Annotated in this window: 108 protein-coding genes (2 of these 108 only partly in view); 50 read left to right on the plus strand and 58 right to left on the minus strand. The window is 69.1% G+C overall.

Annotated features, from left to right (window positions below; genetic code table 11):
- Positions 1–1,235 carry the 5' portion of a 2-isopropylmalate synthase gene (locus AC1HFH_RS00275; RefSeq protein WP_480247986.1) on the minus strand. The gene continues 448 nt to the left of window position 1, outside the view, so only the first 1,235 of its 1,683 coding nucleotides appear in the window; its start codon is at positions 1,233–1,235; its stop codon lies off the left edge, out of view.
- 104 nt (positions 1,236–1,339) lie between these two features.
- Between AC1HFH_RS00275 and AC1HFH_RS00280 the strand changes: the two genes are divergently transcribed.
- On the plus strand, positions 1,340–1,984 hold the full coding sequence (locus tag AC1HFH_RS00280; protein WP_480245410.1) for an NAD-dependent epimerase/dehydratase family protein: 645 nt from the start codon (positions 1,340–1,342) through the stop codon (positions 1,982–1,984).
- 14 nt (positions 1,985–1,998) lie between these two features.
- Complete coding sequence (locus AC1HFH_RS00285) at positions 1,999–2,685, plus strand: FadR/GntR family transcriptional regulator (protein ID WP_480245411.1); 687 nt, start codon at positions 1,999–2,001, stop codon at positions 2,683–2,685.
- A gap of 141 nt (positions 2,686–2,826) precedes the next feature.
- Here AC1HFH_RS00285 and AC1HFH_RS00290 read toward each other — a convergent pair whose 3' ends face one another.
- The 3 genes from AC1HFH_RS00290 to AC1HFH_RS00300 form a co-directional block, all read right to left on the minus strand.
- Positions 2,827–3,105: a hypothetical protein gene (locus AC1HFH_RS00290; RefSeq protein WP_480245412.1), complete on the minus strand. Its 279-nt coding sequence runs from the start codon at positions 3,103–3,105 to the stop codon at positions 2,827–2,829.
- Between the two features lie 218 nt (positions 3,106–3,323).
- Positions 3,324–4,193: a MaoC/PaaZ C-terminal domain-containing protein gene (locus AC1HFH_RS00295; protein WP_480245413.1), complete on the minus strand. Its 870-nt coding sequence runs from the start codon at positions 4,191–4,193 to the stop codon at positions 3,324–3,326.
- Positions 4,193–5,548, minus strand: a complete 1,356-nt coding sequence (locus tag AC1HFH_RS00300) for a 3-oxoacyl-ACP reductase (RefSeq protein WP_480245414.1) — start codon at positions 5,546–5,548, stop codon at positions 4,193–4,195. Before AC1HFH_RS00300 ends, AC1HFH_RS00295 begins: the two co-directional genes overlap by 1 nt.
- A 139-nt stretch (positions 5,549–5,687) precedes the next feature.
- Here AC1HFH_RS00300 and AC1HFH_RS00305 point away from each other — a divergent pair, with 139 nt between their 5' ends.
- Positions 5,688–7,010, plus strand: a complete 1,323-nt coding sequence (locus tag AC1HFH_RS00305) for an acetyl-CoA C-acetyltransferase (RefSeq protein ID WP_480245415.1) — start codon at positions 5,688–5,690, stop codon at positions 7,008–7,010.
- A gap of 70 nt (positions 7,011–7,080) precedes the next feature.
- On the opposite strand, the gene gnd is transcribed toward AC1HFH_RS00305, so the two are convergent.
- Positions 7,081–8,109: a phosphogluconate dehydrogenase (NAD(+)-dependent, decarboxylating) gene (gnd, locus tag AC1HFH_RS00310; protein WP_480245416.1), complete on the minus strand. Its 1,029-nt coding sequence runs from the start codon at positions 8,107–8,109 to the stop codon at positions 7,081–7,083.
- 345 nt (positions 8,110–8,454) lie between these two features.
- Here gnd and AC1HFH_RS00315 point away from each other — a divergent pair, with 345 nt between their 5' ends.
- Positions 8,455–10,506 carry a VanW family protein gene (locus AC1HFH_RS00315; protein ID WP_480245417.1) on the plus strand — a complete coding sequence of 684 codons (2,052 nt, stop codon included), beginning with the start codon at positions 8,455–8,457 and terminating at the stop codon, positions 10,504–10,506.
- A gap of 16 nt (positions 10,507–10,522) precedes the next feature.
- Here AC1HFH_RS00315 and AC1HFH_RS00320 read toward each other — a convergent pair whose 3' ends face one another.
- Both AC1HFH_RS00320 and AC1HFH_RS00325 read right to left on the minus strand, forming a co-directional pair.
- The gene (locus AC1HFH_RS00320) at positions 10,523–11,134 is read right to left on the minus strand and encodes a TetR/AcrR family transcriptional regulator (protein ID WP_480245418.1); all 612 of its coding nucleotides are present in this window, start codon (positions 11,132–11,134) and stop codon (positions 10,523–10,525) included.
- Positions 11,135–11,287: 153 nt separating this feature from the next.
- Complete coding sequence (locus AC1HFH_RS00325) at positions 11,288–12,466, minus strand: glycoside hydrolase family 3 N-terminal domain-containing protein (RefSeq protein ID WP_480245419.1); 1,179 nt, start codon at positions 12,464–12,466, stop codon at positions 11,288–11,290.
- Positions 12,467–12,599: 133 nt separating this feature from the next.
- Between AC1HFH_RS00325 and AC1HFH_RS00330 the strand changes: the two genes are divergently transcribed.
- The 4 genes from AC1HFH_RS00330 (at position 12,600) to AC1HFH_RS00345 (ending at position 18,771) form a co-directional block, all read left to right on the plus strand.
- Positions 12,600–13,073, plus strand: a complete 474-nt coding sequence (locus AC1HFH_RS00330) for a universal stress protein (RefSeq protein WP_480245420.1) — start codon at positions 12,600–12,602, stop codon at positions 13,071–13,073.
- A gap of 63 nt (positions 13,074–13,136) precedes the next feature.
- Complete coding sequence (locus AC1HFH_RS00335; protein WP_480245421.1) at positions 13,137–14,249, plus strand: isochorismate synthase; 1,113 nt, start codon at positions 13,137–13,139, stop codon at positions 14,247–14,249.
- Positions 14,250–14,354: 105 nt separating this feature from the next.
- On the plus strand, positions 14,355–14,525 hold the full coding sequence (locus AC1HFH_RS00340; RefSeq protein WP_480245422.1) for a DUF2613 domain-containing protein: 171 nt from the start codon (positions 14,355–14,357) through the stop codon (positions 14,523–14,525).
- Entirely contained in the window at positions 14,506–18,771 is a 4,266-nt protein-coding gene (locus AC1HFH_RS00345; RefSeq protein WP_480247987.1) for a DUF3367 domain-containing protein, read from the plus strand. The genes AC1HFH_RS00340 and AC1HFH_RS00345 overlap by 20 nt, the downstream gene beginning before the upstream one ends.
- Here the strand turns inward: AC1HFH_RS00345 and AC1HFH_RS00350 are convergent.
- The gene (locus AC1HFH_RS00350) at positions 18,660–19,862 is read right to left on the minus strand and encodes an acyltransferase family protein (RefSeq protein ID WP_480245423.1); all 1,203 of its coding nucleotides are present in this window, start codon (positions 19,860–19,862) and stop codon (positions 18,660–18,662) included. The genes AC1HFH_RS00345 and AC1HFH_RS00350 overlap by 112 nt on opposite strands.
- A 146-nt stretch (positions 19,863–20,008) precedes the next feature.
- On the opposite strand from AC1HFH_RS00350, the gene pgfA reads away from it, so the two are divergent.
- From pgfA to AC1HFH_RS00365, 3 genes are all read left to right on the plus strand, one after another.
- Entirely contained in the window at positions 20,009–21,199 is a 1,191-nt protein-coding gene (gene pgfA, locus AC1HFH_RS00355) for a cell envelope lipid trafficking protein PgfA (protein WP_480245424.1), read from the plus strand.
- A gap of 129 nt (positions 21,200–21,328) precedes the next feature.
- Positions 21,329–21,571 carry a hypothetical protein gene (locus AC1HFH_RS00360; protein ID WP_480245425.1) on the plus strand — a complete coding sequence of 81 codons (243 nt, stop codon included), beginning with the start codon at positions 21,329–21,331 and terminating at the stop codon, positions 21,569–21,571.
- Entirely contained in the window at positions 21,571–22,002 is a 432-nt protein-coding gene (locus tag AC1HFH_RS00365; protein WP_480245426.1) for a TA system VapC family ribonuclease toxin, read from the plus strand. The genes AC1HFH_RS00360 and AC1HFH_RS00365 overlap by 1 nt, the downstream gene beginning before the upstream one ends.
- Before the next feature lie 3 nt (positions 22,003–22,005).
- Here the strand turns inward: AC1HFH_RS00365 and AC1HFH_RS00370 are convergent, their stop codons facing one another.
- From AC1HFH_RS00370 to AC1HFH_RS00390, 5 genes are all read right to left on the minus strand, one after another.
- A complete protein-coding gene (locus tag AC1HFH_RS00370; protein WP_480245427.1) occupies positions 22,006–23,607 on the minus strand; it encodes a polysaccharide biosynthesis protein in 1,602 nt (533 codons plus the stop codon).
- Between the two features lie 493 nt (positions 23,608–24,100).
- Positions 24,101–25,516 (minus strand): wax ester/triacylglycerol synthase family O-acyltransferase, encoded by a 1,416-nt coding sequence (locus AC1HFH_RS00375; RefSeq protein WP_480245428.1) that lies wholly within the window; start codon positions 25,514–25,516, stop codon positions 24,101–24,103.
- Positions 25,513–26,544 carry an alpha/beta hydrolase gene (locus tag AC1HFH_RS00380; RefSeq protein WP_480245429.1) on the minus strand — a complete coding sequence of 344 codons (1,032 nt, stop codon included), beginning with the start codon at positions 26,542–26,544 and terminating at the stop codon, positions 25,513–25,515. The genes AC1HFH_RS00375 and AC1HFH_RS00380 overlap by 4 nt, the downstream gene beginning before the upstream one ends.
- A gap of 517 nt (positions 26,545–27,061) precedes the next feature.
- On the minus strand, positions 27,062–28,831 hold the full coding sequence (locus AC1HFH_RS00385) for an MmpA family trehalose lipid delivery protein (protein WP_480245430.1): 1,770 nt from the start codon (positions 28,829–28,831) through the stop codon (positions 27,062–27,064).
- Between the two features lie 107 nt (positions 28,832–28,938).
- The gene (locus tag AC1HFH_RS00390) at positions 28,939–30,105 is read right to left on the minus strand and encodes a glycosyltransferase family 4 protein (RefSeq protein ID WP_480245431.1); all 1,167 of its coding nucleotides are present in this window, start codon (positions 30,103–30,105) and stop codon (positions 28,939–28,941) included.
- A 203-nt stretch (positions 30,106–30,308) separates the two neighbouring features.
- On the opposite strand from AC1HFH_RS00390, the gene AC1HFH_RS00395 reads away from it, so the two are divergent.
- Positions 30,309–31,028 carry a class I SAM-dependent methyltransferase gene (locus tag AC1HFH_RS00395; protein ID WP_480247988.1) on the plus strand — a complete coding sequence of 240 codons (720 nt, stop codon included), beginning with the start codon at positions 30,309–30,311 and terminating at the stop codon, positions 31,026–31,028.
- Here AC1HFH_RS00395 and AC1HFH_RS00400 read toward each other — a convergent pair whose 3' ends face one another.
- Complete coding sequence (locus tag AC1HFH_RS00400; protein ID WP_480245432.1) at positions 31,029–31,328, minus strand: hypothetical protein; 300 nt, start codon at positions 31,326–31,328, stop codon at positions 31,029–31,031. It lies immediately after the preceding gene.
- A 209-nt stretch (positions 31,329–31,537) separates the two neighbouring features.
- Here AC1HFH_RS00400 and AC1HFH_RS00405 point away from each other — a divergent pair, with 209 nt between their 5' ends.
- Positions 31,538–32,983, plus strand: coding sequence for an aldehyde dehydrogenase (locus AC1HFH_RS00405; protein ID WP_480245433.1), 1,446 nt, complete (start codon positions 31,538–31,540; stop codon positions 32,981–32,983).
- Here the strand turns inward: AC1HFH_RS00405 and AC1HFH_RS00410 are convergent.
- Together AC1HFH_RS00410 and AC1HFH_RS00415 are read right to left on the minus strand one after the other, a co-directional pair.
- Complete coding sequence (locus tag AC1HFH_RS00410; protein WP_480245434.1) at positions 32,980–33,174, minus strand: hypothetical protein; 195 nt, start codon at positions 33,172–33,174, stop codon at positions 32,980–32,982. The two genes, AC1HFH_RS00405 and AC1HFH_RS00410, sit on opposite strands and share 4 nt — an antisense overlap.
- A 309-nt stretch (positions 33,175–33,483) precedes the next feature.
- Positions 33,484–34,398 carry a GlxA family transcriptional regulator gene (locus tag AC1HFH_RS00415; RefSeq protein ID WP_480247989.1) on the minus strand — a complete coding sequence of 305 codons (915 nt, stop codon included), beginning with the start codon at positions 34,396–34,398 and terminating at the stop codon, positions 33,484–33,486.
- Positions 34,399–34,546: 148 nt separating this feature from the next.
- Here AC1HFH_RS00415 and AC1HFH_RS00420 point away from each other — a divergent pair, with 148 nt between their 5' ends.
- Positions 34,547–35,347, plus strand: coding sequence for an HD domain-containing protein (locus AC1HFH_RS00420; protein ID WP_480245435.1), 801 nt, complete (start codon positions 34,547–34,549; stop codon positions 35,345–35,347).
- Positions 35,348–35,471: 124 nt separating this feature from the next.
- Here AC1HFH_RS00420 and AC1HFH_RS00425 read toward each other — a convergent pair whose 3' ends face one another.
- Together AC1HFH_RS00425 and AC1HFH_RS00430 are read right to left on the minus strand one after the other, a co-directional pair.
- On the minus strand, positions 35,472–35,972 hold the full coding sequence (locus AC1HFH_RS00425) for a type II toxin-antitoxin system VapC family toxin (protein ID WP_480245436.1): 501 nt from the start codon (positions 35,970–35,972) through the stop codon (positions 35,472–35,474).
- Positions 35,959–36,177, minus strand: coding sequence for a hypothetical protein (locus tag AC1HFH_RS00430; protein ID WP_480245437.1), 219 nt, complete (start codon positions 36,175–36,177; stop codon positions 35,959–35,961). Before AC1HFH_RS00430 ends, AC1HFH_RS00425 begins: the two co-directional genes overlap by 14 nt.
- A gap of 123 nt (positions 36,178–36,300) precedes the next feature.
- On the opposite strand from AC1HFH_RS00430, the gene AC1HFH_RS00435 reads away from it, so the two are divergent.
- A complete protein-coding gene (locus AC1HFH_RS00435; RefSeq protein ID WP_480245438.1) occupies positions 36,301–36,570 on the plus strand; it encodes a hypothetical protein in 270 nt (89 codons plus the stop codon).
- 39 nt (positions 36,571–36,609) lie between these two features.
- On the opposite strand, the gene AC1HFH_RS00440 is transcribed toward AC1HFH_RS00435, so the two are convergent.
- The 3 genes from AC1HFH_RS00440 to trmB are packed head-to-tail and all read right to left on the minus strand — an operon-like array spanning position 36,610 to position 42,049.
- On the minus strand, positions 36,610–40,512 hold the full coding sequence (locus AC1HFH_RS00440; protein WP_480245439.1) for an MMPL family transporter: 3,903 nt from the start codon (positions 40,510–40,512) through the stop codon (positions 36,610–36,612).
- Positions 40,512–41,210, minus strand: a complete 699-nt coding sequence (locus AC1HFH_RS00445; RefSeq protein ID WP_480245440.1) for an NYN domain-containing protein — start codon at positions 41,208–41,210, stop codon at positions 40,512–40,514. Before AC1HFH_RS00445 ends, AC1HFH_RS00440 begins: the two co-directional genes overlap by 1 nt.
- Entirely contained in the window at positions 41,207–42,049 is an 843-nt protein-coding gene (trmB, locus tag AC1HFH_RS00450) for a tRNA (guanosine(46)-N7)-methyltransferase TrmB (protein WP_480245441.1), read from the minus strand. Before trmB ends, AC1HFH_RS00445 begins: the two co-directional genes overlap by 4 nt.
- A gap of 91 nt (positions 42,050–42,140) precedes the next feature.
- On the opposite strand from trmB, the gene AC1HFH_RS00455 reads away from it, so the two are divergent.
- The 3 genes from AC1HFH_RS00455 to AC1HFH_RS00465 all read left to right on the plus strand — a co-directional run bounded on the left by AC1HFH_RS00455 (position 42,141) and on the right by AC1HFH_RS00465 (position 46,808).
- Positions 42,141–43,262, plus strand: a complete 1,122-nt coding sequence (locus tag AC1HFH_RS00455) for a hypothetical protein (protein WP_480245442.1) — start codon at positions 42,141–42,143, stop codon at positions 43,260–43,262.
- Positions 43,249–44,760 carry a hypothetical protein gene (locus AC1HFH_RS00460; protein ID WP_480245443.1) on the plus strand — a complete coding sequence of 504 codons (1,512 nt, stop codon included), beginning with the start codon at positions 43,249–43,251 and terminating at the stop codon, positions 44,758–44,760. Before AC1HFH_RS00455 ends, AC1HFH_RS00460 begins: the two co-directional genes overlap by 14 nt.
- Positions 44,761–44,975: 215 nt before the next feature.
- A complete protein-coding gene (locus AC1HFH_RS00465) occupies positions 44,976–46,808 on the plus strand; it encodes a phosphoenolpyruvate carboxykinase (GTP) (protein WP_480245444.1) in 1,833 nt (610 codons plus the stop codon).
- Between the two features lie 160 nt (positions 46,809–46,968).
- Here AC1HFH_RS00465 and AC1HFH_RS00470 read toward each other — a convergent pair whose 3' ends face one another.
- The 3 genes from AC1HFH_RS00470 to AC1HFH_RS00480 all read right to left on the minus strand — a co-directional run bounded on the left by AC1HFH_RS00470 (position 46,969) and on the right by AC1HFH_RS00480 (position 49,745).
- The gene (locus AC1HFH_RS00470) at positions 46,969–47,661 is read right to left on the minus strand and encodes a DUF1707 SHOCT-like domain-containing protein (protein ID WP_480245445.1); all 693 of its coding nucleotides are present in this window, start codon (positions 47,659–47,661) and stop codon (positions 46,969–46,971) included.
- A 273-nt stretch (positions 47,662–47,934) separates the two neighbouring features.
- A complete protein-coding gene (locus tag AC1HFH_RS00475; protein ID WP_480245446.1) occupies positions 47,935–48,327 on the minus strand; it encodes a hypothetical protein in 393 nt (130 codons plus the stop codon).
- A 167-nt stretch (positions 48,328–48,494) separates the two neighbouring features.
- Positions 48,495–49,745 carry an AI-2E family transporter gene (locus AC1HFH_RS00480; RefSeq protein ID WP_480245447.1) on the minus strand — a complete coding sequence of 417 codons (1,251 nt, stop codon included), beginning with the start codon at positions 49,743–49,745 and terminating at the stop codon, positions 48,495–48,497.
- A 72-nt stretch (positions 49,746–49,817) separates the two neighbouring features.
- On the opposite strand from AC1HFH_RS00480, the gene AC1HFH_RS00485 reads away from it, so the two are divergent.
- Both AC1HFH_RS00485 and AC1HFH_RS00490 read left to right on the plus strand, forming a co-directional pair.
- Complete coding sequence (locus tag AC1HFH_RS00485) at positions 49,818–51,338, plus strand: adenylate/guanylate cyclase domain-containing protein (RefSeq protein WP_480247990.1); 1,521 nt, start codon at positions 49,818–49,820, stop codon at positions 51,336–51,338.
- 5 nt (positions 51,339–51,343) lie between these two features.
- Positions 51,344–52,423 (plus strand): lysylphosphatidylglycerol synthase transmembrane domain-containing protein, encoded by a 1,080-nt coding sequence (locus tag AC1HFH_RS00490; RefSeq protein WP_480245448.1) that lies wholly within the window; start codon positions 51,344–51,346, stop codon positions 52,421–52,423.
- 12 nt (positions 52,424–52,435) lie between these two features.
- Here AC1HFH_RS00490 and AC1HFH_RS00495 read toward each other — a convergent pair whose 3' ends face one another.
- The gene (locus AC1HFH_RS00495; protein ID WP_480245449.1) at positions 52,436–52,801 is read right to left on the minus strand and encodes a DUF3054 domain-containing protein; all 366 of its coding nucleotides are present in this window, start codon (positions 52,799–52,801) and stop codon (positions 52,436–52,438) included.
- 83 nt (positions 52,802–52,884) lie between these two features.
- Complete coding sequence (locus AC1HFH_RS00500) at positions 52,885–54,510, minus strand: NTF2-like N-terminal transpeptidase domain-containing protein (protein WP_480245450.1); 1,626 nt, start codon at positions 54,508–54,510, stop codon at positions 52,885–52,887.
- A 444-nt stretch (positions 54,511–54,954) separates the two neighbouring features.
- On the opposite strand from AC1HFH_RS00500, the gene AC1HFH_RS00505 reads away from it, so the two are divergent.
- Both AC1HFH_RS00505 and aroQ read left to right on the plus strand, forming a co-directional pair.
- Positions 54,955–55,527, plus strand: coding sequence for a hypothetical protein (locus tag AC1HFH_RS00505; RefSeq protein WP_480245451.1), 573 nt, complete (start codon positions 54,955–54,957; stop codon positions 55,525–55,527).
- A gap of 115 nt (positions 55,528–55,642) precedes the next feature.
- The gene (aroQ, locus tag AC1HFH_RS00510; protein ID WP_480245452.1) at positions 55,643–56,107 is read left to right on the plus strand and encodes a type II 3-dehydroquinate dehydratase; all 465 of its coding nucleotides are present in this window, start codon (positions 55,643–55,645) and stop codon (positions 56,105–56,107) included.
- A 4-nt stretch (positions 56,108–56,111) separates the two neighbouring features.
- On the opposite strand, the gene AC1HFH_RS00515 is transcribed toward aroQ, so the two are convergent.
- Positions 56,112–56,558: a nitroreductase/quinone reductase family protein gene (locus AC1HFH_RS00515; protein WP_480245453.1), complete on the minus strand. Its 447-nt coding sequence runs from the start codon at positions 56,556–56,558 to the stop codon at positions 56,112–56,114.
- Positions 56,559–56,768: 210 nt separating this feature from the next.
- Between AC1HFH_RS00515 and AC1HFH_RS00520 the strand changes: the two genes are divergently transcribed.
- The 3 genes from AC1HFH_RS00520 to AC1HFH_RS00530 are packed head-to-tail and all read left to right on the plus strand — an operon-like array spanning position 56,769 to position 58,733.
- The gene (locus AC1HFH_RS00520) at positions 56,769–57,671 is read left to right on the plus strand and encodes an ABC transporter ATP-binding protein (RefSeq protein WP_480245454.1); all 903 of its coding nucleotides are present in this window, start codon (positions 56,769–56,771) and stop codon (positions 57,669–57,671) included.
- Complete coding sequence (locus AC1HFH_RS00525) at positions 57,668–58,516, plus strand: ABC transporter permease (protein WP_480245455.1); 849 nt, start codon at positions 57,668–57,670, stop codon at positions 58,514–58,516. Before AC1HFH_RS00520 ends, AC1HFH_RS00525 begins: the two co-directional genes overlap by 4 nt.
- A gap of 22 nt (positions 58,517–58,538) precedes the next feature.
- On the plus strand, positions 58,539–58,733 hold the full coding sequence (locus AC1HFH_RS00530; protein ID WP_480247991.1) for a helix-turn-helix transcriptional regulator: 195 nt from the start codon (positions 58,539–58,541) through the stop codon (positions 58,731–58,733).
- Positions 58,734–58,777: 44 nt separating this feature from the next.
- Here the strand turns inward: AC1HFH_RS00530 and AC1HFH_RS00535 are convergent, their stop codons facing one another.
- Positions 58,778–59,653 carry an NAD(P)-dependent oxidoreductase gene (locus tag AC1HFH_RS00535; RefSeq protein WP_480245456.1) on the minus strand — a complete coding sequence of 292 codons (876 nt, stop codon included), beginning with the start codon at positions 59,651–59,653 and terminating at the stop codon, positions 58,778–58,780.
- A gap of 214 nt (positions 59,654–59,867) precedes the next feature.
- Between AC1HFH_RS00535 and AC1HFH_RS00540 the strand changes: the two genes are divergently transcribed.
- Positions 59,868–60,182 (plus strand): winged helix-turn-helix transcriptional regulator, encoded by a 315-nt coding sequence (locus AC1HFH_RS00540; protein ID WP_480247992.1) that lies wholly within the window; start codon positions 59,868–59,870, stop codon positions 60,180–60,182.
- 6 nt (positions 60,183–60,188) lie between these two features.
- Here AC1HFH_RS00540 and AC1HFH_RS00545 read toward each other — a convergent pair whose 3' ends face one another.
- The 3 genes from AC1HFH_RS00545 to AC1HFH_RS00555 all read right to left on the minus strand — a co-directional run bounded on the left by AC1HFH_RS00545 (position 60,189) and on the right by AC1HFH_RS00555 (position 63,070).
- Positions 60,189–60,956 (minus strand): glucose 1-dehydrogenase, encoded by a 768-nt coding sequence (locus AC1HFH_RS00545; protein WP_480245457.1) that lies wholly within the window; start codon positions 60,954–60,956, stop codon positions 60,189–60,191.
- 74 nt (positions 60,957–61,030) lie between these two features.
- The gene (locus AC1HFH_RS00550) at positions 61,031–61,882 is read right to left on the minus strand and encodes a helix-turn-helix transcriptional regulator (protein ID WP_480245458.1); all 852 of its coding nucleotides are present in this window, start codon (positions 61,880–61,882) and stop codon (positions 61,031–61,033) included.
- Between the two features lie 45 nt (positions 61,883–61,927).
- Positions 61,928–63,070 (minus strand): glycerate kinase, encoded by a 1,143-nt coding sequence (locus AC1HFH_RS00555; protein ID WP_480245459.1) that lies wholly within the window; start codon positions 63,068–63,070, stop codon positions 61,928–61,930.
- Positions 63,071–63,214: 144 nt separating this feature from the next.
- Here AC1HFH_RS00555 and AC1HFH_RS00560 point away from each other — a divergent pair, with 144 nt between their 5' ends.
- The 3 genes from AC1HFH_RS00560 to AC1HFH_RS00570 all read left to right on the plus strand — a co-directional run bounded on the left by AC1HFH_RS00560 (position 63,215) and on the right by AC1HFH_RS00570 (position 64,179).
- Positions 63,215–63,496: a type II toxin-antitoxin system RelE/ParE family toxin gene (locus AC1HFH_RS00560; protein WP_480245460.1), complete on the plus strand. Its 282-nt coding sequence runs from the start codon at positions 63,215–63,217 to the stop codon at positions 63,494–63,496.
- 11 nt (positions 63,497–63,507) lie between these two features.
- Positions 63,508–63,804: a HigA family addiction module antitoxin gene (locus AC1HFH_RS00565; protein ID WP_480245461.1), complete on the plus strand. Its 297-nt coding sequence runs from the start codon at positions 63,508–63,510 to the stop codon at positions 63,802–63,804.
- 63 nt (positions 63,805–63,867) lie between these two features.
- A complete protein-coding gene (locus AC1HFH_RS00570) occupies positions 63,868–64,179 on the plus strand; it encodes a GNAT family N-acetyltransferase (RefSeq protein ID WP_480245462.1) in 312 nt (103 codons plus the stop codon).
- A 5-nt stretch (positions 64,180–64,184) separates the two neighbouring features.
- Here AC1HFH_RS00570 and AC1HFH_RS00575 read toward each other — a convergent pair whose 3' ends face one another.
- A complete protein-coding gene (locus AC1HFH_RS00575) occupies positions 64,185–64,946 on the minus strand; it encodes a lysophospholipid acyltransferase family protein (RefSeq protein WP_480245463.1) in 762 nt (253 codons plus the stop codon).
- Positions 64,947–65,050: 104 nt separating this feature from the next.
- Here AC1HFH_RS00575 and AC1HFH_RS00580 point away from each other — a divergent pair, with 104 nt between their 5' ends.
- Positions 65,051–65,695 carry a YqgE/AlgH family protein gene (locus tag AC1HFH_RS00580; RefSeq protein ID WP_480245464.1) on the plus strand — a complete coding sequence of 215 codons (645 nt, stop codon included), beginning with the start codon at positions 65,051–65,053 and terminating at the stop codon, positions 65,693–65,695.
- Positions 65,696–65,744: 49 nt separating this feature from the next.
- Here the strand turns inward: AC1HFH_RS00580 and AC1HFH_RS00585 are convergent, their stop codons facing one another.
- The 3 genes from AC1HFH_RS00585 to AC1HFH_RS00595 all read right to left on the minus strand — a co-directional run bounded on the left by AC1HFH_RS00585 (position 65,745) and on the right by AC1HFH_RS00595 (position 68,147).
- On the minus strand, positions 65,745–66,509 hold the full coding sequence (locus AC1HFH_RS00585) for an ABC transporter permease (protein WP_480245465.1): 765 nt from the start codon (positions 66,507–66,509) through the stop codon (positions 65,745–65,747).
- 35 nt (positions 66,510–66,544) lie between these two features.
- Positions 66,545–67,507 carry an ATP-binding cassette domain-containing protein gene (locus AC1HFH_RS00590; RefSeq protein WP_480245466.1) on the minus strand — a complete coding sequence of 321 codons (963 nt, stop codon included), beginning with the start codon at positions 67,505–67,507 and terminating at the stop codon, positions 66,545–66,547.
- A gap of 112 nt (positions 67,508–67,619) precedes the next feature.
- Positions 67,620–68,147: an EXLDI protein gene (locus tag AC1HFH_RS00595; protein ID WP_480245467.1), complete on the minus strand. Its 528-nt coding sequence runs from the start codon at positions 68,145–68,147 to the stop codon at positions 67,620–67,622.
- A gap of 115 nt (positions 68,148–68,262) precedes the next feature.
- Here AC1HFH_RS00595 and AC1HFH_RS00600 point away from each other — a divergent pair, with 115 nt between their 5' ends.
- Positions 68,263–68,664 (plus strand): cupin domain-containing protein, encoded by a 402-nt coding sequence (locus AC1HFH_RS00600; RefSeq protein WP_480245468.1) that lies wholly within the window; start codon positions 68,263–68,265, stop codon positions 68,662–68,664.
- A 52-nt stretch (positions 68,665–68,716) separates the two neighbouring features.
- On the opposite strand, the gene AC1HFH_RS00605 is transcribed toward AC1HFH_RS00600, so the two are convergent.
- From AC1HFH_RS00605 to leuS, 3 genes are all read right to left on the minus strand, one after another.
- Positions 68,717–68,998, minus strand: a complete 282-nt coding sequence (locus AC1HFH_RS00605; RefSeq protein ID WP_480245469.1) for a hypothetical protein — start codon at positions 68,996–68,998, stop codon at positions 68,717–68,719.
- Positions 68,999–69,055: 57 nt separating this feature from the next.
- Positions 69,056–69,340 carry a hypothetical protein gene (locus tag AC1HFH_RS00610; RefSeq protein ID WP_480245470.1) on the minus strand — a complete coding sequence of 95 codons (285 nt, stop codon included), beginning with the start codon at positions 69,338–69,340 and terminating at the stop codon, positions 69,056–69,058.
- Positions 69,341–69,426: 86 nt separating this feature from the next.
- Positions 69,427–72,273 (minus strand): leucine--tRNA ligase, encoded by a 2,847-nt coding sequence (leuS, locus tag AC1HFH_RS00615; protein ID WP_480245471.1) that lies wholly within the window; start codon positions 72,271–72,273, stop codon positions 69,427–69,429.
- Between the two features lie 599 nt (positions 72,274–72,872).
- Here leuS and AC1HFH_RS00620 point away from each other — a divergent pair.
- The gene (locus AC1HFH_RS00620; RefSeq protein ID WP_480245472.1) at positions 72,873–73,280 is read left to right on the plus strand and encodes an SdpI family protein; all 408 of its coding nucleotides are present in this window, start codon (positions 72,873–72,875) and stop codon (positions 73,278–73,280) included.
- 186 nt (positions 73,281–73,466) lie between these two features.
- Here the strand turns inward: AC1HFH_RS00620 and AC1HFH_RS00625 are convergent, their stop codons facing one another.
- Positions 73,467–74,153: an SDR family oxidoreductase gene (locus AC1HFH_RS00625; protein ID WP_480245473.1), complete on the minus strand. Its 687-nt coding sequence runs from the start codon at positions 74,151–74,153 to the stop codon at positions 73,467–73,469.
- A gap of 199 nt (positions 74,154–74,352) precedes the next feature.
- Between AC1HFH_RS00625 and AC1HFH_RS00630 the strand changes: the two genes are divergently transcribed.
- Both AC1HFH_RS00630 and ggh read left to right on the plus strand, forming a co-directional pair.
- Entirely contained in the window at positions 74,353–74,937 is a 585-nt protein-coding gene (locus AC1HFH_RS00630; RefSeq protein WP_480245474.1) for a DUF6069 family protein, read from the plus strand.
- A 44-nt stretch (positions 74,938–74,981) separates the two neighbouring features.
- A complete protein-coding gene (gene ggh, locus AC1HFH_RS00635; protein WP_480245475.1) occupies positions 74,982–76,319 on the plus strand; it encodes a glucosylglycerate hydrolase in 1,338 nt (445 codons plus the stop codon).
- A 40-nt stretch (positions 76,320–76,359) separates the two neighbouring features.
- Here ggh and AC1HFH_RS00640 read toward each other — a convergent pair whose 3' ends face one another.
- The 4 genes from AC1HFH_RS00640 to AC1HFH_RS00655 all read right to left on the minus strand — a co-directional run bounded on the left by AC1HFH_RS00640 (position 76,360) and on the right by AC1HFH_RS00655 (position 80,447).
- Positions 76,360–78,426 carry a PhoX family protein gene (locus AC1HFH_RS00640; protein ID WP_480245476.1) on the minus strand — a complete coding sequence of 689 codons (2,067 nt, stop codon included), beginning with the start codon at positions 78,424–78,426 and terminating at the stop codon, positions 76,360–76,362.
- Between the two features lie 146 nt (positions 78,427–78,572).
- Entirely contained in the window at positions 78,573–79,112 is a 540-nt protein-coding gene (locus tag AC1HFH_RS00645; protein ID WP_480245477.1) for a hypothetical protein, read from the minus strand.
- A gap of 134 nt (positions 79,113–79,246) precedes the next feature.
- A complete protein-coding gene (locus tag AC1HFH_RS00650; protein WP_480245478.1) occupies positions 79,247–79,543 on the minus strand; it encodes a hypothetical protein in 297 nt (98 codons plus the stop codon).
- A gap of 109 nt (positions 79,544–79,652) precedes the next feature.
- Positions 79,653–80,447 carry an LLM class F420-dependent oxidoreductase gene (locus tag AC1HFH_RS00655; protein WP_480245479.1) on the minus strand — a complete coding sequence of 265 codons (795 nt, stop codon included), beginning with the start codon at positions 80,445–80,447 and terminating at the stop codon, positions 79,653–79,655.
- A 321-nt stretch (positions 80,448–80,768) separates the two neighbouring features.
- Between AC1HFH_RS00655 and AC1HFH_RS00660 the strand changes: the two genes are divergently transcribed.
- Both AC1HFH_RS00660 and AC1HFH_RS00665 read left to right on the plus strand, forming a co-directional pair.
- Positions 80,769–81,842 carry an ABC transporter ATP-binding protein gene (locus AC1HFH_RS00660; RefSeq protein WP_480245480.1) on the plus strand — a complete coding sequence of 358 codons (1,074 nt, stop codon included), beginning with the start codon at positions 80,769–80,771 and terminating at the stop codon, positions 81,840–81,842.
- A gap of 122 nt (positions 81,843–81,964) precedes the next feature.
- Positions 81,965–82,612, plus strand: coding sequence for an NADPH-dependent F420 reductase (locus AC1HFH_RS00665; RefSeq protein ID WP_480245481.1), 648 nt, complete (start codon positions 81,965–81,967; stop codon positions 82,610–82,612).
- Between the two features lie 85 nt (positions 82,613–82,697).
- On the opposite strand, the gene AC1HFH_RS00670 is transcribed toward AC1HFH_RS00665, so the two are convergent.
- Positions 82,698–83,240, minus strand: a complete 543-nt coding sequence (locus AC1HFH_RS00670) for a winged helix-turn-helix transcriptional regulator (protein WP_480245482.1) — start codon at positions 83,238–83,240, stop codon at positions 82,698–82,700.
- Positions 83,241–83,348: 108 nt separating this feature from the next.
- Here AC1HFH_RS00670 and AC1HFH_RS00675 point away from each other — a divergent pair, with 108 nt between their 5' ends.
- Both AC1HFH_RS00675 and AC1HFH_RS00680 read left to right on the plus strand, forming a co-directional pair.
- Positions 83,349–84,518 (plus strand): thiolase family protein, encoded by a 1,170-nt coding sequence (locus AC1HFH_RS00675; RefSeq protein ID WP_480245483.1) that lies wholly within the window; start codon positions 83,349–83,351, stop codon positions 84,516–84,518.
- 19 nt (positions 84,519–84,537) lie between these two features.
- Positions 84,538–85,503 carry an o-succinylbenzoate synthase gene (locus AC1HFH_RS00680; RefSeq protein WP_480245484.1) on the plus strand — a complete coding sequence of 322 codons (966 nt, stop codon included), beginning with the start codon at positions 84,538–84,540 and terminating at the stop codon, positions 85,501–85,503.
- A gap of 93 nt (positions 85,504–85,596) precedes the next feature.
- Here AC1HFH_RS00680 and AC1HFH_RS00685 read toward each other — a convergent pair whose 3' ends face one another.
- Genes AC1HFH_RS00685 through AC1HFH_RS00695 form a run of 3 tightly spaced genes read right to left on the minus strand, consistent with a single transcriptional unit; the run spans position 85,597 to position 87,824 of the window.
- A complete protein-coding gene (locus AC1HFH_RS00685) occupies positions 85,597–86,421 on the minus strand; it encodes an alpha/beta fold hydrolase (protein ID WP_480245485.1) in 825 nt (274 codons plus the stop codon).
- A gap of 59 nt (positions 86,422–86,480) precedes the next feature.
- Positions 86,481–87,011: a TIGR04338 family metallohydrolase gene (locus AC1HFH_RS00690; protein WP_480245486.1), complete on the minus strand. Its 531-nt coding sequence runs from the start codon at positions 87,009–87,011 to the stop codon at positions 86,481–86,483.
- Positions 87,012–87,014: 3 nt separating this feature from the next.
- Positions 87,015–87,824 (minus strand): DUF2786 domain-containing protein, encoded by an 810-nt coding sequence (locus AC1HFH_RS00695; protein WP_480247993.1) that lies wholly within the window; start codon positions 87,822–87,824, stop codon positions 87,015–87,017.
- Positions 87,825–88,022: 198 nt separating this feature from the next.
- On the opposite strand from AC1HFH_RS00695, the gene AC1HFH_RS00700 reads away from it, so the two are divergent.
- The 8 genes from AC1HFH_RS00700 to AC1HFH_RS00735 all read left to right on the plus strand — a co-directional run bounded on the left by AC1HFH_RS00700 (position 88,023) and on the right by AC1HFH_RS00735 (position 95,223).
- The gene (locus tag AC1HFH_RS00700; protein WP_480245487.1) at positions 88,023–89,309 is read left to right on the plus strand and encodes an ABC transporter substrate-binding protein; all 1,287 of its coding nucleotides are present in this window, start codon (positions 88,023–88,025) and stop codon (positions 89,307–89,309) included.
- Between the two features lie 65 nt (positions 89,310–89,374).
- Positions 89,375–90,340 (plus strand): carbohydrate ABC transporter permease, encoded by a 966-nt coding sequence (locus tag AC1HFH_RS00705; protein WP_480245488.1) that lies wholly within the window; start codon positions 89,375–89,377, stop codon positions 90,338–90,340.
- Positions 90,341–90,354: 14 nt separating this feature from the next.
- Positions 90,355–91,239 carry a carbohydrate ABC transporter permease gene (locus AC1HFH_RS00710; RefSeq protein ID WP_480247994.1) on the plus strand — a complete coding sequence of 295 codons (885 nt, stop codon included), beginning with the start codon at positions 90,355–90,357 and terminating at the stop codon, positions 91,237–91,239.
- 95 nt (positions 91,240–91,334) lie between these two features.
- On the plus strand, positions 91,335–93,548 hold the full coding sequence (locus AC1HFH_RS00715) for a transglycosylase domain-containing protein (RefSeq protein WP_480245489.1): 2,214 nt from the start codon (positions 91,335–91,337) through the stop codon (positions 93,546–93,548).
- A 213-nt stretch (positions 93,549–93,761) separates the two neighbouring features.
- Positions 93,762–94,223, plus strand: coding sequence for a GyrI-like domain-containing protein (locus tag AC1HFH_RS00720; RefSeq protein WP_480245490.1), 462 nt, complete (start codon positions 93,762–93,764; stop codon positions 94,221–94,223).
- Positions 94,220–94,657 carry a GyrI-like domain-containing protein gene (locus AC1HFH_RS00725; RefSeq protein WP_480245491.1) on the plus strand — a complete coding sequence of 146 codons (438 nt, stop codon included), beginning with the start codon at positions 94,220–94,222 and terminating at the stop codon, positions 94,655–94,657. Before AC1HFH_RS00720 ends, AC1HFH_RS00725 begins: the two co-directional genes overlap by 4 nt.
- A 42-nt stretch (positions 94,658–94,699) precedes the next feature.
- On the plus strand, positions 94,700–94,957 hold the full coding sequence (locus AC1HFH_RS00730) for a type II toxin-antitoxin system Phd/YefM family antitoxin (RefSeq protein WP_480245492.1): 258 nt from the start codon (positions 94,700–94,702) through the stop codon (positions 94,955–94,957).
- Positions 94,954–95,223, plus strand: a complete 270-nt coding sequence (locus tag AC1HFH_RS00735) for a type II toxin-antitoxin system RelE family toxin (RefSeq protein ID WP_480245493.1) — start codon at positions 94,954–94,956, stop codon at positions 95,221–95,223. The genes AC1HFH_RS00730 and AC1HFH_RS00735 overlap by 4 nt, the downstream gene beginning before the upstream one ends.
- A 54-nt stretch (positions 95,224–95,277) precedes the next feature.
- On the opposite strand, the gene AC1HFH_RS00740 is transcribed toward AC1HFH_RS00735, so the two are convergent.
- From AC1HFH_RS00740 to AC1HFH_RS00755, 4 genes are all read right to left on the minus strand, one after another.
- Positions 95,278–96,387 (minus strand): inositol-3-phosphate synthase, encoded by a 1,110-nt coding sequence (locus AC1HFH_RS00740; RefSeq protein ID WP_480245494.1) that lies wholly within the window; start codon positions 96,385–96,387, stop codon positions 95,278–95,280.
- Positions 96,380–96,937 carry a PadR family transcriptional regulator gene (locus tag AC1HFH_RS00745; protein ID WP_480245495.1) on the minus strand — a complete coding sequence of 186 codons (558 nt, stop codon included), beginning with the start codon at positions 96,935–96,937 and terminating at the stop codon, positions 96,380–96,382. The genes AC1HFH_RS00740 and AC1HFH_RS00745 overlap by 8 nt, the downstream gene beginning before the upstream one ends.
- A 214-nt stretch (positions 96,938–97,151) precedes the next feature.
- Entirely contained in the window at positions 97,152–99,677 is a 2,526-nt protein-coding gene (locus AC1HFH_RS00750) for a transglycosylase domain-containing protein (RefSeq protein ID WP_480245496.1), read from the minus strand.
- Between the two features lie 532 nt (positions 99,678–100,209).
- Positions 100,210–100,626, minus strand: coding sequence for a DUF5318 domain-containing protein (locus AC1HFH_RS00755; protein WP_480245497.1), 417 nt, complete (start codon positions 100,624–100,626; stop codon positions 100,210–100,212).
- 164 nt (positions 100,627–100,790) lie between these two features.
- Between AC1HFH_RS00755 and AC1HFH_RS00760 the strand changes: the two genes are divergently transcribed.
- A complete protein-coding gene (locus AC1HFH_RS00760; RefSeq protein WP_480245498.1) occupies positions 100,791–102,476 on the plus strand; it encodes a glycosyltransferase family 87 protein in 1,686 nt (561 codons plus the stop codon).
- 6 nt (positions 102,477–102,482) lie between these two features.
- Here AC1HFH_RS00760 and AC1HFH_RS00765 read toward each other — a convergent pair whose 3' ends face one another.
- Both AC1HFH_RS00765 and AC1HFH_RS00770 read right to left on the minus strand, forming a co-directional pair.
- Positions 102,483–104,300, minus strand: a complete 1,818-nt coding sequence (locus AC1HFH_RS00765) for a TerD family protein (RefSeq protein WP_480245499.1) — start codon at positions 104,298–104,300, stop codon at positions 102,483–102,485.
- A gap of 2 nt (positions 104,301–104,302) precedes the next feature.
- Positions 104,303–105,742, minus strand: a complete 1,440-nt coding sequence (locus tag AC1HFH_RS00770; protein WP_480245500.1) for a TerD family protein — start codon at positions 105,740–105,742, stop codon at positions 104,303–104,305.
- A 146-nt stretch (positions 105,743–105,888) separates the two neighbouring features.
- Here AC1HFH_RS00770 and AC1HFH_RS00775 point away from each other — a divergent pair, with 146 nt between their 5' ends.
- Genes AC1HFH_RS00775 through AC1HFH_RS00785 form a run of 3 tightly spaced genes read left to right on the plus strand, consistent with a single transcriptional unit; the run spans position 105,889 to position 107,970 of the window.
- Positions 105,889–106,512 (plus strand): AIM24 family protein, encoded by a 624-nt coding sequence (locus AC1HFH_RS00775; RefSeq protein WP_480245501.1) that lies wholly within the window; start codon positions 105,889–105,891, stop codon positions 106,510–106,512.
- Positions 106,513–106,522: 10 nt separating this feature from the next.
- Entirely contained in the window at positions 106,523–107,212 is a 690-nt protein-coding gene (locus AC1HFH_RS00780; protein WP_480245502.1) for an AIM24 family protein, read from the plus strand.
- A gap of 2 nt (positions 107,213–107,214) precedes the next feature.
- A complete protein-coding gene (locus AC1HFH_RS00785) occupies positions 107,215–107,970 on the plus strand; it encodes an AIM24 family protein (protein ID WP_480247995.1) in 756 nt (251 codons plus the stop codon).
- 6 nt (positions 107,971–107,976) lie between these two features.
- On the opposite strand, the gene AC1HFH_RS00790 is transcribed toward AC1HFH_RS00785, so the two are convergent.
- The 5 genes from AC1HFH_RS00790 to AC1HFH_RS00810 form a co-directional block, all read right to left on the minus strand.
- Positions 107,977–108,372: a hypothetical protein gene (locus AC1HFH_RS00790; protein WP_480245503.1), complete on the minus strand. Its 396-nt coding sequence runs from the start codon at positions 108,370–108,372 to the stop codon at positions 107,977–107,979.
- A gap of 175 nt (positions 108,373–108,547) precedes the next feature.
- On the minus strand, positions 108,548–109,378 hold the full coding sequence (locus tag AC1HFH_RS00795) for an HAD family hydrolase (protein ID WP_480245504.1): 831 nt from the start codon (positions 109,376–109,378) through the stop codon (positions 108,548–108,550).
- On the minus strand, positions 109,375–111,990 hold the full coding sequence (locus tag AC1HFH_RS00800) for a phosphoribosyltransferase (RefSeq protein WP_480245505.1): 2,616 nt from the start codon (positions 111,988–111,990) through the stop codon (positions 109,375–109,377). The genes AC1HFH_RS00795 and AC1HFH_RS00800 overlap by 4 nt, the downstream gene beginning before the upstream one ends.
- On the minus strand, positions 111,987–113,144 hold the full coding sequence (locus tag AC1HFH_RS00805) for an HpcH/HpaI aldolase/citrate lyase family protein (RefSeq protein WP_480247996.1): 1,158 nt from the start codon (positions 113,142–113,144) through the stop codon (positions 111,987–111,989). Before AC1HFH_RS00805 ends, AC1HFH_RS00800 begins: the two co-directional genes overlap by 4 nt.
- A gap of 101 nt (positions 113,145–113,245) precedes the next feature.
- Positions 113,246–113,317 carry the 3' end of a hypothetical protein gene (locus AC1HFH_RS00810; RefSeq protein WP_480245506.1) on the minus strand. It continues 1,146 nt past the right edge of the window, so only the last 72 of its 1,218 coding nucleotides appear in the window; its start codon lies beyond the right edge, outside the window; it ends in the stop codon at positions 113,246–113,248.

Raw genomic sequence — 113,317 nt, forward strand, 5'->3', positions numbered from 1 at the left:
TGCAGCCGACGAGGCAGTTCGATCCCGTACTCCTCCTCCAGCAGGTAGGCGATACCGCCCTTGCCCGACTGCGAGTTGACGCGGATGACGGCGTCGTAGGCCCGCCCGATATCCGCGGGGTCGATGGGCAGGTAGGGCACCCGCCATTCGATATCACGCTCCGAGCGGTTCTCGGCCGCTGCCCGGTTCCGATGCTCGGCGAAGCCCTTCTTGATCGCATCCTGATGTGTGCCGCTGAACGCGGTGTGCACCAGGTCGCCGACGTACGGGTGCCGCGCGTGCACTTCGATGCCGTTGCAGTACTCGACGGTACGGCGGATCTCATCGATATCGGAGAAGTCGATCATCGGGTCGACCCCTTGGGCGTGCAGGTTCAGCGCCAGGGTGGCGATGTCGACATTGCCGGTACGCTCGCCGTTACCGAAGAGGCATCCCTCGACCCGCTGTGCGCCCGCCAGGACGGCCAGTTCGGCGCACGCGATGCCGGTGCCGCGGTCGTTGTGCGGGTGCACCGAGAGAATCACCGCATCACGCCGGGCGAGATGCTTGTCCATGTACTCGATCTGGTCGGCGTACACATTGGGTGTGGCGATCTCGACGGTGGCAGGCAGATTGAGGATCACCGGGCGATCCGGCGTCGCATCCCAGAGGCCGGTGACCGCGTCACAGATCTCGACCGCGTAGTCGGGTTCGGTGAGATTGAAGACCTCCGGGGAGAACTCGAACCGGACGTTGGGCAGCTGCCCCGCCAGTTCGAGCACATCGCGCCCACTGGCGAGGATCATATCCAGCAGTTCCTCGCGCCCCCTCCCGAGCACCACATCACGCCAGATCGGGGCGGTGGCGGTGTACATGTGGATGACCACCGGGTTGCGGATACCGCGGATCGCGGCCACGGTCCGCTCGATCAGATCGCGGCGGGCCGGGGTGAACACGACGATCGTGACATCGTCGGGAGCAATATCCGACTCGGCGACGAGCCGCACGAAGTCGAAGTCCGTCCGGGAGGCAGACGGGTATCCGACCTCGATCTCCTTGTACCCCATGGCGACCATCAGCTCGAAGAACCGGCGTTTACGGATGGGGTCCATCGGTTCGGGCAGGGCCTGGTTGCCGTCGCGCAGGTCGACCGGCACCCACAGCGGCGCCTGAGTCAGCCGGCGGCCGGGCCATTCTCGTTCCCCGAGCGGGACGTCGACCCGCGTGTGGACGTCGCGGTAGCGGTGTGAAGGCATCCGGGAGGCACGCTGCCGGTTCCATGCGGGTGCGGCGGACTGGATCAGCATATCGGCCACGCTAGCACAACTCCTCAGACAAGTAGACAGGTAAGATGTCGCCCATGCGTAGCGAACCGGCTTCCGCCGCCACCGCCGCCGTCCCCGGACTCCGAGTCTTCGTCGCAGGAGCCACCGGCGTCATCGGATCTCGCCTGTTGCCGCTGCTCACCCGAGCCGGCCACACTGTCGCGGGCATGACCCGGACCGCGGCGAAAACCGATACGGTCCGGTCGCTCGGTGCCGAGCCGGTGCTGTGCGATGTCTACGATGCGACCGCGCTGACGGTGGCGATCGGCGACTTCCGGCCCGACGTCGTACTCCACCAACTCACCGACCTGCCGGACAACGCAGCGGAGCTGCCGGCGCGGCGGGCCGGCAACGCACGCATTCGCATCGCGGGCACCCGCAATCTCATTGCCGCCGCGACGGCTGCCGGCTGTCGACGCCTCCTCGCGCAGAGTGTCGCCTGGGAACTTCCTCCCGGCGACGGCGCCGATGCGGTCCGAGCCCTCGAGGACGCCGTGCTCGGCTTCGACGGCGTGGTGCTGCGCTACGGCCAGTTCTACGGGCCCGGCACCTTCCACCCCGGCGCACCACCGGCCGGTCCGCGGATCCACATCGATGCCGCCGCCGAACGCACGGTCGCGGCACTGGATCGCACCACCGGTGTCGTCACACTGACCGACGACACCGGCGCATCGGCCTGAGAGAGTCTCGATCCATGGAACAGGTGCAGAGAACGTCGCTGGCCGATCAAGCGGCGCGACTCCTCCTCGAACGGATCCGGTCGGGCGAGTGGCCGATCGGGGCGAAGCTACCCGGCGAGACGACCCTGGGCCCGCAGCTCGGCGTCGGACGCTCGACCGTCCGGGAAGCGATCCGGCAACTGGCCGGACGCGGGGTACTCCGGACCCGACAGGGAGCCGGGGTCTTCGTCACCGCACTCGACGTCGGCGACGATTGGGACGTCGTCTTGCGGCAGGCCGATATCGCCGCGGTCATCGAGGGCCGCATCGCCATCGAAACCGAGGCCGCAGCCCTTGCCGCGCAGCGGCGCACCGCAACGGATGTGCGAACGATACGCCGCGCTCTCGCCCAACGGGTCACGGACGGGCAGACGACCGAGGAGTACGTCGATGCCGATATGGCGCTGCACCGCGCCGTCGTGGCCGCGGCCCACAACACCGTCCTACTGGAGATCTTCGACGGATTCGTGCCCCGGGTCCGTCAGGCCATGATCGACATGCTCGAACTGCAGCCGACGCACACCCCATGCGACGCAGACGCGGCCGGCAGCGACCAGGAGGCACACGCCGAACTGGTGCAGGCCATCGCCGACCGCGAACCGGCCAGGGCCGCCCAGCTGAGCCGGTCGCACCTCACCGCCCTGAAGGAAGCGCTGGCATGAGCTCCGAGACGACTGTCGCCGGACGCACAGTCGCATCCAGTTCACCGACGAGGTGCCGCCGGAATCGGGCGGCGCGAACTGGATGCGACCGGGACGCAAACGATGTGCCGCCCCGCCGGAGGTAACGGGGCGGCAGATTGATCAGGAGGTGGCGTCGTCGCCGGCGTCGCCGCCGCTGCTGCCGGTGTTCAGAAGTTCGAGGACGGGGACGAGGATGGCCGACAGGTCCTCGGACGAGGAGCCGGTGCCCTCCTCCTCGGCGACCGCCTCGGTCTCACTCGCGGCCGAGCCGGTCAGCAGGGGCAGAACGGTTTCGGCCGAGCCGGTATCGGTTTCCTCGGCGACTGCGGCACCGGCGCCGGCCAGGGTCAGAGCAGCCGCCGCCGTGATCGCGACACCGAAGGTACGGAACATGCGCATGAAGTGAATCTCCTCGTTTACCAATTGTCGACCCATTCGCCGACGACGATGAATTTCTATCACCGGGATTCGGTAAATTCAGGAAATCGGCCGCCCCCACTTCATGCGCCCGTGAAAATACTGCCCAAGTAATTCGGGGCTTGCCGAACAACCCCGGCCAGGTGCGAAAACAGCGAGGGCCGGGCACCTGTCAGGTGCCCGGCCCTCGAATTCTGCACTCAGCGCAGTGTTGCCGTCAGATGGGGGTAGCCCTTTTTCGGGTGCAGCATCGAAAGGTCCCAGCCGGTACCCACTCGATCCGCATACACATTGACGGTGCCCGGCAGGAATACCGGCTTGCCGAACTTCACCGCGTATTCCGCCCGGTCCGGAATGCGCCCCTCCACGGTGCCGAGAATCGCTGCGGCGGACCACATGCCGTGGGCGATGGTCTTCGGGAAACCCATCGCCTTGGCACCGAGACCGGAGACGTGGATCGGATTGTGGTCGCCGGACGCCGCGGCGTAGCGGTTGATCATCTTCTGATCGACCCGCAGCGCCCGCAGCGGCGGGGGCGGCACCTCTTCCGGCTTCGGTTCCGGCTTCGGGCCACCCGACAGCGAGGTGCGCTGCTGGTGCAGGAAGGTGGTGACCTGGCGCCACACCTGTTCCCGGCCGACGCTCACCTCGGTGATCGCATCGACGAGCAGCCCCTTGGGGTGCTCGCGCAGGTTCTCGACATGGGTGGTGAAATCGAGCGGTTCGGCCAGCGAGATGGGCCGGGTGCGTTCGATGACGTTCTCGAAATGCACGGCACCGACGGCGCTGAACGGAAAGTCCCGGGCCACCACCAGCTGCATCGCCAGCGGGAAGCTGAGGATGAACGGGTAGGTCAGCGGCAGGGTGTCGCCGAAGCGCAGGCCGGTGGCGTGGCAGTAGGCGGCCAGGTGATCGGGGTCGACCCGGACGCCGTCGAGCTGCACCTGCCGGTCCGGGATATCGGCCTTACGCGCCGAGAACGGGCCGGGCAGCGGGACGGCGCCCAGCGCCGCCTTGGCGTAGAGACCGCCGTTCGCAGGGGTTTCGGTGAGGGTGATCGTCTCGGTCATCAGGCACCGATCAGGCTCTGGCCGCAGACGCGGACGACATTGCCGTTCACCGCGTTCGACGCCGGGCCGGCGAAGTAGGCGATGGTCTCGGCGACGTCGACGGTCTGCCCGCCCTGCAGCAGCGAGCTCATCAGCCGGCCGGCCTCCCGGGTGCCGAGCGGGATGGCCGCGGTCATCGCGGTCTCGATGAAGCCGGGGGCGACGGCGTTGATGGTGATGCCCTTCTCGGCCAACTTCGGAGCCTCGGCGTTCACCATGCCGATCACGCCCGCCTTGGAGGCGCCGTAGTTGGTCTGGCCGCGGTTGCCGGCGATACCGGCGATGGAGGACACGTCGATCACGCGGCCACCGGCCTTCAGGGCGCCCTTGGCGACGAGGCCCTCGGTGATCCGGTGCGGGGCGGCGAGATTGACGTTGATGACCGAATTCCAGCGGCCCTCGTCCATATTCGCCAGCAGCTTGTCGCGGGTGATGCCGGCGTTGTGCACGACGATGTCGAGCGCGCCGAAGCGCTCCAGGGCGAAGTCGGCGAGCCGTTCCGCGGCGTCGGCGGCGGTCACGTCGAGGGCCAGCGCGGTCGCGCCGATCTTGTTCGCGGTGTCGGACAATGCCTCACCGGCGGCGGGGATATCGGCGACGATCACCTTCGCACCGTCGCGCACGAACACCTCGGCGATGGTGGCACCGATGCCACGCGCGGCACCGGTCACCACGGCGACCTTGCCGTCCAGCGGCTTGTTCCAGTCGGCGGGGGCCTGCGCATCGTCCTTGCCGACCCGGATGACCTGGCCGTCGACGAAGGCGGACTTACCCGACAGCAGGAACCGCAGCGTGGATTCCAGGCCGGTGGCGGCGGCGTTCGCCTCGGGGTGCAGGTACACCAGCTGGGCGGTGGCGCCGCGCAGCAGCTCCTTGGCCACCGAGCGGGTGAAGCCCTCGAGGGCACGCTGGGCGATCTGGCCGTCCACCGAATCGGTGAGCTCCGGGGTGGTGCCGATCACGACCACGCGGCCGGAGCCGGCCAGGCTGCGCATCGCGGGCTGGAAGAACTCGAACAGCTGCTCGAGCTCGTCGATGGTGCCGATGCCGGTGGCGTCGAAGACCAGGGCGCCGTATTTGGTGCCGGGGGTCAGCGCATCGGCGAAGGTGTAGTCGGAGAGCAGCGCACGCACCGGCTCGGCGACGCGGCCCTTACCACCCAGCAGCACCGGGCCGGGCAGGGCCGGCTCACCCGGGGTGTAGCGGCGCAGGTCGGCCGGCTGGGGCAGGCCCAGCTTGCCCGCCAGGAACGCGCCGGGGGCGGAGTGGATGAACGATCCGTAGAGGTTGGGTGCACCCTTGCTCTTGGCAGCCACTGTTCCTACCTTCTCTTCGCTCGAGGTTGAGGGTGGAGTCGACAACGAACTTACTCCAGAGTAAGTTTAATGTAAACCGGATCGTCGGCCACCACACCCCGGCGCCGGAAACACACCCGACGAGACCTTGGAGACTCGAGTGACAAGCAAAGCCCGCTCGGCAAAGACGTCCGCCAAGACCGCGAAGACCCAGCGTCCGGTTGCGATCCTGGGCGGCAACCGGATCCCGTTCGCTCGTTCCGACAAGGCCTACGCGCACGCATCCAATCAGGACATGTTCACCGCCACGCTGGACGGCCTGGTGAGCCGCTTCGGCCTGCAGGGCGAGCGCCTGGGCATGGTCGCCGGCGGCGCGGTGCTCAAGCGAGTCGGCGAGCACGGCATGATCCGGGAGAGCGTGCTCGGCTCCACGCTGAGCCCCTACACCCCTGCCCACGATCTGCAGATGGCCTGCGGCACCGGCCTGCAGGCCGTGGCCACCGTCGGCGATGCCATCGCCGCGGGCCGCATCGAGGCCGGTATCGGCGGCGGCACCGACACCACCTCGGACGCCCCGATCGGCGTCAGCGAGGACATGCGGGAATGGATGCTGACCGCCAACCGCGCCAAGACCAACAAGGACCGGCTCAAGCTGGTCGGCCAGCTGCGGCCGTCGATGCTCGGCATCGAGATCCCGCGCAATGCGGAACCGCGCACCGGCCTGTCGATGGGTGAGCACGCCGCGATCACCGCCAAGGAGTTCGGTGTCAGCCGGGAGGCGCAGGACGAACTCGCCTATCTGTCGCACAAGAACATGGCCGCTGCCTACGACCGCGGCTTCTTCGACGACCTGATCACCCCGTTCCTGGGCCTGACCCGCGACGACAACCTGCGCCCGGGCTCCACGGTGGAGAAGCTGGCCACCCTGAAGCCGGTGTTCGGCACGAAGCTGGGCGACGCCACCATGACCGCGGGTAACTCCACCCCGCTGACCGACGGCGCCTCGGCGGTGCTGCTCTCCAGCGAGGAGTGGGCCGCGCAGCACAACCTGCCGGTGCTGGCCCGCCTGGTCGACAGCGAGGTCGCCGCGGTCGATTACATCCACGGCCCGGACGGCCTGCTGATGGCACCCACCTACGCGGTGCCGCGGCTGCTCGCCCGCAACGGCCTCACCCTGCAGGATTTCGACTACTACGAGATCCACGAGGCCTTCGCCTCGGTGGTGCTGGCCACCCTGGCCGCCTGGGAGTCGGACGCCTACTGCAAGGAGCGGCTGGGCCTGGACGGCGCGCTGGGCTCCATCGACCGCAGCAAGCTGAACGTCAACGGTTCGTCGCTGGCCGCGGGCCACCCGTTCGCCGCCACCGGCGGCCGGATCGTCGCCTCCACCGCCAAGATGCTGGCGGAGAACGGCGGCGGGCGCGCACTGGTCTCCATCTGCGCCGCCGGCGGCCAGGGCGTCACCGCGATCATCGAGCGGTAAACGCTTGCCATGACGACAGCGGCCGGGGTGGTGTACCCCGGCCGCTGTGGCAGCTACAGCTCCCCGTCGCTCACTTCTTGATCTCGTTGTGTCCGCCGAACGCCTTGCGCATGGCGGACAGCATCTTGTCGGCGTACTCGGACTCGCCCCGCGAGGAGAAACGCTGGAACAGCGCGGCGGACAGGACCGGCACCGGGGTCGCCGTGTCGATGGCGGCGTCGATGGTCCACCGGCCTTCGCCGGAGTCGGAGACCCGGCCTCCGAAGGAGTCCAGATTCGGATCGGCGTAGAGGGCGCCGGCCGTCAGATCCAGCAGCCAGGACGCGACGACCGAGCCGCGGCGCCAGACCTCGGTGATCTCCGGGATGTCCAGGTCGTACCGGTAGTACTCGGGGTGTTCCATCGGAGCGACCTCGGCCGAATGCTCGCCGTCGGTGTACTCGGCACCCAGATTCGCGTGATGCAGCAGGTTGAGCCCTTCGGCGTAGGCGGCCATCGCACCGTACTCGATGCCGTTGTGCACCATCTTCACGAAATGGCCCGCACCGGCGGGACCGCAGTGCAGGTAGCCCTGTTCGGCTGGCGCGGGCTCGCCGGTGCGTCCCGGCGTCCGCGGCGCCGCGTCCACGCCCGGTGCGATCGACTTCAGCAGCGGCTCGATGTGCTGCACCGATTCCTTCTCGCCGCCGATCATCAGGCAGTAGCCGCGGTCCAGCCCGAACACGCCGCCGGAGGTACCGATGTCGAGGTAGTGGATGCCCTTCGGTTCCAGCTGCTTCGCCCGGGCGATGTCGTCGTGGTAGCGGCTGTTGCCGCCGTCGATGATGATGTCGCCGGGTTCGAGCAGCTCACCGAGGTCGTCGATCACCGCGCCGGTCGCACCGGCCGGGATCATCACCCACACCACCCGCGGCGCGTCCAGCCGGGCGACGAACTCCTTCAGATCGGTCGTGCCCGAGAAGCTGCCCGCCAGCTCGCCGGTCAACTCGTCGATCGGCCCCTGGTCGCGTTCGTAGCCGACGGCGGTGTGCCCATCCCGGACGATCCGGCGAACGATGTTGGCCCCCATCCGGCCGAGGCCGATCATTCCCAGCTGCATGCGTGCTCCCTCGTAGTGTGACGGACCCAGTAGTGTGACGGACCCTGACGGCGGGTATCGGCCCGATTCTCTCGCGCCCGCGCGCACACCTGCACGCGGCATCTCGATTCGGGGTGTAACACCTGCGCGCGGTCACCGATACACAGATCGGCCCCGTGCAGTTGCCAGACCCCCGACCCGGCAACTGCACGGGGCCTTCCTGCTGTCGAGGACCGGTCGTCGACAGTGTCACGTACATCTCACCGGATGCCCCGCCCGGCGACCGGCGATATCGTGGTTCGATGCCCGTGCCCCGGCACGAAACAGCGAACAGCCGCGCACCGCTCGACGCAGAGGAGTATTTCCGTGCCCAGCCACCCGACGTCCGGTACGCCGGGGCCAGGCCCCGATTCCGGCGGCGAAGTCGGATTGCGCCGACTCCTCGAAGCCAACCGGATCAGCGACGATACCCCCACCACCATCCTGCCTGCCGGTGACGAGACACCCACCACGGTACTGTCCGCCGCGGGCAGCAGCGGTACGGGCGGAAAGCGACCGGTTCCGGCCTGGCTGAACAAGCTGTCCGGCAAGACGGGGCTGTCGCCGGGCAAGCTGATCGCCATCGGCGCCGGTGGCGTGCTGGCCTTGGCAGTCTTCGGCTATCTGGCCGATCGAGCGGCCACCGCGGGCGAGGTGCCGCGCGGTGTGGTGGTCGCCGGAATCGAACTCGGCGGTATGGACCGGCAGGAAGCCGAAACCCTCCTCCGCACCGAACTCGACACCAAGCTGGCGCAGGAACTGCCGGTCCGGGCCGCCGAGCACGAGTACCGCATGGTCCCGGCCGAAGCCGGGCTCGGCGTCGACTGGGACACCACCTGGGACCGGATCGGCGGTCAGCCCGCCAACCCGGTTACCAGGCTGTTCTCCCTGTTCGGCGACCGCACCGTGCCGGTCGCGTCCACCGTCGACGAGCCCGTCCTCGACCGGGTGATCGGCGAATTCCGGGACGGCGATGTGCCGACCGTGGAGGGCAACGTCCACTTCGAGAACGGCAGCCCGGTAGCGGTGCCGCCGGTCCCCGGCCGCGTCCTGGACGCCGAGGCCGCCCACCGGATCGTCATCGACGAGTGGCCGACCGCCACGGCGCTACAGCTGCCGGTGATCGACGCGCCGGTCGAGGTGACCCGGGAAGGTGTCGACGCGGCACTGCGGGATATCGCGACCCCGGCCGTGGCCGGGCCGATCGAGTTCACCGGGAAGGACGGCGCCACCGCCGTCCTGGGCGCCGAGCAGATCGCCACGGTGCTGTCGTTCGTTCCGGACGGGCACGGCGGGCTCACCCCCCGCGTCGACAACGACGCCGTCACCGCGGCACTCGCACCGCAGCTGGCCGATTCCGAGGTGCAGCCCGAGGACGCCCGGTTCACCTTCGACGGCGGTGTCCCGTCGGTGATCCCCGCCGTCGTCGGCGAGAAGGTCGACTGGCCCGCGACACTCGAGCAGCTGCCCGCCCTGCTCACCACCACCGGCCCGCGCAGCGCCGAGGCGGTCTACGCGACCGCCGAGCCGAAGTTGACCACCGAGGCCGCCGAGGCCCTCGGCATCGAGGCCCCGATCGGGGAGTTCACCACCAGTGGATTCAGCGGACCGTCCGGGGTGAACATCCGCACCGTCGCCGCCGAAGTGAACGGCGCCGTGGTCCGGCCCGGCGAGACTTTCTCGCTCAACGGACACACCGGTCACCGGGGTGTCGCCGAGGGCTACGTGGAATCGGGGATCATCAACCACGGTCGGCCCGATACCGCCGTCGGCGGCGGCATCTCCCAGTTCGCCACCACCCTCTACAACGCGGCGTACTTCGCCGGCATGGAGGATGCCGGACACACCGAGCACAGCTACTACATCTCCCGCTACCCGGAGGCCCGCGAGGCCACGGTCTTCGACGGCGTGATCGACCTGCAGTTCCGCAACAACAGCGAAACCGGGGTCTACATCCAGGCGTACGCGGATGCCAGCCAGGTCACCGTGACCCTGTGGGGCACCAAAACGGTGGACGTCGAATCGATCACCGGGGAACGCACCGCCTACACCGACCCGGAGACGCTGACCCTGCCCGAGGGCGAGGAATGCATTCCCACCGAGGGGGCCCGCGGCTTCACCGTCTCCGATACCCGGGTGATCACCGACGCGAACACCGGGGCGCAGATCTCACGCACCACCCGGACCGTGAAGTACGACCCGATTCCGGTGGTGAAATGCGGCGAGCCGGAGCAGGAGGAGGAGCCGGCCGAGGACACCGAGGCCACCGGCCAGCGGCCCACCGCCGAGGAGCCACCGACGCCCACCACCCAGGCGCAGGCCCCGGCCGGTACGCCCACGCCCACTCCTACGGCGACGGAGTCGGAGTCGGAGAACTGAGATCACCGATCCGGCGTCAGTCCGCCGGATCGGCCTCCTTCTTGCGGCCGGCCAGACCGCGCCAGGCGAGGTCGTCGAGCAGGTCCACGGCCTCGGCGACCTCGATCCGGCCGGTGGCGACCCGGTCGGCGATCGCCTCACCGGCGCCGATCACGGCCACCGCGACGACATCGAAGTTGGTGCCGGGCTCGGCGTGCTTGGCACTGGATTCCAGCAGTTTGGCGGTCAGCTCGATGACCCGCTCCCGGGCGTTGTCGATCTCCGAGGCGAAGGCCTGCTGCCCGATCGCCTGCCGGTACAGCACCTGCCAGGACTGCCGGTTGCGGTCGACGAAATCGAGGAAACCCTCCAGCGCGGTCCGCACCTGCTCATGCGGGCTCAGCTGCGGATTCCCGGCCGGGGCGACCGACTCGATGAAGCGCATCCCCTCCCGCTGGATACAGGCGCGGAAGAGCTCGTCCTTGGACCCGTAGTACAGGTACAGCATCGGTTTCGAGATCTCGGCCTCGGCCGCGATCGCATCCATCGAGGTGTCGTGATAACCCTTGCGGGCGAACACCTCGACCGCGGCGTCCAGCATCTGCTGCTCGCGAACCGCTCTCGGAAGTCGCTTCGTTCCGCCCGCCATCCACTCTCCTACCGCCTGATGAACCACTATCTTACTGCAAGGTAAGTTCGCTCGCGGAGATTTGCCGGGCAGTCGCCCGCGCCCCGGGAGCCCACTCACCCGATCCGGCCGCCACCCGTGCGGCGGCCGGGCGACGACTGTACGGCGCGAGGTTCAGCAGGTCAGCGGCGCGCCCTTGAACCGGGCCATCCGCAGCACCGAGGCGTCGACCCGATCGGCGGGCAGCCGTCCGGCAACCACGGCCTGCTCGAGCTGATCCAGCACCTGAGGCACCGCGTCGGTGCTGATCCACAGGGCATTGTCGGCACCGGCCACCAACGCGGCCTCGACCGCATCGGAGATCGACATGCGATCGGTGATCGCCGCCATCCCGCCGAGATCGTCGGTGAAGATCGGCCCGTCGAACGGTGCCGCACCGTAGCCGACACCATCGCGCAGCAACGCCATCGCCTCCGGGCTGATGCTGGCCGGGACGCCGGGCGTGGTCAGCCCGGGAACGTCGAGATGCCCGACCATCACCGCCGCACCCGATCCGATCAGGTCCCGGTACGGCACCAGATCCGAGTTCTGCAGCTGATCCAGCGGCGGGGTCTGCACCGCACCGGTGTGCGAATCACCCGAACCGGACCCGTGTCCGGGGAAGTGCTTCATCACCGCGCCGAGACCGACCTCGTTGGCGGCCCGGATGTAGGCCCCGGCGTATTCGGTCACGGTGCCGGGGTCCGCACTGTAGGAACGGTCGCCGATCACGGTGTCGTCCGGCTGGCTGCTGACATCGACATCGGGGGCGAAGTTCACCGTCACGCCGAGCTCCTGCAGCTGCCGGGTGCGGTTCAGCGTCTCCTCGTAGTGCTGCTCCGGAGTCTGCGTCTGCGCCACCACCCGCGCCGACGGCGCCGCCCCGATCAGATCCTTCGCCCGGGAGACCCGGCCACCCTCCTCGTCGATGGTGACCATCAGCGGGGCCGTGGCCACCGCCTTCACCTCGTCGAGCGCGGCGGATCCGAGCAGACCCGGATCGGTCCAGCTGCCGATGAAGATGCCGCCGACCTGTTCGCTGCGCACCACGTTCGAGGCATCCGCGGCGCCGGTCACCCCGACCGTCAGCAGTTGGGCGAGTTTCTCGCGCTGGGTGAATCCGGCCAGGTAGTCGTCCGTGCAATCGGCGGGCACATGCTTCGGCGTCGGCCCGGTGATCCCCGGCGAGGTCTCCGGCGCCGACCCGGCGGCACCGGTGGTGCCGGTGGCCGCCGATTCGGTGGGCGAACCGCTGGAACAGGCGGTGGCCACGGCGGCCAGGACCGCGCACACGACCAGGGGCGTTTTCCGCATGCCGACCACGGTAGTCGCCGTGCGGCGCGGTGGCCCGCAGGACCGGCGGGAAATCACGACACGACCGGGCTTCGCACCCGGCCCCGGGAAACCTGCGTAGCCTGGGAGACAACGCCCGAGGTAGGAGTCGGCCATGCCCTGCGATCGGATGCTCATCGCCTACGACGGATCGGAGAATGCGCAGCGCGCGATCGAATACGCGGGGCGCTTCCTCACCGCCGAGCGCGCCGTGGTGCTCACCGCCTGGGAACCGATGGTGCGCCAGGCCGCGCGCATCTCCGGGATCTCCGGGGTGCTGCAACCGGACTGGCTCCCCGAGGAACAGTCCGAGGACCTCGCCTACCTCTCCGCCCGAGACACCAACACCGAGGGCGTCCGGCTGGCCCGGGAGGCCGGGCTCAACGCCGAGGCCCGCACCGCCGAATGCACCACCACCATCTGGAACGCCATCGTGGACTGCGCCGACGAGCTCGATGTGGACATCATCGTCGCCGGCACCCGCGGCGCCACCGGATTGCGGGCGCTGCTGCACAGCAGCGTCGCCGATGCCGTGCTGAAGCACTCCCACCGCCCGGTCCTGCTGGTGCCGCCGCCCTGCGAACACTGACCGGCCGAGGCATCGCTCACATCCCGGCGGGGACGGCTCGGCAGGCACCTAGACTCCGATCCGATGGACGAGTTCATGCTCGCGCAGCCGGATGCGGTGGTGCGCGGTTCGGGCACCCGGGCCGCGTACCCCGACACGGCCGACGCCCGCCGGGCGGTACGCGCGGGACATCCGATCGTCGGCGCCCTGCCGTTCGACCCCGCCGGCCGCGCCGCCCTCTGGACACCCGACGAGCTCGTCCGGACCGCGGGCCCCTGGCAGCCCGCCGCACTACCTCCCCTGCCACCGATGACGGTGTCCGCACAGGATCCGGATCCGGCCGAACACCTGGTCCGGGTCCGGAAGCTGGTGGCCGAGATCTCCGCGCCGGAGGCAGCCCTGCAGAAGGTGGTGGCCGCCCGATCCATGCTGGTCGCGGCCACCGACCCGATGCCGCCCGAAGTCGTCGCCGCCCAGCTGCTCACCCGTCATCCGCGAGCGAGCGTCTACGCAGTGGATCTCGCCGTCGGTGGTCGCCCGGGTGCGACCCTGCTCGGCGCGACGCCGGAAGTCCTGGTGGCCCGGCACGGTACCGAGGTGACGTTGCGGCCACTCGCCGGCACCCTGCCCCGGTCCGCCGATCCGGCCGCCGATGCGGAACAGGCACAGGAACTGCTGGCCAGTCGCAAGAACCGGGCGGAACACCGGTTCGTGGTGGACTGGATCGCCGACCGACTGCAGCCGGTCTGTACCCACCTGACGATTCCGGAACAGCCGCAGCTGCACGCCACCGGGGAGGTCTGGCATCTGGCCACTCCGATCCATGGCACCCTCGCCGACCCGGCCGTCACCGCCCTGGATCTGGCGGTGCTGTTGCATCCCACCCCGGCCGTCAACGGGACACCGTTCGCGGATGCCCTGGCCGCGATCCTCTCGGACGAGCCCGACCGTGGCTTCTACGGCGGGGCCGCCGGCTGGTGCGATGCCCGCGGGGACGGTGCATGGGTGGTCGCCATCCGGGGCGGCGAACTGGCCGCCGATCGGCGCAGCCTGCGCGCCTGGGCCGGCGGAGGCATCGTCGCCGATTCCGACCCCGGCACCGAGCTCGCCGAGACCACCGCGAAGTTCCGGACCCTGCTCGGGGCGCTCGGCTGTCCGGTGCCGGCCGACTCCGCCGAAACGCCGGGCCGGGCGTAGCCGCGTACCGGCACCGGTCCCGCCCGACGGCTGCCACACCGGAACACACCTGCTAGGTTTGGCCGGAAGTACGCCAGCCGATCGAACCCGAATTGGAGTGCCGCAATGAAGTTTGCCGTTCCCGCTGCTGCCAGTGCGGTCGGCGGCGCCCTGCTGGGCGTGATCGCCGTCTTCGGCATCACCGTGGCGATGCAGCAGAACTCGGTGCCTTCGATCGACCGCAGCGGCGACGCGGACTCCTCGCTGCTCAACGCCCCTGAATACGGCAGCCGCTGAGCCGTCGCCGCGCGCTGACCCGGGGTCGGCGACCGCCCCGCTGGGCCGGGCCTGGCTGCTGGGCACGACCGTCGTCGCCTTTGCGCTGACGTTCCTGCAGGCGCCCGGCCTCACCGTCGCCGACACCAAATACGACCTCGCCCAGAATCCGCTGGGCTTTCTGGCGCGGGCTTCGCACCTGTGGAGCAGCCAGGCCCCGATGGGCCAGGTGCAGAATCAGGCATACGGCTACTTCTTCCCGCACGGGGCATTCTTCTCGGCGGGACATCTACTGCACATCCCGGCCTGGGTGACCCAGCGGATCTGGTGGGCGCTGCTGTTGCTCGCCGGATTCTGGGGCATCGTCCGGCTGTGCGAGACCCTGGGGATCGGCTCGCGTGGCTCCCGGGTCATCGCGGCGACCACGTTCGCGCTGTCGCCGCGGGTGCTGACCACCCTGGGCTCGATCTCCTCGGAGACGCTGCCGATGATGCTGGCGCCCTGGGTGCTGCTGGCACCGGCGGCGCTGGGGGTCCGGCTGCGCATGCGGCGGGGCGGGGCCGCCTCGCCCGCCGGGAGCGCGGCCGCGCTGGCCCTGATGGGTGCGGTGAACGCGGTGGCGACGGTGGCCGCCTTCCTGCCCGCTCTGTTGTGGTGGGCGAGCTATCGGCCGAACCGGCGCTGGTGGCGGTTCACCCGGGCCTGGATTCCGCTGCTGGTGCTGGCCACCTGCTGGTGGGTGGTGCCGCTGCTGCTGCTCGGCAAGGTCAGCCCACCCTTCCTGGACTACATCGAATCGTCCGGCGTCACCACGCAATGGGCCGCCCTGAGCGAAGTGCTGCGCGGCACGGACAGCTGGACGCCGTTCGTCTCGCCGGAACGCATCGCGGGTGCCGTGCTGGTCACCCAGCCGGCCGCGGTGCTGGCCACCGGGCTGCTCGCCGCGGCCGGGATGGCGGGTCTGGCCATGCGCACCATGCCGCATCGCGGACGGCTGGCGCTGATCCTGCTCGTCGGTCTGACCGGCATCTGCATGGGATATGTCGGTGCCCTCGGTGGGCCGTTCGCCGAATCGGTCCGGGTCTTCCTGGATTCCGGCGGCGCCCCGCTGCGCAATGTGCACAAGCTGGAGCCACTGATCCGGCTGCCGCTGGTGCTGGGGCTGGCCCACCTGCTGGCCCGGGTACCGCTGCCGGTCTCGGTGTCGTGGCCACAGTGGCGCAGCGCGTTCGCCCACCCGGAACGGAACCGGATGGTCGCGGTCGCCGGCCTGATCCTGGCGGCGCTGACGCTGGCCACGTCGCTGGCCTGGACCGGCCGGCTCGCGCCGCGCGGCGCCTACGACCAGGTGCCGGCCTACTGGGAGCAGACCGCCGACTGGCTGGCGGACAACGCCGCCGACACCCGGGCCCTGGTGGTGCCGGGCGCCCCGTTCGGCAGCCAGATCTGGGGCCTGACCCGCGACGAGCCGCTACAGGCACTGGCGAGCACCCCGTGGGCGGTCCGCGATGCCGTACCGCTCAACCCGCCCGGCGCCATCCGGGCGATGGATTCGGTTCAGCGGCTGATCGCGGACGGCCGCCCGTCCACCGGATTGGCGGCGACCCTCGCCGATCAGGGCATCGGCGTGCTGGTGTTACGCAATGACCTGGACCCGGAGACGGCCCGGTCGACCCTGCCGCTGCTGGCACACCGCGCCGTCGAGGGCTCGCCCGGCCTGACCAAGGTCGCGGAGTTCGGCGACCTGGTCGGCCCCCGGCCCGGCGATGCCGGAATGGTGGTGGACGGCGATCTGCGCCCCGCCTATCCGGCGATCGAGATCTACCGGGTGACCACCGAGCCACCGGGCACCCCGGCGACGGTGCAACCCGGCACCGGTGCACCCGACCGGTTTCCGGGCGCCTACACCGTCCCGCTCGCCGATGTCCCGGTGGTCCACGGCGGCCCCGAGGTCCTGGAACGGCTGCGCCGGGACGGCCTGCCACCCGAGGCCCCGGTCCTGCTGACCGCCGACGCCGTACGCGCCGGTCTGGCACCCGGACCGACCCTGATCACCGACACCCCGATGGATCGGGAGACCGATTTCGGGAAGGTGGACAACCACAACTCGGCACTGCGTGCCCCCGAGGACGCCCGCCGCACGCACAACCTGGTGCCCGACTATCCGGTTCCCGGCACCGAGCCGGTCCGCGGCGACTGGACCGGCGCCACCGTCACCGCCTCGAGTTCAGCGGCCGACGCCACCCAGATCGGTGGATCCGCACCGGGCAGCTCCACCGCCGCGGTCGTCGACGGTGACGAATCCACCGCCTGGATCAGCAACGGCGCCGAACCCGCACTGGGCCAATGGCTTAGGCTCGACCTGGACGACCCGATCGACTCCGGTGTCCTGACGCTGACCACCAGTGCCGCCGCCATCGGCGATCCGGTGAAATGGCTGGAGATCCGCACCCCGAACGGCACGGTGTCGGCGCGGGTCACCGAACCCGGCGACCCGCTGTCGGTCGCACTCCCGGTCGGCCGCACCGAGTGGGTCCAGATCACCGCGGCCAGCACCGAAAGCGGTGGCACCGGTGGTCAGTTCGGCATCAGCGAACTGTCGCTGACCGACCACAGCCGACCGGACGGGCGGCAACCGGTGGACATCCGCCACCACACCGTGCTGCCGGAACCGCCCGCCGGAATCGAGGTCACCGGCTGGGATCTCGGTCAGGAATTCCCCGGGCGCGGCGCCTGTTTCGACGGTCCCGACCGGGTGCACTGCAGCAAGGGGATGGCGCTGCCCGCGGAGGAACCCGGACTGTTCTCCCGGACCCTGGCGGTACCCGCCCCGATCTCTGTCGCCCCGGAGCTGACCGTCCGGCCGCGCCAGGGTCCGGCGCTGGAGGCGCTGCTCAGCGATCCGGCCCGGCCGGTGGCCCGCGGCGCCGCCGACGTCGGCGATCTGCGCGGCGCCGCCTTCGCCGCCACCGACGGCGACCCGCGCACCACCTGGACCGCGCCGGAGGACGCCATCCGCACCGAGACCGGACCGAAACCGACCCTGGTGCTGGAACTCCCGCAACCGACCATGGTGACCGGCCTGGATGTCACCACGTCACTGGGCGGGCTGCCCGCCACGCCCACCGCGGTCGCCATCGATCTGGGTGCCGGTCCGCAGATCCGGGAACTGCCCGAGCGCGAACACGGCGAACCGGCCCGGATCGAACTGCATCCGACGGTGACCGACCGGATCGAAGTGAGCGTGTACCGCTGGAATCCGGCGCTCGACCGCACCGCCCTGGGTTTCGTGCTGCCGCAACCGCCCGGTATCGCCGAGATCGAGGTGCTCGGCGCCGACACCGCGAACCGGCACGGCTACCCCGTTCCGGCGCCGGGCGATCGGCTGATCACCGTCGGCTGCGACACCGGGCCCACCGTGGTGTTCGGCGGGCACACCATCCGCACTTCGGTCACCGCGACCGCGGAGGAGTTCCGGTCCGGCACTCCGGTTCCGGCCGTGCCGTGTGCCATCGATCCGCCGCAGCCCGGCTTCGGCGCACCGCTTCCCATCGGCTCGGTCGAAGTGAATGTCGCTCCCGGCGAGCTGTTCTCCGTCGACCGGCTGCGGCTCACCCGCACCGATCCCCCGGTCCCGCCCGCCCCGGACCGCCCCGGCGAGCTGCTGGTACTGCCGCTGAGCACCAACGTCGGGTGGTCGGCGCACACCGCCGACGGCCGCGAACTGGAGCCGATCGTGGTGAACGGCTGGCAGCAGGCCTGGCTGGTCCCGCCCGGCAGTTCCGGCCCGGTCACCGTGTCGTTCCCGGTGGACCGCTGGTACCGCACAGCCATCTTCGGCGGCCTGCTGCTGCTGATTCCGCTGTTCCTGGCCGCGCTGTTCCGGGGCCGGCTCCGCGACGCCGGCCCGCGACCGGACACCTGGGGCAATCGGCTCATCGGCGGTGCCGGCGCGACGGCCGCAGCCACCCTGATCTCCGGTCCGGTCGGCACCGGTCTCGCACTACTGGCCCTCGCGGGTGCGGCGTGGCGACCCCGGATCGCCGCGGCCGCGGCACCGTATCTGGCCGGCGCCGGCACCCTGGCCTCCGCCGCGGTGCTCTCGACCGGCACCTGGCGTTCCGGGCAGCCGTATCTGGGCGGTTCGGTCTGGGCTCAGCTACCGGCATTGATCGCCGTGGTCGTGGTGGCCGTGGCCGCGCTGCCCCCGGTCCGCCGCTCACGGGCCCGCACCCAGCGCCGCACCGGTTCCTCCACGAGCGCATAACTCGCGGCGGCGAGCGGCAGCGTCAACCCGACGGTCAGCAGCAGCACCTGTCCGAAGTTGCCGGTGTAGGGCACCAGCCCGAACACCGGGAAGACCACGGTCAGCACGGCCAGATGCCAGAGGAACACCCCGTAGGACCAGCGGCCCAGCACCGCCGCCACCGGGGACTCCAGCCAGCGATGCGGCGCGGCCTCGGGGGGCCGGAGCACCAGGGGCGCGAGCAGCCCGAAGCCGATCACCGCGCCCAGGGCCATCTTCACCACGTACTGCCACGGTTCGGCCCGTTCCAGGCCGCCGGGTCCGGCGAGCTCGGTGGCCGAGAGCAGAAAAGCCACCAGCGCGATCGCCCACATCAACGGCTGATTGCCGCCGAGCCGGTACCACCACACCCCGCGGCGGGCCTCGTGGATCAGTTCGGCGAGCAACATTCCGGCCGCGAACCAGGGCAGATAGCCGGGCAGCCAGTTGTCCGCGTGAATGGCGTCGGGCGTGGGCACCGGCAGCAGATTCCAGCCCAGACTCACCGCCGCCAGCGCCAGCACCGCCGGGATCCGCCACCGGGCGGCAGTACCCCTGGCCCGCACCAGCGCCCACGCGAGCAGCGGGAGCACGAGATAGAAGGCCATCTCCACCGAAAGACTCCACATCTGGGTGAGCCCTTCGGTGAGCGTCAGCGGCACGAACACCTGCAGCAGCAACAGATTCGACAACCACACCCGCAGGTTGGCGCTCTCGGCCGCCCCGGGAAGCAACAGCAGCACCGCGAACACCACGACCCAGTACGCGGGAAGAATCCGGGCGGCGCGATGCCGCAGATAGCGCCCGGCCGGCGGTGCGGGCCGCAGTCCGCGGGCCGCGGCAGCATGCGGCCGCCACAGCAGGAAACCCGACAGTGCGAAGAACACCGCGACCGCCATATCGAAGCGCTCCCAGATCGGCCCCAGCACCGGGGTCCGCGTCGCGCCGGTCTGGAAGGCGACGTGGGTGAGCAGCACGCCGAGCGCCGCCATTCCGCGCATCCCCTCGAGCGCCGGAACGAACATGCGCGGCGGTTGTGGTCTCCGGGAACTGACTGCGGACGGTGCGGACATCGTCACCAGTCTGCCCTAGCCGGGAAAATACCGGCCTCGACAGGTTGTAGTGCCCGGCCCTGCTGTTAGTGTCAGGGCTCACGAGTGCCGTGGCCCGCGCCACGCCGCACCGGAACGACGGTCGTTCGACGACGAGGAGAGTTTGCATGGCACTGAGTGCCGGTACCAGAAGGACGGTTGCCTGCGTACTCGTGGGCCTCGGCGCGGCGTTGATCGCCGCCGCGCTGCTCATCCCCACCTATACCGTGAGCAAGCTGGCGAAGACTCCTCTCGACCTCGAGATCACCACGATCGCCGACAACCAGCCCGGTGAGGACAGTATGGTCCTCGACCGGACCTCGCTGACCTCCGGCGAGGGCCCGAAGGTCGACAACGACGTACCGCTGATCTCGCAGCGCTTCGTCACCATCGAGGAGCCGGCCGACGCCGATGTGCTGACCCTGCAGGTCGGTCAGACACTGCGGCGCACCGATGTCCAGGGCGACACCGGCCTGCTGTCGGCACTGATCGATCGGGTCACCATCGACCGCGTCACCGGTATGCCGGTCGCGAAGGAACCGAACGGCTCGATCGCGGTGAGCGCCGGCGGGGACGAGGCCAACGAGCCGGTCCAGCACGTCGGACTGCAGTACCGGTTCCCGATCGGCACCGAGAAGAAGACCTACCCCTACTACGATCTCAACGTCCGCAAGACCTACGACGTGAGCTTCGTCGAAGAGACCGAGATCAACAACACCAAGGTCTACTACTTCCGGATGACCGTGCCGCCCACCAGCACCTGGGACGCGGTGCAGGCACCGGCCAACCGGCTCACCCTGCCGGCCGCCGCCTGGGGCCTGGAGGGCGAGGAGCCGGTCACGATGACCCGCTACTACACCAACACCCGCGATCTTTGGGTCGAACCGCAGACCGGCACCGTGATCAAGGGCGGCGAGTCGATCCACCTGTACTACGGGCGCACCGCCGACGACCCCGATGCGGTCACCGCGCTGAAGACGCACCTGGTCTTCGACGAGGACACCTTGCAGTCGCAGCTCGCGGTTGCCGAGGAGAACACGGACAAACTGGCCCTCTACGGGCGCACGCTGCCGATCGTGCTCGGCGTCCTGGGTGTGATCGCGGTGATCGTCGGCCTGATCCTGGGCCTGCGCGGCGGCGGTTCGCCGGCCCCGGCCGGCCGGGGCACCGCACCGGCCGCCGGTGGTGCCGGCTCCTGGGCGGGCGACGACAACCCGACCACCGAGTTCGACGGCCCCGCCGACAACTCACCGACCACCCGGTTCGACAACCCCGGCGACTACGATCCGCCCACCGAGCAGATCGATAAACGCCTCTGACAAACTGCATCGACGGCCCCCGGGAATCGCTCCCGGGGGCCGTTTCGTATCCGCCGCCGCGCACACCCCGACAGCGGATCCACACCCACCTACTGACATCAGATCATCATCAAGCGTATGATTTGATGCATGCGGACGACAGTGACGCTCGATGATGACCTGGCGGTGCGGCTCGAAGACCTCCGGGCAGCCGTTGGCGGCTCCTTCAAGGACATCATCAACTCGGTGTTGCGACGCGGACTCGACGCTGCCGAGCAGCCACAACAGCACACCCCCGTCACGATCGATCCGCTACCGCTGGGCAGACGACTCATCGACATCGACGACATCAGCGAAGCGCTCGCCATCGCAGAAGGGGAAGACTTCCGCTGATGTTCCTGGTCGACGCCAACATCCTCGTGTACTCGACCGATCCGAACACACCTAAGCACCCGGCGGCCCGACAGTGGCTTCAGTCGGCTCTGGCCGGTCCCGGTCAGTCCGTCGGGCTGCCATGGCAGAACCTGCTCGCGTACCTGCGGATCGTCACCAACCCACGGATCTACTCGCCACCGGCACCGGTGGACGAGGCATGGAGCCGCGTGTCGGCGTTCCTCGACACTCCGGCGTCCTGGATCCCCCAACCAGGCCCGCGACATCGCCGCATCCTGGAACGCATCCTCGAAGACGTCGAGCCGACCGGCAACCTCGTATCGGATGCCCATCTCGCCGCCCTTGCGATCGAGCACGGCCTGACCGTGGTCTCCGCAGATTCGGATTTCGCGAAGTTCACCGATGTCCGATGGATGAACCCGCTCATCTGACGACTACGGTCGAGTCGCCGGGTGCGGGAGCGCGGGCTCGACGGGTGCGGAAGTGAATCGGAGCGCCGCCGCGGCGGCTACCACCGTGGTCAGCGTGGCGACGCAGACGGCGATGGTGATCATGCCGGGCACGGTGCGGGCGAAGATCAGGAGCAGGCAGACCTCGGCGGTCAGGCCGAACCAGCTGATCGCGGCCACCGCGGTGCGTTCCACCGCGATCGCCGAGAGCAGGGCGCCCTGCAATACCGCGAGCACCGCTCCGTGCAGGGCGAACAGCCACAGCAGGCCCTGGATCGGCGCGTAGTCCTGTCCGGCGAACAGTGGTGCCAGTGGGGCCGCGACCGCCGCCCCGATCACCGCGACCAGGCCGATCCCGGACAGCACCGCCAGGGCGTCGCGGATCGCCCGCGCCGAATGGGCAGGCTGCGCCATCCGCGGATACAGCACCACGCCGATCGCCTGCGGCAGCCAAAAAGCGATCTTGGCGGCAATGGCACCGAGGGCATAACGGCTGGCATCCGCCTCGTCGAGCACCATCCGGGCCACGATCAGATCCGCGGACGACAGCGCCATCAGTGCCGCTTGCACCTGCGCCGCCCGCAGCACCGCAACCACTCCGGGCGACGCCGGTCGCCGCCGGTCCGCAGCTCCGCCGACCGGTGCGGGGACGGTCACCGCGGCATCGGCGGATCGCCCGTCCGGTGCGGGAACAGTCACCCCGGCACCAGCTGACCGCCCGTCCGGTGCAGAAGCATCGGCAGACCGCGCGCCCGGTGCAGGAACGGTCACCGCGGGATCGACGGACCGCCCGCCCGGCGCGGGGACGTCCGCTGTGGCGGCGGCCCGCCCGTCCAGCGCAGAAACAGTCACCCCGGCATCGGCGGACCGGTCAGGCGGCGCGCAACGATGTCCGGCGGCACGGTCTTCCACCAGAGTTCCGGCCGATCCCGCGCCGGAGACAGCGGCACTGGGCGCCCCGGTGACCGGACGGTCGACGCCGGGTGCGGCGGATGCGAGCAGCGCCCCGGCACCCCGGGTGCGAACGATATATGCAACGAATGCCGCGATCCCGATTCCAGCGGCGGCAGCCCACAGCGCGGCGGCCACCCCACCGCCCAGCGCCAGCACGGTCACCGCCGGAACCACCCGGGCGACACCCGCCGCGCCGAGCACGACGGCGAGTTCCCGGAACCGCTGCGCCCCCTGCAGCATGCCCTGTTCACCGGCGAGCAGCACCAGCACCGGCGCGGCACCCAGCGCGGCCGCGCTCGCCACCACGCCGGTGTTCAGCAACAGGGTGACCGGCGCGACCAGCACCGCGACCACCGCCGCGACCAGCGCGGCACACCGCCACTGAACCGCCCGCAAGGCCCGTTCACTCGCACCCCGCACTCGTTCCCGGGCCAGCACGTTCTGCAGAGCCAGCGCCGGCACCGCACAGAGCAGCTGCACCGCCAGCAGGCTGGCGAATTCGCCGTACCCGGCCACCCCCAGCCACCGGCCCGCAAGCAATTGCAGCAGGTAACCGGCAATATTGGCGGCCATCGAACCGGCGGTAACCCAGGTCACGTCCGCAACGAGTGGACCGCGACGAGATACCGACATACCAGTCATCGTTGCACCCGTCACAGATTGCGACCGGCCCACCCCAAGCAGAAGCGGTCACCGGGCCGAGACACGCCGTACCCGGCCATCGGCCCGGAGCGGGCTGTCGCGGCGCCACCACAGCGGCAGTTGCCGATTCCCGACACTTTCGGCCGATATGGTCCCGAACCGGAATCCGCCGGATGAAAGTGTCGGAGTACGGCATCCGGCAAGATAGCCCGATGCGGCGAAGGTGGTTCGTCAGCACGCTGGCAGATCTCCCGCCGACTGTCGCGACGACCCGGCCGGGCCCCATCGACCGGACCGGAGCATCCGCTGCTGCTCACTCGACAGCGACAACGGCGGCACAGTTCCGGGTTGTGCCGAGCGGATGATCACCGGTCCGGGCCCGCCGAAAGTATTCGGCGCTCGTCGGTTCGGCAAATGCCCGGCATCAGGGGCCGGGCCGTCGCATCGCCGGCTGTGGCCGGCAGCGACGACTCCGGCGGATGGACTATGGCACGGACCGGCCGAGCGCCTGTACGAGTTCGCGGAAGGAGCTCCGCAGCAGGTCTCCGTAGTGGTCCGGATCGGGCAACACCGTTTCGGTCGTGCTGTAGGTGATGACGAGTTCGTCGCCCTGGGAGGTGATCAGGTGGCGCAGGCAGTCTCCGTCCAGCGGCGGGAGCACTCCGAGTACCCGCACCAGTGGTCGGCCGGCGAGTTCCAGACCGTCACCGGGCGATGGAACGTTGCTGATCGTGGTATTGGCCAACGGCACCGTCGCGGATTCGGCGAAGCTGCGCTGGGCGCGGGCCCAGCCGGCCAGGCGCAACAGCCAGGCCGGTGAGGTCTCGACGCGGGATTCGCGGCGTAGCACGGCAGCATCGGCATTGCGGACCTTCTCCCGCTGTGCCGACTGCCGGATGGCCTGCAGGCGCAGCACCGGGTCGGTGACATCGGTGTGCAGGTCCACGAACATCTGGCAGAGCCGATTGGCCGACTCCCAGTCGGCGGCGCGCCGCATCGACATCGGCACCATCGCGGCCAGCGAGCCGCCCGGCGGTTCGCCGTGTTCGGACAGATAGGCGGCGAGGGCCCCGGATACGGTTGCCAGCAGCAGATCGTTGACGGTGATCCGGACGGGTGCTCGGTCCCGTACCGCTCGCACCTCGGACAGCGCGAATTCGACTGTGCCGAAGGTCCGGATGCCCTCGACATCGCGGTTGAACCTGGTCGCCGGGCGGAGGGCGACCGGCTCGTGGAGTTCGCCGGCCGACACCCGAGCCCGGACCTCGCCCGCGGCCGACCGGGTACGGACCAGTCCGGCACCGAAGCGGACGACACCGGCCACGGCCGCCGCCGCGGTGCGAACCGGGGCAGGCAGTGGCAGGGCACGACCACCCGGGCTCATCGACGGCAGCGGTCCGGCAACGCGGCCGAACAGGGCGGCCTCGAGCTCCCGGGTGGCGACCCCGTCACCCATGCTGTGATGCAGTTTCAGGACGACCAGCGTCGCCGCACCGGGCAGGCCGGGCACCTCCTGCACCCGGGTCAGCACATGGATCGACCAGGGTGGCCGGGACAGGTCCAGCCGGGCCGCAGCGATCTCGGCGATCCGCTGCCGGGCGGCGGACCAGGTGTCCGCGGACAGCCGCTCGACCACCACATGGTCGCGGATGTCGACATCGGGCTCCGGTACCCAGGAGGGCAGGTCCAGGTCGAGCGGTACCCGCTGCAGTCGGCGGCGGAACCGTTCGGCGGTCCCGAGCCGTTCCCGGAGCCAGGAGACCACCCGCGCCGCATCCAACGGCCCGGCGAGCGAGGTGTGTTCGTCGAAGATATAGACCGCCACGACGTTCGACAGATGCCGGTCGGTCTCGTCGTAGACGAACACCGCATCGCGCGCAGCAAGTTTCAGCTCGCTCATACCGTCTCCAGGGAACGCGCGATCATCGGCCAGGAGGCGTGCAGATCGTCCTGCCAGTAGCCCCAGGAGTGTGTCCCGACCGGGCGGATGTTGTAGGTGATGTCGGTGCGGCCGAGTTCGGCGGTGCGCTGCGCGAGCCGGACCGTGCAGTAGTGGGCGGCCGATTCGATCAGGCCGCCGACGATCAGCTGGTCGAGAAGTTTGCGATTGCTGTTCTGTACCCGGGGGTTCGCCATGGTGTCGTGTGGCCCCGGCAGGCCGTTTCCGGTGGCGACGTAGATGGGAATGTCGGGCAGGCGGTCCGCCTGCAGGTAAGGGTCCCGTTCCCGCCACCGGCCGCCCTCGGTCGGCCCCCACATGTTCTCCGGGTCTGCGCCGCCGATCGCCAGGACCAGCGTGATGAAGGCCTGCCCCACCGGATCGCTGGTCATGGCGCAGCCGCTGTAGGCGGCCACACTGCGGTACCGGTCCGGCGCCTGGATCGCCAGGTCGAGCACGGAGGTGCCGGCCATCGAGATTCCGGCCAGGGCGGCGGCGCCCGTGGTGCCGAAGACGGCATCGATCACCGGCGGCAGTTCCTCGGTGAGGAAGGTCGTCCACATGTTCCGGCCGTTGTTGCCGAGGGTTTCGGCCAGGCCTTCGTCGGCTCGCTGCCAGTCGGTGTAGTAGCTGAATGCGCCTTCCATCGGGATGACGATGTTGACGTGTTTGTCGGCGAAGAAGGTCTCCAGGTCGGTCTGTCCGCGCCAGTTCGCCGAATCCTCGCCGCCGCCCGCTCCGTTGAGCAGGTAGAGCGTCGGTGCGGGGGTGGTGGTGTCGGCGGGCCGCAGCACCTGCAGCGGGATGTTGCGCGCCATTGCCGGTGAGTAGACCGAGATCTCGGCGAGTGTCGGGGTGATCGACGACATCTCCACCAGCCGCGCGGCCGGAGCCGCCGCAGCTTCGGGGGCGAGAACGGGTGCCGGCGCCGCCGCGAGGACGAGCGCACCGGCGGCCGCGACGAGACCGCGGCGGAGGTGGAGCTTCATGGAACGTGCCGCCTACCGGGATCGGGAACGAACGATCGGGGGCGGCCGACCCGCGGCCGCCCCCGATACCGTTGGCCTGGCTTACTTTCCGGGCGCAGGCGTGCCGCCGCTCAGCGTGATCAGTGCGTTCACGATGGTGGTGCCGGTTTCACCCAGGCTGCCGGCGCCCTGCCCCAGGATGTCGATGAGCGATCCCATGTCATTCTCCTAACTATGTCGGCAGATCCGTGTGTATGCCGACGATCTCGATTGATTCGGTGATCCGGCGTCAGCCGGTGATGCCCTCGAGCGAGCCGAGGAACACATCGAGCAGGCCATCGCCTGCGATCGCCGAACCGAGTGCGGGAAGCACCGCCGTGATCAGGTCACTCAGCGAACCCATGGAAAATCTCCTTCTGTGCAACGATTTCGACCTCTCGGGCCGGCCGAGCCGGAGAGGAAACATCACAGAAGTCGGCGCCGGTTACTGTGACTGGCGTAACATATCAACCGAGACATTATTTGACAATGGAATGTTTCATAGTGGATGTACTCGGCGGTCACGGGTGACCGCCGCCAACAGTCCTGCCCCCAGCAGCGTGGCCCACAGCAGGTGGGCGACGCCCGACAGCGCCCGATATTCCGCCGGCGGCCGCGCCGCGGCGCCCGGTACCCGATACAGCGACAGATCGGCGTCGCGGTATACCCGGTCCAACCGGGCCAGCGTGTCCGCCGACTCTCCCAGCGGACCGGGCGTGCCGTGCTCGACGAGCACCCAGACAACGCCCAGATCGGTCAGCGCAGTAACCGACCCGCCCGCGAGCAGCACTTCCTCCACCGCTGCCGCCCGGTTGCCCTCACCGGCGACGGTGTGCCCGCGCACCGGGAGCTCCCCGGTCTGCAGCACGCCCCGGGGCAGGATCCGCGGCGCCGGATCGAGCACCGGCTCCGGCCCGGCGAAATCGAACACCCGGAACATTCCGCCGGGCAGCACCGCCACGTCACCCGGCGCATCCAGCTCGGCCACCACCCGCGCCCATCCGGCCGGATAGTGCACCGGCCGCAGTACCCCGCCGACACCCCACGCCAGATCCGGCATCGGCAGCACCAGCAGCGCCATTGCGATCCCGGCGGCCACCCGGACCGATCCGGATCCGCTCCCGGGAGCACTGTCTGCGGAACCGAAGGCCCGCCGCAGCATCCGGCCCGCCACCCGGCAGGCCGCCGCAGCGCACAGCGCATATGCCGGAACGGCCAGCGCCACGTACTTCTGCGTATCGCGCAGCAAACCGGCCCCCGATACCCGGGTCATCAGCCATTCACCCAGCGCCGTCCCGGTGCCGGTCGCACCCAGCGCCGGCCCGGCGACCGCGACGAGCGCGATCAGCACCAGCACCCGGCGGGTCCGGCGGGTCTCCGGCGCCGGCACCGCACCGGGCAGATCGCGCCAGACACTGCGCACCCCCAGCAACACGATGCCCAGCAGCAGGACCGTGCCGACCAGCGCCAACAGAGTGGTCCGGGTCACCGGTACCGCATTCGCATTCCAGATCCCGCCGAGACCCGCGACACTGCCCAGCGTCCCCAGGCCGGGTTCGGCACGTGCTGCGAAGGCCGCGACCCCGGCCGGATCAGAAGGCCCCGCCCCGGCCCCGGACACTGCGGTCGCGACCAGCCAGGGCGCCGACGCGGCGAGCCACAGCAGCGCGGCTGGCGCGAGGGCACGCCACCCGACCAGCAGCAAGCCGACGATGCCCGCCAGCAGGGCGCCGGTAGGGGTGAGGCCTGCCGCAGCGAAACCGGCACCGAGCGCACCCCATTCCGCCATCGGGACCCGCTCGGCGCTACGACTGCGAATCCGGTGCGCCGCCAGGGCGACCCAGGGCAATGCGGCATACCCGGTGAGCAGACTCCAGTGCCCCTGCAACAACCGTTCGGCGACATACGGATTCCACACCGCCACCGTGGCGGCCACCAACTGCGCGGCCGGCGGCGCCCGGAGCAGTTCGCGAGCCAACACCGCGGCGCCGTAACCGGCCGCCCACAGGGCCACCAGCAGGATCGCCTTCACCAGATTCCCACCGTCGGCCACCGCGGACAGCAACGCCAGCAACGCATCCTGCGGCACCGCCCGGGGCGCGGCGTCCCCCAATCCGAGAGCAGTGTCGGTGAGATACGAGCGCGGCGTGCTCACCGCATCTCGCAGCAGCAGATACCCCGAACCGAGCAGCGGCCCCAGGATCACCACCGCGAGCACGGCGCAATATCCGGCGATACCGGCTCGCACCCACCGTCGCCGGTCTGCCACGCCCGAGCATCGTAGGAACCGCGGCGGGAACCGGCTTCCGGCGACGGGGCGGCGAACTCCGGCGCCCGGCTGCCGGGCCGATGCCCGACCCGGCTTCCGGGCGGGCATCAATCCCCGCCCGGCGTCACCAACCCGGCGACGAACTCCCCCTGCGCGGCGGCCGCGAGCACCTCGTGCACCCCGGCACCGGTCTGTTCCCAGGAGAACTCCCGGGCGCGGGCGCGGGCCTTCTCGCCGAGCACGGTACGGGTCTCGGGATCGGCGAGCAGTTCGGCGGTGGCGGCGGTCAGCCCGGTGACATCGTCGACCAGCAGGCCGGTGACGCCGTCGACGATCGAGTCGGTGAGGCCGCGGGAGCTGCGATAGCCGATGGTGGGCACGCCGTGCTGGGCGGCCTCGATGACGGCCAGCCCCCAGCCCTCCTTACGGGAGGGCATGACATGTACCCAGGCCCGGGCGAGCAGCTCGTGCTTGCGGTGTTCGTCGACGTGACCGTGAAAGGTGACCGCCTCGGCGATTCCGAGCCGGTCGGCGTGGGCGCGCAGATTCGGCGCCCACCAGCCGTCGCCGATCACATCGAGCCCGATCGCCGGGAACTGCTCGCGCAACGCCGCGACTGCCGTCAGCGCATCCTCGATCTGCTTGTGCGGCACCAACCGGGACAGCACCGCGACCCGCGGCTCGCCGGCCCGGGTGGCGGTGGATCCTGCGGGCAGTCCGGTCGGCACCGGCTCGGCACCGTTGCGGACCACCGCGATCCGGTCGCGGCCGACACCGAGCGCCGCCAACTCCTCCGCCGAAGGCAGCGAAACGGTGAGGTACTGGTTGTGCCGGTGTACCCGCGGCGACAGCCGGGATTCGATCCACCAGCCGATCCGGCCCACCAGCCGGCCGGCCACCGGCCACTGTTCCCGGTGGCAGTGGTGCACCAGCACCACCGAGGGAACCCCGGTGAGCGCCGCGAAGAACGGGATGCCGTTCTGGGTGTCGATGACCGCATCGGGCCGCACCCCGCGCAGCGGACCCAGCCCGAGCCGCCCGAACAGCAGCGCCGCCAGGGCCCGCGGGTACACGGTGAAGCGGCCGCCGCCGCGGCTGATCTCGATCCCGTCGATCCGCTCCCGCCGCGCGGCGCCCGGATACCGGGCGGTCCGCAGGGTCACCCGGATCCCGCGCGCGGCCAGCTCCGCGCCGACCTGTTCCAGATAACGTTCGCTGCCCCCGCCCTGCGGGTGCCCACTGTCTCGCCAGCAGAGCAGGAGGACTTCATGCACGGTGGAGCTTCTCTCGTCGGTTCCCGGGATTGTTCCGGCCCACCCTAGCGCCGAGCACCCCGACCAGGGGGTGCAACCCGCATGGGAGACTCGAGCGCGTGCCATCAGCCGCCTTCTCGGACCGCGCAGCCGCCGCACCCGCCCGAAGCACCAGGACACGGGGCAGTACCCGGTCCTCCCCGCGATTCGCGCGCCGGGCGACGCTGCGCCGTTCGCTGCGCCTGCTGAGCAGCTTCCGGTTCGAGCAGACCGACCCGGCCCGCTTCTACGGCGGCATCGCGACCGACACCATGCAGCTGATCGAGGACTGCTATGCCGACCTGACCGGCGCCGCGCTGGCCGGCACCACGGTGCTGGATGTCGGGGGCGGCCCCGGCTACTTCGCCGCCGAATTCGACCGCGCCGGAGCCCGCTACGTGCCGGTGGAGCCGGACCCGTCCGAAATGCATGCGGCCGGGCTCCGGCTGCCGGGGTCGGTACGCGGCTCCGGTATGGCGCTGCCGTTCCGCGACGACGCATTCGACATATGCCTGTCCTCGAATGTCGCCGAGCACGTCGCACAGCCGTGGGTGATGGCCGAGGAGATGGTGCGGGTCACCCGGCCGGGCGGGCTCATCGTGTTGTCCTACACGGTGTGGCACGGCCCGTTCGGCGGGCACGAGACCGGACTGTGGCACTACCTCGGTGGCGAGTTCGCCGCCCGGCGCTACCGCCGCAAACACGGCCACGAACCCAAGAACCGATTCGGCCGGTCCCTGTTCGCGGTCCGCGCTGCGGACGGTCTGCGCTGGGCGGATTCCACCTCGGCTACGGTCCGGGCCGTTTTCCCGCGCTACCATCCCCGCTGGGCATGGTGGCTGGTGCGGATTCCGATCGTGCGTGAATTCCTGGTCAGCAACCTGGTCGTGGTGGCCGAGAAGTAATCAGCCCAACCAGCTCAGCCTCGGCGCCCAACGTGATTCACTGCCCTGGACGACGCGGTCCCATGGCGATTCCTGGATGGCCAGGCCGACGGCTTCCAGCGTCGTCAGCCCGACTTGATCGGCGAGTGCGCGCACGGTTGCCACCGCCTCTGCGGCCTGGATGGCGGCCGCTGCCTGCTCCGTGGTGAGGGTCCGTCCCGGCAGGAACGACACCACCCATCCGCCACTGCCCACACTCTTTGCCTGATGGTCGGTCTGGTCACTGGTCATCAATGACCGGCCGATCACTTGCACCGCCATGACTCGGTCTCCCCAATCGCGGTAACGGTTCGATGAACGAGCGAGCTGATCAGTAGCTAAAGCATCCTCTTTTCGACACCGAAACGCAATAGTGCGTTTACCTTGGAAACGAACCGACGAGTCGGAATCTATGCCGGTCACGACGTTGCCACCGGCTTGAACTAGAACATGTTGCAGACAACCCGGGCAGAAAACTGTAACGTGTTCTCATGCACTACGACAGCCTGTTCATCGGCGGAAAATGGACCGCCCCGGCCGGTAGCGACCGCCTTTCGGTGGTCTCCCCGGCCACCGAGGAAACCGTGGGCAGCGTGCCCGTTGTCACCGAAGCCGACGTCGATGCGGCCGTCGCCGCCGCCCGGGCCGCCTTCGACACCGGACCCTGGCCGCAGACCCCACCGGCGGAGCGCGCCCGGGTGCTCACCCGGATGGCCCGGCTGATCGAGGAGCGTTCCGCGGAGTTGCTGAGCACCCTCACCGCGGAGATGGGTGCCCCGCAAATGGCCGCCATGACGCTCAACCAGATCCCGGCCGTGGCGGCCCTGGACACCACCGCCGCCCTGGCCGAGACCTTCCCCTGGCGGGCGGACCGCACCGGACCGTTCGGCATCACCCGGGTCTCCCGCGAGCCACGCGGCGTGGTCGCCGCCATCACCGCCTGGAACGTCCCCCTCTTCCTGGCGGTCAACAAGCTGGCCCCGGCACTGCTGGCGGGCTGCACCGTCGTCCTCAAACCGGCCCCGCTGACCCCGCTGACCACCAACCTGCTCGCCGACATCAGCGTCGAAGCCGGACTGCCGGACGGCGTGCTCTCGATCCTGCCGGCCGCCCCCGGACCCGGCGAATACCTCGTCGGCCATCCCGGCGTCGACAAGCTCACCTTCACCGGCAGCACCCCGGTCGGCCGCAAACTCGGCGCCCTGGCCACCGAGCAGCTCAAGAGCGTTTCCCTGGAACTGGGCGGCAAGTCCGCCGCGATTCTGCTCGACGATGTCGACCTGGCCACCGCGGTTCCGACGCTGGCGTTCTCCGGCCTGATGAACTCCGGCCAGGGTTGCGCGGCGCAGACCCGCATCCTGGCGCCGCGCAGCCGCTACGCGGAGGTTCTCGACGCCCTCGTCGCACACGTTCAGACCATGAAGACCGGCGATCCGACCGATCCGGCGGTCCAGCTGGGCCCGCTGATCTCGGCGGCGCAGCGCGACCGGGTGGAGGGTTACATCGCCAAAGGCAAGGCCGAGGGGGCGCGCCCAGTGCTCGACGGCGGCCGGCCCGCCGACCTGGATCGTGGCTTCTTCCTGGAGCCGACGATCTTCGCCGATGTCGACAACGCGAGCACCATCGCCCAGGAAGAGATCTTCGGGCCGGTCCTGTCGGTGATCCCCTACACCGACGAGGACGAGGCGGTCACGCTCGCCAACGACTCACAGTACGGCCTCGCCGGTTCGGTGTGGACCGCCGATATCGAGCACGGCGCCGACCTCGCGGCCCGGGTACGCACCGGCACCTACGCGATCAACTGGTACGCCTTCGACCCGACGTCACCCTTCGGCGGGTACAAGAACTCCGGCCTCGGCCGGGAGAACGGCCCCGAGGGCCTGGACTCCTTCTGCGAACAGAAGTCACTGCTGATGCCGCTGGGCTGGACCGGCTAGCCCTGCGGCATCCGGACCCGAAGCACCGGTTCCGAAGCACTGCACACCCCGCTCGGCATGTCGACCACGTCGACATGCCAGCCCGGGGGCAGCACCCGCTGCAACCGTCCGGCCACCCGCTGCAGCGGCGTGCTGCCGACGTCCATCACATCTTCGGTTCCGAAGCGGATCCCGGTCGCCAGATCGGTCATCGCCAACCACCTCTCGATGTCGGTCGCGGCGCGGCGGCAACGCGTCCACCGGAAGACGAAACAGAGCAGTCCGGTCGCCGGCCACATGCAGGATCGAACCTTCGATCTGCTGGCAGGATAAGGGAAGTCTGCGCTGCTGCGGGGCACGACGCACGGGTTCCGCCGAGGTCATAACGGCCGGCGCAGACGCCTGGTCACCGGAACCAGCAGTACCGCTGATCGGCGGTACGAAAACCGAGCCCGACCGGACCGCGTGACACCACGCGACGACGAAGTGCCGGGCCACGGTTTCAACCGCGCCGAACGCGTTCAGTGCCGTAGTCGCCGCCGATACGCCGCCGGGGTCAGGCCGGTCACCTCCCGGATTCGGGCGCGCAGCGCCGTGACACTGCCGAACCCGGCCTTCGCGGCGAGCGTCTCGACCGGAAGGTCGGTCGTCTCCAGGAGCTCACGTGCCCGGTTCACCCGCTGCGCATCCAGCCAGGCGCCCGGTGTGGTGCCGACCTCGGCCTTGAACCGGCGGATGAAAGTGCGTTCGCTCATCGCAGCGTGCCGGGCCAGCGCCGGAACTCCGTCGGCCGTCTGTGGATTCGCCACCGCCCAGGCCAGGGTCGCCGCCAGGCCACGAGCCCGCCCGAAGGCCGGCGCAGCCGATGGAATGTATTGCGCCTGGCCCCCTTCCCGATGCGGCGGCACCACATTCCAGCGGGCCAGCTCGGCCGCTGCGGCGGCGCCCAGCTCCCGGCGCACGATGTGCAGGCACAGGTCGAGTCCCGCGGAGAGTCCCGCCGAGGTCAGCACGTCGCCGTCGTCGATGTACAGCGCGGCCGGATCCAGCCGCACCGCAGGAAACATCCGGGCGAAGTCCGCGCAGTAGGCCCAGTGCGTGGTGGCCGGGCGCCCGTCGAGCAGTCCCGCCTGCGCCAGCACGAAGGCGCCCACGCAGATGCTCACCATCGTCGCCCCGCGCTCGGCTGCCGCCCGCAAGGCGGCGGCAACGGCATCGGGCACCGGCCAGGTCGGCACGCCGACCCCGGGCACCACCACCAGATCGGCATCGTCGAGCGCGGACAGGCCGTGCTCGACCTGCAGGCCGAAACCGTTCGGAGTCCACACCGTCCCCGGCGCGATCCCGCAGGTGATCATCTCGAATCCGCCCGGTTCCCCGGTGTGCCCGGGTGCGTGCCGGAAGGCCTGGACCGCACAGGTCAGGTCGTAGGTCATCACGCCGTCCAGCGCGAGTGCCACCACCTTCTTCACACACCGATTCTGGCATGAATCCGCGCAAAGTCGGCATACATGCCACTGGTCGGGACCGGCCCGCAGGCAACAGACTCGACCGCACACCCGAAGAACCCCGAAGGAGCCCACGATGAACGCACATCCGGACCGCACCCAGGCACCGGCAGCCGGGCCCGAGCACCGGGCACCCGCGGGGCTGGACCGGACGTGGGCCTTCGAGACCACCGGCCGGCTCAGCACCCGGCAGCGCGCCGCCCTCGTGCCCGAGCTCGGCCGGATGATGGCGACATTCGCCCCGGACCGGATCCGGCTCGCCCTGGGCCGGCGCGGCACCGGCGGTTTCCCCTTCGCCGGGGTCCGCCTGCCCGACACCTCGTTGGCGAAGAGCGCCGAGGACGCTGCCCGCGGTGCACTTTCCGACGCCGTCCTCGAGCATTCCTTCCGGACCTATTTCTTCGGCCGCGCCCTGGCCGCACTGGACGGCGCCGAATACGATGACGAAATCGCCTACGTCTCCTGCCTTTTACACGATATGGAGCTGGAAAACCCTGTCGCCGGACAGTGTTTCGCCGTACGCGGCGGGGAGTTCGCCACCGATTTCACCCTGCACAACGGCGCCACCCCGCAACAAGCGGAAACCATCGGTGCCGCAATCGCCGCCCACATCACTCCAGGAGTCGCCGAGAACTTGTCCGACCCAGGCGGTTTCGTTTCCGCCGGAGCATGCGTAGACGTCATCGGCGCCCGACTGGCCGACCTCGACCCGAACTGGGTCGCCGAACTACTCGACCGCCACCCCCGCCACAACTGCAAGCAAACCCTGACCGCCGCGTTCGCCGCCGAGTCCGCCGCGGCCCCGGACAGCCGCACCCGCTGGCTGGTCCGCACCGGATTCCTCACCCTGATGAAGCTGGCCCCGTTCGACGAGTAGCCACCGCCGGCACCGACAGAACTGCGTCGCCGCTATGCGCTTGCCGAGGTCGTCGGGCGGTATTCACTCACCGTATCGGCCTGGATCCGGGGCCACACCGCAGCCGGGGCCGCAGCCGACCGGTCTATCGGAGCGCACGCTGCCTGCATTCGGGCCGCAAGTGCGGCCGCCTGCCAGGCCGGGTCGGCTTGCTCGCGCTATGCCCGGCTACGAACTCACGGCAGTAGCGTGAATGCCGAGGTGTGCCTGGGACGCACTGCGCGGAAATGCCGCACATCCAACGTGGCAACCTCTTGCAACTCGAGCCGTTCGGCGACAGCGACAACCGACGCATCCGCGACTCCCAGCGGGATCCTGCGTACTGCCGCATCAGCTCGCCCATCCGATTCAGATCCGCAACGTCGATTGCCACCTGGTCGAGATCTCCGGCTGCGATTGCTTCGATCAACATGACCTCGGCGTCCGCGCTTACCCGACGCTGGAGCAGGTAGCAAGCTTCGGTCACGACATAGGGCGTGACCAGCAGTGCGTCTGTGCGTGACTCGATGAGTTCGACACAGTACGGGTGGTCCGGGTCGTTTCGGTTCAGATAGGCGAGCAGGGGACCGGTATCAACGATCAGCATCGCGGTCGATATCGTCACGAATGACCGAACGAGCACGCGCACCGAGATCTGTTGCCGGGCCGTCGATCGGCCGCAATACGCGGAACCGGCGGCGTTCCTGGCCTCCGACCAGGCGCAGTGCATGCCGACGGAGCTCATCTGCCTGATCCGGGCTCAGGCGGTCGACGAGCTCATGCAGATCCTCGTAGTTGTGGGCTGCGGTCACACGTCACATTCTAGTACCGTCGCGGCATTGCGCGACATATGCCGAGGAACGACGCGCCACCACCGGAGCTGCACAGCACTCGTCCTGCTACCCACCTCCGTCCGCCCCGAATGGGAGGCATTCATGACCACCAGCATCCGCAACTACGAGTTCCGCAGCGACTTCGCACGGAAATACATCGCCGAAGGTGAAGCACGTGGACTCGCCAAGGGAGAGGCACGTGGGCTCGCTGAGGGGGAGGCCAAGTCGATCCTCACCATCCTCGACGCGCGCGGCATCGGCGTAACCGGCGAGGTCCGCGACCGGATCCTCGGATGCACCGACTCCGATCAGCTCCTGAAATGGCTGCGCCTGACCGTCGAGGTCGACAGCGCAGAGGAACTGCTCGCCTGAGGGCCGGATGGGCCGCGGAGTGCGGCGCACCCCTGCGGCCTACCGATCCTCCTCGGATTCGTTGCGGCGCAGCAGTTCGTTCACGCTGACCGTGCGGCCCTCGGCGCCGTGGTGGCGGTTCTCGTCGGCGCGGGTGACATTGCGGCGGGCGGAGCGGAGTTCGGCCATCCAGTTCTCGATGCTGCTGCGGTGGTCGGCGGCGGATTCATCGGAACGGCTGCCGGCAGGTTCGGCCGGGGTGTGATCCGAAGGCGCCGGTTCCGGGGAACGGGCCGGTGTGGGAATCGGGGTGAACCCGGGCGGGGCCTCTTGCGGAGCAGGGGTGAACCCGGCTGCCGGTCCTTCACCGATCGCGTCCCGGTGGCCACCTTCCGACACCGGGCCGACGTCCGATGCGGGGGCTCGGGTCTCGTTCGGTGCCGGCGACGACACGTCCGACGGTCCGGGCTCGGCGCCCGGAGCCGGGGCCGAGCTGTACCGATCCGAGGTCTGCGTGCCGGAGGGATCCGACAGCGATGCGCCGAATGCTCCGGCGGCAGCGGGGTCTGCCGTTCCCGGTGCCGCGGATCCGGCCTCGGAGCCGAAGCCCGACTGCGGGTCGATGCCCGGCTGCGAGTCGGGCGTCGGCAACGTGCCGGACTCGGTGTGGTTCGACGGCGTATCCGGGGTGGTTCGGTCGCCACGGGTGAGATCCCCGGCGCCGCGCGGCTCGATGTCCGGGCGGGAATCCAGTGCCGGCCAGTCGACCGGCGAAGCCGAGCCGTTCATTCGGCCGTCCGGGTTCGGTTCGGGCGTAGCGGTACCCCGTTCGGCCGCGACCGCACCCGGATTCTCCGAGCCGGCGCGCGGGCCCGATACCGATTCGGCACCGAACAATCGCGGCGGCGCAGCCGCACCGCTCGCCGGCGGAGCTTCCGTGGCGAGCGGATCGGCCGGCGCCGACACCACACCGGTTCTGGGCAGGTCCGGCTCCTCCGATCGGGTGTGCGGCTCCGGCACCGGCTCTGCATCGGACAAACGATCCGGCGCAACCGCACTGTTCTCCGGCGAAACCTCGGTGGCCGCCGGATGATCCGCCGTCACCGGCGCGTCCACGCCGGGCAGATCCGGCAGCGAGAGGCCGGAATCCGCGGTGCCGTCCCCCGGCTCCTCCGGCCGTTCGGCCGGCTCGGTCGAGACCGCCGGCCTTCCGGGTACGGAGACAGCCGGGATGTCCACCATGGTCTCGGCGAGCAGCGTCGCCATCGCCGAATCCGAACCGACCCGATCGGTGACACCGGGATCGTCGCCGTCCGGCTTCGGTTCCGGAAGGCGAGGCGGCACTGACCGGTCTCGCGATTCGCCGGAATCGCCGGACGTGAGCCCGGTGCCGGGACCAGGACGCGACGTGTCCGGGGTGACCACCGGCAGCAGCTGGGTGGCCTCGGAATCCAGCTCCCGGTCGGGCGGGCCCGGCGGCGGGTACACGGGGTCGTGGTCCGCGGATTCGGGGTTCGTGGATTCGGGGTCTGCGACATCCGGCGTGCCGCTTTCCAGCATCGAGGCACGTGGCCGGGTCGGATCCGGCGACTGCACCATCCGCGGCCGAGGCGGGGCCGTCGACTCGTCGGTCGCGGTATCGGTGACCTTGTCCAAATGCTGAGTGGGCGCCTCGGCTTCGATCTCCTCGACGGTCCGCGGCCGGCGCGGGCTGCGAGCGAGCTTGCCTTCCGCCATTGCCGGCATCTTCATCGTGACCGGATCGGTGACCGGCGTGGTCTTCACCAGGTCGACGACATCACCACCGTCCGGGCGCTCGTCGTCGAGGATCGGCTCGCCGAGGCCGATCTTCTCCTGGATCCGCTTCATCCACTTGGGCGCCCACCAGCAGTCGTCCCCGAGCAGTTTCATGGTGGCCGGGACGAGCAGCATCCGCAGAATCGTCGCGTCGATGATCAGTGCCGCGATCATGCCGTAGGCGATGTACTGCATCATCACCAGATCGGAGAACGCGAACGCACCGGTCACCACGAGCAGGATCAAGGCTGCGGCGGTGATGATCCGGCCGGTGTGCGCGGTTCCGGCCCGCACGGCTTCGGTCGTACTGGCACCGCGGCTGCGTGCCTCCACCATGCGGGAGAGGAGGAACACCTCGTAGTCGGTGGACAGGCCGTAGATGATCGCGATGATCAGCACCAGCACCGGCGAGGAGATCGGCTGTGGGGTGAAGTTGAGCAGCCCGGAACCGTGACCGTCGATGAAGATCAGCGTGAGAATGCCCAGGGTGGAACCCAGGCCGAGCGCGCTCATCAGGGCCGCCTTGATCGGCAGGACCAGCGAGCCGAAGGTGAGGAACATCAGCAGCGTGGTCACCAATAGCACCACGGCTACCATCAGCGGCAGCCGGTCCAGCAGCGCGGAAACGCTGTCCTTCTCGATCGCCGCCATTCCACCGACATACATGTCCACGTCGTCCGGGATGTCCATCGACCGGAGGTAGTCAATCGTGACGTCAGCCTCGTCCGGATTCGCCAGTGGGGCGGAAGTCCGGAACACCGTGCCGTCCTTCGGCGATTCCGACGGAATGCCGAAGTCCTGGACCAGACCAGGGGCTTCCTTCGCCAGCTTCCAGGTATCACCCACCGCGGTGGTGTTGTCCGAGACGAAAACCAACTGGACCGCATCGGTCCGATGCTGCGGGAACAGTTCGTCGAAGTGTTGCTGCGCCAATCGCGTCGGATTGTCCGGAGGCAGATACGTCTCACTGAGTCCGCCGAAAGCGAGATTGCGCACCGGGATGATCAGCAGCAACAGCCCGATGGTGATCGGCACAGCGATCTTCAACGGGTGTTTCATCACCCACTGCGTGGTTCGGCCCCAGAAGCCGTTCTCGATTTCCTCGGCCGTCTTGGTCTTGCGGAACCGTTTGATGCCGAGCATGTCCACCCGCGGCCCGAGCACGCCGAGCATGGCGGGCAGAATGGTGATCGATAGCAGCGCGGCCAGGCTGACCGTGGCGATCGTGCCGTAGGCGACGGACTTCAGGAAGCCTTGCGGGAACAGCAGCATACCGCCGAGGCTGGCGATGATCATGGTGGCCGAGAACACGACTGTCCGGCCGGCGGTCATAACCGATCGACGCACCGCCGCACCGGTCGAATAGCCTTCGGCGAGCTCTTCGCGGAATCGGCTCACGATGAACAGGCCGTAGTCGATGGCCAAGCCGAGGCCGATCATCGAGACCACACTGGTGACGAATGAGGTCACCTCTACGAAGTTTGTCAGCGCCATCACGATGCCGTTCGCAGCAATGACGGTGAGCCCACCTACGACCAAAGGCAAAGATGCCGCTACGACACCACCGAAGATCAAGAACAGCAGGACCGCGACCGCCGGGAGAGCGATCACCTCCATGCGCTTGATGTCATGGTCCATCGTGTCGAAGAGTGTGACCGACACCGGTTGCAGGCCCGCCACCTCCATGTCCACCCCGGGGATGGTGAATTCGTCAGCCACCGCCCGGTAGTTGCGGAGCATCTCGGTGTCGTTGTCGCCTTCGATCGCGAGGCTGACGAAGGCGTGTTTTTTGTCGGGGGTGCTCAGCTGCCCCTGACCGGCCGCCGTCTGCCAGTAGCCGACATTGATCCCGGTGACTTCGGGATTCTCCGCGACGATGCGGTCGATCGACTCCGTTACCGTGGCACTGAACTCGGGATCATCGATGGTCTTGCCCTCGGGCGCGTTGAACAGCAGCACCACATCACTCATGTGGTCGCGTCCGAAATTTGCATCCGAGATCTGCGCGGCACGAGCCGAGTCCGAGTTCGGATCATCCCACCCGCTGGGACTGAGATGCTCCCCCAGACCTAGCCCGTAGCCGCCCATTGCCAGCATGGCAGCGCCGACGATACCGATGACGGCGAAGCGGAACTTGTAGACCAGATCGCCCCAGCGGGTGAACACTAAGCGACTCCTTGCGCTGAGCGAGAAGTGAGCAGCGCCGACAGCGGCCGGAACGGCTGCAGCCAGGCGCCCTCGTCGGGCAGCGAATCGAGGCTCACCCGCGGCAGCGGTTCCCGGAACACGCCCGGAATATCCTCGAGATCGACGAAGTCGAGGGTATCGGATGTGACGGCCCAGCTCGCGTGCTCACGGAAGCCGAGTACCTGAACCGGAACTCCTCCGGCGGCGATGTCCTCCAGCGGTTCCCGGAACGCCTGACCGTCGGCGGACGCGACCATGATTCCGGCCAGCCCGCCGTTGTAACGGCGCAGTTCGATGTGATCGAGCATATCGGCGTCGACATCGGAGTCGTCGTCGATCTTCGGCTTGGCGAAGACCGCGAAACCGACGTTGCGCAGCGCCTCCACCCACGGCCGGACCACATCGGCGGTGCCCGGGGCGATATTGGTGAACACCGTGGCCTCCGGCTCCACCCGGTCCCGGCTGCCGGCGGACAGTTCCGCGGTCCGGGTCAGCAGCCAGCGGCCCAGCGCGTCGAAACGCGGCCGGTAGGCGGCAGTGGGACGCCCGCCGAGGATCGCACCCAGGCCCATATCCAGGTTCGGGGCGTCCCAGACCAGCAGGACGCGCCGCACCCCGGGGCTCTGCACCCCCTGGGCAACATCGGTCACCTCTTGGGCGATCTCACTGATGCTCATTCCTCGATCTTCCCCCATATGAGCTCGGCAATGTCGCTTCCGGCGCGATGTGCCTTGCCTTCGAATTTGGTCACGGGCCGTTCGAACCCGATCGGCGCGTCCGCCCGGTGCTCCGCGGACACCCCGCCGGTGGCCTCGTTCAGGCCGGTCAGCAGCGGTTCGGCGGTGCCGACCTCGAGGATGTGCTCGGCATAGTCGGCGTGGTCGGTGGCGACATGCAGCACACCGCCGGGCCGCAGGCGATTCGCGATCAGCGCGACGGTCTCCGGCTGCAGCAGGCGGCGCTTGTGGTGGCGAGCCTTGGGCCACGGGTCCGGAAAGAACACCCGAACCCCGGTCAGCGACCCGGGAGCAACCATGTTCTCCAGCACGTCGACGGCGTCACCGCGCAGCAGCCGGATATTGCCGATCTCCTCGCGCTCGATGCGCTGCACCAGCTGCGCGAGCCCGGGCTGGTACACCTCGATACCGATCAGGTTCAGGTGCGGCTCGGCCTGCGCCATCGCCGCGGTGGCGGTGCCGGTTCCGCAGCCGATCTCGATCACCAGCGGCGCGCTGCGACCGAACCAGGCGTCGGCGTCCAGCGGTTCGTCCGCGACCGTCCGCCCGATCGTCGGCCACATCCGCTCCCAGGCGCCCTGCTGGTTGGGCGTGAGGGCACCGCGCCGCGAGCGGAAGCTGGTGACGCGGGGATACAGCCGGGAGCCGGTGGTCGAGCGGCGACCCGCCTCGTTCGGTATTTCGGAGCGTTTCGGGCGGGCCGGGGCTGTGGACGCCCGCCCCGGAACCGACTCGACAGGGTGGTTGACGGCGTCGTTCACGCTTCCATTGTCCAGCACGCGGCGAATTACGCACCAAAGGGTCGACCACACCGATGTCCCCCGAGTGGCGGACATGACAGAATTGCCGCTCGGAAAGGGGGTGCGCAGCGTGTCCAGAGCCACCGAAATGCCGCGGGGCGCCGAATCGGTTCCACCGAACGAACTCGACCGGCTGGACCGGTTGATCGGCGAGCTGCAATCCGGCAACGATGCGGATCCGGCGATCGGAGCGCGAGTGGCGGCCGCCGTGCAGCGCTGGCGGCAGCCGCCGCGAATCCAGATCACCGGACGCGCGCGCAGCGGGCGCAGCGCAGTGCTGCATGCGCTGGCCCTGCTGTCGGCGGTGGAGACCGGGCCGGTCGATGCGCCGGACCAGCCGGAACCGGTGCTGGACGGCGATATCGTCGTCTACGTCCTGGCCGGACCACCGCAACCGGCCGACCGCCGCATCCTGGCCGGACTCGCGCCGGAGCGCACCGTCCTGGTGCTGAACAAGGCCGATGCGGTGGGCGCACGCTGGAGCGAGGCGGTGGCCGCGGCCGAACAGTACCGGCGTGAGCTGGGCCTGGTGACGCTGCCCGTGGTGGCCTCGCTGGCCACCCGGACCCGGGCGGGCGGGTTCGACGACGACGATCTGACCGTGCTGCGGGCGGTGGCGGCATCCGGTGACACCTCGGCCACCCTGTCCGCCGATCTGTTCACCGGCCCCGACCGGCTCCCGGAGCGGGAGCGGGCGCTGCAGCGCTGGGACCTGTACGGCGTCGACTGCGCGGTCACGGCGCTGCGTCACGACCCGGACCTCACCGGTCCGGCGCTGGTCCAGATCCTGCATGCGGCCAGCGGTATCGATGCACTGCACGGACTGCTGCACCGCCGCTACGAACAGGTCGGCGCCCGGCGCGGTGGTGAACTGCTCGACGAACTGACCCGGCTGTCGGCGCGCGCCCAGCCCACCGCCGGGCGCGCCACTGCCCTGCTCGACGACTACCTCGCCGGTGACGATGCGGTCTGGCTCGGCCTGCTCGCCGGCCTGGCCTGCCCCGAAGTCGCCCATCTCGCAGCCGGCTATCCGCGCGCCGCTCCGGCGGATGCGGACGAGGCACTGTCCCGGGCGACCCGATGGCGGGCAGTGGTCTCCAGCGATATGCCACCCGCCGCCCGCCGCGCCGCGCTGCGCGTGCACCACGGATATGTTCGCTGCTGGGAGCGGATGAGCGGTGCCGGACTCTGAATCGGCGCCGCAGGATCGGGGCCCGGCCACCGGTCCTGCGGCGCCGCGACCTGAGCACCCCGCAGCACAACTACCCGAGGACGCCGTCGCCGTGGTGCAACGCTGGCACCCGCAGGGCAGCGCACTGCTGCGGGCACTGGACAGTGGCGGGGCCCGACGGATCGTGCGGGTGTACGCGCCGGACGATGTGAACACCACCCTGTTGCGGACCGAGCTGGCCCGATTCGAACCACGGCTGCCGATGTCGGACCCGGAGTCCGGCGCGGTGCCGGGCTGTGCCCTGGTGGTGTGCGACGCCGGCAGCGTACTCGGCCGCGACATCCTCGACCTGCTCGAACGCCTGTATTCCGACGGGCACCGGATCGTGGTCGCGATGAACGGCATCCACGCGCATCAGGACTGGCCGGCGGTCCGGCGCCGCAACGAGGAACTGCTGAACGGGCGCGGCCTGGCCGGGGTGACCCTGCACGCGGTGTCCGCCCGGCTGGCGGCGGCCGGACGCGCCGCCGGCGATTCGGTACTCCTGGACCGCTCCGGACTGGCGGCCCTGCAGGCCGATCTGACTGCTGCGGTGGGCAGCGGGCCGGTCACGGGCAGCCGGGACGCAGTGCTGGCCCGGGTGGTCACGGAGACCCGGGAGCGGATCACCGAACAGATGGCCGAACTGCGCTCCGATGCCGAAGTCGACCGGTTGCGCGCCGAGCGCACGGTACTGCTGGCGAACCGGGACGGCGGGCGGGCGACCGCCCTGGCCGCATTGCGCAGTCAGGTGCAGCTGGCCCGGGTGGATCTGCTGAGCGAGGCGGGTGTCCGGGTCCGGGCGCTGAACACCGCCGCCCGCGCCGATATCGACCAGCTGCGGCGCGCCGAGATGGCCGGCTATCCGGACCGGCTGCAGCAGGCCGTGACCATGCTGACCGGGGAACTCGACCTGATGACCGGGCAGCGGCTGGCCGATCTGAACCGCCGGTTCGAGTCGGTCCCGGCCGCCGAGCATCGACCGGCCCTGGCCCCGGATGTCGGCCCCGGGCCGGAACCGCGGCGGCGAGGTGTCGAAGATCACGTCATGATCGTGATCGGCGCATCGGCCGGAGTCGGCCTGGGCCGGCTGGCGGTTGCACCGCTGTCGCTGGTGCCCGCCCTGGACGTCGCCAGTGTGCCGATCGCATTGACCCTGGGCGCCGGTGCAGCGGCCTGGGTGGTCCGGGCGCGCGGCCAGCTGAGCCGGCGCAACCATCTGTCCCGATGGGCCGGCGAGGCCCTGGTCGATGTCAAGGCGCAACTGGAGCAGCGGATCGCTACCGCACTGGTCGACGCCGAATCCGAACTCTCGGCACATGTGGTGCGCACCGCGACCGAACGGGCCGTGACCGTCGACCGGCAAGCCGCGGAGCTGGAACGCCGGTTGCGGCGGATAGCCACCGAGCGGCCCGGCCGACTCGCGGCCTGTGCGCGGGACGCGGAGATCCTGGACCGGGTGGCCGAACCGGCCGGGTAGTTTGTCACCGGAGACGAGCCCGGTTCTGTGCGGGCGGGCAGATAGCGTTAACCTCTAACCAGGAACCTGGGCGTCCGCTCCGTGTCGGTCTCTTGCACGGCCTCCGTCCATGTGCGGCTCTGTACGCCGTCCAGCGGGGGTCGGTGGGTGGCCGTCGAAGTGGGCGCCGACCCGGCCAACGGTGGCGAAGAACCGCCCACTTCAGGAGAGTTTTTATGACCTCAGCGACCATTCCTGGTCTTCGCGGATCCGACGGCAAGGCGCCGACCGAGCATCAAGCACTGCTCGACTGGGTGCAGGAAGTCGCGGAGCTCACCCAGCCGGATCGGGTCGTGTGGGCGGACGGTTCCGATGCGGAGTGGGACCGCCTGACCACCCAGCTGGTCGAGGCCGGCACCTTCAAGAAGCTGGACGAGAAGAAGAAGCCGAACTCCTTCCTGGCGCTCTCCGATCCCTCCGACGTCGCCCGGGTCGAGTCGCGTACCTACATCTGCTCGAAGACCGAGGCCGATGCCGGTCCGACCAACAACTGGGTCGACCCGGACGAGATGCGTGCCACCATGACCGAGCTGTACCGCGGCTCGATGAAGGGCCGCACCATGTACGTGGTGCCGTTCTGCATGGGCCCGCTCGGCGCCGAGGACCCGAAGCTGGGCGTCGAGATCACCGATTCCGAGTACGTCGTCGTCTCGATGCGCGTCATGACCCGGATGGGCCAGGCCGCACTGGACAAGATGGGCACCGACCGCCCGTTCGTCAAGGCACTGCATTCGGTGGGCGCGCCACTGGCCGAGGGCCAGGCCGATGTGCCGTGGCCGTGCAACGACACCAAGTACATCACCCACTTCCCGGAGGACCGCGAGATCTGGTCCTACGGCTCCGGCTACGGCGGCAACGCACTGCTCGGCAAGAAGTGCTACTCGCTGCGTATCGCCTCGGCGATGGCGCACGACGAGGGCTGGCTGGCCGAGCACATGCTGATCCTCAAGCTGATCTCGCCCGAGGGCAAGAACTACTACATCGCCGCCGCATTCCCGAGCGCCTGCGGTAAGACCAACCTGGCGATGATCCAGCCGACCGTGCCGGGCTGGCGGGCCGAGACCCTGGGCGACGACATCGCCTGGATGCGCTTCGGCAAGGACGGCCGGCTGTACGCGGTGAACCCGGAGTTCGGTTTCTTCGGTGTCGCACCGGGCACCAACCACAACTCCAACCCGAACGCCATGGCCACCATGGAAAAGGGCAACACCGTCTACACCAATGTCGCGCTGACCGACGACAACGACGTCTGGTGGGAGGGCCTGGAGGGCGAGCCCGACCATCTGGTCGATTGGAAGGGCAACGATTGGTACCTCCGCGAGACGGAGACCCTCGCGGCGCACCCGAACTCCCGTTACTGCACCCCGATGTCGCAGTGCCCGATCCTGGCACCGGAATGGGACGACCCGCAGGGCGTGCCGATCTCGGCGATCCTGTTCGGTGGCCGCCGCGACAGCACGGTGCCGCTGGTGAACGAATCGTTCGGCTGGCAGCACGGTGTGTTCATGGGCGCCACCATGTCCTCGGAGCAGACCGCCGCCGCAGAGGGCAAGGTCGGTTCGGTCCGCCGCGACCCGATGGCGATGCTGCCGTTCATGGGCTACCACGTCGGTGACTACATCAACCACTGGGTGAACATCGGCAAGGATGCCGACGAATCCAAGCTGCCGAAGATCTTCTACGTCAACTGGTTCCGCCGGGACGAGAACCGCCGCTTCCTGTGGCCCGGATTCGGCGAGAACTCGCGTGTGCTGGAGTGGATCGTCGACCGCATCGAGGGCCGGGGCGCCGCGCAGGCCACCCCGATCGGCAACGTGCCGACCGCTGCCGACCTCGATCTCGAGGGCCTCGACGTCGACCTCGCCGACGTGGACAAGGCGCTGTCCGTGAACGCCGAGGAATGGAAAGCCGAGCTGCCGCTCATCGAGGAGTGGTTCGAGTTCATCGGCGACAAGCTGCCCTCCGGCGTCCGTGACGAATTCGATGCCCTGAAGCAGCGACTGGGCTGACCCGGACTGTCGAACTGCCCGCGCGATACGTATCGCGCGGGCAGTTCCCGTTTCAGCGGAACAAGGACTTGCCGTATTCGGACAACCACGACGCAAAAAGCGTCTACTCGTGCCGGATCTGGCCGAAGGTGTCCGAAAACGGCAGGTCTGCGAGGGACGTTCAGTAGCCGAGCAACCGGCGCCAGTGGGTGCCGATCGGGTGCTTGGCCGTGACCGAACCGAAGCGGAGGCGGCCGTGGACGACGATGTGCAGCGGACCCATCGGTGGTCCGCTGCGCACCTTGTTGCTGATACTCGACCCGACCAGGTCGATGCGGTCCAGATCGACGGTGGCGGCGCCGGGGACGACCAGGGTCAGCGAGGTGCAGTAGTCGTCCATCCGCACCTCGACCACCTGGGTTTCCATGATCGCCTCGGTGAAATCGAGCGTCACCGTGGACATCACGTTGTTCAGCCGCAACGCGGGCGGAACGTGCCAGCGACCCTTGCGGGTGACGTTGGACATCCGGCTCCGGATCACCCCGGCCGAGGCCGCAGCGACCTTCGGCGGCACTGCGAACCGGGGCGGCTGCGGCGGCGGGGGCTGGGCCGGTCCGGCGACCCGCATTCCGGGCAGGTCGACCAGCACCGTGTTCAGTTCACCCCGGGTCTTGGCAGCCAGGGCGGTATCCATCCGTTCGGTGAACTCCCCCAGCGAGAGCATGCCCAGGCCGACCGCACGTTGCAGCAACCGGCCGACATGCTCACGTTCGGCATCCGAGACCCGCAGATCCCGGTCACCGACCGGCGCCGCGGCGTGCTGCCGGGCCGTTCCCGCGGGGTCACCTTCGGCAAGAGATTCGGGACCACCCATACTTCGAGAGTAGCGAGCGCCCGCCGCCCGCGGCATCAGGGCAAACCCCTATTCCCGGTCATTCCAGCCCTGCCGGGTCCACCCCGTCCGCCGTAGCGGACACCGTGAAACCGAATCAGGTCGGACCGCGGAAGACTTCCGTCCGCCACATCGGGTGGTCGTCTCCCAGCATCACTGTGCTCGGCCGCTCCGTCATCGCCACCACCTCGTCCACTCGGGTACCCACCCTCGGCGGGCGCGGCGACAACGGAGCGCCGGATCATGCCGGGAGGGTCACTCCTCGCAGTTCGCCTGCACGTGCGCCGAGATGTTGTTCGTCGCCTTGCCCAGGTCGTCGGAGATCTGCTGGCTCTCCTCGGCCTGCCGACTCAGGTCCTCCAGCGAACCCGGGTCGGACGGATCCGGCATGCTGCCGGACATTTCGTTGAGCTTCTCCATCGAGTCGGCGTAGGTCTCCCAGTCCGACTTGATGTCGGAGGGCGCCACCGCGGCGACCTCACGCGCCTCGGCCACGATGTCCGGCGACGACGTGTTCGACGCCATGCTGATATCCCCCATATCGGCAACGGCATCGCAGTAGGCGGAGTTGGATTCGCTGTCGCCGCAGCCGGCGAGCACGGCAGCGCCGAGCGCGAAGGTGGCAATGGCAGTGGCGGTACGCTTCACGAGCAGGACCCTTCTGTTCGAGATGACTCATTTGCCGGATTTCCGACGGGGGCACTCTAGCCGATCGATCCCCGCCCGAGTCGATCGGAATGCGGAATTCCCATTCGGTACCGGTATCCGGGCCGGTCCGCAAATCCGCGGTACCGCGCAGGGATTCGATGCGCCGCTCAGCTGGATTCGGCATCGCCGGGTCCGGGACGGTCGCTGCTGCGTTCCTCCTTGCGCAGCATCCGGGCCAGATCGAAGCGGGCGGGGTCGGGCCGGTCCGGGGCGGCCGAATACAACCGGCGGTCCTCCCCCGTCTGCAGCTCCTCGACCATCTCCTCCGGACTGTCGGCGAGCAGATAGCGGATCATCGTGTTGGCCACCGCTACGGCCGGCACCGCCAGCAGGGCACCCGCGATGCCACCGACCACCAGTCCCGCGGTGATCGCGAGCACCACCGCCAGCGGATGGATGCTCACCGCCCGGCCGAGCAGCAGCGGCTGCAGCACATGGCTCTCCAGCTGCATCACCGCGATGATGATCCCCAGCACGATCAGCGCCGTCACCAGCCCCTTGGTGACCAGCGCGATGAAGACCGCGACGAACCCGGCCACGAACGCACCGATGATCGGGATGAACGCACTGATGAAGACCAGCGAAGCCAACGGCAGGGCCAGCGGCACCCCGAGGATGGCCAGACCGGCACCGATGCCGATGGCATCCACTGCCGCCACCGCGACCGTGGCCCGGACGAACCCGACCAGCGTGCCGAACCCCAGCTCACCCGCGGTGCGCACCTTCTCCCGGTGCGCGGTCGGAACCAGCCGAGTGACGAAATTCCAGATCTGGTCGCCGCCGTAGAGGAAGAAGATCAGGATGAACAGCGTCAGGAACGTGCCGGTGAGGATGTGCCCGATCGCGGTCGCGGTGGTCAGCGCGCCACTGGTGACACTGTCCTGGTTGTCCTGAATGGTCTGCACGATCGTGTCACCGGCATTGCGGATCTGTTCATCGCTCAGATGCAACGGACCGTCGATGAGCCAGTCCTGGATCCATTCGACACTCGCGGTGAACTCGTTGGACAGCGAGGGCACACCAGCCACGAACTGCTCCACCACGAAGGTCAGGATCCCGGCGACCACGCCGATCGAGCCGACCAGCGCAACGAACACGCCCATCGGCCGCGGGATGCCCACCCGCTGCAACCAGTCGACCAGCGGCGCCAGCAGCGCCGCCGCCAGCAACGCGATCGCCACCGGGATCACCACCGTGGCGAACTTCTGCACCACCATGGCGACCGCGATCAACGCCGCGAAGATGACGAGCAGCCGCCACGACCACGCCGCCGCCTTCCGGACCAGCGGATGAACGGCGGCAGCGTCGGAATGCCGGAACGATCCCGGACCCACGGAATCGATCTTCGTCTCGGTCACCTTCGGAAGCCTATCGGCTCGAACGCTAGATTGGTGGTCGTGTCGGCGCCACTGGAAGCGGTCAAACAGACCATGCGAACGCGCTGGCCGCTGTATCTCACGTCGATGCTGCTGGCCAACGCCTTCGGTGCGATGCTGGTGTGGGCATTCATCCAGTACGGCCTGCCCGCGCCGGAGGGACAGCAGAACGGGGTACGTCAGGCCGGATTGCTGGCTCCGCTGCTGGTGTTCTGCACCGCGGCGGTGTTCAGTGTCGGCGCGTCGGCGCTGATGCTGCGCCCGGTGATGCGCTGGCAGATGCGCGGCGGGCCGCCGAACAAGCAGGAGCAGATGGCCGCCCTGCACGCGCCGCTGCGGCAGGCGATCCTGCATCTGGTGCTCTGGATCGTCGGCGGCGGCATCCTGGCCGGCCTGGTCATCGTGGAATCGCCGGAGTTGGCCTTCGCGGTGGTCGTCACCGAATGTATGGCGGCCACCATCGTGTTCGGGTTCACCTACATGCTCGGTGAGCGCATTCTCCGGCCGGTGGCCGCCGAGGCGCTGACCGAAGGCACCTTCGACGAGACGCTCACGCCCGGCGTGGGTACCCGAATGGCGATGACCTGGGGGATGGGCACCTTCGCGCCGACCATCGCCATCGTGCTGCTCTGCGTGACGCAGATCTCCACCGATGTCAATTTCTCGGCGAATTCGCTGGCGATCTCGATCGTGCTGCTCTGCGGGGTGGTGATCATGCAGGCGCTGGCGCTGTCCATGCTCACCGGTTCGAGCATCTCCGATCCGATCCAGCAGCTCACCCAGGCCGTCGACCGGGTGCAGGCCGGTGCCCGGGATGTCCAGGTGGAGGTGTTCGACGGCAGTGAGATCGGCCTGCTGCAGGTCGGCTTCAACCGGATGATGGAGGAGGCGGACAAGCGCCGCAAACTGCAGGAGCTGTTCGGTCAGCACGTCGGCGAGGATGTCGCCCGGCGGGCCCTGGCCTACGGCACCGAACTGGGCGGCGAGACGCGATTCGTGGCGGTACTGTTCGTCGATATGGTCGGTTCCACCGCCACCGCCGCGGAACGCCCGCCCACCGAAGTGGTGAGCCTGCTCAACGAGTTCTTCCGGGTGGTGGTCGACGTGATCGACCGGCACCACGGGTTCGTCAACAAGTTCGTCGGCGATGCCGCGCTGGCGATCTTCGGCGCACCACTGGACCGTCCCGACGCCCCGACCGCCGCCCTGGCCGCGGCCCGCGAGCTGCGTACCGCACTGCGCGCGGTGCCCGGCCTGGACATCGGGATCGGCGTTTCGGCCGGGCTGGCGGTGGCCGGCAACATCGGTGGCGCCAACCGGTTCGAGTACACCGTGATCGGCGACCCGGTGAACGAGGCGTCCCGGCTGACCGAACTGGCCAAGGACCGGCCCGGCCGGGTCCTGGCCTCCGGCAGTGCACTGTACTTCGCCGACGAGGACGAACAGGAGCACTGGCAGACCGGTGACGAGGTCCAGCTACGCGGCCGGCGCCGCAAGACCCGGCTCGCCTGGCCGCACTCCGGCGAGTCCGCGGCCGATGCGCCGGACTCCGAACAAGCCCGTTCGTTAGGCTGATCGGCGTGACGGAGCGCCTCGACCAGGCCGACGAGCAACCGGCTCGCCGGACCGGTCGTCGGCGATTCCGCTGGATCACCTGGGTGCTGGGTGCAGCGCTGCTGGCCCTGCTGATCGGCGAGGGCGCCTATCTGTGGCCGCGGCTGCACGAATCCTGGCAGAAGCTCACCGAGATCCACTGGGGCTGGCTGTTCGTCTGCATCTGGCTGCAGGCACTGTCGATGAGCGGCTTCGGCCGGGTGCAGAAGCAGCTGTTGCACGCCGGCGGCGTAGCGGTCACCCAGCGCCGATCGGTCTCGGTCGTCTACGGTGCGACCGCCATGGCACTGACCCTGCCGGCCGGGCAGGTGTTCTCCACGACCTTCACCTACCGGCAGACCCGCCGCTGGGGCGCGAGCCCGGCGGTGGCGTCCTGGCAGCTGGTGTTCTCCGGTGCGGTCGCCGCCGCCGGCCTGGCCGCGCTGGGGATCGGCGGTGCCGTCCTGGTCGGCAACGGGATCGGGATAAAACTCATCGCCTCCCTGGTGATGATGACGGTGCTGATCGTCGCCGGGGTCTACCTGGCCCGGCGTCCGGGCACCCTGGAACTGGTACTGCGGCGGGTGGTCGGCCGGATCAACCGGATCCGGAAGAAGCCGGCCGACCACGCCATGAACAAGATCGCCGAGATCCGTGATCAGCTCGAATCGGTGGAGCTGGGCCGCCGGGACGGCATCATGGTCGCCTGCTGGGCGGCCGTGCACCGACTCGCCGACGTCGCCTGCCTCGGTGCCGCCTGCTATGCCGTCGGGGCCGATCCGAAGCTCTCGGGGTTGTTGATCGCGTTCACCGCCGGCAAGGCAGTCGGATCCATCCCGTTCGCACCCGGCGGAATCGTCTATGTGGACGCGACCCTGATCTACGGCCTGACCGCCGGTGCCGGGCTGCCGGCCGCCCAGGCGGTGGCCGCGGCATTCGTCTACCGGCTGGTCAGCTTCGTCCTGGTGGCGATCGTCGGCTGGATCGTCTTCGCCTTCCTGTTCCGCACCCCGCAGGCGGACGACGCCGAATACACGAAGGAATTCGAGCAGCGCCGGGTGCAATAGCAGCCCGGGAGCTCAGCCCAGCGCCCGGACCGCGCCCCGCCAGCCGAGCAGGAACAGGGCCAGCACTGTTGCGGCGACCAGCACGAAACTGAGTGCCACGCCCTGGCCGCTGACCGCCCGCAGCAGCATGCCGCCGCCGAGAGTGCCCAGCCAGATCAGCACCCCGGTGGGCCAGAGGGCGGTGGCATCGAAGCGCGTCCGGTATCCCCACCGCTGCACCGCAGCGGCCACCAGCCAGCCGACCGCGAGTCCGACGGCGAACGGCCATACCGTCTTCGCCAGACCCGCCAGCACCGCCTCGTCGTGACTGCGCCGCCCGATCGCGCAGAAGACGATCACCAGCGCAATATCGGCAGCACCCGCCGTCCACTTGTTCACCCGGACAGCCTAGCGAACCCAGCCGGTCGGCCGACCGGGTAACACCCCACGCGACCAGCGAGGACACGCACCGGGCTGCGCCACTATTCCGGGGTGGACAGGGACTGCAGCAACCGGGCCGCCATCCGGGCGGTGGCATTGCCGCTGTCGATATCGTCGATGTGGATCGCGAACGCCAGATCCCCCATCGCCGCGATCAGCCAGCCGTCCGGCCCGGCGGTCGCGGAGTAGGCGATGACATCGCGGTAGCCCCGCAGCGGAGTCTGTTCCGGTTTGCCGATTCCCTCGTGCATCATCCTGCGTAGCCGGTCGACGGCCGCCGAGGAGAGCTCGGGAATCGGCGCCGCGGTGGTCCCGGGCACGCCCGCCTCGATCATCGGCGGCGCCAGTTTGCCGGACGCGATGGTGGCGGCCGCGATAGCCATCCCGAACGGGCTGACCTGGATACCGTTACCGGCACCGCCCTGACGAACCTGCTCGGCATCGCCGCCGTTGCCGAGCCGTCCGGTGACCTCCTCCAGGCCGGGTACCTCGAAATCGACGCCGACACCGAGGGCATTGGCCGCTTCGGTGATCTGTTCGCCGGAGACCTTGTCCCGCGGTTCGCCGGTGCCCGCAGCGGCCGCCGACCGGAACAGATCGGCGGCGCCACCGGCCGGGTAGAGCCCGGTGAACGCCACCGGCCCCTGCTCGGCAGCGTAGTTGTTCTGGGCCACCGCGACGACCGCACCGGTGGAGGGCTGTATCGCCACCAGCGTGGCCGGGGTCCCGACACTCACCACCGCGTCCTCGGCGGCGCGCTGCAGCCGTTGGTCCATGGTGGCGGAGATGTCCGGGCCGGGCGGCCCCTGATACCCGGCGACCTCCTCGACGAATTTGCCGTCCGGTTCGAAGATCCGCACTGCCCAGCCGGAATGGTCCAGTTGGTTCTGCTTCCACACTTCGCGCAGCGAGTCCAGCATGGGCGACCAGGTGCGGCGGTCGGCCGCGATCAACCGCGGCTCCTTCTCCATCACGACGCCGGGCACCCGGGCCATCCGCGGTTCGAGGATGTTGAAATCGCCCTCGCGCAGGTTCACCGCGACGATCGGTTCACCGTCGGCGGCGGCCAGTTCCTCGCGCAGCGACTCACCGGTGATCAGCGGGGCGACCACGGCGATGGCGTCGGAGAGGCCGTCGGTGGTGGCGACGATGTCATGGGTCTGCTTCGGGTCGATCTTGATCACATTGATGGTCTGCTCGGTCATCAGCAGATCGCCGGCGAGGTCGGTGATCTTCGGCGCCGGTTCCGGCATCGTCCGCACCAACTCCACGGTGCGGTTGCCCTCCAGCTGTGGCAGCACGATCGACGGATTCCAGGTGATCCGCCAACCGACCGAGAGCTTCCGGACGATGCCTTCGAGGGTGTACTTCCAGTCCCGGTTCTCACCGAAATTCCAGGCCACGTCCATACTGAACAGACCCTGTGTCCGATCGAGTTCGATGAACTGGGTCTTCTCGTAGTCGACGGTGCCCGGATGCAACCCCTCGAACATTTGCTTGATGGTTGCCGTAGCCGCCGAGGGATAGGAAGTCAGGGCACCGGCGCCCTCGTAGTCCTGATCGTCCAGCAACTCGGTGAACCGATCGACGATCGCCTCGGGCTCGGACGGTTCCCCGCCCACTCCGCACGCACCCATGGTGACGACAAGGGCGATCGCCCCGACCATTGCCCATCCACCCCGGACGCGGAAGCGGCGGGATCCCCACACATCCATATCGCCCACTCTTCACTCTTGCCACTCCGGTAACGAGACCACCGTACCGGAAGCCGACCCGCTTGCGATGTCCCGGTGACACAGGACGTTACCCATGCTCAGTATCTCGATTGTGCCCGAAATCTCCCCTCGATGAAGGCGTGATCGACGAACACCGGCCGACCGGATGGCAACAACCAGCGCGCATACCGTACCGGCAACCCCCGCGAGTAGTGCACATTCGGCATTGTTCGGCGATTCCTTTCAGAAGTACCCGATCGGTGGTCCGATCAACCCTCCACGGTCCCCTGGAAGCGATGCGCACCTAGCCGTTCACTGCAGGCTGAACCATCTCCGGCGAATGGGTGTAATCTTGTAATCACCGAAGCAACGCGAGTTGGTAAGCAGGTGATTCCGATGCGGAATACCCATCGCGGCCGCGGCGTCGGCCGGCCCGGCGGCTGGCAACAGGCCGATCTGCCCGATGCCACCGACGCCCCCGACTGGTTCGCCGGCCGATTGCCCGAGGACTGGTTCAGCGGCCCGCCGGAGGTCCGGATCGATCGGGACGAGATCGTCGTCATCGGCGAGCTGCGACCACCGGAGGTCGGCGCGGGCGAGCAACCCGTCCCGGCCGCCACCCAAGAGGGTGCCGTCGCCCGGTTCCGGGATACAACCCGCCCGGACCGGATGCGCATCGCGGACGAGGCGCAGCAGCGCTATCGGCGCAATGTGGCCTGGGGAGTTCGGGTCGACGGGGAAGTGCAGCTGTTCACCCACCTGGCCGTCCCGGTGATGACCCGGCTGCGGCAGCCCGAACGGCAGGTGCTGGACACCCTCGTCGACGCCGGGGTGGCCCGCTCCCGGTCCGATGCACTGGCATGGACGGTGCGACTGGCCGGTAAGCACGCCGAGGCGTGGCTGGCCGAACTGCGGGAAGCGATGCGCAAGGTGGACGATCTGCGCGCCGAGGGACCGACCGGACTGTAGAACCGAATCCGGGCCGACGCCCTCCCGAGGACCGCGAGGCGGCCGGGTTCCCGGCACGGACGCCGGACCGGGCGGTTCCGGCAGCCGCGCCACCGGCTCGTCTAAGGTGGCCCGCATGGCAGACAGTCCGGCGCCCGTGGACGGCCCGATTCTGGTCCTCAACGGGCCGAACCTGAACATGCTCGGAACCCGTCAGCCGCAGGTCTACGGCAGTGACACACTCGACGACGTCGTCGCGCTGTGCGAGCGGACCGCCGCCCGGTTCGACCGCCGCATCGTCGCATTCCAGTCGAATCACGAAGGCGCCCTGATCGACCGGATCCACCGGGCCCGTGGCGAGGCCGCCGGGATCGTGATCAACCCCGGCGGCCTGACCCACACCTCGGTGGCGCTGCGCGATGCGCTGGTGATACCCGAGGTGCCGATCGTGGAGGTGCACATCAGCAATGTGCACGCCCGCGAGGAATTCCGGCGGCACTCGTTCGTCTCCCCCATCGCGACGGCCGTGCTCGCCGGGATGGGTATCCAGGGTTACGCCGCGGCCGTCGAGTTCCTCGCCGCGACGGTGCTGCGCCGCTGAATCGTCAGCCGATCCGGAAGACCGGCATACCGGGTGCGATCGCGGCCAGCTCGGCGTCGGTGGAATCCGCAGTGGCACCTTCGAAATAGGCACCCACCTCCCAGCCCCACCGCTGCAGGTAGGCGCGCAGCACCTCGACCTTGTCCGCATCGTCGACCTCGGTGGCGGCGAACGCCGATACCTTCCGGCCCAGCCGCAGCTCCCCGGCACCCGCCACGCGCAGGTTCCGGACCCACTGGGTGCGCCCCCGCGGTGAGACGAGATAGCGCGCCCCACCGGACATGATCAGCGGATTGACGATGGCGGTCCGCCACTCCCCGCTGCTGCGACCGCGTACTGCCAGCAGTTGCGCCCCGGCCACCCCGATCCCGAACCTGGGCAGCAGCCCCATCATCTTGTTGAACGCGGCTTCGGCTCGGCCGGCGCGGATGTGTCGGGTGGTGGCGTCCATGACAGCTCCTTGTGTGAGCACTGCTCTCGTTTTCTGCACAGAAGCATGACAGGGCTGCCCCCATAAAACAAGAGCACTGCTCTCCCTTCTCCTGAACCTCCGATCCTCGGATAATGATTGCGCTGCGGAATGTAGTAGGTATACTACAAACAGTAGCTGAGCCACTACCGGGAGGAAGCAGTGGTAGATGTACCGGGGAAGGTTCTCGACGTGGAGAACCTCCAGATGAGATACGGCGACACCGAGGTGCTGCGCCAAGTCGGCTTCACCGCCCACCGCGGCGAGGTGCTGGTCATGCTCGGCCCGAACGGCGCCGGCAAGACCACCACGATCGAAATCCTGGAGGGATTCCGGAAACGGTCGGCCGGGCGCGTCGAGGTACTCGGGATCGATCCGGAGGCCGGGGACGAGGCATGGCGGGCCAGGATCGGCGTGGTGCTGCAGTCCTGGCGCGACCACAGCAAATGGCGGGTGCGGGAACTACTGGCCCAGCTGGGGTCCTACTACCTGCCGTATCGTGATGCCCGCACCCCGGTGCGGCCCTGGGACCCCGACGAACTGCTCGACGTCGTCGGGCTCGCCGATCGCGCCGGCGACAAGATCGCCACCCTGTCCGGCGGTCAACGCCGCCGGCTCGATGTCGCCATCGGCGTGGTGGGCCGGCCCGAACTGCTCTTCTTGGACGAACCGACCGCAGGCCTGGACCCGGACGCCCGGCAGCAGTTCCACGAACTCGTCCACCGGCTCGCCGACGAACAGGGCACCACGGTCCTGCTCACCACCCACGACCTGGACGAGGCCGAGAAGCTGGCCGACCGGGTGCTGATCCTGGCCGGCGGCCGGATCATCGCCGACGGCTCGGCCGACGAGCTGTCCCGCCGGGTCTCCGGCCGCACCGAGATCCGCTGGAGCCGGGACGGCCAGCGGTTCGTGCACGGCACCACCGAGGCGACCCCGTTCGTCCACCAACTGTTCCAGCAGTTCGGCACCGATATCGACGATCTCGAGGTGCGCCGGGCCTCCCTGGCGGACACCTACACCACCCTGGTCCGGCGCTACGAAACGGACCGGGGCGATACCGACCTGCACACGCTCGAGGAGCTGGTCCGATGAACCCGACCGTCAACGCCGTCCGCGCGGGCCTGCGCCGGACCGGGACCGAGATCCGCATTCTGTTCACCAACGGCGAGGATCTGGCGGGCGTGCTGTTCTCCCCGCTGATCATGCTCGGCGTGCTGTTCCTGATGCGCAACAGCAGCTTCCAGGACAGCGAGTGGACGCTGGGGCAGCTCGGCCTGCCGAGCGTGATCGGCATGATCATGGCCTTCAACGGCATATATCTGATCGCACAGTATCTGGTCCTCGACCGCGAGGACGGGACCCTGCTGCGGGCCAAGACCACCCCGAACGGGATGATCGGCTATCTGATCGGCAAGCTCGGGGTCAGCACGGCGTCCCTACTGACCCAGCTCGCTATCCTGCTCGCCGTGGGCATGGTGATCATCGACGGCGTATCGCCGGGCGGCATCTCCTGGCCGACGCTGGTCTGGGTGGTCGCGCTCGGCCTGCCGGCCGTCCTGCCCGCCGGAGCCATCCTCGGTTCGATCTTCGACAACCCGCGCAGCCTGTTCTTCGTGACGATTCCGCTGATGGGCGTGGTCGCCATCTCCGGGATCTTCTACCCGATCACTGCGATGCCGGGCTGGTTGCAGGGCGTGGCGCAGGTGTTCCCGGTCTACTGGCTCGGTCTGGGAATGCGTTCGGCGCTGCTGCCGGAGCAGGCCGCGGCGATCGAACTCGAGGGCAGCTGGCGACATCTGGAAACAGCTGCGGTACTGGGAATCTGGGCGGTGGTCGGGCTGCTGATCGCACCGGCGGTTTTGCGCCGGATGGCCCGCCTGGAATCCGGTTCCCGCGTCGCGGCCAGACGGGAGAAGGCCTTGTCGAGTGTCTACTGAGACGATCCACAACCGCATCGCCATGTTGCGGGCCGAACGCGGCATCTCGCGCCGGGAACTCGCCGACGCCCTCGAGGTGCACTACCAGACCATCGGGTACCTCGAACGTGGTGAGTACAGCCCCAGCCTGCATCTGGCGTTGCGGATCGCCGGGTATTTCGAGGTGCCGGTGGAAGTGATCTTCTCGATCACTCCGTTCCCGCGGATCGGCAGCTGAGACCGCGGCGCCGCACAGCCTATTGCTGTGCGGCGCCGCGCCGCTCATTCGGCATCGCGAAGCACCCGGTAGGCCGGAACCGGAGCACCGGCCTGTTCGGTCGCCGCGACAGCGCGCCGCCAGATCGCCTGGGCCGCACGCGAAAGCGAAGCATCGACACCGGCCTCTGTACTCGCATCGATGATGTGCTGCGCACCGGCATCCATCATCTTCAGATGTGCGAGATCGCCGGCACCACCTGCGAGAGCGGCCTGCGCACCCTGTTCGATGAAGAACTGGTACATGCCACTGAACTTCAGCGCGTACGGCAGGAACCGGCCGATATCGTTGCCCGACTTCTCGATCAGCGCGAACGCCTGGTCGAAGCCGAGCAGCCACGGGTGGAAGGTGGTCAGCAGCGCCTGATAGAACACCTGCGCCGCACCGTCGTCCGGGCCCAGATACTCCGCCGGGCTCAACGGCCGGAGCAGCTCGGCATGTTCGTCGAACACCGCCTCCGGTCCGCTGTAGAAGATGTAGGACGCGGGATGGTCGAGCACATCACCGGCCGACATCACCCCACCGGAGAGGAACTCACCGCCACGTTCGCGCACCCAGCGGGCGCCGGCCCGGGCCTGCTCGGGCGAATCGGAGGACAGGTTGGCGATCACCTTCCCGGCCAGCTGTTCCTCGGCCCGGCCGAGCACGTCGTACATCGCGGCATAGTGGGTCAGGCTGATGACGGCCACCCGGTTGGCCGCCAGCGCGTCGGCGACCGTTTCCGCCCGTTTCGCACCCAGCGCCACCATGGCGTCGACCTTGGCGGTACTGCGATTCCACACGGTCACCTCGGTACCGGCGGCGAGGAACGCCCGGACCATCGCCTGTCCCATCGGGCCGAGCCCGATCACCGTCACCGAGGGGGTCTGCTGCTGCGACATCGCGTTGTTTCCTTTGCTCACTGGGGCCGTTCGGGCGCTCGGCGGGAGTCGTTCCGGCGCCACGAACGATGCTCGTTCGCCCCGCTAGACTCGACAAGAACGCACATTGACGTGCGGATCCTTACGTCGAGGTACGCAATGAGGTCAGGAGTCCACGGTGAGCAGCGACAGTGACCGGGATCACGCGAGCCACGGCCCCGCCGAGCCCTGCGGTATGAGCATCGCGATCGATGTCGTGGGTGGTAAATGGCGAATGCATCTGATGTGGGCACTGGCCGATGGTCCGCGCCGATTCGGCGAGCTGCGCCGCCTGCTCACCGGCGTGAGCGAAAAGGTGCTCACCGAGAACTTGCGGCACCTGGAGACCACCGGGGTGGTCCGCCGGGAGATCTTCCCGGAGATCCCACCCCGCGTGGAATACTCGCTCACCCCCGCCGGCCGGGAGCTGGCCACCGCGCTGGATTCCCTCGAGCAGTGGGGAAACCGGCATCGCGCCGAAATGCTCGACAACCTCGCCGCGGCAGGCTGACCGCGGTCAGGCGGCTTCCGGCACGGCGGCCACCAGCCCGCCGTCGATGATCAGGTCCTGGCCGTTGACGTAGGCCGCCTCGGCCGAGGCGAGGAAGGCGACGACATCGGCGACCTCGTCGGCCGTGCCGAGCCGGCCCGCCGCGATCCCGGCAACGATGCCCGGCTCCTGCTCGGCGGTGATCGCGCCGTGGTACATCGGGGTCTCGATATAGCCCGGGCTCACCGAGTTCACCCGGATCCCGCGCGGCGCCAGCTCGGCGGCCAGGGTGTGCGCCAGGTTGTGCACGGCGGCCTTGGTCGCCGAATAGAGCGTCCCGACGGGCAGACCGCGGTGCAGCGTCCAGGAAGCGTTCAGCACGATCGCGGATCGGTCGGGCAGCAGCGGCAGCATCTCCTGGATCGTGAAGAACACCCCCTTGAAGTTGATGTCCACCACGCGGGCGAACTCGGCTTCGGTGACCTCGCCGATCGGTCCGAACGAAGCGACCCCGGCATTCGCGAACAATACGTCGAGGCGGCCGTACCGGGACCGGATCGTCTCGGCCAGGGCCGCGAGCTGCGCGCGGTCGGCGGCATCACCGGGAACGGCCAGCAGCCGGTCACCGGCAGCCAGGTGCTCGACCGCCGCATCCAGGCGAGCTTTGTCCCGGCCGGTGATCACCACCCGGGCGCCCTCGTCGAGCAGGCGGTGGGCGGTGGCCAGTCCCATCCCGCTGCTTCCGCCGGTGATCAGCGCGATCTTGTCGTCGAATCGGAGAGCGTCGTGTGTCATGTCGTTCAGCCTGCCCGCGGCCGGTCCCGCCGGACAGTGCGCCGTGATGCTGGGCGTACCAGCACCACCTTCGATCAGGCCGAGGCGGCCAGGTGGATGCGCAGCAGCGGTTCCAGCCGGGCCTCGGTAGCGGTACCCGGCTTCGGGTTGTAGAGCACGAGGGACAGGCCGGGCTGATCGGCGACGGTCAGCGTGGTGGTGTCGAAGTGCAGTTCCCCCGCTTCCGGGTGCCGGATCGACTTGACGCCGGTTCCCGGTGCCGCGACATCGTGGCGGTGCCACAGATCGGTGAATTCCGGGCTGATCGCGCTCAGATCGTCGATCACCCGCCGGAACTGCGGATCGCCCGGCGCATGTGCCAGGTCGGCCCGGAATGCCGCGACCACCTCAGGCGCGATCTGTGCCCAGCGGTCGTGCATACCGCGGTAGCGGGCGTTGGTGAAGAAACTGATCAGGCAGTTGTGGTCGGTGTCGGTGTAGCCGAAGACGGCGCGGGCGGCATCGTTGACCGCCGGCAGGTTCCAGTAGCGGTCCCGCAGCACCGCGGGCCGGGGCAGCCAGGCCGACAGCAGATCGCGCAGTTCCGGCCCGACCATCGCGGCCGTTTCCGCTGCGACCGGCGGGTTCAGCCCTGCCAGCAGATAAAGATGCGCACGCTCCGATTCGGTCAGGCACAGGGCACGTCCGATGGCGTCCAGCACCTCGGCCGAAACGTTGATGTCGCGCCCCTGTTCGAGCCAGGTGTACCAGGACACTCCGACCCCGGCGAGCACGGCGACCTCCTCCCGCCGCAGCCCCGGTGTCCGGCGCTTGCCCGCCGCCACCAGCCCGACCTCGTCCGGCGTGACCCGGGCCCGCCGGGACCGGAGGAACTCCCGCAACTGTTCACGGCGCGCCCGCCGCTGGGTAACCGATGCACTGGCCATAATCCACGGTAACGGTCGTCGGCCCGGTCCCGGTTCGGCAGCGCGCTAGCCATGCTCGGGTGGCGCCGTGGAACGGGTTTCGGCCAGGTGCGCGGCGGCGAGCCGGCGGCCGGTGCGGACCAGCAGTGGGCGGGCGTCGCTCAGGCAGCGGGCCGGGTCGGGTTCCAGATCGGTGAGTGCATAGGCGGCGGTGAAGCCGGCGGTCGACAAGGCTTCGGCGGTGAGCAGGATCCGTCCCGCCACGGCGACGACCGGCCGGCCCGCCGAGCGGGCCGCGGATGCGACACCGGCAGGCGCTTTGCCGTGCCGGGTCTGTTCGTCGAGGGCACCTTCGCCGGTCACCACCAGGTGGGCACGCTGGATCAGGCTGTCGAGTTCGAGCAGTTCGGCGACGACCTCGAAACCGCTGCGCATGCGGGCGTTCAGCAGCGCCATCACACCGAAGCCGGTGCCGCCGGCGGCACCCGCCCCGGGTTGCCCGGCGAATTCGCGACCCAGCAGTTCGGCCCAATTGTCCAGCGCCGCCTCGAGAATCGGCCGGTCCTGTGGGCCGACCCCCTTCTGCCGGCCGTAGACGGCCACCGCCCCGGCCGGGCCCAGCAGCGGGTTGTCCACATCGCAGGCCAGGGTGACGGTGGTCGTCGCGAGCGCGGGATGCATACCGAACCGGTCCAGGGTCACCGCATCCCGCAGATCCGCTGCGCCGGAACCGATCTGCCGCCCATCGGGCCCCAGAATCCGCAGCCCGAGCGCCCGCAGCATCCCGGCGCCGCCGTCACTGGAGGCACTGCCGCCCAGGCCGAGCACGATATCGCGCACTCCGTCGTCCAGCGCCTGCCGGATGACCACCCCCAGCCCGTAGGTGTTCGCACCCAGCGGATCGAACCGGCCACCCGGCAACCGGGCCAGGCCGACGACATCCGCCAGCTCGATCACCGCACTGTCCCCATGCCGGGCGTAGGCCGTTTCCACCGGCACCCCGGTCGGTCCCGGTGCCGTCACCGCCACTCGCTGCCACCCGGCCGCCAGGAATGCCGCCACCGTGCCGTCGCCGCCGTCGGCGACCGGCACCTGATGGATCCGTGCCTGCGGGCAGTCGGCCACGATCCCCTCGGCCAGCGCAGCACACACCTGAGCGGCCGTCAGCGACCCCTTGAACTTGTCCGGTGCCAGCACCACTTCCACCACGCCGTCTCCTCAGCCGCCCGACCCACCGTCCCTGCCGACCACCACAGTCAGGAGGTGTTCCGGCATTCTCCGCCCCACCGCCCGGCTCCGCCACCGCAAGACGCCACCCTGGACGTTGATAACGCATCGCGTTACTATTGTCAGGTGATCCGATCCTTCGCCGACTCGGCTACACAGAAGGTCTGGAATCGAGAACGAGTACGCGGCTTGGGACCGGATCTACAACGGATGACGCAACGGAAGTTGCGGCAACTCAACGCCGCAGTGGTCCTGGAGGATCTTCGTATACCTCCGGGCAACCGTTTGGAGAAGTTGGTCGGCGACCGAACCGGACAGCACTCCATCCGGGTGAACAGCCAATACCGGATCTATTTCTGCTGGACTCCGGCCGGGCCGGAGGACGTCGAGTTGGTGGACTACCACTGAGGATGATCGATATGGATGACAAGGCCCACGAACCGATCACTCCCGGCGAAATCCTCCTGGAGGACTTTCTGGAGCCGATGGGGATCTCCCAGTACCGTCTGGCACACACCATCGGGGTACCGCCACGCCGGATAAACGAGATCGTGCACGGAAAGCGCCGGATCACACCGGAGACCGCGATCCGACTGTCCCGCGCATTGGGGTTGAGTGAACGCTACTGGCTCAACATTCAGGCCGACTACGACATCGCGGTGGCGAAGGACCGGCACCGCGCCGAGATCGACGCGATCACGCCGCTGTCGGCCTGACCGGGTGGGCGTGCCCGGGCACACCTGCGACCGTAGGGACGACTACGGGAGTAGCGTGCATGCATGGCGACCGAGGTGCGGCAGAACCCTGGGCTGGAGCGGTTCGAACTGACGGTCGGCGACACGCCCGCCGGCTATATCGAATACCAGGACACCGGTCCGGAGCGGGCGCTGGTGCACACCGAGATCCGGCCGCAGTTCGAGGGACAGGGCCTGGCGAACGTGCTGATCCGGGCGGCGCTGGACAGCAGCCGGGCGGAGGGGTTCAGCGTGCTGCCGTTGTGCCCGGTGGTGCTGCACTTCGTGGAGACCCATCCCGGCTACGTCTCGATGGTGCCGCAGCGGGCCCGGCCGCTGTTCGGGCTGCCGCAGTAGCCGGTTCAGTAGTGCGCGACCGCACCGTCCACGGCGAGTTGCAGATCATCGCGAACCAGGCGGGCGATCTCGGCCGGCCGGGTCGGCAGCTCGAGCACCGGCGGCCGGAAGTAGAAAACCGCCGAGACCACCTCTTCCCGGGTGGGCTCGACGGCCGGATCCGGGCGCGGACCGTAGCTCATCGCGAGACTGACCAGCGCCGGCGGCGCGTCCAGCTTGGCCGCGCGGAAGGCGATGTGCCCGATCCCGCTGCCCACCGCCTGCACCCGCGCCGGATCGACATCGTTGCAGGTCCCCTCGGGAAAGATGGCCAGATGGTCACCGTGCGCCAGCCGCTGACCGCAGACGTCCATCATCTGCTGCGCGGCCGCGTTCACCGCCCGGATGCCGTGATCCTTGCCGCGGAAGACCGGAATGCCACCCATCATGTCGACCTTGCGCCGCTGTTCCGGATCGACGAACAACTCGTCCTTGGCGAGTACCCGCACCCGGCCGATCTTCCGGCGTAGCGGCGAACACCAGGCGGCCGCCGCCACAGTGTACGGGTCGTGGTGGGAGAGGTGGTTCAGCGCGTAGATCACCGGCCGGCCGCTGCGGAGCAGGGCGCGCAGCTGGTCCGGGACCCCGTCCGCGTACCGGATCCGAGGCCGATACCGCCGGCCCAGCAGTGCGTAGGCGCCCCAGGCCTGCAGTCGGTTCTGCCGATGGCGGAGGTAGTAGTCGTAGACGGCATCGCTGTTGTCGAGCAGGACCTCGGGCACTGGCATACCGCGACCCTACCCGCGCCGGAGCGCCGGCATTTGTGTCCGATTCGTCGCAGATCGGACATTCCTACGAGCGCTGGAGGGCCATCCGGTGCGATGATGGCTCGGTGGCACGCGGAGACGACCCCGACGACCGCCGGACCCGAGGCGGACCCGGAGATCACCCACGCCGCGGCTCCGGCGACGGTGAGTACGGGGTGCGCGCGGGGAGCCTGCTGGTGTCCTCGACCGAGCTGACCGAACCGGCCTTCCGGCGCACCGTGGTGTACGTCATCGAGCACAACGACGCCGGCACGCTCGGGGTGGTGCTGAACCGGCCCAGCGAGACACCGGTTGCCGATGTCCTCCCGAGGTGGACATCGGCGGTGGCCGACCCGGAGGTGCTCTATATCGGCGGCCCGGTGAAACGGGATGCGGCGATCTGCCTGGCCGCGGTGCGGACGGGTGCGTCGATCGACGGGATCCGGGACCTGCGCCGGGTGGACGGCCGGATCGCCCTGGTCGATCTGGATGCCGACCCCGATCTGATCGCCCGGTACGTCGAGGGTGTCCGGGTGTTCGTCGGTTATGCCGGCTGGAGCATGGGCCAGCTGGACGGCGAGCTGGCCAACCGGGACTGGCTGGTGGTATCGGCCCGCCCGGACGATGCCATCGGCACCGACCGCCGGGATCTGTGGGCCCGGGTGTTGCGCCGCCAGCCGCTGCCGACCTCGCTGCTGGCCACCCATCCGATCGAACTCGAACGCAACTGACGAACGCCGCAACGCCCCGTGCGGCGGCACGGGGCGCAGCTGGTGTCGATCAGCGGGCGGTCTTGCGGTTACCGGCCATCGCCCAGAGGAAACCGACCGCGGTGAAGCCGGCGCACCAGGCGAGCGTCAGCACCCCGTTCGCCCCGATCTCGGTGCCCATCAGCAGGCCGCGCACGGTCTCGGTGAAGGGGGTGAACGGCTGGTACTCGGCGAACCAGCGCATCCCGGTCGGCATGGTGTCGGTGGCGACCAGACCACTGCCCAGGAAGGGCAGGAAGATCAGCGGCATCGGCATATTACTGGCAGCCTCCGGGTTCGCGGCTTGCAGACCCATGGCGACGGCGAGCCAGGTCAGCGAGAATGCGATCAGGGCCAGCACGCCGAAGGCGGCGAGCCATTCCAGCACGGTGGCATCCGTGCGGAAGCCGATCAGCGCCGCCACGGCGATCATCACGACGGTGGCGGCCAGTGCCTGCAGTACCGCCCCGATCACCTGCCCGGCCAGCGCCGACGGCTGCCAGATCGACATGGTGCGGAACCGGTTGACGATGCCTTTCGTCTTGTCCATCGAAACCGTCACGGCGACACCGGCGGTGAGCATCGCCGGAATCATCATCATCATGCCCGGCGTCAGATAGTCGATGTATTCGCCGCCGGTGGATTGTTTCAGCGCACCGCCGAAGACGTAGTTGAAGATCAGCAGCAACAGCACCGGCATGAGCACCGTGCTGATGGTGAGGCTCGGGTATCGGCGCGCGTGCAGCAGGTTGCGGCGCAGCATGATCGACGTGTCGGTGAGGATATGGGTGGTCATCGGATTGCTCCTTGTCGGTGCTCGGCCGGATCGGGTCAGGCTGCTTCGGAAACGGTCTGGCCGGTGATGGTGAGGAAGACGTCGTCGAGATCCGGCGTGTGCACCGAAATCCCCACCGCATCCAATGCTTCGGCGTCGAGCCGATCGAGAACGGCGCGCAGCGAGCGCACTCCGCCGTCGCCGGGAACGGCGAGGATCAACCCGTCGCTCGCATCCAGGGGCCGGGCATCGGGCCCGAAGGCCCGTGCCGCGGACATCAGCTGATCGCGCTCGGCGAACTCCAGCCGGATGTGGCCACCGGGGATCAGCCGTTTCAGCTCCGCGGCCGTCCCCTCGGCCACCAACCGCCCGTTGTCGAGAACGGCGATCCGGTCGGCGAGCTGGTCGGCTTCCTCTAGGTACTGGGTGGTGAGGAAGACCGTCATCCCGGCCTCGTCGACCAGATCGCGGATCATGCCCCAGATGGACCGGCGGCTGCGCGGGTCGAGTCCGGTGGTCGGTTCGTCCAGGAACAGCACCCGGGGGCTGCCGACCAGGGTCATGGCCAGATCCAGTCGGCGGGTCATCCCGCCCGAATAGGTGCTCGCCGGTTTGTCGGCGGCCTCGACCAGATCGAAGCGGTCCAGCAGTTCCCCGGTGAGCCGGGCAGATTCGCGCCGCGGCAGATGCTGCAGATCGGCCATCAGGCGCAGGTTCTCCCGGCCGGTGAGCAGATCGTCCACGGCGGCGAACTGGCCGGTCACGCCGATCGATTCGCGGACCGAGCCGCGGTTGCGGGCGAGGTCGTAGCCGTAGACCTCGATATCGCCTGCGTCGGGACGGCGCAGAGTGGTGAGGATTTCGACGGTGGTGGTCTTGCCGGCCCCGTTCGGGCCGAGCAGGGCGAAGATGCTGCCCTCGGGCACGGTCAGGTCGATGCCGTCGAGCACGGTGTGGTCGCCGTAGGCCTTGCGCAGGCCGGTCGCCGAGATCGCGGTGGGCCGGTGGGTGTCGGTCATGGTTCTGCCTTTCAACCAGTATTCATGTATCAGTGCGAATGTTTGCATGATTTATCCACACCGCCCCCCGGGGAGCGGCGGTAGCTGATGGTTTTCGGTTGTGCGTGATCCGCTAGATGTCGAGGTCCTCGATCTTCGGATTCGTCGCGAGATCGTGCACGCGGTCGTACAGCTTGTCCGGTAGCGAGTCCTGCAACTCCTCGATGGTGTCGACGATGACCAAGTCGTAATCACCCCAATCCCAAGGCTTGTCACCGATACCGAACATGCGGCGCCAGTACTTCAGGTCCGTGACACTGCCGGCCTGCTTCCCGGTCGGATATTCGGTCCACGGCGCCGTATGTGTATGCAGGACGTATTTGCCCTTGCGACTCCGGTAGACCCGCTGATCCATCGCGCGGGTGTCGTCCATGTCCTGCCACTCGCCGAGCAGCTTTCCGGCGAATCGGACCTGCCGGAGACCGTCCCGCCCGACCGGCAGCACCACCTCGTCGAAGCCCTCCTGCTGACCTTCGGCCAGTTCGATGAACCGCCGCAGCGCGGTGACGACCGCGCCCGAGAGGTTGCCGCCGACGAGTTCCTGCGCCCGCCGGAACAGGGGCAGGTCGTCATCGGATACGTAGATCGTCTTGTTCGGCATGGGAACGACTATACGTAGATGTATACGTAGATGCAATACATTTGCCATACATTGCCGGAAGTCGCAGATCAGAACCAGTTTTTCCGCCGGCGGGCCGCCGTGTTTGGATGACCGGATGATCCTGCAGCGCCGATCCGACTACCGGACCAATCCCGCACCCGCGACGGGGACGGCCAGCCGCGAGCTGCTGCGGTGCACCCTCGGCCGCCACGAGATCATCGTCCGCCGGACCCGGATCGCCCCCGGTGGCAGCAGCGGGTGGCATTACCACGACGGAACCCTCTGCGTCCTGGTCACCCGGGGCGTACTGGACCATCCGTACGTCGGCCGCGGAGCAGCCCGCTACCGGCGCGGCCGCCTCTTCATCGAACCCAGCGGTGCGGAACACGTCCATATCGCCCGCAACCTCGCCCGCGAACCGGTGCACCTGCTGGTGGTGTACGTGAACCCGGTGGGCGCCCCACTGTCACACAGCGTCCCGGAACCTCCACCGGAAACCCCTTCCCACGGCGAATAATTCGGGCCGAACAACCCCGCCGAGCCGACTCGTGCAGCGCCGATGCTCCGGCCTACATACCCCCGCCACCACCGCCACCGCCGTCACCACCGCCACCGCCGAAGCCGCTGTCACCCCCGAACGCAGAGCCGCCGTCACCGGATGCCCAGGCACCGCCGCGCGTCCCCATCGAGGCACCCGAACCCGATCCGCCGCCGCGGCCACGCCGCCGGAGCACACCGATCAGCAGAACGAGGTTGGCTGCCACCACCAGCACCACTGCCAGCCATGGAACGAACCCGATCGCCACAATCGCCGCCACGCCGAAAAGCAGTGCGACCAACAGATAGACCATGATCCCTCCCCAGAATCGGCCGGCCGGTTACGCCGACCTCTCCGAGTATGCCACCGGTCAGTCACCACCGCCCCCGGCGCAGCCACCGCCGGAATCACCGAAACCGGAACTTCTGTCGTCCAGTTCCCATTCACCGTCTCCGCCCGGCCCACCGGACCGGCGTCGGCCGCCCGACAGCGGTGGGCCACTGTTGGCGATCCGGTACATGGCACGACCGAAGGCGGCGAACAGCAACAGGACGACCGGTCCGAACACCAGCAGCCGCCAGAGCTCCAGCCCTTCCAGCACCACCGCGCCCACTGCGGCAAGGACAATGATGACTGCCAGTCCAACCAGGTACATCCGACGCCTCCCCGGAACTCGTCGACCCTTCCGAGTATGACGAATTCCGGGCCGCCCCGCAGCGGGAAAGCCCGCCGCGCACCGGGTCACGGGACGATGTTCACCAGCTTCCCGGGAACCACGATCACCTTGCGCGGGGCATTGCCGTCCAGGATCGCGGCGATCTTCTCGTCCGCCACCGCGGCGGCCTCGATCGCGGCCTGATCGGCATCGGCCGGCACCTGGATCCGGCTGCGCACCTTGCCCTTCACCTGGATCGGGAACTCCACGGTGTCCGCCACCAGCAGCGCCGGGTCGGCAAGCGGGAAGGGGCCGTGGGCCAGCGATTCGGTGTGCCCCAGGCGATCCCACAGTTCCTCGGCGATATGCGGGGCCAGCGGGGCCAGCATCAGCACCAGCGGCTCCACGGCGGAGCGGGGTGCTCCGTCCGGGAAGTTCTTGGTCAGATGGTTGGTCAGCTCGATCAGCTTGGCGCCGGCGGTGTTGTCGCGCAGCGCGGCCAGGTCCTCGTCGACACCGGCGATGGTCCGATGCACCAGCCGCAGCGTCTCGTCGGCGGGAGCGACATCGGTGACCCGCACCGCACCGGTCTCCTCGTCCACCACCAGCCGCCAGACCCGCTGCAGGAACCGGTGCGCGCCGACGACATCCTTGGTCGCCCAGGGGCGCGAGGTGTCCAGCGGGCCCATCGACATCTCGTAGAACCGGAAGGTGTCGGCGCCGTACCGATCGCAGATCTCATCTGGGGAGATCGCGTTCTTCAGCGATTTGCCGATCTTGCCGTATTCCTGGGTGACCGCGATCTCGACGCCGTCCGGACCGGTCCAGAAGAATCCGCCGTCGCGCTCGGCCACCTCGGCGGCCGGGACATAGGCGCCCCGCTCATCGGTGTAGGCGTAACCCTGGACATAGCCCTGGTTGAACAGCCGCCGATACGGTTCGCTGCCGGTGACGTCGCCCAGATCGAACAGCACCTTCTGCCAGAAGCGGGCGTACAGCAGGTGCAGAACGGCATGCTCGACACCGCCGACGTACAGATCGACCCCACCCGGGTCCTGCGGGCCGTGTTCGGCCGGGCGCGGTCCCAGCCAGTACTTCTCGTTTTCCGGGGCGCAGAACGTCTCCGCGTCGGTCGGGTCCGCGTAACGCAGCTGATACCAGGAACTGCCGGCCCAGTTCGGCATCACATTGGTATCGCGCCGGTACTGCCTCGGGCCGTCGCCCAGGTCCAGGGTGACATTCACCCAGTCGGTGGCCTTGGCCAGCGGCGGCGACGGTTCGGAGGCGGCGTCGTCCGGATCGAAGGTCACCGGTGCGAAATCGTCCAGCTCCGGAAGTTCCACCGGCAGCATCGATTCCGGCAGCGCATGGGCTCGGCCCTGCTCGTCGTACACGATCGGGAACGGTTCGCCCCAGTACCGCTGCCGGGCGAACAGCCAGTCCCGCAGCTTGTACTGGATCTTGCCGGTGCCGCGGCCCTCGGATTCGAGCCGGGCGATCACCGCCGCCTTGGCCTCGTCGACCGGAAGCCCGTTCAGGAAACCCGAATTGACCAGTTCACCGTCGCCGGAGTGGGCGCCCTCGGTGATGTCGCCACCGGCGATCACCTCGACGATCGGCAGACCCAGGGCGGTGGCGAAATCCCAGTCCCGCTGATCGTGGCCGGGCACTGCCATGATGGCTCCGGTGCCGTAGCCGCTCAGGACGTAGTCGGCGATGAAGATCGGCACCTCGGCGCCGTTCACCGGGTTGGTGGCATGCACACCCAGGAAGACGCCGGTCTTCTCCTTGCTCTCCTGCCGTTCCAGATCGGATTTCGAGGCGATCGACTTCCGGTAGGCGGCAACGGCTTCCGCCGGAGTGGCGGCACCGCCGTTGGTCCAGCGCGGATCGGTGCCGGCAGGCCACGCGGCGGCGGTCAGCTTGTCGACCAGTTCGTGTTCCGGCGCCAGCACCACATAGGTGGCGCCGAACAGCGTGTCCGGGCGGGTGGTGAAGACCTCCAGTTCGGCATCCGGCGCATCGAACCGCACCTGCGCACCACGCGAACGCCCGATCCAGTTGCGCTGCATGGCCTTCACATTGTCCGGCCAGTCCAGCGCGTCCAGGTCGTCGACCAGCCGATCGGAGTAGGCGGTGATCCGCATCATCCACTGCCGCATCCGTTTACGGAAGACCGGGAAATTGCCGCGCTCGCTGCGGCCGTCGGCGGTGACCTCCTCGTTGGCCAGCACCGTGCCCATCCCCGGGCACCAGTTGACGACCGACTCGGTCTGATACACCAGCCGGTGATCGTCCAGCACCGCCGCGCGCTCGGTGGCGGTCAGCTCGGACCAGGCCCGGCCGTCCGGGGTCGGCCGGTCACCGGCGGCGAACTCCTGTTCTAGTTCGGCGATCGGCCGGGCCCGGTCGGCCGCCTCGTCGTACCAGGCGTTGTAGATGCGCAGGAAGATCCACTGGGTCCAGCGGTAGTACTCGGGATCGGTGGTCGCGAACGAACGCCGCCGGTCGTGGCCCAGCCCCAGCCGGTCCAGCTGGCGCTGCATGGTGCCGATATTGGCCTCGGTGGTGTCGCGCGGATGCGCACCGGTCTGCACCGCGTACTGCTCGGCGGGCAGGCCGAAGGCGTCGTAGCCGAGCGCGTGCAGGACATTGCGGCCGTGCATCCGGTGGTAGCGGCCGAACACATCGGTGGCGATATAGCCCAGCGGATGCCCGACATGCAGGCCCGCACCCGACGGGAACGGGAACATGTCCTGGATGAACAGCTTGTCCGCCGGGGTCGCACCGGCCAGCGGCCCGACCGGATTCGGGGCGTGGAAGGTCCCGCGCTCGTTCCAGATCTGCTGCCAACGGCGTTCGATCCGGCCCGCGAGCTCGGCGTTGTACCGGTGCTCGGGTGCATCGCTTTCGGTTGCGCGAGTGTCCTGCACAGTCCTGCTTCCTGTTCTGCCGCAGCGGCCGAACCGCGCCGCCCGACTCCGGTCTTTCCGGGGCATGTAGTGGCCGGTCGTTCCAGCCATACACCCAGGGTAGAACGTGGTGACCACCGGTTTGTCCGAGGGCCGCCCCCGGCAGCGGCGGCCGGTGGCAGCGCACCCCAGCGCTCGGCAACCACACACCCGACCGTCCCGTGCCGGACTCCGAGAACGCACCCGCCCACAGGATTCGGCCGGAGTCGCAGCGGCAGCATTCACCAGCGATGATCACCTACCCGCCGGACCGCGACGTCGAGGCCATTGCCGACTGCACGACACGGCTGACCGCCTCGCCTGATCGCGGCCGAACACAGCAGCCGCCCACCGGCCGAGTCACGCCGGGTGCGCTCACACAGAATGGACGGTGTGAAGCTCCCCGCAGCAGCCACGGGTAGGTCCGGCCGAGACGGTCAGCGAACATGAGTACCCACGCGCGCCGAACAGGGGCACCCGCGCCTTCGACGACGGACCCCGGGCACTCACCGCGTGTGGAGCGCATCACCCTGCGCAGACGGGCCGGGTCGGCTGCCGATCGGGTGCGCTAACCTGCAGGGATGGTCGTCGTAGCCGTTGTCTTGTTCGTCCTGGCTGCTGTCTCGCTGGCGACGGGTGCGCTCGGGCTGACCGGCCGGCTGCCGCGGAACCGGTTCGTCGGTGTGCACACCGAGGCGGCGCTGCACAGCGACGAGAACTTCCGGATCGCCAATCGGATCGCCGCGCCGACGTCGGTCGGCGCCGGGCTGCTGCTGGCCGCCGGTGGACTGGTCGCCCTGGTGGCCGGTGGTGTCGCCGCCCTCGGGATCGCGGCGGTCGTCGCGGTGCTGGCCCTGTTCACCCTCGGCGCCGGTGCGAATGCCGCCGCCCGCACGGTCGAACCGCTGCTGCCGCCGGCTCCGGCCGGGGGATGCGGCAGCTCCTGCGGTGCCTGCTCGTTGAAGGACACCTGCGCACCGTCGGCCTGAGGCCGACGCTCCGCCGCGCGGCCGAGCCCCCTGGCCGCGCCCGGAGGACGTGCGCCGCTCCGTCCTCAGTCGTCGCTCATCGGCGGGCGGAGCCGGTGCGATACCCGGATCCTTCGACCGGACCACCGCCCGAGACGAGCGGGGCAGGATCGCTTCGGCCGGGTGCACCCTCGATGCGCGAATCGGTCAGCCGCGATAGGGCCGCAGCACGACTTCGGTCGGCTGGGCATCGCGCGGAGTGCGGACTGCGTTGCCGACTGCCGCGGCCACGGTCGGCGGCGTGAGGAATTCCGCCGGGTCGTAGTCGCGGCCCTCCCCGGCGACGATCTCGCGCTGCATATCGGTGTCGATCCGGCCCGGATGGACCGAGGTGACGCGCAGTTCCGGTTCCTCCAGCCGCAGGGCGTCGCCGAAAGCGCGCAGACCGAACTTCGAGGCCGCGTAGGAAGCCCATCCGGCATTGGCACGCAGACCGGCGCCGGAATTGATCAGCACCACGTGGCCGTGGGCGGCGCGTAGCGCGGGCAGCAGCAGCCGAGTGAGTTCGGCGACCGAGATCAGGTTGGCGTCCAGGGTGCGCTGCCACTGCTGCACGGACGACTCCGCGATCGACCCGAGATCGGCGATACCGGCATTGTGCACCAGCACGTCGAGACGTTCGATCGGCGCGGCCGCCGCCGCGACGGCGGGATAGTCGGTGAGTTCCACCGGCCAGCCGCGGGCGCCCGGCAGCTCCGCCAGGATCGGCTCCAGCGCCGCGGCGGAGCGGGCACCGAGCAGCAGGTCGTGGGTCGGCGCGAGTTCCCGGGCGATGGCGGCACCGAGACCCCGGGCGCCACCGGTGATCAGAGCGAGTGGACGGTTTTCGGTCACCGCCCCACGGTACGGCCACCGGGCACACGCCGGTCCGCAGCCGTCGCGGGTGACCGGCCCGGCGGCACGGCCACCGTCCCGCGCGGGCCGGAGCTGCTCCGGGCACCCGCCGGTGGCGGCACCCGGTCGGCCGCGATATCGGGCACCGGATCGGCGCGTACGCCGGGCGACACCGCCGGCACCCGAGTACCTTCGACACATGACCGACCCTCGCTACCCCGGGAGCCCGTCCAACGATCCCTATCGGCAGTCCCAGTACTCGCAGGGTGCGCAGTCGGGTGCGTACCCGCAGTCCGGGTACGGCCAGGGCTATCCTCAGCCCGCCTATCAGCAGCCGGGTGAACCGCGCCGCGTGGTCAACGCCGGCCGGTTGTGGGCCGGCGGCGTCGGCGCCGCGCTGGTGGTGGCGCTGCTGATCATCGTCTCCATCATGCTGGTGCGCGGCGTGCTGGGCATCGCCCTGCTCGCCCCGGACGGTTCCGGCACCTACGGCAACAGCTCCACCACCTCCTACGCGCTGCTCGGCGCATTCCTGACCCTGGTCGCCACGGCGCTGCTGCACATGGTGCTGATGTTCATGCCGCGGCCGATGACGTTCTTCTACTGGATCTGTGCCCTGTTCACCGCTGCCGCGGCCCTGCTGCCGTTCACGCTGATCGCCGACACCTCCCCGAAGATCGCCACCGCCGTCATCAACGCCCTCGCCTGCATCTGCGCGATGTCGTTGCTCGGCGGAATCGGCAACAACTGCGTGAGCTACACCACCGACCCAGAGCGGCCCTGACCACTCGGCGAGCAAAGCCCGGCGCACAGTCCCAGAATGGTTGGATGACGAACCCGGGCTTCACCCCCACTCAGCTCGCCGCCCGTGCGGCCTATCTGCTTCGGGGTAACGACCTGGGCACCATGACGAGCGCCGCGCCCCGGCTCTATCCGCACATGTGGAGCTGGGACGCGGCGTTCGTCGCTGTCGGGCTGGCGCCGTTGAGCGTGGAACGCGCGGTGGTGGAGCTGGACACCCTGCTCTCGGCGCAATGGCACAACGGGATGATCCCGCACATCGTCTTCGCCAACGGCGTGGACGGCTACTTCCCCGGACCGGCGCGATGGGAATGCCGACGGCTGGCCGCCAATGCCCCCGACGGACCGGACACCTCCGGGATCACCCAGCCACCGGTGCATGCCATCGCGGTGCAGCGGATCCTGGACCACTCCCGCCGGCACGGCCGCAGCACCCGGTCGGTCGCCGAGGAATTCCTCAACCGGCGCTGGCCGGATCTGGTGCGCTGGCACCGGTGGCTGGCGTTCGCCCGCGACCCGAAGGGCGACGGCCGGATCACGCTGTACCACGGCTGGGAATCGGGGATGGACAACTCGCCGCGCTGGGATCGCGCCTACGAGAACGTGATCCCGGGCGATCTGCCGCCGTATCAGCGCGCCGACACCACCGTGATCACCGACCCCTCGCAGCGGCCGACCGACCGCGAATACGACCGGTATCTCTGGCTCGTCGAGCAGATGCGCCGGGCCCGCTACGACGACGATGCGCTCGCCGAGACGATGAGCTTCGCGGTGCAGGACGTCTTCGTCACCGCGATCTTCGCGCTGTCCTGCGAGGTGCTCGCCGATATCGGCGAGGAGTACCGGCTGCCACGTGCGGATGTGCGGGATCTGCAGACCTGGGCGGCGCGCTTCCGGACCGGAGTCGTCGCCACCACCGATGCCCGCACCGGGGCCGCCCGCGACTTCGATGTCCGCGCTCAGCGCTGGATCGGCACCGAGACGCTGGCGATGTTCGCGCCACTGCTGTGCGGTGGCCTGCCGCGCGATGTGGAACGGACCCTGCTGCGCACCTTCGAGGGGCCGCGGTTCTGCGGCCACCCGGATCTGCGGTACGCCCTGCCCCCGTCCACCTCGCCGGTGGCCAAGGACTTCCGCCGCCGCGAGTACTGGCGCGGCCCGGTCTGGCCGGTGATGAGCTGGCTGTTCTCCTGGGTGTTCGCCCGGCGCGGCTGGGCCGAACGCGCCCTGACGTTGCGCACCGAAGGTCTGCGACAGGCCACCGACGGCACCTTCGCCGAGTACTACGACCCGTTCTCCGGCGCCCCGCTGGGCAGTATGCAGCAGTCCTGGACCGCCGCCTCGGTACTGGACTGGCTGGGCTGACCGGGCGGGAGCGCCGGGCGCGGCACTCCCGCCCGGGCGGTCACATGCCGATCCGGCCTGCGTCGGCCTTCCACACCACGGCCACCGACGGCCGGGGCTGGGCGCTGCCACCGTCGGGCCAGTGCGAGGCCGGGTTGTCCGGGGTGGCGTCGTCGGAGTCACCGGGGTGCTGCACACAGACCAGGACGCGTTCCTCGGTCACGATCGGGCCGCAGGTCTCGGCGCCCTTCGGCACGGTCAGGAACTGCTTGGTATCACCGCGGCGGTCGCCGTCGAGCACCACCGAGAAGAGGCCGTCGTTGGAGCCCAGGGCGTTGCCGTCGGTGGAGACCCACAGGTTGCCGTAGGAGTCGAAGGCCAGGTTGTCCGGGCAGGAGATCGGGCTGACCTGGGACTTGTCGAATCCGCCGAAGTAGGTGTCGGCGGCGGACGGGTCACCACAGACCAGCAGCAGCGACCAGGTGAACTCGGTGCCGGTGTGATCGTCGTCGAGCTCGAGCACCTGGCCGTTCTTGTTCAGGTTGCGCGGGTTGGCCTCGTCGACGCCCGGGTAGTCGTCCTTGCCGCGGTTCTTGTTGTTGGTCAGCGCGACGTAGACCTTGCCGGTCACCGGATTGGGTTCGAAATCCTCCGGGCGGTCCATCTTGGTGGCACCGACCTTGTCGCCGGCCAGGCGGGTGAACACCGCGACCTCCTCGGCCGACATCCCGTCGACCAGCGACTCGCCCTTCCCGTCCGCACCGGTCTTCAGCAGCGGGATCCACCGGCCCTTACCGGTGAAGCCGCCGTCCGGGACCTCGCCGGAACCGTCGATCTCGCCGGCGTGATCACCGGTCAGCTTCGCGACGTACAGCGTGCCCTCGTCGAGGATGGTCATGTTGTGCCGCATACTGGCGGCGCCCATGCCGGGCTGCACCTTCTTGGCGGAGACGAACTTGTACATGTAGTCGAAGCGCTCGTCGTCACCGCTGTAGGCGACGACGCTGCCGTCGTCGGTCACGTGGATGGTCGCGGCCTCGTGCTTGAACCGGCCCAGCGCGCTGTGCTTCACCGGGGTCGACTTCGCATCCCACGGGTTGACCTCGACCACGTAGCCGAACCGGTTGACCTCGTTGGGTTCCCGGGCGATGTCGAAGCGCTCGTCGAAGCGCTCCCACTTGCGGTCGGAGGCACCGCCCTCGATGCCGTACCGCTGCAGCCGCTCGGCCGCCTTCGCGTCGGTCACCGATTCGGCGTTGCCGAAGTACTGGTTGAAGTTCTCCTCACCGGAGAGCACCGTGCCCCACGGGGTGAGCCCGCCGGAGCAGTTGTTCAGCGTGCCGAGCACCTTGGTCCCGGTCGCATCCGCACCGGTCTTCAGCAGGTCGCTGCCCGCGGCCGGCCCACGCACCTCGAACTCGGTGTCGGCGGTGATCCGCCGGTTGTACTTGCCGAATACCGGTTTCAGCTCGCCCGAGCCGGACTCACCCTGCACCTCGAGCACGGACAGGCCATGTGCGGCGATCGCGATGTCGAACTGTTCGCGGGTCGGCTTCTCCTCGTCGTAGCCGCGGAACATCATCGGCTCGGTCGTGTACTCGTGGCTGACCACGAACAGGTACCGGCCGGCCTCGCCCTCGATCGGCAGCAGGCCCGCGAAATCGCAGTTGTAGCCGAACTGCTGCGCCTGGGCCGCCGCTGATTGGTCGTCGAAATCGAACTCCGGTGCGTCCGGCAGGACCGGATCGCCCCAGCGGATCAGCACCGACTGCTCGTAGCCCTCGGGGATGACCACGGCATCCTCGGTGTTGGGGGCGACTGCGGTGAAGTCGGTGCCGGCAGGTGCGGCGCCGTCGGCGGTACCGGTCGGGTCACCCGAGGTGTCGGAGCCCTCGTCACCGCATGCGGCGAGGACGCTACCGGCGCCGACGGCGAGGACGGCCGCGGCGCCGCCTTTCAGCAGGCCACGCCGGTTCAGCGAGCTGACGATATCGCCGAAGTATTCGCCCGCCGAGTTGTTCGGGACCTGGTGGAAGCAGGCGTCACCACACTTGTACCGGCACGTCATGGCGGTACGGGACGAGTGACCGTCGTGCTTCACGAACAGAGACAGCGGTTTGAGGCTCACGGTTTCTCCTGGCGGTAGTGCGGTTGCGGCGCACGCTAAACGCCGCAAACGTTTGCCAGGGAACTGCCAGATGAACAACCGCCCAATTAGGCGACGCTAACCGGACCGCGGCTCCAGGTTGCCGGCCGCGGTCCGGTAGGCGCAGATCATCCCTGGTAGTTGCTGAAATCGCCGCGCCAGATCAGATCCCCCGAAGTGATCACCGCCGGGTTCAGATCCGCCATGGAAACCACGAAGGCCACCTTGACGGTCTGCTTGGAGCCGGGCGGCAGCTTGCCTTCGAGGTTCCCGTAGTAGGCCTGCTCGTAGTTGCCGTAGGTCTGCTCGGCAGCCACCCCGTCTTCGCCGTACACCAGGGTCGGCGTCGACCAGCGGTCGAGCGTGCTGTCGCTGGTGTTGTTCAGTTGGAAGGAGAACACCGACATGACGCCGCCGTCTTCGAGTTCTTCCTCGGTCACCGAACGAATGGCGACCTCGACGCCCGATTCCTCCAGGGTGCCGACATCACCCGGGTTCAGCACGCCCTCCGGATTCGGCGTTGCCGGTGCCGCCGACGAGGTCGGCGAACTCTCGGCGGACGAGGTCGGGGTGGCGGCCGGCCCGGTCGGATCCTCGTCCTGGCATCCGGCCAGCAGGATTGCTGCGGCGACGACGGCAGTGGCGGATACAGCGGTGCGAAGTTTCACGGACTTCCCCTCAATTCGAAACGCGAACGGGGGCGTCCATGCGAGATCTCCCCCCGGTACAACACGGGAGAGCTTATCGCGCAGCGCGATATCGCGGCGCCCACCCCGGAGCGGGCGCCGCAGCGAACGGTCGATCAGTGCTCGTCGTAGTGCCCCTGATGGGCTGCGTGCCGATGCCCGTCGTGGATGTAGTCGACGTGGTCACCGTGCGGCACGGCGACATGACCACAGCCTTCGCCGTGGACGTGATCGTGACCGGTGTGCTCGACGTGCCCGGCGGTCTCGCATTCGTCGTAGTGGCCGTCGTGTGCCCGGTGCAGATGCCCGTCGTGGACATAGTCGACATGGTCACCGTGCGGCACAGCGACATGGCCGCAACCGGCACCATGGGTATGGGCATGACCGGTGTGCTCGGTATGTGCAGTGGTCATCTGTGCGCCTCTTTCCTGGACAGGTGCATATTTCCGACCCAGGGCGGCAAAGCTCTCGCCCATTCCACATTAACACTTGCGCATCTGTGCGCATTTGCCGAGCGATCGCCTAGGCGAGTCCGGTGAGCTCCTCGGGATTCACTTCGTCGCGCCATTCGATCGCCCGCCGCAGCTCGGTCAGATCGTAATCCGGTCCGCCGACACCCACGGTGAACAACGTGACCCCGGCGGCGTGCAATGCGGGCGCCTGTTCGACCCCGGGCCATTGCACGGAGCGCTCGATCCGGCTTTCGTCGGCACCGATCGCGGCGGCATGCCCGGCGAGCACCGAATTCTTGTGCTCGAGGGTGCCGAGATCGGCGAAAGTGTGCCAGATATCGGCATATTCGGCGACCAGACGCAGCGTCTTACGCTCCCCACCGCCACCGATCAGAATCGGAATCCGGCGCGTCGGAGCGGGATTCAGTTTGTCCAGCCGTGCGGTCAACCGCGCCATGTTCTCCCGCAGCAGGTTCAACCGGGTTCCGGGGGTGCCGAATTCGTAGCCGTATTCGTCGTAGTCGCGCTGGAACCAGCCCCCGCCGATACCGAGGATCAACCGGCCGTCGCTGATGTGGTCGACGGTGCGGGCCATATCGGCGAGCAGATCCGGGTTCCGGTAGCCGCCGCCGGTGACCAGGGCGCCGATCTCGACCCGTTCGGTCTGTTCCGCCCAGGCGCCGAGCATCGTCCAGCACTCGAAATGCGCCCCGGCGGGATCACCGTAGAGCGGATAGAAATGATCCCAGTTGAACACGATGTCCACTCCGGCGTCCTCGGCCCGTAGCACCGCGTCCCGGATCAGCCGGTACTCGGGGGCGTGCTGGGGGTGGAGCTGAACTCCGATACGAACCGGTCGAGCCATCTGCCGTACTCCTGTCGTGAGCGGTGCGGACGCCAGCGAGAATCCGAGTCGAGGCTACCGCCGGTTGCCGGGATCGGCTCCCGCACCACCACGACTTGACCTGAACTTCACTTCAGGTTCAAGGATGGCCGGTACCGGGCCGCCACCGGTCCGGACGCGGCGCCCGCCGGTCCCGTACACCCCCGGCGGGCACCGCACTTTCCGTGCGCAGGACCGCGCGGCGGTGCCCACCCGGGTACGATCCGCGAGCGAACCGCACGGTTCGGACCCCTTTACTCGGATCGTCCGGCACGTTCCTGCCGGTGATGGGATGTACTACGCATGGCTACGGTGACCTTCGACCGCACCACCCGGCTGTATCCGGGCGCGACCCGACCCGCCGTCGACCAGCTCGACCTGGAGATCGCCGACGGTGAGTTCCTGGTCCTGGTCGGCCCGTCCGGCTGCGGCAAATCCACATCGCTGCGGATGCTGGCCGGACTCGAGGAGGTGAACGGCGGCCGGATCGTCATCGGCGAGCGCGACGTCACCCATATCGAACCCAAGGAACGCGATATCGCCATGGTGTTCCAGAACTATGCGCTCTACCCGCATATGTCGGTCGCGGAGAACATGGGTTTCGCGCTCAAACTCGCCAAGGTGTCGAAGGCGGAACGGAGCGAGCGGGTGCAGGCGGCAGCCGAACTGCTGGATCTGGTGCCGTTCCTGGACCGCAAACCCAAGGCGCTCTCCGGCGGCCAGCGGCAGCGGGTGGCGATGGGCCGGGCGATCGTGCGGCAGCCGCAGGTGTTCCTGATGGACGAGCCGCTGTCCAACCTCGATGCCAAGCTGCGGGTGCAGACCCGCACCCAGATCGCGCAGTTGCAGCGCCGGCTCGGCACCACCACCGTCTACGTCACCCACGATCAGGTCGAGGCGATGACCATGGGCGACCGGGTGGCGGTGTTGCGCGACGGACTGCTGCAGCAGTGCGCCGCACCCCGCGACCTGTACCGGGACCCGGCGAACATGTTCGTGGCCGGATTCATGGGCTCACCGGCGATGAACCTGTTCACGCTGCCGGTGACGGACGGAACGGTGACGGTGGGCGGACATCGGATTCCGGTGCCCCGCACCGTCGTCGACGCCGGCGCCGGAACCGTGGTGCTCGGCGTACGACCCGAGCACCTGGAGACCGGGTCGGCCGGCGTCCAGGTCGAAGTCGATGTGATCGAGGAACTCGGCTCCGATGCCTACATCTACGGCCGCACCCTCGGCACCGACGGTCCCGGCGAATCCATCGTCGCCCGGGTCGACTGGCGCAACCCGCCCACCAAGGGCGCCCGGCTGCACCTCGACGCCGATGCCGAACACGTGTACTTCTTCGATGCCGAATCGGGCCGGCGCCTGCGCTGACCCGCCGCGGGTTCACCCAGAGCGGAACACCACGCACCCGTACCCGGCACGGCCTACTCTCGACACCGACCACACTCGGCGATATCGAGGACCGCCCCGCGCCGGGCGGGGCGGGAGCAGAAATGAAGATCGCAGTTCTGGGCACCGGACAGGTCGGCCGGCGGCTGGCGAGCAGGTTCGCCGAACTCGGCCACCCGGTCACGATGGGCTCCCGGACCGCCGACAATCCCGATGCCGCGGCCTGGGCCGCCGAAACCGGCGGTGCGCACGCCACCTTCGCCGTTGCGGCGGCCGCGAGCGAACTGATCGTGAACGCCACCTCCGGCCTGGTGTCGCTGGCCGCACTGACCGCTGCCGGTGCCGACAATCTGGACGGCAAGATCATCGTCGACGTCTCCAATCCGCTCGACTTCTCACAGGGATTTCCGCCCCGGCTGCTGCCACCGGCGGCGGGCAGCGTCGCCGAGGAGATCCAGCAGGCATTTCCCGGCGCCCGGGTGGTGAAGACGCTGAACACGATGAACAACCACGTGATGGTGGATCCCGGGCGGGTTCCCGGGCCGCACAATGTGTTCCTCAGTGGCGACGATGCGGCGGCGAAGACCGAGGTCGCCACCTTGCTCGGCGAATTCGGCTGGCCCACCGAGCGGATCATCGATCTCGGCGCCCTGCACACCGCACGCAGCACCGAACCGGTGGTTCTGCTGTGGGTGAGCCTGTATCAGGCGCTGGGCAGCGATGACATCAATATCGCCGTGCACCACGGCTGATCCGGGCTCGGCAGCGACGTTGTCCGGCCTCCCCGCACAGCACGGTGGCCCCTGCAGAGCAGCGGATGGGAGTCCGGGTAGTTCGTTACTCGGCGCTGACCTCGGCCGGCGAACCCGGCGCGGACGTTTCGGCCCGCCGGTCGCGATAGGCCAGGTATTCCGGATTGACCCGCACGCCGAGGCGTTCGAGCCCGATCTCGTCGCCCTCGGCGTTGCGGAGTTCGACACGAACGGGTGACCCGGTTTCCGCGTCCACCCGCTGCAGCGGCGCCGGGCCGGGCTGCAGATAGGTGTCACCCCACTGCCAGAGCGCCACCACGGCGGGCAGCAGATCGCGGCCCTGCTGGGTGAGCACGTACTCGTACCGGGTGCGTTTACCCGCCTCCCGGTACGGCTGTTTGGCGAGCAGACCGGCCGCGGTGAGCTTGCGCAGCTGTGCGGCCGCGGCGGCGTCGGTGATGCCGACTCGCGCGGCGAAACCGTCGAACCGGCGGGTGCCGTAGTAGGCCTCGCGCAGGATGAGCACGGCCGAGCGCGTGCCGACCACTGCCATCGCCCGCGCGATGGAGCAGCCGGCCGGATCCCAGGAGCCGAGATCGGCCAGTGCACCTTCCATCACCGCAGACATGTGATCCATCGTACCGACTGCTTACTTGTGCTGACTGAAGTCAGGTACCTATGCTGACTTTATAGAACAGAAGCCAGACTGCGGTCCGGCCTGCATTCGGAGGGAACCATGAGAGACGCGGTCATCGTCGAAGCCGTTCGCACCCCGATCGGGAAGGGCAAGCCGAGCGGCGCTCTGCACGACATCCATCCCGTCGACCTGCTCGCACACAGCCTGAAGGCGGTGATCGATCGCACCGGCTTGGACCCGGCTCTGATCGACGATGTGATCGGCGGCAACGTCACCCAGGTCGGTGAACAGGGCGCGAACCTGACCCGCCGAGCCGCGCTGGCGGCCGGCTACCCGGAATCGGTGCCCGCGACAACCGTCGACCGGCAGTGCGGGAGCAGCCAGCAGGCCATCCACTTCGCCGCCCAGGGCGTGATCGCCGGGGCCTACGACATCGTGGTCGCCGCCGGGGTGGAATCCATGGGTCGAGTACCCATGGGCAACAACCTGATCGGCGCCGAGGACATCACGGGAGCGGCCTTCGCCGAACGCTATCCGGACGGCATGGTCTCGCAGGGCATCGGCTCCGAACTCATCGCCGCGAAATGGGGCCTGTCCCGGACCCGACTCGACGAATTCGCCCTGACCAGCCATGATCGGGCGGCGAAAGCCACCGCCGACGGGCGCTTCGCAGCGGAACTCGCCCCGATCGGAGGCCTCACCGCCGACGAGGGAATCCGCCCCGGCGGCGACCCGGCGACCATGGCGAACCTGCGCCCGGCCTACTACGACCCGGCGATGGCCGAACGCTTCCCGCAGATCGGCTGGCGGATCACCGCGGGCAACGCCAGCCCGCTCAGCGACGGCAGCGCCGCGGTGCTGATCATGACCGGGGAACGGGCCGAACAGCTGGGTCTGCGCCCGCTGGCCCGGCTGCACAGCTTCGCCGTTGCCGGTGACGATCCGCTGCTGATGCTCACCGCGGTCATCCCGGCCACCGAGAAGGTCCTGCACCGATCCGGCCTGACCCTCGCCGATATCGACCTGTTCGAGGTGAACGAGGCCTTCTCGCCGGTGGTACTGGCCTGGGCCCAGGAGACCGGCGCCGACCTCGGAAAAGTGAACGTGAACGGCGGCGCCCTCGCGATCGGCCACCCGCTCGGCGCCTCCGGCGCCCGGCTGGCCACCACCCTGGTCCACGCCATGCAGCAGCGCGAGGCCCGCTACGGCCTGCAGACCATGTGCGAGGCCGGCGGCCTGGCCAACGCCACCATCTACGAGCGGCTCTGATCCGAGTACTGTTCCCTCGATGGGTGCCCAGACCTTCGTCTATGCGATTCCCCTGCGGACCCGGTTCCGGGGAATCACCGTCCGAGAGGGAATGCTGGTCCGGGGTGAGCTGGGCTGGGGCGAGTTCTGCCCGTTTCCCGAGTACGACGACCGGGAAGCAGCCGGCTGGCTGGCGACCGCCCTGGAGCAGGCGAACCACGGGTGGCCGGAACCCGTTCGGGAACGGGTTCCGGTCAACTGCATCGTGCCGGCGGTGGCACCCGGGCAGGCCGCCCGGATGGTGGCCGAATCCGGATGTCGCACGGCCAAAGTGAAGGTCGCCGACCGGGCGGGTTCCGCCGCCGAGGATCTCGCCCGGGTGGCCGCCGTGCGCACTGCCCTCGGCCCCTCCGGCGCGATCCGGGTGGATGCCAACGCCGCATGGGAGGTGGATACCGCTGTCCGGCGGCTCACCGAACTGGACCGGGCCGCCGGTGGGTTGCAGTACGCCGAACAGCCCTGCCGCACCGCGGAAGAACTCGCCGCCGTGCGGGAACGATGCGGGGTGCGGATCGCCGCCGACGAATCGATCCGCCGGGCCGCCGATCCGCTGCACGCGGCCGTCACCGATGCGGCCGACGTGGCGATCGTCAAATGCACTCCACTCGGCGGCGTCCGCCGATCGCTACAGGTGGCCGCAGCGGTCGGCCTGCCCGCCGTGGTCTCCTCCGCCCTGGAGACCAGCGTCGGCCTGTCCGCCCAGCTCGCCCTCGCGGGCGCCCTCCCCGACCTCGAATTCGCCTGCGGCCTGGGCACGATGAACCTCTTCACCGGCGACCTGGTCGCCGGCTCCCTGCGGCCGACCGACGGATGGCTGCCGGTGCTGCACCGGCCGCCGACCCCGGAACCCGCTCTGCTCGAGCAATACCGGCACCCGGATCCGGACCGGGTGCGGTGGTGGACCGACCGTTTCGAACGGGTGCTGGAACTGACCGGGGATCGGTGACGCCCGATCCGAGTACCACCGGTAGCGCTCGGCGGGCGCCGGCTACCTGCCGAGCACCGGGGACCGGCAGGTACCGGAGCACGATGGGCCGATTCAGCCGGGCAGGACCTCGCGGAGCCGGGCCGCGAAGCCCGCCGGATCGGCGACGAACCCGATATGGTCCCCGGGGAACAGCACCGGCTCCGTCCCCAGTCCCGCCGCCAGCGCACGCGAGGTCCGATCACAGAACTGGCCGGCCGAATCGGCACCGATCCCCACCACGATGCGTGTCGGCCCCGCCGCGAGCCGGTGCAGATCGGGCTCCCATCCCGTGGTCCCCCGGAGTTCGTGGTCGAACCAGTACCGTTCCGAAGCCACATCCGGGGCCGGGCGCTCGCCCCCGAACATCTCCTGCAGCACCGGGTCGGGTATCTCGATGTTCGCCGCCGCCATGAACTGCCGCCAGGCGCCGACGACATCACCGCAACGGTAGGTCTCGATCATCTCCTCGGTGGCCGCGGCATGCGGGGCGGGATCATCGAGCAGCTGCCGCAGCGGTGGCTCGTGGGCGATGGCCGTGGTCACCAGATCCGGGTAGGCACTCGCGAGGGCCAGTGCGCTCACCGCACCCCCGCTGGAGCCGAACACGACCGCCGGTCCCGCATCCACTGCTTCGATCAGCCGAGCCAGGTCGGAGCCTCGCAATTCGGGCGTCGAGTCCTGTTCCGGATCGGTCAGAACACTCCCCGCGTGCCCACGCGGATCGGTGGTGAGGACGGTGTGCTCCGCTGCGCAGGCGTCGGCCAGCGGCGCGAACGCCGCCGCGTTCATCGGCGCACCGGCCAGCACCAGCAGCGGTCCGGAGCCGCGCACCTCGTAGTGCAACTGGGCGCCGGGTACCTCGAGGGTGCCGCTGGTGACATCGGCGGTTTCGGTCATGGCTACTCCTGTATGTGGACAGTGCAAGCATCTGTCGAGACGGTCCCCGCGCCGCACATTCATCGCCGACCGGGCGGTCGGCCCAGCCGCACCCCGCAGCCCAGCATCGTCGAGCGCAACAACAGCGCCGCTTCCGGGCCGATCACGCCGTCCACCAGGTCGATGTAGCGGCTGCAGAATTCCGGACCGTGCGCGGGCGGCGCAGCGTCCGGTGCCAGGTGATGAGCGAGTTCGTGCAGCACCACCAGCTCCCGCAGTGCCCAGGCCGTCGAGCCGGTGTGCAGCGGGACAGCGAGCACCGCACCGGCCCGCTCGTAGTGCGCGGCCGCGGCACCCGCCCGGGAGCGCACTCGCACCGGTTCGGCGGCTCGCGGCCACTGCTCCCGCACCCAATTCAGTGCCAGCACGCGGTCGGCGTAGTCCTGTACCGATGCCACCGAGGCGAACCGGCGCTCCACCGGCAGCGTCAGCTGCGAACCGTGCACATCGACGGTCCGGTTACCGAACTCCTGCGCCCGATCGAAGGCACCGCGCACCAACTGTTCGGCGTCGTATACCCGGGCGCGCTGGGTATCCCGTGCGGCACCCACCGCTCACCGCAACTCGCCACGTGGTGCGGACAGCTCGGTGGAGGGCCCCAGGCGAGCCGCCCGGCCGGCCCGGTCGCCGGCCCGACGGGCTGCGGGAGCGTGCGCGGTCGAAGCGGCCGGGCCGCGCCAAGTGCCGCGTGCCCGCGAGGTGCGGGTATAGAAGTCGGTGAGGGCCAGGTCCTTGTCCCGCAGCGCCAGGGCGGTGCCGGCGGCGGATCCGGCGGCGTAGGTCCCGGCGGTCTCCTCGGTGACGACTTCGGCGCGCACCTCCGCGAGGCGGGCACCCACGCGCGCCGCGAAGGCCAGCTGGAAATTGAGCCGCGCGGTCACCTTCGCCACCGGGGCAGGCACCCGGCGGCGCACGGTCCGGCCGAACCGACGCTCGGTCACCACCTTCGTCACGGTGGCCTCCCGGTAGGCGCCGGATTCGAGGTACCGTTCGGCGGCCCGCACCATCTGCACGAGCAGGCTCGCGTACAACGCCTCGCAGGTGTCGATATCGGCGGCGAACCCGTAGGCGTACACCTCGGTGGAGGTGCGGGCGACATCGCAGCGCACCTCGTTGGCCGCGGCGATCGCCACGAACAGCTGCACGTAGGTCCGCAGCCCCTTCTTACCCGGTGCGCCGATCGGGATCACCCGCTGCACCGGGGTGGCCCGCCGCTCCCGACGGGCGATATGCGAGCGGGCGACCGCGAGATCGATGGACGATTTGGTGGCCAATCGCTGCGCCGCCGCCAGGAAGGTCTCGGCCTCGTGTTCGTTGTCGGTGGACTCGGCCTGGCGCAACAGCCCACCGATCCGGGTCAGCATCCGTTCCGAAGCGGGCGAGGTCGTCACACGGCGAGGCTACGACACGGCACCGACCGCTATACCACGCCCGGCCGCCGCGACCGGTGTCGACGGCCGAAACGGCAGCACGATCGGGCGCGTCCCATGATCACCATGTATCTTCCCTTGTGCACCATCTCGGTGTGCTGCTGCTCACGTCTCGACCCTGGAGTGTCTGCGATGGCCTTGAAGCTTGTTCCCCGAGCGACGCTGGTCGCTGCCTCGGCGGCGCTGTTGACCGTCACGTTCGCGAGCGCGTGCAACAGTGACGGCGACGCCGGCAACGCGATCGGTGAGAACCTCGACGGCCGTGGGCCGATCACCTATGTCCAGGGCAAGGACGTCAGCGAGACCGGGGTCGTGGAGCAGCTGATCGACCGGTGGAATGCCGCGCACCCGGACGAGCAGGTCACCTTCAAGGAGCAGTCGAACGACGCGAGCCAGCAGCACGACGACCTGGTCGAGCACTTCCGCTCCCAGCAGGCGGGGTACGACGTGGTCGCACTCGATGTCCCGTGGACCGCCGAGTTCGCCGCCAAGGGCTGGATCCAGCCGCTCACCGACGAGTTCGGCATCGACACGGCGCCGCTGCTGTCACCGACCGTGGCCAGCGCCACCTACAACAACACCCTGTACGCAGCGCCGCTCAACACCAACGGCGGCCTGCTGTACTACCGCACGGACCTGGTGCCGGAGCCGCCGAAGACCTGGGACGAGATGCTCGGCCAGTGCCAGGTGGCCCGCGAGAACGACATCGGCTGCTATGCCGGTCAGCTGGCCCCGTACGAGGGCCTGACGGTGAACACCTCCGAGGTGATCAACGCCTACGGCGGCAGCTTCGTCGGCGCCGACGGCCAGACCCCGACGGTGGACAGCCCGGAGTCCCGCGAGGGCCTGCAGGTCCTGGTCGACGCCTACCAGAACGGTGACATCCCGGCGGAGGCGATCACCTTCAAGGAGCCGGAGAGCGGCAACGCGTTCCGCAACGGCGACCTGCTGTTCCTGCGCAACTGGCCGTACTTCTACGCCGAGGCCGGTTCGGAGAACTCCGAGGTCAAGGACAAGTTCGGCGTCGCACCGTTGCCGGGCAAGGACGGCGTCGGCGCCTCCACCCTGGGCGGCTACAACGCGGCCATCAGCGCCTTCTCCGAGAACAAGGCCACGGCCCGGGACTTCCTCCGCTTCCTGGTCAGCGAGGAAGCCCAGCAGATCGTGGCGGCCGGGGCGTTCCCGTCGGTGCGGGCCTCGATGTACGACGATCCGGCGCTGATCGCCCAGATGCCGTACCTGCCGGCACTGAAGGAGTCGATCGCCGGTGCGGTGCCGCGCCCGGTCACCCCGTTCTACAACGCCGTCACCAAGGCCATCCAGGACAACGCCTACAACGCGCTCAACGGCACCAAGTCCGTCGACGAGGCGATCGTCGACATGCAGAAGGGCATCGAGGCAGCCGGTTCCGGTTCGTGACGATCATCAGCAGGAAGCAAGAAAAGGTGTCGGGTCCCTCGTCGAGCACGGACGAAATCACCCCGATGCCGCCGGCCCCCCGCGGGCCGGCGGCCGGTGTCCTCCGATCCGGTAAACCGTGGCTGTTCGTCGCGCCGGTGCTGGTCGCCCTGGCGGTGGTCATCGGCTATCCGGTGTTCCAGGCCCTCTGGATGTCGTTCCAGAAGGACGCCGGGCTGGATCCGGCCACCGGCATGTTCGTCGAGGGCGGTAGTGCCGGGCTGTCGAACTACACGCACTGGCTGCTGCAGCAGTGCACCAACATGTCCGGCACCGTGCCGTGCCCGACCGGCACCCTCGGTTCGCAGTTCTGGTCGGCCGTCGGGATCACCCTGTTCTTCACCGTGGTGACGGTCTCGCTCGAGGTGGTACTCGGCCTCGGCATGGCGATGGTGATGGGCAAGACGTTCCGGGGCCGGGCGTTGCTGCGCGCCGCCGTACTGATCCCGTGGGCGATCCCGACCGCGGTCACCGCCCGGCTCTGGGAATTCATGTTCCAGTACGACGGGGTGGTGAACCGGGTACTCGGCACCAGCATCCTGTGGACTTCGGACGAATGGCCGGCCCGGTTCGCGGTGATCGCTGCCGATGTCTGGAAGACCACGCCGTTCATGGCGCTGCTGCTGCTGGCCGGCCTGCAGGTGATCCCGTCGCAGACCTACGAGGCCGCGAAGGTCGACGGCGCCTCGGCCTGGCAGCGGTTCGTGCACATCACGCTGCCGCTGATCAAACCGGCGCTACTGGTCGCGGTGCTGTTCCGGACGATGGACGCACTGCGGATGTACGACCTTCCGGCGATCATGACGCTGGGCAATCCGTCCACCCAGACACTGTCGATCCTGGTGGTCGAGCAGGTCCGGCAGGGCCCCAACAGCGCTGCCGCCCTGTCCACGATCACCTTCTTGATCGTCTTCGCCATCGCGTTCCTGCTGGTCAAGGTGCTGGGCGCAAATGCGGTGCGCACCCAGGAAGAACAGCGGAGGGCGCAGTGAGCACGACCCCGACGATGGACAAGCCCGCGGCGCCGGACCGCCCCGTGGATGCGCAGGCGCCGACGCTGCGCAAGCGGCTCGGCACCGCACGCCTGTACCTGGGCGTGCTGATCGTGCTGGTGTGGGGCCTCGGACCGTTCTACTGGATGACCGTGGTCGCCTTCCGGGACCCGGACTACACGTTCGACAACACTCCGTGGCCCACCCACCTGACGCTGGAGAACTTCCGCAACGCGTTCGACACCACCCGCGGTAACGACTTCGGCCGGGCCCTGTTGAACAGCGTGATCATCGGCACCGCCACCACGGCGGTCGCGCTGGTGCTGGGCGTTCTGGCCGCGTACGCGCTGGCCCGGATGTCCTTCCGCGGCAAGTATGTGGTGGCCGCACTGATCCTGAGCGCCTCGATGTTCCCGGTCGTGGTGCTGGTGACGCCGCTGTTCCAGCTGTTCACCGATCTGGGCTGGATCGGCGAGTACCAGGCGATGATCATCCCGAACATCTCGTTCGTGCTGCCGATGACGGTGTACATCCTGGCCTCGTTCTTCGCCGAGTTGCCGTGGGAGCTGGAGGAGGCGGCCCGGATCGACGGTGCCAGCAAGTTCCAGGCGTTCCGGCTGGTGATGCTGCCGCTGGCGGCGCCCGCGGTGTTCACTACGGCGATCCTGGCCTTCATCGCGGCGGTCAACGAGTATCTGCTCGCCCGGCTGCTGTCCAGCGATGCCACCGAGCCGGTGACGGTGGCGATCGCCCGGTTCTCCGGAAACGACCCACTGGTCCAGCCGTATGCGGCGATCATGGCGGCCGGCACCATCGTCACCGTCCCGCTGGTGATCATGGTCCTGCTGTTCCAGCGGCGGATCATCTCCGGGTTGACCGCCGGCGGCGTCAAGAGCTGACCCGACACACCTGCCGATACCTGCGTCCGGAACCCCCGGGCGGGTAAGGTTTTCTTGTGCTGCGTAGCTGACGTCCCCCGGCGCTCCGGAAGGAGATGATCGTGGTCTCGAAGGGCCGGCGAGGGCTCCCGCGGGGCAACGATGCGGGGGTTCCGTTCGCCTCGTTCGCGGCGCAACTGGAACCGGCCGGGCCGGAGAAGGGCGCGGCGCGGCGGGCCCAGGCCGCCCGGCTCGGCGACGGCGCCCCGCCACCACGCACCCGCGGACAGCGAATCCGCCGGCTGATCCTGGCGCTGTTCATCATCTTCGTCGGCGTTCCCGCGCTGCTGCTGGTCGGCCTGTATTGGAGTTCGGAGATTCCCGAGCCGGCACAGGTCGCGGTGCAACAGCCGGCGACGGTCCTGGCCGCGGACGGTTCGGTACTCGCCACCATCATCCCGCCGGAAGGCAATCGGCAGCCCGTCCCGCTGTCCGACGTGCCGGTATCGGTGCGCAATGCCGTGCTCGCGGCCGAGGACCGGGACTTCTACACCAATCCCGGGTTCTCGATCACCGGCTTCCTGCGCGCCGCCCGGGACAACTTGCTGGGCCACGACGACGCCGGCGGCGGTTCGACGATCACCCAGCAGTACGTGAAGAACGCGTTCCTCAGTTCCGACCGCACCCTCACCCGCAAGGTCCGCGAGCTGGTGATCGCGGCCAAGATGGCCCGGGAATGGAGCAAGGACGACATCCTCGAGGCGTATCTGAACACCATCTTCTACGGTCGCGGCGCCTACGGCATAGCCGCGGCGGCTCAGGCATATTTCGCCAAACCGGTTCCGGAGCTGACCCTGGCCGAGGGTGCGGTGCTGGCGGCGGTGGTCCGCACCCCGTCGCTGCTGACACCGGAAGCACACCTTTCCCAGCTGCAGGCCCGCTGGCGATATGTTCTCGACGGCATGGTCGAGATGACGGTGCTCGCCCCCGGGGAACGAGCGGAGCTGGAGTTCCCGGCGATCGTCCCGCTCGACCAGGTGCCCCGGCACGTGGCCGCGCCCGGACCGGAGGGACTGATCCGGACCCAGGTGATCCAGGAGCTGACGGCGGCCGGTATCGACGAGCACACATTGAATACCGGCGCGCTGCAGATCACCACCACGATCGACCCGCGTGCCCAGGAGGCCGCCCGCGCCGCCGTCGAGAACCGGCTGGGCATCCAGCCGGGGCAGCTGCGGGCGGCGGTGGTATCCGTCGATCCGCGCTCGGGTGCGGTACGGGCCTACTACGGCGGCGCCGACGGCGTCGGCTACGACTTCGCGCAGGCACCGTTGCAGACCGGTTCGGCGTTCAAGGTGTTCGCGATGGTGGCGGCCCAGCAGCAGGGCATCTCGGTGCACCGGCAGCTGGACAGTTCCCCGGTGACCGACCGCGGCACCACCATCACCAATGTGCACGGCGAATCGTGCGGCACCTGTTCGATGGCGGAGGCGCTGAAACGCTCGCTGAACACCAGTTTCTATCGTCTCACCATGTCGATGGCCGACGGTCCGCGCGCCATCGCGGCCGCGGCACACGACGCCGGGATCCCGGAATTCATCCCGGGCGTCACCGGGGAGACGCTGACCGAACAGGGCGATCCGCCGTTGAACGGGATCGTGCTCGGTCAGTACCTTGTGCGCCCGATCGATATGGCCTCGGCGTATGCGACGCTGGCCGCCGCCGGGATGTACCACCGGCCCTATTTCGTGCAGCGGGTGACCACCGGAGACGGCCGGGTGCTGCTGGACCGCAGCGATCCGGAACACCCGGTGGGCCGGCAGCCGCCGCCCGGGCAACAGCGGATCCAGCCCTATATCGCGAACAACACCACCCGGGCGATGCTGCCGATCGCGAACTACTCCAACGGCCACGGGCTGGCCGGGGGCCGTCCGTCGGCCGCCAAGACCGGGACCACCCAGCTCGGCGAGACCGGTGAGAACAAGGACGCGTGGATGGTCGGCTACACACCGTCGCTGTCGACCGCGGTATGGGTGGGCACCGCGAACAGCGAACCGTTGCGCACCGCCGGTGGCGCGCTGATCTACGGGGCGGGCCTGCCCGCGGACATCTGGAAGGACACCATGGACGGTGCCCTGGCCGGCAGCCCCGTGGAAGAGTTCTCGACCGAGGCGGGCGAACCCATCGCGATCGATCCGGGTCCACCCGGCGGCCGCGGATACGACATCCTGGATCCGTCCGGTGGCGATACCGACGCGCCGCCACCGGTGATCGACTTCCCGCCCGCGCCGCCGGACACCGAACTGTTTCCCGGGCTCAGCGGCCGGTGAGGCACCTTCCGTGGTCACGGATCGGCCCGGCAGGAACACACTGTCGCCGGGACATGGCAACATCGTGTCGAGACGTGCGAATCCACCCGGCCGCAACCGGGCCGAGCACGACGCAGACCGGCATGCGGGGGCCGGGCCGCCGCACCGGCGGTTGCGTCGATGCGGGAGGATGGCACGCGAGCGACGACGAGACGAGACATAGGGGCTACGCAGGTGGAATTCGATGTCGTTGACCGTCCCGAGATGCTGGTGGCGGGGTTGGTGCTCCGCAGTCCGGCGCTAGCGGTCGAGGGGCCGCGCCGGGCCAAGGTGGCGGCGGCCTGGGACTACACGAAGCAGCGCGAATTACCCGGTCCGATGGGGACCGCCTATGTCGACTACGCGCCGGAGATCAACTCGTACCTGACGCATCTCGTCGGCTACTACTGCACGTCCCTGGACGATCTGCTGCCCGGCGATGTGCTGGGCCGGGTGCCGGCCGGCCGCTATGCCCGTTTCGTGGCCGGTGGCGAGGATATGGGCGACACCATCGTCGGCCTGTGGCGGCAGATCTGGGACGCCGAGGCCGCGGGCCGGCTGGTGCGGTCCTACACCGGCGACTACGAGCAGTACCCGGACCCGAATACGGTGGAGGTCTTCGTGGGGCTCGCCGACCCGCAGGGGGAACAGGAGTGAGTGGCGAAGTGGATTTCGAAATCGTCACCCTGGCCGACGGCCTGGTCGCCGGTCTGACGGTGCCGCTGGCCGGCCGCGAGGTGACCGCGCGTGATCTGGACCTGGTGAACTTCACCTGGGACCGCTATCTGGCCCGGGAGAAGAAGGTGCCCCGCGCCGCGGCCTATATCGGGCAGAACGACCATGCGGTCGCCGTGCTCGGCTACGAGGTGTCCGGCCTGGACGAGGTCGACCCCGGCGACGTCCTGACCCGGGTGCCGGCCGGCCGGTACGCCCGCTTCGTGGTGAGCGACAAACCGTACGACCTGCTCCGCACCGCCTGGGCCCAGGTGAACAAGGCCGAGAGCGCCGGCCGGATCACCCGCTCCCACACCGCCGAACTGGAGCGCTACACCGGCCCCACCTCGGTCGAGGTCTACGTCTCGCTGGATTGATCATCCGGGCCCGGTGTACACAATGTCGTGTACACTCGACCTGTGTCCGAGATCAGCATCCGTGAGCTGCGCGCAAACCTGGCGGCGCATGTCCGGGAAGCCGAGTCCGGCGAACAGGTAGTCATCCTCCGTGACGGCGTGCCCGCTGCCGCGCTGGTTCCCCTGTCGGTAGTGGAAACATTCGACGCCGCCGAAGACGAGCTGCTGGCCCGGGAAGCCCGGGCCAGGTTGGCAGCCGACGAGCCGACCTCCGGAATGAGCGAGGTCCTGGCCGACTTGTTCGAAGACGAATCCCGGTGAAATACCGGTTCAGGTTTCTGCAATCGGCACGCCGTGAGCTGCGCGCCCTCGAACGTCACGACGCGATGCGCATCCTCACCGCCCTGACCGCACTGGGCGACGACCCGTACGCACCCGGGCTCGATGTGAAGGAGCTGTCCGGCCACGACGACCTCTACCGACTCCGTGTCGGCAGATACCGGGTCGCCTACCGAATCGACAACGGCGTACTGGTGATACTCGTTGTCGAGGTGGGCCGGCGAAAAGGCGGCTACCGAGGGCGGTAATACCGCTGCGCCGACCGGTTGTCACCGGTCGGCGCAGCGGTATCGGTTTCGCGCCTACTCGGCGCCGATGATGAATTCCTCCAGCTGGGCGCGGGCGACGTCGTCGGCCAGCTGCTTCGGGGGCGACTTCATCAGGTAGGCGGAGGCCGGGATGACCGGGCCGCCGATGCCGCGGTCCTTGGCGATCTTCGCGGCACGCACCGCGTCGATGATGATGCCGGCCGAGTTCGGCGAATCCCACACCTCGAGCTTGTACTCCAGGTTCAGCGGCACGTCACCGAAGGCGCGGCCCTCCAGGCGGACGTAGGCCCACTTGCGGTCGTCGAGCCATTCGACGTAGTCGGACGGTCCGATGTGCACATTGCGGTCGTGCACCTTGCCGGACAGCGGTCCCTCCAGGTTGGACGTGACGGCCTGGGTCTTGGAGACCTTCTTCGACTCCAGCCGCTCCCGCTCGAGCATGTTCTTGAAGTCCATGTTGCCGCCGACATTGAGCTGGTAGGTGCGGTCCAGCACGACGCCACGGTCCTCGAACAGCTTCGCCATCACCCGGTGCGTGATGGTCGCGCCGACCTGGCTCTTGATGTCGTCACCGACGATCGGGACACCGGCGTCGACGAACTTCTGCGCCCACTCCGGATCGGAGGCGATGAACACCGGCAGCGCGTTGACGAAGGCGACGCCCGCGTCGATGGCGCACTGGGCGTAGAACTTGTCGGCCTCTTCCGAACCCACCGGCAGATAGGAGACCAGCACATCGACCTGCGCATCCTTCAGCGCCTGCACGACATCGACCGGCTCGGCCTCGGAGACCTCGATGGTCTGCGCGTAGTACTTGCCGATGCCGTCCAGAGTCGGGCCGCGCTGCACGGTGACGCCGGTCGGCGGCACGTCGGCGATCTTGATCGTGTTGTTCTCGCTGGCGTTGATCGCCTCGGCCAGGTCGAAGCCCACCTTCTTGGCGTCCACGTCGAATGCGGCCACGAACTTCACGTCGCGCACGTGGTAGGAGCCGAACTTGACGTGCATGAGACCGGGTACGGTCGCGGTGTCCTCGGCGTCCTTGTAGTACTCCACGCCCTGGACCAGCGAGGACGCGCAGTTGCCCACACCCACGATGGCGACGCGAACCTCGCCGGCCTCAGCCTTGTTGACTTCACTCATGGCCGATTCTTCCCTCTTTCTGTGGTGCCGCCTTCGTCGATTGCTCCGCCGCAATCAACTCGTTGAGCCAGCGCACTTCGCGCTCGCTTGATTCCAATCCGAGCTGGTGGAGCTGGCGGGTGTATCGATCCAGCGAGCCACTCGCCTTCTTGATCGCCTCCCGAAGCCCCTCTCGGCGCTCTTCGACCTGACGCCGCCGGCCTTCCAGAATCCGCATCCGCGCCTCGGCGGGGGTGCGGCTGAAGAAGGCGAGGTGGACGCCGAAGCCGTCATCGGTGTAGTTCTGCGGCCCGGTGTCGGCGAGCAGCTCGCCGAACCGTTCCCGGCCTGCCGGGGTCAGGCGGTAGACACGGCGGGCGCGGCGCGCCGTCGTGCCCTCGGGTATCTCCTCGGCGATCAACCCGTCGCTCTGCATGCGGCGCAGCGTCGGGTAGAGCGAACCGTAGGAGAAGGCCCGAAACGCCCCCAGCAGGCCGGTCAACCGCTTGCGCAGTTCGTAGCCGTGCATGGGCGTCTCGAGGAGCAGCCCGAGAATCGCCAACTCGAGCATTCGGGCTTCACCCCCTGACTGTCGTACAGACCTAACCGATGGATGCGATTACCGATTATATCGGACCGATACATCAGATGACGAATGTCGGCTATCCGGAGTTCTCGATACCGCACCGGCGCCTGGTGGGCACTCGGGGTGCGACGGCTCTGCCGGGGGACACCTGCCGCAAGAAAAACCGCCGACCGGTGGGTTCCGGTCGGCGGTGGTCGTTCTATTCGTTGTAGTTGTAGTAGCTGTTGTCACTGCCCGGGTAGCCGCCCCCGCCAGGGCCGTTGCCGCCGTAGATGCCGTCTCCGCTGTTGCCGTTGCCGGAGTTTCCGTTGCCCCCGCCGGAGTTGCCGTTACCGCCACCCGAATCGCCGTCACCGCCACCGGTGGACGGGTCGGAGCCGTCGCCGGGGTCGACCGGCTGGCCGGGGAGCGGGCCGGGGTCGTCGGGAGCGGGCTGCGGCTGCTGCGGTTGCTGCGGCTGCGGGCGCTGCTGCACACCGGGGATCGGGATGGTGACGCCGGGCAGAATCTCCACCTCACGCGGTTCGATCACCACCGGCGGAACGATGGGAGCCGGGGCGGTGCTCTCCGGTGGGGTGTACGGGGCGGTCCACTCGGGAACGCCGGCCTGGCCGTCGATCGGGCCCGGGTCCGGGAAGGACTCCACCGGGGTGCCTTGCAGGGCCCCGTCCATGGTGTCCTTCCAGATGTCCGAGGGCAGCATGGAACCGTAGATGCTGGCGCCGCCGTAGTTGAGCAGCGGATCACCCTGTTCGGTACCGACCCATACCGCGGTGGACAGCGACGGGGTGTAGCCGACCATCCAGGCGTCGCGGTTCATGCCGGTGTCACCGAGCTGCGCGGTGCCGGTCTTGCTCGCGGACGGTCGCCCACCGGCCAGCTGATGATTGTTCGAGTACGCCGCAATCGGCAGCATGGCATCGGTGACGTTGTCCGCGACTGCCTCGTCGACCCGCTGCTCGCCGGGTACCTCACCGCGGTCGAGCAGTACCTGACCGTCGGACGTCACGACCCGCTGCACGAAGTGCGGCTTGTGGTAGACGCCGGAAGCCGCCAGCGTGGCGTACGCGGAGGCCATATCCAACGGCCGGGTCTGATACTGCCCCAGGACGATGCCGTTGTTCGGCGGCGAGCCGTCCGGTTCGGCGAGGGTGTGCTCGACACCCGGGATGGACTTCGGGATACCCAGCCGGTGACCCATATCGGCGATCTTCTGCGGGCCGTTCTGCATATCCAGCTCCATGCGGTAGAAACTGGTGTTCAGCGAACGCTTGAGGGCCTCGGCGATGGTGCACTTGCCACACGATTCGCCGGCCACGTTGGTGATCTCGATGCCGTGGATCTTCAGCGGCGAGCTGTCGTACATCTGCGACAGCGGAATGCCCAGGTCGAGATTGGCAGCCAGCGCGATCGACTTGAACGCCGAACCGGGCATCAGGCCCGCGTTGGCGAAGTCGTACCCGTGCCCGGTCTCACCACCGTAGTAGGCGCGGACCGCACCGGTGCGCGGATCGATCGAGACCACGGCGGTGCGCAGATTCTCCGGCTCGCCCTCCATGTTCGACCGGGCGGCCTGCACGGCGGCGTCCTGCGCCTGCGGGTCGATGGTGGTGGTGATCTCCAGACCGGCGGTGTTGAGCTGCTGTTCGCTGATACCGGCCTCGGCGATCTCCTCGAGCACCTTCGACTTGATCAGCCCCGCCGGGCCGTCGTCGGATTCGCTGTCGTTCAGCGACGCCGCCGGAACCACCTGCGGGTACTGCATGCCCTCCCGTTCGGCGGCGTCCAGGTCGCCCTCGGTGACCATGCCGTCGAGCACGTAGTTCCACCGCGCCTGCGCACCCTCCGGGTTCTTCTCCGGATCCAGTGCGGACGGCAGCTGGATGGTGGCGGCGAGTACCGCGCCCTCGGCCACGGACAGGTCCTGCACCGGTTTGCCGAAGTAGGCCTTGGCGGCCGCGTCGATGCCGTAGGCGCCGCGCCCGAAGTAGATGGTGTTGAGGTAGGCGACGAGGATGTCGTCCTTGCTCCACTGCTTGGCCATCTTCGCGGAGATGACCAGCTCCTTGAGCTTGCGCTGCAGTGAGCGCTCGTTGCCGACCATGGTGTTCTTCACGTACTGCTGGGTGATGGTCGAGCCACCGCCGGCGCTCTCCTTGCCCAGCAGGTTGTCACGCGCCGCGCGCGCGAAACCGGAAATGGAGAATCCGGGGTTGGTGTAGAAGTCCCGGTCCTCGGCCGCGGTCACCGCGTTGCGGACATGCGGCGGGATCTGGTCCAGCGTGACCTCGGTGCGGTTACCCTCCGGTGGGACGACCTTGCTCAGCACACTGCTGCCGTCCGAGGCGTAGATGGTGGAGACCTGACTGGTCTGCATATCGCCGGGCCGCGGAATCGACACGGTGGAATAGGCGACCATGAAGATCGCGCTGGGCACGATGATCGCCAGTGCGGTCAAGACGTACAGGGTGCGGCGCACGGTGCGCCACGGGAACTTCTTGGACACGGAGTCACCTTCGTCGGAGCCGTCACCACCGCCGCTGCCACCGCCGTCGCGGCGGTTCGGCGGGCCGGGCGGCGTGGTGCCGCCACCGGCACCACCGCGGCGAGGACCTGCGGCCGGGCCGGTACCACCGGCCCGGCCGGCGCCGGGCCGGGTACCCGCCCCGGCCGGGCGTTCGATCTTGCGGGTGCTGCCCGGCGCACCGGGAGTATTGGAGCGCACCGTCGGTTCCGACGGGTTACCCGGGGCGCCGCCGGGACCACGGTCGGCCGGGCCGGGGGCGCCCGCACCGGGCCGGCGCGGCGGCATACCGCCGGGTGGCGGGCCGCCGGGGCCACGTCCACCCGGTCCCGGACCCCGGCCACCGGGCGGCATGCCGGGGGGATTCGGCCGACCGGGCGGCGGACCGCCCGGGCCACGTCCGGGCGGCGGTGGGATGCCCGGACCGCGACCGCCGGGTGGTGCGCCGGTGCCGCGTCCCGGTGGTGGCCCGGCCGGACCGCCGGGTCGCGGGGCGCCGGGCGGCGGCATCCGGCGCCCGGGCGGGGGGCCGCCGGGGCCCGGGTTCGCGCCCGAGCGGGGAGGAAGACCGGGTTGTGAGCTGCGCTGAGTGCGGTCGCCGTGCGGCTCGTCGCCGTAGGGGGAAGTCTCGTGAGGCGAGTTCACTGACCAGATCTCCATAACTCGTTGGGGGCATCCGCGATGTGTCCGCACCGGTGGCCCGGTGGGAACGGTGCACGCTCGGTGGTACGCGTCACTCGGCGGCAGACCGCCGTGCCCGGGAACTCGTGCGACGGCGCGGGCGGGCCGGAACCGAACCCAGCACATACGACTGCACCAGATGATTCCAGCTACAGGTCCGGCAGACCTCCACCACGTGAACCGTGAACTCCTCGCGGGTCTCCGCCAGCCGGATCAGTTCCTCCGGAGCACGCGCCGAACCGGCGATCGGACCCAGGCCTTCGCCGTACACCCACGAGACGAGCGTCAACTGTTCTTTCCGGCAGATCGGACAGGTGACGTCACTGCCCCTGCCGTGGAATTTGGCCGCCCGCAGCAGGTAGGGATTGGCGTCGCACACCTCGGCGACACCCACCCGCCCCGCATAGACGTCGGCCAGCAGCGACTTGCGCCGCAGCGCATAGTCGACCACCTGCCGTTGAATTCGCACGTGAACCAGAGTAGCGGGGACCGATCGGGTATGCCCGTGGCATCGGGCACAGCCGATACGATTACTGCCGCGATGCGCCCCCGCGCGGAGCTGCGAAGCCGCGACCGTGCCACACAGTAATCTCGGAAACCGTGAGCGAACCCCACCTAGCCGACCGATGGACGTTGCCAACGCACCCGGTCGGCGCGGATCGGGTGGCGCCGGCTCCGGTGACGCCGGATCTGCGGTCGGCGGACGACCGGGATCTGCCGAGCCGGAACGATTCGCTGACGGCGCAGTTGTCGACGGTGATCGGTGGTCCGGTCGGGGAGCATGCGCTGATCGGGCGGACCCGGTTCTGGACTCCGCTGCGGGTGCTGCTGGCCTTCACCGTGATCTTCCTGGCGCTGGGCTGGGCCACCAAGGCGGGTTGTATCCAGCAGGCACCGAACGGCGACGGCCGGATGGCGCTGGATTGGAGTGACAGCCGACAGTACGTGGCGCTGTGCTACTCCGATACGGTTCCACTGTACGGCGCCGAGCGGCTGAACGAGGGCGCGTTCCCGTACAAGAAGTATTGGGTGGAGCAGCGACCGGACGGCACCAGCGAGGTCCGGTACATGGAGTATCCGGTGGTGGCCGGCCTGTACCAATATGCGGCGGCGCAGGTGGCGGCGGCCTGGCGGGCCCTGCCGTTGCCCGGTGCGTTGCCGGTGGCCGTCTACTTCAATGTGGTGGCAGTCGGTCTGGCGATGGCCTGGCTGGTGACGATCTGGGCGTCGTCCCGCCTGGCCGGGCATCGGGTGTGGGACGTTGCGCTGGCCGCCTGTTCTCCGTTGGTGATCGTGCACGCTTTCACCAATTTCGATGCGCTGGCGACTGCCTTCGCGGCCGGTGGGCTGCTGGCCTGGGCCCGGCGCCGGCCGGTACTGGCCGGTGTCCTGCTCGGCATCGGGGGTGCGACGAAGCTGTATCCGTTGCTGCTGCTCGGCCCGATTCTGGTGCTGTGCCTACGGGCCGACCCGATGCAGCGCCGCCCCGCCGGACATACCGGAACACGACTCCGCGATATCGACGATATGGCTTCGCTGACCACCTGGATGCGCGAGACTCCCGAGCGGATCCGGCAGCTTTCGCAGCGCCCGCTGGGGGCCGGGCTGGTGGCCACCGGTGCGGCCGGTGTGGCCTGGTTGCTGGTCAATCTGCCGATCGCAGCGCTGTACCCGGCGGGGTGGCGGGAGTTCTTCCGGCTGAACACCAGCCGGCATGCCGACCCGGATTCCATCTACAACGTGGTGTCGTCGTTCACCGGATGGGCGGGTTTCGACGGCGAGCTGGCACACGGACAACCGCCGAGTGTCCTGAACCTGGTATCGCTGTTGCTGTTCCTGGCCGCCTGTCTGGGGATCGCCTACCTGGCCTTGACCGCGCCCCGGCGGCCCCGACTGGTGCAGCTGTGTTTTCTGGTGGTGGCGGCCTTCCTGCTGACGAACAAGGTGTGGAGCCCGCAGTATTCACTGTGGCTGGTTCCGCTGGCCGTGCTGGCCCTGCCGCATCGCCGGATCCTGCTGGCCTGGATGACCATCGACGCGCTTGTCTGGGTACCGCGGATGTTCTACTACCTGCACTCCGGCGACAACAGCACCGGCCTGCCCGAACAGTGGTTCACCGCCACCGTGGTGCTGCGCGATCTCGCGGTGCTGGTCCTATGCGCCCTGATCGTGCGCCAGATCCTGCATCCCTGCGAGGACCTCGTTCGCCGCGACGGTGCCGACGACCCGGCCGGTGGCATCCTGGACCGGGCCCCGGACCCGCTGCTGGCCTGGCTGCCCGGGTGGCTGCGGCCGCGCCCGGGCCCGGTGCACAGCTGACGCCGGTCAGCCGACGCCGAGGTGCCGGGTCTGCCGATTCGGCCGCGCCGGCAGCATGTCCAGCTGCAGGTTCCAAGGACTCTCGGTCCACGGATCCAGCAGCGCGGCGTCACCTGCGGTGGGCAGCACCCGGCAGTTGCGGGCGAGCATGATCAGCGGCGTCTCACCGAACTCGGCGGGGGCGCTGCCGACGAACACCAGGGACAGTCCGATCAGCTCGGCACGCACCATGAGGCTGCCGAGCCGCAGGATGTCGGTCTCCTGATAGCCGTGCGGCAGATCCGCGACCACCAGCACCCGGTGTTGTTGCGGCGGCAGGAAACCGCCGCTCTGATATGCCATCTCGGCGAGTTCGGCCTCGTGTGCGAGCTGTTCGATCCGGCCCCGGATCTCGGTGTGGTCGGTGACCACCGGCGCCGCCAGCGCGGGCCCGAGCAGTTCGGTGAGGTCGGTGAACGCACCGGTGAGGTCGATCAGGTCGACGGCGGACCGATGCTGCGGGGTGGCCGCCAGCAGCCGTACCAACAGGGCGCCCACCACGGGCGCCACCGCGGCGCTGGATTCGGTGTCGATCCACAGCGGCCGGTTCAGCGGTGCCGGTACGCAGTACGGGATCCGCAGGGCGCCGCGCTCGGTGGCGTACAGCTGCCCGATCCGGATGCCGTCGCTCGGTGACCGTGGCCCGTCCCAGGCCGGGGCGTCCCAGCTCGCCAGCGCGGCCGGGATATTCAGTTCCGCCTCGGTGAGCTCACTGCCCAATTGCTCGCTGTCGCTTCGGAAGCGGTCCTGCGCGGTCTGCATCAGCTCGTCGTAGCGGCGTTGCGCGGTGGCGCGGGCTGCATCGGCAGCGGGGGTGTTGCGCCGGGCCGGGTCCGAAACGGCCTCGGACAGCTCCTGATCCAGTCGCATCGTCGCGTAGTTACGTGCGGAGACCAGCGCTGCCGCGGACCGGGCAGCGTCTTCGAACACCATCCACATCCGCTGCAACCCGTGCGGTACCTCGAGCGGCGCCCCCGCCGCCGGGTCCCCCGGCCGGCCCGGAACGGCTCCCGCGCCTCCCGGCCCGGTCGACCGGTGCTGTGCGTCAGCCGATTCCGCTCCCGAACCAGCCGTCCCCGGACGATCGGGTCCTGGACGCGCCGCCCCGCGACCACCCGTTCGCGGGGCAACGTTCTCAGTGACGGCCGAGTCCGCAGCACCCGCTCCCGAGCCACCGGCGGTGGGCCGCCCCATTGTGGAGCCGTCTGATCCGAGGCCGGCCGACCCCGGGGCACCGGTTCCGGAGCCGCCCGCGCCGGCCGGTCCACGTGCCTCCGGAATCGCCCTGCCGGGTGGCCGGACACCGGGTCGGGAGGGCACCGCATCGGGGCGGAGACCGTGCGCGGACAACAGTTCTGTCAGGCCACCCGCATACCCCTGGCCGAGCGCGCGCACCTTCCAGGATCCGTTGCGGCGGTACAGCTCCAGGCAGATCAGCGCGGATTCACCCGCAGTCGGGGTGCAGCCGAACCGGACGGTCGCGGAATCGCCCCCGTCGAGCAGGCCGACGACCTGGCCCAGCCCGCCGGCAGGCCCGCAGGCCACCAGGAGCACCGCTTGCGCAGTGGGACGGACCCGGGACAACTGCACCTCGATACCGCCACCGATGTGCCGGAGCCCGGGCGCCACCGGACGTTCCGCGACGACGAGATCCGCCGGGCCGCCCGCCTGCAACCCCTCATCCACCACCAGGGCGGCGAGCGACAACGATGCTGCCCCGGTGGCCGAGAACGAGACGAGATCGGCGACCGGCCCCGTGTTCTGGCCGGCCTGCAACTCTTTCACGACTATCCGACCAGGAACCGTCCCAGCTGCGGCACTGCCTCGCCCGGATGCTTGGCGTGGAAGCCTTCACCCAGGGCCTGCATCTTCCATTCACCGTTCTCCCGGTACACCTTCGCCATCGCCATCGCGGTGAACGGCATGCCACCGGCCAGGGTGTAGCGGGCCAGCTCGGCATTGCCGTTGCCGTCGATGAGCCGGCAGAAGGCGTTCTGTACCTGTTCGAAGGTGTGCCCCTTGTAGGAGGTGACGATGAACAGCAGCGCCGTGACATGCGCCGGGACCCGGGTGAGGTCGACCAGGATCACCTCGTCGTCGCCCTCCCCCTCTCCGGTCAGGTTGTCACCCTGGTGCCGCACCGAACCGTCCTTGGACGACAGCTGACCGTAGTAGGCGACATCGACCAGGTTGGTATCGGCGAAGATGCACACCGAGGCGTCCAGATCGATATCGACCACCCGGCTGCCGAACATGCCGCGCTGCCGAACCGGATCCCAGCCGAGGCCCATCTTCACGAAGGACAGCGCATCGCCCTCCTCTTTGCGGAGGCTGACCCGCTGCCCCTTCTGCAGGCTGAGCGGCCGGTCCTTGCTCAGGCTGATCTCCGAACCACGCTGCGGCGCAGGCGGTACCGGTGCGCTGCCGGGCCCGGGTGCACCGGGCGGCGGTGCCATCCCCGGGGCAGGAGCCATTCCGGGTGGCGGCGCCATCCCCGGCGCGGGGGCCATCCCGGGCGGCGGCGGCATCCCCGGACCACCCGGCATACCGGGCGGCGGTGGGGCACCGGCGCCCGGGGGCGGCGGGGCGCCGGGACCGGACATCGGCGCACCGGGCGCCGGATATCCGCCGGCCGCCGGCGCGGTGGGCGCGTAGTTCGGTGCGGGGGCGGGCCGCGTATCCACCGGCGGCGGGGCCGGAGCTGCCGGTTGTGCGGCCGGTGCATCGTCGACCTGCACACCGTGGTCGGTGACCAGTGCGGCGAACCCGCCCGCATAACCCTGGCCGACCGCGCGCACCTTCCAGGCCCCCTGCCGGCGGTACACCTCCAGCGCGATCACGATGGACTCGCTGTCCAGTCCGTCGATCCGGTACTCGTACAGCGGATTTCCCGTACCGTCGGAAACGATCGCCGTCGGCGCGGCGAACCGGCCGAACGTGGCGTTCGCATCGTCGAGGGTGATCACGGCCCGAATCTGCTCGATATCGGCAGGCACCGCGGCGGGCGAAATCACCAGTGCGGCCGCCTGTCCGGGCGGCCCGGGACGCAACTCGACACCGGGGCCGCTCGGCTGGTTGTAGAAGACGAAGTCGGCATCCGTTCGGACCTTGCCCTGCCCGGTCACCAGCAATGCGGACAGATCCGCAGGCGCCGTGAGCTGGACGCTCACCACCACTTCGTCGACGGCAAGTGGGCCGTTCTGGCCCTTCGCAAGAGTTGCGGACAAGATCGGACCCTTCGCTTGTCGGTGCAGTCACCTGCCACTCTACGAGAAACCGGCGGTCGAGTCCGGTGACCGCGACCGGCTCGCCGAGATCGGTTAGGGTGGCCGAGGTCCGTATGTCCCCGGAAGAAGCGTGTGGCGGCAGTTCGATGACACAACTGTTCCAGCATTCGTCGAAGGTGGTGGAAGCCCGGCTCGACGGCGGTGGGTTCCGTGCCCTCACCGGCTCGATGGTCGCCTACGAGGGCGCCGTGCAGTTCAAATCGGCCGGATTCGGCGGCGGCGACGGAGTACTGGCCGGACTCAAACGCCGCGCCACCGGGGAGAGCTTGTCCCTGATGGAGTGCACCGGGCAGGGGCGGGTGCTGCTGGCCGTCAACGGTCAGGAGACCTCGGTCGTCACCCTGAACAACGAGACGCTGCAGGTGGAATCGCAGCAGCTGCTCGCCTTCGCCGGCAACCTCCGCACCGATGTGCGATTCGCCGGGGTGGGCGGGATGGCCGGCGGGAACGGCCTGTTCACCACCACCGTCACCGGGCAGGGCCAGGTCGCGCTGCTCTCGGCGGGCGGGCCGCTGATCCATCTGGGCGTCACCCCGCAGTTTCCGCTGGTGGTCGACCCGGATGCGTTCGTCGCCGCCCGCGGCAACCTGAACCAGTCGTTCGTCACCGGGGTGTCCTGGCGCGACGCCGTCGGGCAGGGCAGTGGCGAGGCGTTCTCACTGCGCTGGGACGGCCACGGCGTGGTGTCGATCCAACCGGCCGAGCGCTAGGACTACAACGATGTTCGAGAAGGTCAACAGCAAGGTCGTCAAGGTCGATGTCGGGCAGGCCGGCGGTGTGGTCGCCCGGCGCGGCAGCATGCTCTTCTACCAGGGCCCCGTCACCTTCGCGCCGCACCGGATCCCCGGCGCCGGGAGTGGCGCCGGCGGGCTGCTGCGGATGGCCGGGCAGATGATGTCCGGTGAACACGAGCACACCATGCTGGCGCAGGGCAACGGCACGGTGCACTACGGCTTCGCGGGCCTGGAACTGCACGTGGTCCAGATGCAACCCGGCGCCGCGCTGCAAGTGGAGGCCTCCCGGCTGCTCGGCCACACCGCAGGACTGCAGGCTTCGGTGGTGTCGGTGGCGGCGGCCGGCGGGGGCGGTGGAGGCGGCCTGATGGGTGCCCTGCGCGGCGCCGCGGCGGGCATGGCGACCGGCCAGGGCATGTCCACCACCCAGCTGTCCGGACAGGGCTCTGCGGTGCTGCTGGCGCACGGCGGGGTGGCGGAGCTCCCGGTCGGTGGGCCCGCGCCGATCTTCGTCGACCCGCAGGCGTTCATCGCCTCCTACGGCAATGTGCAGACCGAGCTGAAATCGGCGATGAGCTGGCGCGATGCCGTCGGCCGCGGCGGCGGTGAAGCCATGCAGCTGCACTGCCACGGGCAGGGTGTCGTCTACGTGCAGGCCTCCGAGGAGAAATTGTGACCATGGACCGGATCCTCGACCCCACGAATCTCGGCGACAGCGACAACATCCCCGACAACAAGTACGCCTTCTGCATCGACCTGACCGGGCCCTGGTTCATGCGCAAGGGCGCGATGATCGCCTACTACGGGCAGATCGAGTTCGAGCTGCTCACCCACAGCGCGCAGGGCCAGCTGATGCATATGGTGTCCAGCCAGTTCTCGGCACCGCTGTTCGCCGGCGACTACGTCGTCGCGCAGGGCCACGGCAAGCTGGTGATCGGCGACCGCGGCTACGACATCAACTCCTACGACCTCGACGACGGCAATCTCACCATCCGGGCGGGCAACCTGCTGGCCTTCGAGCCCGGCCTGGCCCTCAAACAGTCGATCGTGCCCGGTTTCCTCACCCTGATCGGCACCGGCAAGTTCATCGCCTCGTCCAACGGCCCGGTGATCTTCGCCGAACCGCCACTGCGCGTCGACCCGGAGGCCCTGGTCGGCTGGGCCGACTGCCCCTCCCCCAGCCACCACTACGACCAGGGCTGGATCAACGGCTTCCTGGCCGCCGGCGCCGCCCGTTTCGGCGTCAACTCCGGTGAGGAACGCCAGTTCGACTTCACCGGCGCCGGCACCGTCCTGATCCAGTCCAGCGAGAAAGTGATCAGCGATATCGCCACCGTCCGCAATATCGAAGGCCAGCTCCAGAGCGGTATCAGCGTCGGCGGCCTGCAACGCCTGCACGGCGTGATCGGCCAGCAGCTCAGCGGCCACCAGTAGGTGCGTTCAGAACCCGATCATCACGTCGGAGAAGTCGTGGGCGTCGAGCGTGGCGAGGACCTCCACCCGCCATTCCGGGCAATTGGCCACCGTGACGGTGTCGACCACATCGGGGTCGTGGGCGACCGCGGTGCGGGCGGCGCCGTCGCGGAGCACCCACAGGCTCATGATGCCGTCGAAACCGACGCGGGCGACATTCGGTCCGATCGCCTTCCAGGTGCCGACCTGGCCTTTCAGCATCCCGCACAGCTCCATTTTCGACGCCTGAGTCAGCGGCGGCGGTACCGGAGGCGGTTCCGGGTCCGCGGAGTCACCACCGCAACCGGCGAGGCTCAGCGCCGCGGCTGCCAGAACGGCGGCCGATCCGCGTAGCCGTCGCGTGACCTGTGGTCGCGTAGCCATCGCAGCTCCTCCCGGTGGTCGGTCGGACCAGATCGATGCGATACCTGCCGATCATCCCAGGTGAGAGCATTCCGACCAAGCAAGGCACGACAACGATCGATACCGGCGATCCGTCCGGTCCGGTAGTGCCACCGAGCAGTGCCCGGCACCGCGGGACCCTTCCGCCCTCCGAGGCTCAGGCGCGCGCCGCGACGCCTGGCCGGGTATCGGCCGCGAACCAGGCCAGGATCTCCTCGGCCGCCCGGATACCGGCCGCCTCGGTGACCGACAGGCCGGGTGCGGACCAGTCCAGTTCCTCCAGCTCGCCGTGCCGTGGCCGGATCGCCGCATCGGCGGCGGCCAGCATCGGCGCGTCCAGGGCCCCGTCGCCCGCGGCCAGCAGGCGGGCCTGCCTATCGAGCGCTCCGGCACCGACCAGCCGATTGCGCACCTCGGCCACCGCCCGGCTCTTGCACACCGCATCGGGCATCGTGTAGATCTTGCGTCCCTGCCGCGATGCCGACCACCCACGGGTGCGGCACCAGGTGTCCCATTCGGCGAGGAATCCGTCCGGCACCGCATCCGGGTATACGACCAGGTAGCAGAACAGGTCGTCGGCGGTCCGGAACTTGCGCACCCAGCTGTCGTCGATCCGGGCGGCCAGTTCGGTTCGCACCTCGTCGAGAGTGGCGCCACCTGCGGCCACCTGCGCGTCGATCGCGGCCCGCCAGGCCGGGTCCGGCGCTCCGTCGACCAGGATGTTGCCGCCGTTGCTGGTGATCGCATACCGCCACGGCGCACCGGGCAACCGGATCCGTCGGAACTGCTCGATCGTCCGGGTGGTGGTCGGCAGCACCACCACCTGTGCGGACAATTCCGTCAGCTGCTGCACTGCGCCGGCGGTCATGAACGACAGCGGTGCGCCCTCGTAGTGTTCGACGCAGACGACCTCGGGCTCGGGCACCGCGCCGAAGGCAGCCCGGGAGTAGATCATCGTGCGGTCCAGGTCGGTCGCGACCAGCGTCATTTCACTACGTCCTTGATCAGTCCCATACAGGAATAGGCCAGGTCCGGCACCACTTCCACCGGCACGTTCCGGGCCTGCGCCAGCAGCCGGATATGGGCGTGCTCCGGTGCCTCCGCTTCCCGGACCAGGACCCGCCACGGCACCCGGCGCAACAGCACCCGGGTGGTTTCGCCGACCCCTGGTTTCACGAAATTCACCCGCGAGATGCCGTAGTCGGCCCGCACCTTCTCCACCGACGCCCACCCGGACCAGGTCGGGGTGCGGTCCGCGGCGAGCAGGTCCGCTACCGCTGCGGGCACTCGGTCTCGGATGGTGTCGAAGGCGGCGGAAACGGTGTCCAGCAGCCGGTTCGACACATCGTCGGCGGCCAGCTCCCGATAGAACTTGGCACCGTGGAAATCACCGGGACCGACCAGTTCGTCGTTGAGCACCGTCCGCGAGACCAGACCGGAGACCGTCGAATTCAGGCATGCCGAGGCGATCAGGAAATCGTCCCGGGTGCCGTAGGTCCGGACGCAGTGCCCCGGATCGGCGAGGACGGCCAGGTCGGGATCGAACCGGGCGCCGCCGGCGGCATGATAGGCGTCCAGCGCCGCTTCCAGCTCCCGGGTGATCGCGCCCTTGCCGGTCCAGCCGTCCACGAACACCACCCGGCGTGGATCGTGATGGTGGGCCAGATAATCCAGGGCGGTCGCATCGATACCGCGGTCGCGCACGATCGACACCGCATAGTGCGGCACATCGAGCGACTCCGGGCGGGCCGCGAGCCACCGGCGCATCAGCACCCCGACCGGAGTCCCGGCGCGGGCCAGCGAAACCAGCACCACTTCGGGGCCACGTTGCGCCACCACCAGTTCGGCGACCGTGGCGACGGCCAGCGCCAGCCGTTCGGCGCTGTCGGCCAGTACCTTCTCGAACAGCTCCCGGTAGGTGTCGTCCGGCTGATACTCGATCGGCAGCGACTCCGCGTAGTGCGCAACGCCCGCCTGGATCCGCCGCTCCCGTTCCTCGACCCCCGCCTCCAGGGCAACCCCGGACAGATTCTGCAACAGCCAGGCGACCTCGTCCGGCGCATAGGATCCGAATGCTGGACCGCGCAACGGTTCCGGGAACGCTCCCGGAGTCCGGACGGCACCTGCTGCGGGCCCGGCCGACGGTTCCGGGGAGGCAACCGGACGCTCCGCGGCACCGCGCAGGACTTCGATCCGGTCGCCGATCGGCCCGGCCGATTCTCCGGCGCCGGGCGCACCCACCGGCCGGGAATCCGGTCCGATGTGTTCGCGGCCGGGCCGATCGACGAGGCCGGTCCGGGGGAGCCCGGGGCCCCCATCGGCAGTGACGCGGACGGCGGACAGCACGCGCGGATCGGCCTCGGGCAGCAGGGCGATGAGCACGTCCGCGCCGGAGGCGGTGAGCGTTTCCACCACACCGCCCGGTGCGGTGAGTTCGGCCGTATCCGCCGGCGAGTCGATCACCAGCAGCAGCACCGGTTCGGCGGCGCCGGGCTCCGGCCAGGCCGCGTTGTACAGGTAGCGGGCCGCCGCATCGTCGGGTTCCGGTGCGGTGAAGCGGAACCCGCGCCGCAGCGGATATCCGGGCCGATCCGCGACATAGGCCGGCGACCGGGTGGTCGTCTGGAACCGGGTGGCGACGCCCGACTCCGACAGGGTGGCCGCCAGCCGCAACGGCAGATACATCAGTTCTTCGTGACCGAGCACGATCACCGGACGTTCCGGGAACTCCGCGGTCAGCAAGTCGTGCACCACCCCGGCGGCCACGGTCAGCGCCTGTTCGAATGCGGCGGTGTCCGAACGCAACACCCCGTGCCGACCGCCCTCGGGCACCCCGTTCGGCCACGGCAACACTGTGCGGACCCTACGGCCCCGGTGCACGCCCACCGGATTCAGTTCCGGCTCGGGCAGCTCCCGCACCGCGCCGACCAGGTCGTCGGGCAGCGCCGTCCACCCCTCGGCCAGGCATACGGTGTCGATCCGCGCCCCGAGTTCGGCGGCGGCCCGGACGAATTTCTCCCGGTCGGCGGCGCTGCGCATATCCACCAGCGAGGCCAGCACGTAGTGGCTGCGGGGCGCAAAGGCGTGCAGCGCTCGCACCGCATCCAGTGCCGTATCCCCGGTGGATATCTCGTCGTCGACCAGCACCAGCGGCAGATCGTTCACGAAGATCGCGGCCGGGGCGGGCTGCAGGAGGTGCGAGGTCGCATGCGAATGCCCCTCCTCGAAGCCGGTGAGGGTCTGCGCGGTCGGCACGGCCCGGCGGGTGGAATGGAGGTAGCAGGCGGCCCCGATCCGATCGGCCACACAGTGGCCCAGGCCGGTGGCAGTTTCGGCGAAGCCGAAAACCACGGCGTCGTGGCCGTCGAGCACCTCGGCGACCAGATCACCCAGCTGGTCGCCGGCCCCGATCACCCGGGCCGGTTCGGTCGGCAGATGCTTGCCCAGCACCGTGGACACCAGCAGATGTGCCCGCCGCGGATTGTTGTGCCGCAAACCGGGTACCACCAGCTCCGACATCGGCCGGCGGGTATGCCCCGGTGCGCCGTGGGCCCGTCCGTCGTGCAGGCGTAGGCCCAGCTCGTCGGCGACCCAGCTCATTTCGCCACCTGCGCGGTGAGTAGATCCACGAACGACACTCCTTTGTTCGCCACCCCGAATGCCTGCGCCCGCAGCATGATCTGCCGAGCCCAGCTGCGATGCGGACGCATCTCGTTCATCTTGTTGCGGTACTCCGAGGCGGCCACCCCGCCTACATCGTCGGCCAGGATGTGCAGTGCGTCGGCATACTCCTCGTGCGTCACCACCGACAGTGCGTGCACGGCCGCGACGTGGGACGGGTGGATCACCGTCTTGCCCTGGATGCCGTTGGCCCGGTCCAGGGTGATCTCGCGCAGCAGACCGTCCAGATCCCGGCTCACCAGGTACTGCCGGAACGGCACCGCATCGGATTCGGCGAACGGCGCGGTGCGCAGCATCGGCCGGAACATCCGTTCGTGATCGGCGAAGTATTCCCAGACCGGCCCGGTGATCACGAAACCGCTGCCGTCGGCGCGCCCGAGATAGTTGACGATATCGGCGATCACGTCGGCGACCACCCGCACGTCGTAGATGGTCAGATCGCGGTCGCGACGGATCCCGAAGGTCGAGCACATATCGGTGGCGCCGATCCGCACCGCCAGGACCGCCTCCCGATGCGCGGCCAGCAGGTCGGCCAGCCGGCCGAGCTGATCGGCACGGGTCTGCCGGTGCACCAGACTCGGCGACTCCAGTACCGGCATACCGTAGAGGCGCCGGCCGAGCCGGGTCGTCGCGTCCCGCAGCCCGGCCAGGTAGCGCGGCCCGGTATCGGCGTCGAACTTCGGAAACACGAACCCGGTCAACAGCCCGGCGCCGAGGTCCAGCCGGTCGACGATCTCGGTGATACTCGCGGCATCGCGGACCCGGACGAACAGCATCGGATGCGGTTCGTCACGATCGGCGAGCCGATCCAGCGCCCGCACGGTGTGCTGTTTGGCGAGCGTGACCTCGTGGTCGGCGACCGCATCCTCCAGGTCGATCACCATCGAGCACACCCCGGCAGCGGCGCGCCGGCAGATGGTGTCGACGAGATCGGGCCGGGTGGCCGGCACGTACAGGGTGGCACCGAGCGCCACCGCCAGCAGCTCCCGATCCTGCACCTCGCCGATCGGCTCCGGCTGACGCAGGAACAGGTCACGGGCCTGGGGGCCGTCCAACTGCCGGAAATGCCGCAGCGTCTCCCGCTTGCGCAGATTCACCTTCGGCGCCGGCGCGAGGGTCGTGCTCGCCGTCACAAAACTCCCTGCCCATTCCTCATCCGCCGGGCCGGGCCCGGTCAATCCTGTTGTGTGCCTATCTGTCTACGCATCCGTTCGACCACTCCGGCGAGAAACTCGGTGACCTGGTC

This window comes from Nocardia sp. KT25-26 (assembly GCF_056627695.1).

Bases quoted from the DNA above. Each gene is read 5' to 3' on its own strand.
- AC1HFH_RS00565 (WP_480245461.1), top strand. From the start codon at position 63,508: ATGGATGACAAGGCCCACGAACCGATCACTCCCGGCGAAATCCTCCTG.
- AC1HFH_RS00660 (WP_480245480.1), top strand. From the start codon at position 80,769: ATGGCTACGGTGACCTTCGACCGCACCACCCGGCTGTATCCGGGCGCG.
- AC1HFH_RS00780 (WP_480245502.1), top strand. From the start codon at position 106,523: ATGTTCGAGAAGGTCAACAGCAAGGTCGTCAAGGTCGATGTCGGGCAG.
- AC1HFH_RS00285 (WP_480245411.1), top strand. From the start codon at position 1,999: ATGGAACAGGTGCAGAGAACGTCGCTGGCCGATCAAGCGGCGCGACTC.
- AC1HFH_RS00295 (WP_480245413.1), bottom strand. From the start codon at position 4,193: ATGACCGAGACGATCACCCTCACCGAAACCCCTGCGAACGGCGGTCTC.
- AC1HFH_RS00585 (WP_480245465.1), bottom strand. From the start codon at position 66,509: ATGACCACCCATATCCTCACCGACACGTCGATCATGCTGCGCCGCAAC.
- AC1HFH_RS00340 (WP_480245422.1), top strand. From the start codon at position 14,355: ATGAAGTTTGCCGTTCCCGCTGCTGCCAGTGCGGTCGGCGGCGCCCTG.
- AC1HFH_RS00435 (WP_480245438.1), top strand. From the start codon at position 36,301: ATGACCACCAGCATCCGCAACTACGAGTTCCGCAGCGACTTCGCACGG.
- AC1HFH_RS00665 (WP_480245481.1), top strand. From the start codon at position 81,965: ATGAAGATCGCAGTTCTGGGCACCGGACAGGTCGGCCGGCGGCTGGCG.
- AC1HFH_RS00680 (WP_480245484.1), top strand. From the start codon at position 84,538: ATGGGTGCCCAGACCTTCGTCTATGCGATTCCCCTGCGGACCCGGTTC.
- AC1HFH_RS00320 (WP_480245418.1), bottom strand. From the start codon at position 11,134: ATGGCGGGCGGAACGAAGCGACTTCCGAGAGCGGTTCGCGAGCAGCAG.
- AC1HFH_RS00540 (WP_480247992.1), top strand. From the start codon at position 59,868: ATGAGCATCGCGATCGATGTCGTGGGTGGTAAATGGCGAATGCATCTG.
- AC1HFH_RS00600 (WP_480245468.1), top strand. From the start codon at position 68,263: ATGATCCTGCAGCGCCGATCCGACTACCGGACCAATCCCGCACCCGCG.
- AC1HFH_RS00740 (WP_480245494.1), bottom strand. From the start codon at position 96,387: ATGAGTGAAGTCAACAAGGCTGAGGCCGGCGAGGTTCGCGTCGCCATC.
- AC1HFH_RS00745 (WP_480245495.1), bottom strand. From the start codon at position 96,937: ATGCTCGAGTTGGCGATTCTCGGGCTGCTCCTCGAGACGCCCATGCAC.
- AC1HFH_RS00710 (WP_480247994.1), top strand. From the start codon at position 90,355: ATGGACAAGCCCGCGGCGCCGGACCGCCCCGTGGATGCGCAGGCGCCG.
- AC1HFH_RS00500 (WP_480245450.1), bottom strand. From the start codon at position 54,510: ATGGTCGGGGCGATCGCCCTTGTCGTCACCATGGGTGCGTGCGGAGTG.
- AC1HFH_RS00370 (WP_480245427.1), bottom strand. From the start codon at position 23,607: ATGTCGGTATCTCGTCGCGGTCCACTCGTTGCGGACGTGACCTGGGTT.
- AC1HFH_RS00785 (WP_480247995.1), top strand. From the start codon at position 107,215: ATGGACCGGATCCTCGACCCCACGAATCTCGGCGACAGCGACAACATC.
- AC1HFH_RS00605 (WP_480245469.1), bottom strand. From the start codon at position 68,998: ATGGTCTATCTGTTGGTCGCACTGCTTTTCGGCGTGGCGGCGATTGTG.
- AC1HFH_RS00775 (WP_480245501.1), top strand. From the start codon at position 105,889: ATGACACAACTGTTCCAGCATTCGTCGAAGGTGGTGGAAGCCCGGCTC.
- AC1HFH_RS00610 (WP_480245470.1), bottom strand. From the start codon at position 69,340: ATGTACCTGGTTGGACTGGCAGTCATCATTGTCCTTGCCGCAGTGGGC.
- AC1HFH_RS00545 (WP_480245457.1), bottom strand. From the start codon at position 60,956: ATGACACACGACGCTCTCCGATTCGACGACAAGATCGCGCTGATCACC.
- AC1HFH_RS00375 (WP_480245428.1), bottom strand. From the start codon at position 25,516: ATGAGCGAGCTGAAACTTGCTGCGCGCGATGCGGTGTTCGTCTACGAC.
- AC1HFH_RS00795 (WP_480245504.1), bottom strand. From the start codon at position 109,378: ATGACGCTGGTCGCGACCGACCTGGACCGCACGATGATCTACTCCCGG.
- gnd (WP_480245416.1), bottom strand. From the start codon at position 8,109: ATGCAGCTGGGAATGATCGGCCTCGGCCGGATGGGGGCCAACATCGTT.
- aroQ (WP_480245452.1), top strand. From the start codon at position 55,643: ATGGCAGACAGTCCGGCGCCCGTGGACGGCCCGATTCTGGTCCTCAAC.
- AC1HFH_RS00335 (WP_480245421.1), top strand. From the start codon at position 13,137: ATGGACGAGTTCATGCTCGCGCAGCCGGATGCGGTGGTGCGCGGTTCG.
- AC1HFH_RS00790 (WP_480245503.1), bottom strand. From the start codon at position 108,372: ATGGCTACGCGACCACAGGTCACGCGACGGCTACGCGGATCGGCCGCC.
- AC1HFH_RS00595 (WP_480245467.1), bottom strand. From the start codon at position 68,147: ATGCCGAACAAGACGATCTACGTATCCGATGACGACCTGCCCCTGTTC.
- AC1HFH_RS00590 (WP_480245466.1), bottom strand. From the start codon at position 67,507: ATGACCGACACCCACCGGCCCACCGCGATCTCGGCGACCGGCCTGCGC.
- AC1HFH_RS00515 (WP_480245453.1), bottom strand. From the start codon at position 56,558: ATGGACGCCACCACCCGACACATCCGCGCCGGCCGAGCCGAAGCCGCG.
- AC1HFH_RS00575 (WP_480245463.1), bottom strand. From the start codon at position 64,946: ATGCCAGTGCCCGAGGTCCTGCTCGACAACAGCGATGCCGTCTACGAC.
- AC1HFH_RS00570 (WP_480245462.1), top strand. From the start codon at position 63,868: ATGGCGACCGAGGTGCGGCAGAACCCTGGGCTGGAGCGGTTCGAACTG.
- AC1HFH_RS00470 (WP_480245445.1), bottom strand. From the start codon at position 47,661: ATGGGTGGTCCCGAATCTCTTGCCGAAGGTGACCCCGCGGGAACGGCC.
- AC1HFH_RS00650 (WP_480245478.1), bottom strand. From the start codon at position 79,543: ATGACCACTGCACATACCGAGCACACCGGTCATGCCCATACCCATGGT.
- AC1HFH_RS00695 (WP_480247993.1), bottom strand. From the start codon at position 87,824: ATGCTGACCCGGATCGGTGGGCTGTTGCGCCAGGCCGAGTCCACCGAC.
- AC1HFH_RS00445 (WP_480245440.1), bottom strand. From the start codon at position 41,210: ATGAGCATCAGTGAGATCGCCCAAGAGGTGACCGATGTTGCCCAGGGG.
- AC1HFH_RS00410 (WP_480245434.1), bottom strand. From the start codon at position 33,174: ATGACCGATCTGGCGACCGGGATCCGCTTCGGAACCGAAGATGTGATG.
- AC1HFH_RS00485 (WP_480247990.1), top strand. From the start codon at position 49,818: ATGCGAACGCGCTGGCCGCTGTATCTCACGTCGATGCTGCTGGCCAAC.
- ggh (WP_480245475.1), top strand. From the start codon at position 74,982: ATGACGAACCCGGGCTTCACCCCCACTCAGCTCGCCGCCCGTGCGGCC.
- AC1HFH_RS00550 (WP_480245458.1), bottom strand. From the start codon at position 61,882: ATGGCCAGTGCATCGGTTACCCAGCGGCGGGCGCGCCGTGAACAGTTG.
- AC1HFH_RS00415 (WP_480247989.1), bottom strand. From the start codon at position 34,398: ATGACCTACGACCTGACCTGTGCGGTCCAGGCCTTCCGGCACGCACCC.
- AC1HFH_RS00330 (WP_480245420.1), top strand. From the start codon at position 12,600: ATGCCCTGCGATCGGATGCTCATCGCCTACGACGGATCGGAGAATGCG.
- AC1HFH_RS00380 (WP_480245429.1), bottom strand. From the start codon at position 26,544: ATGAAGCTCCACCTCCGCCGCGGTCTCGTCGCGGCCGCCGGTGCGCTC.
- AC1HFH_RS00705 (WP_480245488.1), top strand. From the start codon at position 89,375: ATGCCGCCGGCCCCCCGCGGGCCGGCGGCCGGTGTCCTCCGATCCGGT.
- AC1HFH_RS00715 (WP_480245489.1), top strand. From the start codon at position 91,335: ATGATCGTGGTCTCGAAGGGCCGGCGAGGGCTCCCGCGGGGCAACGAT.
- AC1HFH_RS00365 (WP_480245426.1), top strand. From the start codon at position 21,571: ATGTTCCTGGTCGACGCCAACATCCTCGTGTACTCGACCGATCCGAAC.
- pgfA (WP_480245424.1), top strand. From the start codon at position 20,009: ATGGCACTGAGTGCCGGTACCAGAAGGACGGTTGCCTGCGTACTCGTG.
- AC1HFH_RS00420 (WP_480245435.1), top strand. From the start codon at position 34,547: ATGAACGCACATCCGGACCGCACCCAGGCACCGGCAGCCGGGCCCGAG.
- AC1HFH_RS00535 (WP_480245456.1), bottom strand. From the start codon at position 59,653: ATGTCGCAGCAGCAGACCCCCTCGGTGACGGTGATCGGGCTCGGCCCG.
- AC1HFH_RS00655 (WP_480245479.1), bottom strand. From the start codon at position 80,447: ATGGCTCGACCGGTTCGTATCGGAGTTCAGCTCCACCCCCAGCACGCC.
- AC1HFH_RS00505 (WP_480245451.1), top strand. From the start codon at position 54,955: ATGCGGAATACCCATCGCGGCCGCGGCGTCGGCCGGCCCGGCGGCTGG.
- AC1HFH_RS00620 (WP_480245472.1), top strand. From the start codon at position 72,873: ATGGTCGTCGTAGCCGTTGTCTTGTTCGTCCTGGCTGCTGTCTCGCTG.
- AC1HFH_RS00465 (WP_480245444.1), top strand. From the start codon at position 44,976: ATGACCTCAGCGACCATTCCTGGTCTTCGCGGATCCGACGGCAAGGCG.
- AC1HFH_RS00670 (WP_480245482.1), bottom strand. From the start codon at position 83,240: ATGTCTGCGGTGATGGAAGGTGCACTGGCCGATCTCGGCTCCTGGGAT.
- AC1HFH_RS00350 (WP_480245423.1), bottom strand. From the start codon at position 19,862: ATGTCCGCACCGTCCGCAGTCAGTTCCCGGAGACCACAACCGCCGCGC.
- AC1HFH_RS00675 (WP_480245483.1), top strand. From the start codon at position 83,349: ATGAGAGACGCGGTCATCGTCGAAGCCGTTCGCACCCCGATCGGGAAG.
- AC1HFH_RS00405 (WP_480245433.1), top strand. From the start codon at position 31,538: ATGCACTACGACAGCCTGTTCATCGGCGGAAAATGGACCGCCCCGGCC.
- AC1HFH_RS00325 (WP_480245419.1), bottom strand. From the start codon at position 12,466: ATGCGGAAAACGCCCCTGGTCGTGTGCGCGGTCCTGGCCGCCGTGGCC.
- AC1HFH_RS00530 (WP_480247991.1), top strand. From the start codon at position 58,539: ATGTTGCGGGCCGAACGCGGCATCTCGCGCCGGGAACTCGCCGACGCC.
- AC1HFH_RS00400 (WP_480245432.1), bottom strand. From the start codon at position 31,328: ATGGCGGTGCAAGTGATCGGCCGGTCATTGATGACCAGTGACCAGACC.
- AC1HFH_RS00360 (WP_480245425.1), top strand. From the start codon at position 21,329: ATGCGGACGACAGTGACGCTCGATGATGACCTGGCGGTGCGGCTCGAA.
- AC1HFH_RS00685 (WP_480245485.1), bottom strand. From the start codon at position 86,421: ATGACCGAAACCGCCGATGTCACCAGCGGCACCCTCGAGGTACCCGGC.
- AC1HFH_RS00290 (WP_480245412.1), bottom strand. From the start codon at position 3,105: ATGCGCATGTTCCGTACCTTCGGTGTCGCGATCACGGCGGCGGCTGCT.
- AC1HFH_RS00700 (WP_480245487.1), top strand. From the start codon at position 88,023: ATGGCCTTGAAGCTTGTTCCCCGAGCGACGCTGGTCGCTGCCTCGGCG.
- AC1HFH_RS00425 (WP_480245436.1), bottom strand. From the start codon at position 35,972: ATGCTGATCGTTGATACCGGTCCCCTGCTCGCCTATCTGAACCGAAAC.
- AC1HFH_RS00630 (WP_480245474.1), top strand. From the start codon at position 74,353: ATGACCGACCCTCGCTACCCCGGGAGCCCGTCCAACGATCCCTATCGG.
- AC1HFH_RS00280 (WP_480245410.1), top strand. From the start codon at position 1,340: ATGCGTAGCGAACCGGCTTCCGCCGCCACCGCCGCCGTCCCCGGACTC.
- AC1HFH_RS00525 (WP_480245455.1), top strand. From the start codon at position 57,668: ATGAACCCGACCGTCAACGCCGTCCGCGCGGGCCTGCGCCGGACCGGG.
- AC1HFH_RS00800 (WP_480245505.1), bottom strand. From the start codon at position 111,990: ATGAGCTGGGTCGCCGACGAGCTGGGCCTACGCCTGCACGACGGACGG.